The organism is Microbacterium schleiferi, assembly GCF_038150145.1.
GTDB lineage: Bacteria > Actinomycetota > Actinomycetes > Actinomycetales > Microbacteriaceae > Microbacterium > Microbacterium schleiferi_B.
In genome coordinates this window covers 57672-171296 of the sequence record NZ_JBBWSA010000006.1, presented here as the reverse complement: position 1 = coordinate 171296, position 113625 = coordinate 57672, and the positions used below count along the sequence as shown (strand labels likewise).

The following is a 113625-nucleotide window of genomic DNA, read 5'->3' as shown; positions in this document are numbered from 1 at the left end:
GACTTGAACCCCCACGCCCTATACGGGCACTAGCACCTCAAGCTAGCGCGTCTACCTATTCCGCCACCCGCGCAGAGTGGTGTTGGTCTTGCAACCGAAGATCGACATTATCACGACAACGGCGCCGCCGATAATCGCTGACGGACTCTGCTCGAAACATTCGCGTCGCCTGAGGGCGGTAGGTTGGTGGCCGTGTCGCAAACCGAATCGGAGCTCCCCGAAGTCGTCGTCGTCGCGAGGGATCTCATCCGTTTCGACACCACGAACTGGGGTGGCGGACATGCCCGGGGTGAACGCGAAGCTGCAGAATACGTGGCCGACTACCTTCGCAAGCTCGACCTGACTCCGGAGATCTACGAGCCGATTGAACGGCGTACGAACGTCGGCGTGCGAATCCCCGGCGTCAACCGCGACAAGCCCGCACTCGTGGTGCACGGTCATCTCGACGTCGTCCCAGCGGTGGCTGAGGATTGGTCAGTCGATCCGTTCGCGGGAGAGATTCGCGACGGCATGCTGTGGGGACGCGGCGCTGTCGATATGAAGGACATGGACGCCATGATCCTGACCTCCGTTGGCGACATCCTGCGCAGCGGGCGTCAGCCAGCGCGCGACCTCGTGGTCACGTTCTTCGCTGACGAAGAGAACGGCGGCGGCGAGGGATCCGCTCTGGTCGTTCGTGACCGTCCCGAGTGGTTCGCCGGCGCAACCGAAGCCATCAGCGAGGTGGGCGGGTACTCGATCGACCTTGCTGGACGCCGCGCCTATCTCCTGCAAGTCGGCGAGAAGGCTCTCGTCTGGATCCGCCTCGTCGCGCGGGGCCGGGCCGCGCACGGCAGCGCATTCCACGAGGACAACGCCGTCACCCGTCTCGCCGAAGCCGTCGCCGCGCTCGGGCGAACGGCGTGGCCGGTGGAACTGACCACGACGACGGAGCGGCTGACGCAGCGGATTGCCGAACTCACCGGGCAGCCCTCCGATGACCCGGATGCCGTAGCCGCGGCGGCCGGACCGGCTTCGCGATTCCTCCGCTCAACCATCCGCACGACGGCCAACCCGACGGGGCTCACTGCCGGATACAAGCACAATGTCATTCCCGACCGCGCCGAAGCGCTGATCGACGTGCGCACGCTTCCGGACGGCGAAGACGGCGCCCTTCGTGCCATCCAGAACATCGTCGGATCAGACATCGAGATCGAGGTCGTTCACCGCGACATCGGTCTCGAGGTCCCGTTCGAGGGCGAACTCGTGGATGCCATGGTCGCTGCCCTCGGGCGACACGACCCGGGTGTCCCCGTGCTCCCGTATTTGATGAGCGGTGGCACCGACAACAAGGCACTGGCGGCTCTTGGCATCCGTGGTTACGGGTTTGCGCCGCTGCGGTTGCCTGCTGACCTTGACTTCACCGGTATGTTCCACGGCGTTGACGAGCGGGTCCCGCTCGACTCGCTCGTCTTCGGTCAGCGCGTGTTGACCGACCTGCTGCTGTCGTACTGAGTCGGAAGGCATCCATGCTGCTGGAAGCAATCATCCTCGGCCTTGTTCAGGGACTTACAGAGTTCCTGCCGGTCTCATCGAGTGCTCACCTGCGCATCCTCGGGGAATTCCTCCCGAGTGCGCAGGACCCCGGTGCCGCCTTCACCGCGATCACCCAGATCGGTACCGAGGCGGCAGTCGTGGTGTTCTTCTGGCGCGACATCGTCCGGATTGTCTCGCGATGGTCACTCGCTCTCGTACGCAAGGTGCCGCGGAACGACCCGGACGCCCGCATGGGCTGGTTGATCATCATCGGGTCGGTGCCGATCGTCGTGCTGGGTCTGCTTTTCCAGGATCAAATCGAGACGACCCTGCGATCGCTGTGGCTGGTCGCCGGGATGCTGATCTTCTTCGGTGTGCTGCTGGGCATCGCCGACCTTGTGGGTGCGAAGCGTCGAAAGCTCGACCAGCTCACCCTGGGGCATGGCATCATCTTCGGGTTCGCGCAGGCTCTTGCGCTGATTCCCGGGGTGTCGCGTTCGGGAGGCACGATAACGGCGGGGCTGTTCCTCGGCTATGAGCGCGCGGCTGCCGCCCGCTACGCGTTCCTGCTGGCGATTCCCGCGGTCTTCGGGAGTGGCTTCTATCAGGTGGCCAAGAGCTGGGACGAGCAGGGGCCGTTCACCCCGATCGAGACCGCCGCCGCCACCGGTGTGGCGTTCGTCGTCGCACTCGGTGTTATCGCATTCTTCATGAGCTGGATCTCCAAGCGCAGCTTCCTGCCGTTCGTGGTCTACCGGGTAGCTCTCGGTGCGATCCTGCTCGTGCTGCTGAGCATGGGCATCATCCAGCCCTACTGAGTCGACGGCTCCAGCCGAAAGATGTCAGGGTTTGCGAGGCTCGTCGCGTCCACCGCGACCGGGTCCATCGCCGCGGCGACGCAGGTACTTCTCGAACTCCTGCGCGATCGCGTCTCCGGATGCCTCCGGTGAGTCCCAGGTGTCTCGCGTGCGCTCGAGCTGGTGGATGTACTCCGTCATTTCTTCGTCATCCGCTGCCGCCGCATCGATCGATGCTTCCCACGTGCGTGCCTGCGTCGGCAAATCTCCCCGATCGACCTTCGCGCCGGTGATGTCTTCGAGCCGATCGAGCAGCGCCAGGCTCGCCTTAGGTGAGGGAGTGTGCCCGGCGACGTAGTGCGGCACGCTCGCCCACAATTGCGCTGACGGGATGCCGGCGGCTGTGGCAACGTGCGAGATCACGCTCAGAATGCCGACGGGTCCTTCGTAGGAGCTGCGCTCAAGTCCGAAGGCTGCCCTCACCGGCTCGCTCTCGCTACCCGCGAAGACGGAGATCGGGCGAGTGTGCGGAACGTCCGACATCATCGACCCCATCGATACAAAGCCGGTGATGTCTTCGCGCAGGGCAACATCGACGAGTTCGGAGGCGAAAGCCTGCCATGCTCGCGCAGGCTCGACTCCCGTGAGAAGCCAGAGTTGCGTTCCACGTGTTGCCCGGGTCGGCCTGAGGATGGTCGTCTCGGGCCACGTGAGTTCCCGCGCGCCATCCGCCGTCGTACGAATCTGCGGACGCGTGTACTGGTAGTCGAAGTACAGTTCGGGGTCGACCGAGTAGACAGTTTCGTAGCCGCCGGAGTCGCGCAGATGAGCTACCGCGGAGGACGCTGCCTCACCTGCGTCGTTCCAGCCGTCGAATGCGGCGACGAGAACCCTGCGTCCCAGTCCCTCCACGTGACCTCCTCAGGTGGCGATCCATCCAGAATAGGACGCTGCCGTCAGCCGAGTGCGAGAAACGTCGAGGTCGTGGGGACCTGGGCGTGGGTGATCGCCAGTGGGGCCGTCGGTAGCATGGTTCGGTGACTGCACCATCCGCCCTCTCCGCTGTTCTCTGGGACATGGACGGCACGCTCGTCGACACCGAACCGTACTGGATCGCCGCGGAGACGCCGCTTGTCGAAAGCTACGGTGGCACCTGGACCCACGAGAAGGCGTTGTCGCTGGTCGGGCTCGCTCTCGAGGATTCCGCGCGCATCCTGCAGGGGGAGGGAGTGCGTATGTCGAGCCACGACATCATCGATCACCTCACCACTGAGGTGATGCGCAGCATTTCTCGGGACGGGGTTCCGTTCCGCCCGGGCGCGAGAGAACTTCTTGCCGACCTCAAGGATGCCGGTGTGAAGACCGCCCTGGTGACGATGTCGATGCGACGGATGGCTACCCATATCGCCGAGCTCATCGATTTCGACGCCTTCGACATCGTGATTGCAGGGGATGACGTCACTCGCCCGAAGCCGTATCCGGATCCGTATCTTCAGGCGTGCGCGTCGCTGGGCGTAGACCCCGTCGACACACTGGCCATTGAGGATTCGCCGAACGGGTTGCGCTCTGCTGTAGCGGCAGGGTCGGTTGTCCTGGGCGTTCCAGCCATGGTCTCGCTCGAGGGAGCGGGTGCCCACGCGGTGTGGCCCACGCTTCACGGCGTGAGTGCCTCCGACCTCGGTGAGCTTCACCGGGCACATCGAAAGGTCGGTGCCGCATGAGCACGACACCCCGTCTGTCCGGTCCCTTCCGCGTTGGCGATCGCGTCCAACTCACCGGCCCGAAGAACCGGCTTCACACGATCACGCTTCGCGAAGGTGGGGAACTCCACACGCATCATGGAGTCCTGCCGCACTCGACCCTGATCGGCATCCCCGATGGATCGGTCGTGGTCAACAGTGCGGGTCACGAGTATCTGGCACTTCGCCCGCTGCTGCGTGATTTCGTCATGTCGATGCCGCGGGGGGCAGCGATCGTGTATCCGAAGGATGCAGCGCAGATCCTCTCCGAGGCTGACGTGTTCCCAGGCGCTGTCGTCGTGGAAGCCGGCGTTGGCTCCGGTGCACTCTCCCTCTGGCTGCTGCGCGCGATCGGTGACGCCGGCCGTCTCGTCTCGTTCGAACGACGGCCGGAGTTTGCCGAGGTCGCCCAGGCCAACGTCGAGACGTTCCTCGGTCACCGCCCCGCATCCTGGGAGGTGCGCGTCGGCGACCTCGCGACCGAGCTTCCGACAGCTGTCGAGCCCGGAACGGTCGACCGCGTCATCCTCGACATGCTCGCGCCATGGGAGTGCATCGACGCGGTAGCCGAGGCCCTGACCCCGGGAGGGGTGGTCCTTTGCTATGTCGCTACCGCGACCCAGCTCAGTCGCGTCGCCGAGTACATCCGCAACACCGGTTTGTTCACCGAACCCGATGCGAACGAGACGATGGTCCGCGGCTGGCATGTTGAGGGTCTCGCCGTGCGCCCCGACCACCGAATGGTCGCTCACACGGGCTTCCTGCTGTGGGCGCGCCGCCTTGCGCCGGGTGCTGTCGCCCCCGAGCAGAAGCGGCGAGCCTCGAAGAGCAGCTACGGCGATGAGGATGTCGAGCTGTGGACTCCCGGCGCCGTGGGGGACCGTCAGATCACCGACAAGAACCTGCGGAAGCGAGTTCGCGAGGCGCAGCGCGCGGCCGACGGTGCGCGCCACGCTGCTGCCGGCGCGGCCCCTGCGGCGGCTGCCGAAACGGTAGAGCCCGACCGCCTAGACTGATCCGGTGCGAAAGACACCCGCCTTCCTCGCGACCCTCGGACTGACTGCTGCCGCGCTCGTCGGCTGCTCGGCAAGCCCGTCTGACGGGTGCGCGCGGGTCACCGACACCGATCCCGCCGTGACCGATCTCGTCAGCGTCACCGGCGACTTCGGTGCGGCCCCCGACGTCGAGGTGTATACGCCGTTCCAAGTGGATGAGTTGGCGTGGACCGACCTCACCGAGGGCGAGGGCACCCCAATCTCCACGCCCAACCAGATGGTCGTCCTCGACATGGTGGTCCTGAACGGGAAGACCGGTCAGCCCGCTGTCGCCACGTCCTACGACGAGACGCTCTCGAGCGTCTTCTCGATGTCGCGGTGGATCGACACGCTACCCGGCCTTGAGGAATCGCTGCAGTGCGCACAGGAGGGGGACCGCGTTGTCATCGCGCTCCCATCCGATGCCATCAACCCGGAAGCTGCGACCCAGATCGGGCTCGAGGAGGGCAGTTCTGCCGTGGCGGTTGTGGACGTGCGGAAGGTCTACCTGCCAAAGGCGGACGGTGCTGACCAGTTCACCGACAGCAACGGTCTTCCCTCCGTGGTCCGCGCCCCGAACGGGCGGCCCGGGGTCATCATCCCCGACGCCCCCGCACCGACCGAGCTCTCGATCCAGACCATCAAGAAGGGCGATGGCGAGGTCGTGACCGGTGACAGGCCGGTGCGCGCCCACTACACGGGCCTGCTGTGGGACACACGCGAGGTCTTCGACACCAGCTGGGATGGCGACCCGGTCTCGTTCGATCTGACCGCCGTGGTGCCGGGCTTCGCTGCGGCTCTCGAGGGTCAGACTGTCGGCTCGCAGGTGCTCGTCGTCGTGCCCCCCGATCAGGGCTACGGCGATGCGGGGCAGGGAGCGATTCCCGGCGGAGCAACGCTCGTCTTCGTGATCGACATCCTCGGCCTCGATCCTGAACCCGCGTCCTAGTCCAAATCACCCCCGGCAAGGGGGGATGCCGCGCACTGCGCACCTAGGATGAGGGGCGTGTCCTCGAAGTCAACTGCGCGCATCCCGCCCGAGGAGCGGCTCGTCAACCTCGTGGTTGCCCTGATGGCGACCGAGCAGGGGCTTACGAAGGAGACGATTCTGTCGTCTGTCTCGGGCTACCGCGAACAGTCCGAGGCCGGTACCTCAAAGGATGCGCTCGAGAAGATGTTCGAGCGCGACAAAGAGAGCCTCCGCGGTCTCGGTGTGCCGATCGAGACGATCGGCGATCGCGCCGATCCTGACGATCTCCGGGAGGCGCGGTACCGCGTCCCCACCGCAGAGTATGAGCTGCCCGCCGACATCGAGTTCACCCCCGCCGAACTAGCGCTGCTGAATCTCGCGGGGGGCGTGTGGAGCGAAAGCTCTCTGTCGGCCGACGCTCGCAGCGGGCTACGCAAGATCCGTGCGCTCGGCATCCCGCTGGAGGACCCGATCCTCGGGTACTCGCCGCGGATCAGCCTGCGCGAGCCGTCGTTTGCCCCCCTGCAGCGCGCGATCGAGGACTCGCGGATCGTGAGCTTCCGCTACATGCGGCCGGGAAGCGCCGCGCCGCGTGTGCGTCGACTTCAGCCGCTCGCGCTCGTCGAGTTCGAGGCTCGGTGGCACGTGTACGGCCTGGATCTCGACCTCGACGCGCCGCGCACCTTCCTACTCACGCGGATCATCGACGATGTGGTGATCACTCGCACTGTCGGAGATCCAGCGTTGCGTGAGGGTGCGGGGGAGCGAGCCCTTGCGGGTCTACGAGAACTCGCGGCGCGACAGTGGGCCCTCCTAGAGATCGACCCGGGCACCGAAGCCTGGCTACGTTTGTCGCGTCGAGCCGAACCTGCGGCCCAGGGCTACTGGGTGCCCTACGTTGACCTTCATGTCTTTGCCGACGAGGTGGCGTCGTACGGGCCGGAAGTCCGTGTCGTCGAACCGGATGAGGTCAGGTCTGAGGTCATTAGCCGGCTTCGAGCCGTGCGCAACGCACATGCCGGAGCGGTCCAGTGAGCGGGGCATCCGTCGCCACTGACCGCGCGGCGTTGCTGTTGCAGCTCGTTCCGTACCTCATCTCGAAGGGAGAAGTGTCTGTCGCCGAGGCAGCGGATGAGTTCGACGTCACCGCCGAACAGATGCGCACCATGGTGCGCGGGCTTACCGTGATCGGCCTGCCGGGTGACTCCGGCTACTGGCAGATGGCAAACGAGCTGTTCGACATCGACTGGGACCTCCTCGAGGAACGTGACCTCATCGTCATCACCAACTCGGTGGGCCTTGAACGCGCGCCTCGCCTCACGGCGAGGGAGGCTGCGGCGCTGCTCGCGGGCCTTCAGCTTGCCGCCACGATTCCCGGCGTCGGGGACTCGCAGTTGTATGCCGGGTTGCTGTCAAAGCTCGGCCGGGGCGCCTCCCGTACTCCCGCTGCGGTGGTCGTGGCCTCAGAACCGGTGGATGCCGTGCGACGGCTAGTGACGGATGCTCTGGCGCGGCGCGTCGCGGTGAGCTTCACCTACAAGACTCCCGAACGTGCTCCGACAACGCGGACTGTTGACCCGGTGAAGGTCCTGATCGCTCAGGGGCAGTGGTACCTCCAGGGCTGGTGTCATCTGCGTGAGGCGATGCGGACCTTCCACCTCGACCGCGTGAGCGATCTGGTCCTGACCGACATCCCGATAGCGCACGGGCAGGAACCGGCGCCGGAGTGGTTTGATGCGACCGGGGAGAACGCGGGTGACGAGGTGATCGTGACGTTGGAGTTTCCGGCATCCGTCGCGCCTCTTCTTGGTGACTATCTCGATCGAGCGACCGTCACGACGACCTCGGGCGTCAGCACCGCCCGGATGCGCGTAGCCGACGAGGTGAGCCTTCGGCGGCTGGCAGCACGTCGAGGGGGAGACGTGCGGATTCTCGCGCCGATCGGCGCCCGCGAGGCGGCGCGGGAGTGGGCCGAGGCGGGCCTGGCCCAATACCCCGAGCTGACATAGGCAGACCAAACGAACGACGTCGACGGTTCTCAGGCCAGGTTCCGGCACCTGTGAGCGGCGCCGGGGTAGACTGCACACACCGCAATCGTGAGGAGACCCCATGGGGAACGCATTCGGGTGGCCGCACCTGCTGATCATTCTCGCGGTGATCCTGTTGCTGTTCGGCGCGGCGAAGCTGCCCGCGCTGGCAAAGAGCCTCGGCCAGTCAGCCCGTGTCTTCAAGGGTGAGATGAAGGCCATGAAGGACGACGACTCCAAGGATGCCGCGAAGCCCGACGTCGCTGCATCCGAAGCTGCTGACTCGTCGTCGACGGGTTCTGCTGGCTCGTCGCAGGCCGCGTCATCCAGCGGCCGAGATTCCACAGCTTGATCCTGCCGCGTGGCGACCAGTTCCCTGCCGGAGGTAGGAGAGCCCGACCGACCGCGCCGTGACCGGAGGATGTCGCTCGGGCAGCATCTGATCGAGTTGCGCAAGCGGCTCATGATCTCTGCCCTGGCGCTCGTTGTCGGCATGGTGGTGGCGTTCATCATCACGGATCCGATCATTCGGCTGATCACGGTCCCGATCGTCGATGTCGCGGCTGCGCGGGGGGAAGATCTCAATGTCGAGGTCATGTTCACGACGGTTACGGGACCGTTCGACCTTCGCATCCGGATCGCCTTCGCGATCGGCATCCTGATCTCGGCTCCGATCTGGCTCTGGCAGATTTGGGCTTTCATCATGCCGGGACTCACCCGCAAAGAGGTGGGCTACACGGCTGGTTTTGTCGGAGCAGCCGTGCCGCTGTTCTTTGCCGGAACCGTCGTGGGGTGGCTTGTGCTTCCGCACGTCGTGGAGATCATGGCGACGTTCGCGCCCACGGGCACCTCCTTGTTCTACGACGCGACGTATTACTACGACTTCGTCTTCAAGTTCCTCCTCGTTGTCGGGGTCTCTTTCGTCCTGCCCGTCTTCCTCGTCGCCCTGAACGTCGCGGGGGTCATGTCGGGCCGCGGCATCCTCAAGGGCTGGCGAGTGGCGGTGCTTGTCGCAACGTTGTTCGCCGCAGTCGCGACTCCCGCCGCTGACGCCGTATCGATGGTGATGCTCGCGGGAATCCTGATCGTGCTTTTCTTCGCGGCGGCCGGTGTCTCAATGTTGTTCGACCGACGCAAATCCAAGCGCCAAGCATCCCTGTTGCCGCCTGAGGCTGCGGGGTGAGCGTTCCGGGCCCAGCGGAGCGATTTGCGCGGGCCGAGGCAGCCCGTGCGTATCCGGTCACCGCGGCGTTCGCCGACGATCAGCGTTTCGATCTCGATCCGTTTCAGATCGCCGGATGCCACGCGCTCGAGTCGGGGCGAAGCGTGCTCGTCGCTGCGCCCACGGGGGCGGGAAAGACCATTGTCGGCGAGTTCGCGATTCATCTGGCGATGCGGGAGCCCTCCGACAAGGCGTTCTACACGACGCCGATGAAGGCGCTGTCGAACCAGAAGTTCCGCGAACTCGTCGATGTCTATGGGCCCGATGATGTGGGGCTTCTCACCGGAGACACCAACATCAACGGAAATGCTCGCGTCGTCGTGATGACGACCGAGGTGTTGCGCAACATGCTGTACGCGGGCTCACCGGCGCTCCGCGACCTGCGCTATGTCGTCATGGACGAAGTCCATTACCTCGCCGACAGGTTCCGCGGTGCAGTGTGGGAGGAGGTCATCATCCATCTGCCGCCGGCGGTGCGTCTCGTTTCGCTGTCGGCGACGGTCTCGAACGCCGAAGAGTTCGGTGATTGGCTCGACACCGTGCGCGGAGACACTGACGTCATCGTGTCTGAGACGCGACCGGTTCCGCTCGAACAGCATGTTCTGGTGCGCGGCGACCTCCTGCCACTGTTCGACGATCGCGCCGGCATCGCGACGGCGCAGGTGAACCAAGAGCTCATGCGCATCCGCTCGTTCAAGGGCCCGACCTACGAGAACAATCGGCGCGCTCAGGCTGGCCGCAGTGCCGCAATGTCAGGAAGTCGCGGCCGTGACGGCCAGCATCGCCGCCCCCACAAGGGCGGTCAGCGGCCGGTGAGATCGGCGAATGCACAACGGATCGAACGGCTCGATCGCCCCGAGGTGATCGAACTCCTCGCGCGATCGAATCTGCTCCCCGCCATCTTCTTCATCTTCAGCCGCGCCGGCTGCGATGCCGCGGTGCAGCAGGTTCGCCGGTCCGGAGCCCGCTTCACGACACCCGAGGAGCGGGCGGAGATCCGGGCGATCGTCGAGGAGCGCACCCGAACCCTGCTCGAGGAGGATCTGGCTGTCCTCGGATTCTGGGAATGGCGCGAGAACCTTGAGCGGGGAGTCGCTGCGCATCATGCGGGTCTTCTGCCGGCGTTCAAAGAGGTCGTCGAAGAGCTCTTCCAGCGCAAGCTCGTGAAGGTCGTGTTCGCCACCGAGACCCTCGCGCTGGGGATCAACATGCCGGCGAGAACTGTCGTGCTCGAGAAGCTCGAGAAGTTCAACGGCGAAGCGCGGGTCGCGATCACCTCGGGCGAGTACACACAGCTGACCGGTCGAGCTGGACGCCGGGGGATCGATGTCGAAGGCCACGCCGTCGTCCAGTGGACCGAAGGACTCGACCCGCAGGCCGTGGCAGCACTGGCGTCCCGGCGCACGTATCCGCTGAACTCCAGCTTCCGGCCGACCTACAACATGGCGGTCAACCTCATCGACCAGTTCGGCAGAGCACGGGCGCGCGAGATCCTGGAGTCCTCGTTCGCCCAGTTCCAGGCCGACCGCGCTGTCGTCGGCCTTGCCCGGCAGGTGAAGGATGCCGAAGAGTCGCTCGCGGGCTACGCCAAGGCGATGAGCTGCGACAAGGGCGACTTCGCCGAATACTCCGGCATCCGTCGCGAGCTGAGTGATCTCGAGAAGCTGAATCGCAAGGACGCCAATGCTTCGCGCCAGACGCGCGACAAGCGCCAGCGCGAGATCAGTGAGCTGCGGAGGCGCATGCAGCGGCATCCGTGCCACCAGTGCCCCGACCGTGAGCATCACGCCCGCTGGGCAGAGCGGTACTGGAAGCTGAACCGCACCGTCGAACGACTCCGTGGCCAGATCGACGCGCGCACGGGAACCGTCGCGCGGGTCTTTGACCGCATCGTGGATGTTCTGGCCTCTCTTGATTACGTGCGCGTGGATGCAGACGGAGCGGCGACGCTCACGGCCGCTGGTCGCACAATGCGCCGGATCTACGGAGAGCGTGACTTGCTCGTGGCCGAGTCACTGCGCCTGGGCCTGTGGGACTCGCTGGACGCGCCGTCGTTGGCCGCCCTGGCCTGTGCTCTGGTCTACGAGCCGCGCCGGGACGAACCGGGGGAGCGGGCGCTTCCCCGCGGCGCGTTCCGCGAGGCTCTCGCGCAGACCCTCGACCTCTGGCAACGCCTGGACGATCTCGAACGCGACTCGCGGCTGCCCGGGTCGGAGCCGCCGGCAGCGGGACTCGCGCTCGCGATGCACTCGTGGGCAAAGGGGATGCCGCTGGATCGCGTGCTTCGCGAGGCAGACCTTGCCGCCGGCGACTTCGTCCGGTGGGCCAAGCAGACGATCGACCTTCTCGACCAGATGTCGCTTGTGGCCGAACCCAGCCTTGCCACGGTCGCGCGGCGGGCGCTCGATGGTGTTCGTCGCGGGATCGTGGCGTACTCGTCGGTGTGATCGCCGAACCTTCAGCCGCACCATAGCCGTCCGAATGTAGGCTGGTCCTCATGCCCGAACCGTCGAGCGCCACGCAGAGCCGTACCACCGGTGTCCGTGCGCTGTTGCCCTTGTGGGCTGCGGTATTGGTGGCAGTTGCTGCCGGGCTCATCCTCGATCTGGCGTACCCGTCGGTGGGCTGGTGGCCGTTGGCTTTCGTCGGTGTCGGACTCTCGCTTGTGGCGCTCATTGGGCGCAGCGCCTGGGGCGCGCTGCTGGTCGGGTTCATCTTCGGGATCACGTTCTATCTCGTCCACATCGTGTGGCTGAACCGCTACCTCGGCGTCATCCCGTGGTTCGCCCTGGCGGTCGCGGCCACCATCTACGTCGCGCTCGGCTCCGTGCTCATCGCGTTGGCATACCGGTGGATGCCGAGAGCAGCCCCCGGTCGGTGGGCTCAGCTCGTCCTGACACCGCTGCTGATAGCCGGGCTGTGGACACTGCGGGAACTCGTGACCGGATCCTGGCCCTACACAGGGTTCCCGTGGGCGCGGATCGGGATGAGTCAATCCGAGAGCCCCCTTTCACACCTGACCTCGTGGATCGGCGTGACGGGCCTGTCGTTCCTGATGGTCGCCTTCACCGCCGGGACCATCGAGTGGCTGCGACTGCGCCAGTGGTCGGATGTGCGCACGGCGCTGCCGGTCGCAGGGCTGGGGATCGCCCTGCTCGTCACGCCGCAGTTCCCGACCACCCCGGCGGGCACGATGACCGTGGGAAGTGTGCAGGGCAACGGTCCCTCCGGATACTTTGACGCGCGACAGCGAAACGACATCCTGAACGCGCAGCTGTCGGCATCCACTGACCTGATCGGTCAGGACATGGATGTGCTGCTGTGGCCCGAAGGCGGGATCGACTCGGATCCGATGACCAACGCGACGACTGCGGCGGTTCTGGACGGACTGTCGGAGGCGGCGGATGCTCCGCTTCTTGTCAACGCCGCAACAACGCGGGGCGACCTGACCTACAACACCTCGATGCTGTGGGAAGCGGGGGAGGGCGCCGTGCAGTATCACGACAAGACTCACCCGGTTCCCTTCGGCGAGTACGTGCCCGACCGGTGGTTCTACGAGATGATCGTTCCCGATCTGATCGGGCTCATCGGCCGGGAGTACACACCAGGATCCAATCCGCCGTACGTCGATATCGATGGCACCGGGGTGGGGCTCGCTATCTGTTTCGACGTGATCTATGACGACGTCATCCATGAAGGCGCGCGAGACGGCGCCGAGGTCTACATGTTCCAGACCAACAACGCCGACTTCCGCAACACCGACGAGAACCTGCAGCAACTCGCTTTCGCGCGCACGCGCGCTATCGAGACCGGTCGTTCGGTCGTGAACATCTCGACAGTCGGCACGAGCCAGGTGATCGGCCCCGACGGTGCGACGATCGATTCTCTTCCCGCCGATGAGGCCGGAGCGATGCTCACCGATGTTCCGCTGCGGACCGGCCTGACCCCGAGCATCGTGATCGGCGGCTCACTGGGCATGGCGATCGCGATTCTTAGCATTGCCGGTCTGATCGCCAGCGGAGTCGTCGCGAGCCGCCGCCGGACATGAAACGGGACCGATCCGTGATCGGACCGGTCCCGTTTGTTGCACCGCTTCGTAAGCCGTCGCGGTGGGCGTCTGTCAGGCGCTGAGCTTGTCGACCGTGACGTCGTCGCCGGCGCCTCGGCGTGAGCGAACGAAGGCGAGGCGCTCTTCGAGCAGCTCCTCGAGCTCCGGGATCGTGCGACGCTCGAGAAGCATGTCCCAGTGCGAGCGGGGGGCTTTGACGTCGCCGTGGTCGACGGTGACGGTCTCGCCGTCGACCCGCAGCAAAGCCTCGGCGCCGCAGGTGCGGCATTCCCAGGTCTCGGGGACCTCGGCGTCTGCCGCGAAGGTCATGGTGGTGTCACGTCCACAAGACGTGCAGGAGTAGGTGAATTGTGCCCGCTCATGAAATACGACGCCGTCCTCGCTCTGTAGGCTGGAGGCGCCGAGTCGCATGCCGCGGAGGCTGCGGTCTGCCATTGTGTGGTCCTCTCGTCGCTGTTCAGGTATAACGCTCTCAGCTGGGCAGATCATCCATGCCGACCCGCAGATGAGAGCATTCTCAGCCGATCTTCAGCGGGGGAGGAATAGGCGCAACGCCGACCTGGGGTGCGGCGCCGTCAGCGCCGCCGAATCAGGGGTGGCCCAGCGCGGGTCCGAGAGTCGTGAGCGCGACGTCTACGCGATCTGTGACGATGCCGTCGACGCCCATGCCGACAAGCCGGCTCATGTCTGCGGGATCGTTCACTGTCCATACGTGGACTTCGACCCCGTGACGGTGAGCGGCTTCAAGCAGCCGTGGCGTCACCACCCGCACCGGTCCCTGACGCTCCGGGACCTGCAGTGCGTCGATGCCCGCGAGCGAGGATGCGACCAGCCGCGGCGACCGCGCGACGAGGCCCCAGAGCAGCCGGGCGATGGTCTCGCGACCCGCCGATGTTGCAGGTGCCACCGCGCCGGTGGGTGCGTGACGAGCTGCGGATGCTACGGCTGCGCGGCGGCGGGTGTCCGCAAAACTCGTCAGGAGCACGCGCTCACCATGACCGGCCACGAGCATGCCGACGGCGTCAGCAGCGCCGGGCGCCTTCACGTCGAGGTTGAACCTCACGGTCGGGAAGTCCTCGAGCGCGGTGCGCAACGTGATCAGTCCGCCGCGATCTGCCATCAAGTCAGTCAACTCTGAAAGCTCGACGTCAACGACACGTCGAGGATCGCCCGTCACCCGACGAAGATCCGCGTCATGGAACAGCACGACCTCGCCGTCCCGGGTGAGATGACAGTCGGACTCGACGTAGGTCGCGCCAGCGCGCTTCGCCGCGGCAACCGATGCGTAGGAGTTCTCCGCAATCGCTTCGTCAACCGTCAGCCCCCGGTGCGCAAGGACGCGCGGGTATGGCGCGTCGACGAAGTACGGGTGGGTCACGCCTGCTCGTCAGGTGCAGACTTTGCGGCCTCCCGCGCCCCGAACGCACCGGACACACCCTTGAGTGCCTCGGTGAACTCGCTCGGAATGATCCAGAGCTTGCTCGACGCGCTGTCGCTGATCTTCGGAAGCGTCTGCAGGTACTGGTAGGCGAGCAGCTTGTCATCCGGATTGCCCTCGTGGATGGCGTTGAACACCGTGGCAATCGCCTCAGCTTCACCCTGCGCACGCAGGATCTGGCCCTGCTTTTCGCCCTCGGCGCGCAGGATCTCGGCCTGACGTGCGCCCTCAGCCTGCAGGATGGCCGACTGCTTCGTGCCCTCTGCGGTGAGGATCGCCGCACGACGGTCTCGCTCGGCGCGCATCTGCTTCTCCATGGAGTCCTGGATGGACACCGGGGGATCGATGGCCTTCAACTCCACCCGCGACACTCGGATTCCCCACTTGCCCGTCGCTTCGTCCAGAACGACCCGCAGCTTCGTGTTGATTTCGTCGCGACTGGTCAGTGCCTCCTCGAGGTTCAAGCCACCGACGACGTTTCGCAACGTCGTCGTCGTGAGCTGCTCGACTGCGCCCAGATAGTTCGCGATCTCGTAAGTGGCCGCACGGGCGTCAGTCACCTGGAAGTAGACGACCGTGTCGATCGAGACGACGAGGTTGTCTTCCGTGATGACCGGCTGCGGGGGGAACGAGACGACCTGCTCGCGCATGTCGATCAACGGCCGAACGCGGTCGATGAACGGGACGAGGAGGTTCAAGCCGGGGGAGAGGGTCTTGTGATAGCGGCCGAGGCGCTCCACGACGCCGGCTGTGGCCTGCGGAATGATCCGGATCGATCGGAAGATCACCACGACCACGAAGATCGCAATGACAAGCAGCAGGACGATGACAAAGATCTGTCCCGCGAACGCGCCGATGTCAATCATGTTCCACGGTCCTTTCTGTCGATGGCCGGGGCTCCGGAGCTACTTCGACGGCGGCGCCTCGCACTGCAATGACGCTGACGGACTGTCCAACGCTCGCCTCGGCATCCGTGACGCCCGCGCTCAGTCGTGCCGTCCACGTCTCGCCGTTGTCGAGCTTCACCTCACCCGCACCCTGCACGAACGCGCGGGTCACGCGCGCCGGCATCCCGACGAGTGCATCGACGTTCGTGAGGACGACGGGCGAACTTCGATGCAGCGCCCGCAGCAGGAGTGGGCGAATCGTGAACAGGAGAAGCGCTGATGCGATCGCGGCGAGGCCGATTTGCAGCCACCACGGGCCGCCCAGCAAATTCGTTCCCAGGCCCCCGATGAGAGTTCCGGCGGCGAGCATGAGGAATGTGAACTCAAGGGTGAGCAGTTCGATGATCACGAACAGGACTGCCAGAGCGAGCCAGAGGATCCACAGATACTGCGTGAGATCGGGCAACATCCGAGTCTCCTTCCTCTTGGACTGACCCTATCAACGCAGGGCGCGCAGCGGACCGGTTGGTAGGGTCGGTACGCGCGCCATTCCGGTGCCGCCCGCGGCCGATGCGCCACCGTGCAACAGGAGCAACAGTGACCGACATTTCCACCCCGATCGCCCCCGGAACCCTGCGCGGCAAGACCGCACTGGTGACCGGCTCGTCGCGCGGAATCGGTGCCGACACCGTCCGCTATCTCGCAGCCGCGGGGGCCAACGTCGTCATCAACTTCCGCAACAAGGCTCCCCGCGCTGAGAAGCTTGCCGCTGAGGTGCGGGAGCTGGGTGTCGACGCTCTCGTCGTGGGAGCGGACCTCACCGATCCAGAGTCGGTCGCGGCAATGTTCGCTGCCGTCGAGGAGGCCTTCGGAGGCCTGGACATCCTCGTCCTGAACGCATCCGGTGGCATGGAATCAGGAATGGCGGAAGATTACGCCCTGCTGCTGAACCGAGACGCTCAGGTCAGCGTGCTTGAGACGGCAGTGCCGCTTCTTCGGGGCGACGCACGGGTGGTCTTCGTGACCAGCCACCAGGCGCACTTCATCCGAACGACCCCGACCATGCCCGAATATGAGCCGGTCGCGCTGTCCAAGCGTGCCGGCGAGGATGCGCTTCGCGAGCGGGTGCCCGCGCTCCTCGAACGCGGCATCGGGTTCGTCGTCGTCTCCGGCGACATGATCGAAGGAACCATCACCGCAACGTTGCTGGAGCGTGCGAACCCCGGAGCTATCGCGTCGCGTCGCGAATCAGCCGGCAAGCTCTACAACGTTTCGGAGTTCGCTGCCGAGGTCGCACAGGCCGCTGTGGACCCGATCCCCGCGGACAACACGCGGCTCGTCGGCGACACGAGCTCTTTTGTGGGGGAGTAGTCCGCACTGCATCCATTCACAGCAGAAGGCCCCGGGAAATCCCCCGGAGCCTTCTTCTGTGATGTGTCTTGTCAGACGCTCTTCTTACCGAACGTGAACGCGCGCACGATCTGGATGATGCCGAGCACGACGAGAGAGATCCCGAGCAGCCACCAGAGCACGACCGCGCCCCACAGCGGCGAGAACAGCAGCACGACACCGGCGACGATGCTGATGATCGCGAAGAAGATCGTCCAGCCCTTGGATGCTGCGTCACCCAGCGTGGTCAGGGAGACGACACCTTCGATGATCCACATGATGCCGACCAGGATGCCGAGGAAGACGGCGAACCAGCCGGTGGTGGCTGCGAGGTTGAAGAAGGCGAAGATACCAGCGGCGATGAACACGACGCCGAGGATGATGTGGCCAACGCGAGACCATCCACCCATCGACTTCGAGAAAATGCCGAGGCCGCCGTAGACCAGTCCGCCGACGATGGCGTAGATGGCGATGATCGCGGTCACGACCATGGCCGTGCGGCCTGGCCAGACGAGGATCAGGATTCCGACGATGAGCGAGAGGACACCGGCGATGCCGAGCGCCGTGCGGACGCCGTTGATGGCCTCCTTGGCGACGGAGCTTTCGGTTGACATGGCGTTCCCTTTCTGGGAGTTAGCTGAGAGCTTGCGTTCTCAGCGTAGCGTTCTTCCGGCCGGACTTCGGGGGAGTGGGAGGGGCATGTCGGCCCGAGATCACCCGAAAAGGACGAGCGCGCCGATCAGCACCGGGATGCACCCGATTGTTGTGAGGAAGACAGTGTCACGCGCGACGGTTTCCGCGACGCCGAAGCGCTGAGCGAAGTTGAAGACATTCTGTGCGGTCGGGAGGCTTGCCAGGACGACCACGGTGAGCGTTTCGGGCGCCGGCAATCTGAACACGATGCTCGCAAGCACCCAGGCCAGCACCGGCATCAGTATCAGCTTGAACGCGGTAGCCAGGATCACCTCGCGGCGGTGACCGCCGGCGGCGAGAACCCGCTGGCCATGGAGAGACATCCCGTAGCTCAGAAGGAGCACCGGGACGCATGCTGCGGCGAGGAAGTGTAAAGGCTCCGTGACGAGTGACGGGAGCTGAAGCCCCGTCGCCGCCACGATCGTTCCGGCCACCGATCCGATCACGACCGGGTTCGTCACAGTGCGTAGCGCGATCTTTCCGAAGTTCCGAGTCTGCGCGGTGACGCTTTCGAGGATCGCCATCGAGATCGGTACGAGGACAAGCAGTTGGAACAAGATGACGGGTGCCGGGAACGCGGCCGATCCCAGGAGATAGAGCGACAGGGGGATCCCGATGTTGTTGGAGTTCACCTGACCGGCCGCGAGCGCGCCGATGAGCGTGTCTCCCACGGGCCGTCGCCACAACAGGCGGGAGATCGTTGCGTAGAGGCCGATGACGGTGATCGCCGTGATCGCCGAGACCGGGAGAAGTGCCGAAAACAGGGTTGCGATATCGGCTTCGGAGAGGACCACAAACAGCAGCACGGGGGAGAGGACGAAAAACACCAGTCGTCCCAGAACCGGGCCGGCTTGCGGGCCGAGGAGGTTGATCCGGCCGATCACGTATCCGACGGCGATCGCGAGGCCGATAACCGCGAACCCGGTGGCGGCGTTCAGCACGAAAGGTCCGGAGCTCGCATCGTTCCACGCTACCGCCGCCGTTCGCGAGCACCAGTCACGCGGCCGCGTCAGGACTGACCGGAACGAAAGATCTGGACACTTGAGGCGCGGCCGCGCTCGCTGAGGACGAGTGCGAGAACACCGAGTCCGATCGTGCCGGCAAGGTTCGATAGTGCGCCGAGGAGTGTCGCGACGTCGGCCAGCGCCTGCTGCGGGAGTGCGAGGGTCGCGAACATGGCCTGGGTGATGACGCCCACAAGGACGCTCAGACCGAGCACCCGAGGATCAGGATCGCGACGAGGCCCAACGGCCTGCGCGCTACGACGCTTTCGTATCGCGTGCGTCCCACTGCGAACACTGTCACGCCAACGCTCCACGTGAGTTCGGCGATCACAGCAAGCGCGGGAGTCAGTGAGGAACCCAGCGCGATCTCGCGCATCATGACAAGCACTCCGGAGAGGATGAGTGCGCTGCCACCGATTGTCCACGTCAGGTTTCGTCGCCGCATCCGTCGAGCCTAACCAGACGGCGTTCACGACGACGGACGGCCCCGTACAGTCGATCCCGAGAGCAGTATCCGATAATGCACATTATGTCAGGGCACTCTGAGAGGGCGATGCTGCGCTCGGCTGGGCCCGCTCTCCCGACTTCCTACCAGCGCTCGTGATCGTAGGGCTGTGCCGGGTTAGCCTCGTTCTATCGGGTGTGATGCATGACGCGGAGGGGCGTGTCGGATGCGGGGTTGTTTCATTTCGGTGAGCTGTGCGTGGCTCCAGCGCTCTGGGGGGCTGAGCGGGTCGATGTCATGAGCGCTACTCCCCCGGACAGCGACGACCAGGTGACGATCACCGACCTGATGACGCCGGACCCGGACGACGATGCGTTCGTGGTCACGTCAGGTGCGTCGCGGGGGCTGAAGATCGCTGGCCTGGTGATCGGGATCGTCATGGTTCTTTCGCTCGTGGCGACGGGTGGTTACGTCGCTTGGGCGCTGAACACTCCCCTGCCCGCCGCGACGCTGGAGTGGCAGACGCCGACCGTCGAGACCCCCCTTGCGGCACAGATTTCACTTCCGTCCTTCGGTTCTTCTGCGCTGAGCGTGTCAGGTGCAGATATTTACCTCGGCGAGGGCGCGAGCGGAATCTGGCAGACGTCCGGTCCGCAGGATCCCCAGGTCATGGCGAGCCTCAGCAAGATCATCACGGCACTCGTGGTGCTCGAGAAGTACCCGCTGGCCGACGCATCGGATCCCGGCCCGACGATCACGTTCTCGAAAGCCGACCACGACCTCTACGACCAGTACTACGTGCGTGGCGCCACGATCGCGGCGATGCCGACGGGGACGAGGATGTCGCTGCACGACGCCCTTGCCACGATGTTGATCCCCTCGGCGAGCAACTACGCCGAGGCGATCAGCCGCTGGGCGTTCGGCTCGATATCAGGCTTCCGCGCGGCGGCCCGCGACTGGCTGCAGGCGCAGGGACTGACCGGCACGACGGTGGTCGAGCCTACCGGCCTGGACTCCGAGAACGTCAGTACCCCGACCGATCTGGTCGCTATCGCAAAGCTTGCCGCAGTGAATCCGACGATCGCGTCGATCGTCGGAACATCCTCGCTCACGATCGCTGGCCCCGGGTCGCTGCAGAACACCAACGCCTTGCTGGGCGTGGACGGAATCACGGGGATGAAGACCGGCAACCTCGGGTTCGCGACCTACGCGTTCCTGTTCACGGCTCGACTCGACGTCGACATCCTTCACTTGGAGGTCACAGGCGCCATCCAGGGCGGTGCGACTCGGGAGTCGGTGAATGCTGATGTGCTTCGCATGCTCGACAGTATTCGCCGCGGGTTCCACGACGTCCCCGTCGCGCTGGCGGGTGACCACGTCGGCACCGTCACGACACCGTGGGGTGGAACCACCGAGGTCGTGATCTCCCGCGACGTCGAGATCTTCACCTGGTCGGACACGCCGATCGTGGTCGAGGTCGCAATGGGCGACCCGACCGAGTTCGCGGCCGGCGACGTCGTGGGAGAGATCACCTGGACGGCCGGTCCGCACCAAGAGAGCGCCGACCTCATCGTGACCGAGTCAATCGATCCGCCGACCGACTGGTGGCGACTGACACACCCTGCGGAGCTCGTGGCGGGCTGAACTGGTCAGTACCGCGTAGCTCGCCGTGGTCAGAGGCCAGCGCCGTCGTCGGTCGTGCTCGTGCTGCGGCGGTCCACGCGCTCCTGGGTTGCGGGGTCGATGCTCGAGCGAGTGACGGTCTCGGTCTGTCGCCGCCGGGCCAGTAGGACGATCCCGAACAGGAAAACGAGCACACCCGCGCCCATCAGGATGTATCCGACGAGGTCAAGGTTGATCCACTCGACCTCCACGTTCACGGCGAAAGCCAAGATCGCGCCGATCACGAACAGAACGATGCCGGTGCCAATACTCATGGAGTGTCCCTTTCGTCACTGCAGCAGAGCTGCACGAAACACCCTGAAGTACCTCCGTCGCTACATGAAGCGCCTTGACACTAGATTCCGGATGTGGCATATGGCCTCATCCGAGCGGAGTCACATAAACCAGCCGCTGTTACTAACGTTTCTCTCTTGGAATTGATGCTGAGCGGCAGCCCGCGCTCGATCAACCGCCTCTTGCGCTTCCCGGCCTTCTTTCGCCTGGGAGAACGAGACGGGCTTACGAACAAAGAGGCGAGTAACCCGGTTCCAGAACGTCATCATCGCCACCCCCCCTTGTGCCCCACGATAGACCAGCTCACGCTCGATCGGGCTCGATCGTCACCCAATCCCCGAATTTCGGCATCCGGCCATCACCGGACGACCTGCCCGTCAGTCGTCGACGAACCCACGGGCCGACGTGCTCTCGGTAGTAGGCCAATCCACGCACCGCGTCGGAGGTGGACTGCTCCGGCATCGACCACCACTCCCCTGGTGCGGGGTGGCCCAGGGCGCCGAGGAGTCGCGCAGCGACCCGGTGATGCCCGCGGGAGTTCATGTGCAGCCTGTCTGCAGACCAGAACGACGGATGCGACAGCTCGCGATCCGGCCAGTTGAGGGCTCGAACGACATCGGGACGTTCGGCGATTCGCCCTACAACTGCTCTCGAGAGGTCGTCGCCGCGGCGTTGGATGAGCGAACGGAACGGCAGCTGTGACGAAGGGTTGGCCCCCGAGAGCAAGATCAGGCGGACACCCTCCTCATCGCATCGGCGGAGGACGGTGCTGAACGCGTCCGCGATGCTCTCAATCGTCGTGCGGGGCCGCAGCATGTCGTTGCCTCCCCCGTTGAACGAGAGGTGCGTCGGCCGAAGAGCCAGCGCCGGCTCCAGCTGCTCTTCGACGATGGGCCACGCAAGCTTGCCGCGGATGGCGAAGTTTGCGTACGAGATCGGAGCGCCGAGCGCGTTAGCCCATCCCAGAGCGGTGAGGTCTGCCCACCCCCGCACAGTCCCATCGGCTAGTTCGTCGCCGACACCTTCGGAAAAGGAATCACCAATGGCGACGTAGCGAATCTCGTGCACTCCCCTAGCCTACGGGCGCCGCTCCCGGCTGCTGGTCTGCGCCCTCGGCGATCATCTCGCGTGCCATCGGGATCACCTTCGTGCCGTAGAGCTCAATGGAGCGCATTAGCTGCTCGTGTCCGAGCGTGCCGTTCGAGTACTTCAGATCAAACCGGTCGATCCCGAGCGTTAGCACGGTGTCGGCGATCTTGCGCGCAACCCGATCGGGTGAGCCCGAATAGACCGCTCCCCCGGCTCCGACGTCATGCTGGAACCGCATGCGACTGTAAGGAGGCCACCCGCGCTCGGCGCCAATGCGGTTGTTCATCGCTTCAAACGCAGGGTACGCCTGCTCCCACGCCTGCTCATCGGTATCGGCAATGTGGCCCGGTGAGTGGACCCCCACCGGCTTGCGATCGTGTCCAAAGGAGGCAAGCGAACGATGGAAGAGCTCGACATACGGTGCGAAGCGCTCGGCGGGCCCACCGATGATCGCGAGCATGAGGCCGAAGCCGTACCGCGCTGTCCGGACGACAGAGTCCGGTGACCCTCCGACGCCCACCCAGGTCGTGAGGCCGGATCCCTCAGTCTTCGGGTACACGTCAGCATTGGTGAGCGCGGCGCGGGTGGTTCCGGACCAAGTAACCGGGCGCTCCTGGCGCAAGAGAGAAAACAGTTCGAGCTTCTCCTCGAAGAGGGGCTCATAATCCTTCAGGTCGTATCCGAACAGGGGGAAGGACTCGATGAAGGACCCGCGGCCCAGTACCACCTCGGCACGGCCGTTCGAGACGGCATCCAGGGTCGCGAACCGCTCATAGACCCGCACCGGATCGTCTGACGAAAGAACGGTGACGGCGGTGCCGAGGTGGATGTCGCGCGTTCGACCGGCGATAGCCGCGAGCACGATCTCGGGGCTCGACACCGCGAAGTCGGGCCGGTGGTGCTCCCCCACCCCGATGAACGAGATGCCGAGCTCGTCGGCGAGCACAGCCTGGTCGACAAGATTGCGGAGCGTCTGTGCGTCCGAGAGGGGTGCTCCGCTCTCATCGACGGTGACATCACCGAACGTATCGAGACCGAACTGAATCATGACGGCATCCTTTCCATGCACCTGCATAGAACCATACGATCCCGGTCCCTATTCCGATCCTCAGGTCAGCAATGCGGCGCGCAGCGTGTCGAGCCCGACCCCGCCGACATCGAGCGCGCGCTTGTGAAACGCCTTGATATCGAACGCATCGCCCTGCTGCTCGGCAACCGTGTCGCGCAGTTGCTCCCAGATACGCTGGCCGACCTTGTAGGAGGGTGCTTGGCCCGGCCAGCCCAGGTAGCGGTTGACCTCGAACTGAATGAACTCATCCGACATGTTGACGTTGCGGCGCATGAACGCCAGGGCGTAGTCGTGGTCCCACACGCCGTCGCCATCCAGGCGGGGCTTGCCGAGGTGCACACCGATGTCCAACACAACACGCGCAGCCCGCATCCGCTGCCCATCGAGCATGCCGAGTCGGTCGGCGGGGTCATCCAGGTAGCCGAGCTGCTGCATGAGGCGCTCCGCGTACAGCGCCCAGCCCTCGGCGTGGCCCGAAGTACCGGCGAGCAGGCGCCGCCACGAGTTGAGTTGTGCGCGGTTGTAGACGGCCTGAGCGATCTGCAGGTGGTGCCCGGGAACGCCCTCGTGATACACGGTGGTCAGTTCCCGCCACGTGTCGAAGTCTTCGACGCCCTCCGGAACCGACCACCACATGCGCCCGGGGCGCGAGAAGTCATCGGTCGGGCCTGTGTAGTAGATCCCGCCCTCCTTGGTTGGCGCGATCATGCACTCGAGCGTTCGAATCGGTTCGGGGATGTCGAAGTGCGTCTTTCCGAGTTCTGCCACGGCATGATCGCTCGTCCGCTGCATCCACGCCTGCAGAGCCTCCGTACCGTGAAGCTTTCGCGAGGCATCCTTCTCGAGGAAGGCAACAGCCTCTTCGACGCTCGCGCCGGAAAGGATTTCGTCGGCGATCTCTTCCTGCTCGGCGACCATGCGCGCGAGCTCTTCGATGCCCCACTCGTAGGTTTCGTCGAGGTCGATGGTCGCACCAAGGAAGCGTCGGGAATGCAGCGCGTACAGGTCCCGGCCGACTCCGTCCTGCTCGGAAGCGGCAGGGCCGACCTCGGCCGAAAGAACATCGGCGAGTTCTTCGTACGCCACGCGAGCTGCACCGGCTGCGTCGGAGAGCTCTCGGGCGAGGGATGCCGGGAGCTGCCCGTCGGCGGGTGCTGCCTCGGCGGCGAACTCCGCGAAGAAGCCGCGGTCGCTCGTGTATCGACCGATCTGCGTCACGACCTCGCGCACCTGACGTTGCGCGGGGACGACTCCCGCCGAGACTCCGGCGCGGAGGGATTCGATGTAGCCGCGGACCGCCTCGGGGACCGCTCCCAGTCGCGTCGCAATGACCGACCAATCGTCGGCTGTGTCGGTGGGCATGAGGTCGAAAACAGCGCGGATGTCCTGCGGTGGCGACGCGATGACGTTCAGGTCGCGCAGGTGCCAGCGGGCGTCGTGCAGTTCGAGATCGAGTTCCAGCTCACGGGTGAGGTCGGCCTTCGTAACACGATCGATGTCATCGACGGGCTCGGCGGCGCGCAGCGCAGCGAGCGTGTTGCGGGCCTCGTCGGCAAGTGCCTCAGCGCCGGCCGGAGAATAGTCGCCGTAGCGTGCATTGTGCTCAGAGCGACCGATGTAGGTGGCGAGGGTGGGAACACGCTCCGCGAGCGTGTCGACCCACGCATCTGCGATCGCGTCGATGGGCGTGGCAGATCGAGGAGCTTCAGTCATGCGTTCGAGCCTAACCAGAACACGCGGTCAGTGCCCGGCGAGATTCCAATCGCCGCCGCGCCCTACTTCGACATCCAGCGGTACCGAGAGCGTCGCAGCGTCAGCCATTCTTTGACGGACGACCTCATCGACCCGGTCCCACTCCCCCGGTGCGACTTCCACAACGAGTTCATCGTGGATCTGCAGCAGGACTCGCGAACGCAGGTCGCTGTCGCGGAGGTCTTGGTGGATGCGGAACAGCGCGATCTTCATGATGTCGGCAGCGCTGCCCTGGATGGGAGCATTGAGCGCCGCGCGCTCGGCGTTCTCGCGCAGAACACGGTTCGGGCTGGTGAGGTCGGGGAACGGGCGACGGCGACCGAAGATCGTCTCGGTGTACCCGTCTATGCGAGCCTTCTCTACGGATGCGCGCAGGTAGTCGCGCACCGCGCCGAAACGCGCGAAGTATTCCATCATCAGCTGTTTGGCTTCTGCCTGCTCGATACGCAGCTGCTTCGACAGCCCGAAAGCTGAGAGGCCGTAGACGAGGCCATACGACATTGCCTTGACCTTCGTGCGCATCTGCGGGGTGACATCGGCGGGATCCACACCGAACACGCGCGCTCCGACGAAGCGGTGCAGGTCCTCACCCGAGTTGAATGCCTCGATGAGCCCAGGATCCTCCGACAGGTGCGCCATGATGCGCATTTCGATCTGCGAGTAGTCAGCGGTCAGGAGGGTTTCGTAACCGGTGCCGACAACGAACGCTGAACGGATGCGTCGGCTGTCTTCGGTCCGGATCGGGATGTTCTGCAGATTGGGGTCGGTGCTCGAGAGGCGCCCCGTCTGGCTTCCCGTCTGCACGTAGGTGGTGTGAATGCGGCCGTCCGCGCCGATGGCGGCGTCCAGCGACTCGATGATCTGCCTGAGCTTGGTAGCCTCGCGATGCTGGAGGAGCAGACCGAGGAACGGATGCGGATTGGTCTCTTGGAGATCGGCCAGAACCGCGGCATCCGTCGAATACCCGGTCTTGGTCTTGCGTGTCTTGGGAAGCCCGAGCTCTTCGAACAGCACTTCCTGCAGCTGTTTCGGAGAGCCAAGGTTGACCTCACGGCCGATCGTGTCGAACGCTTCGGCAGCGATCGCATCGGCGCGGGCACCGAGTTCTGCCGAGAAGCCTGCAAGTGTGTCGTGCGAGACTGCCACCCCGTCGAGCTCCATGTCGACGAGCGCGTCGAGTGTCGGAAGCTCGATCTCGCGGAGCACCCCGGCGAGGTCGTCAGGAAGCTCAGCCCGAAGCGCATTTGCGACCCGCTGGGTGAACCATGACAGCTGCCCGGGAGTGGCGCCCTCGGCTTCGGGAATCAGCTGCGTGGGATCGGCCTCGGGAAGCTTCTCTCCCAGGTAGCGGTCGACGAGATCGCCGAGTGTCTTGTCGGGAAAGCTCGGGCGAAGGAGCCACCCGGCCAAAGCCGTGTCAAACGCGACTCCCGCGACGCTGACGCCCGCGCGTCGCAACATCTTGATCTGCGGCTTGGCGTCAGCGAACACCTTCGGGCTATTGGACGCGAACCAGCCCGAGAGGCGCGCTTCGGACTCCGCCGTCCAGCTCGTCTCGACGACATCGTCGCCTCGCGCGAATCCGAGGCGGGCGGGCAGGGATGCCGAGCCCGCGGTGCCCGCATCGGGAACGACGGTGACCGCGACCTCGTCGGTGCCGCTTGCCAGCCAGACGGCCGCAGCGTCGGCGTCCACCTCTGTCGCAACGGGGAGTTGCACCGCTGGTGCCGAGTCCGCGGGCTCGTCACCACCCAGAGCTTCGAACACGCGCGGCAGGAGGGTGCGAAACTCCAGCCGCGCGAAGATGTCGCGAACGCCCTGGGCATCCATACCGGTGACAGCCAGCTCGTCGGGGCCGACGGGGAGCTCGACGTCGCGCAACAAACGATTCAATGCACGGTTGCGTCTGACATCGTCGAGGTGCTCACGCAGGTTGTTTCCCACCACTCCCGTGACACGGTCGGCGTTCTCGAGAAGCTCGTCGAGGGTGCCGAACTGGGTGAGCCACTTCACCGCGGTCTTCTCCCCCACCTTGGGGACACCCGGGAGGTTGTCGCTGGTCTCACCGACGAGAGCTGCGATGTCGGGGTACTGCTCGGGAGAAACGCCGTAACGCTCCCGCACGGCTTCCGGGTCGTACCGCTTGAGCTGCGACACTCCCTGCACGCTCGGGTAGAGCAGTGTGATGCGCTCATCTACGAGCTGGATCGTGTCGCGGTCACCGGAGCAGACGAGCACGGCATAGCCCGCATCCGCGCCGCGGGTTGCCAGGGTGGCGAGGATGTCGTCGGCTTCGATGTCTTCTTGCTGAAGCACCGTGATGTTCATGGCCCGGAGGCAGTCCTGCAGAAGGGGGATCTGTCCCTGGAACTCCTTCGGCGTCTCGGCTCGATTCGCCTTGTACTCCGCGTACTCGCGGGTACGAAACGACTGGCGCGAGGTGTCGAAGGCTACAGCGACGTGCGTAGGCTTTTCGGCCTTGATCAGGTTCACGAACATCGACAGGAAACCGTAGATCCCGTTCGTGTGCTGCCCGTCTTTGGTGGTGAAGTTCTCGACGGGAAGGGCGAAGAAAGCCCGAAAGGCCAGCGAATGGCCGTCGACGACCAGGAGGGTAGGCTTCGAGGAGTCCGTCACTCTGTCAGCCTACCCACGGCTTCCGACAGCACTTCTCCCCAAGGGTGGTCATGAGCACGCAGCATCCGGCGAACGTCAACGGCATGGAGTGGGTTGCACGACGCGGGATGGGAGCTCTCGCGGAGAAGATGGGGATGCAGTTCCTGGAGTTCACGGTTGAACGTTCCGTTGCGACGATGCCCGTCGAGGGAAACACACAGCCCGTCGGCCTCATGCACGGCGGTGCATACGTCGTGCTGGGTGAGTCCCTGGGGTCAATGTCGGCGAATCTGTGGGCGGGTTCCGGGCGCCTCGCGGTCGGTGTCGACATCAACGCGACCCATACGCGATCCGCGCGCTCAGGCCTCGTGACAGGGGTCTGCACGCCCGTGCACCTCGGGAGAAGCATGACCGTTCACGAGATCGTCGTCTCAGACGACGAGGGTCGTCGATGCTCCACCATCCGCATCACGAACCTCATCAAGGATGTGCCGCTCCCCGAAGAGCTCACGCCCTGAAGGGTGAGCCATCTTCTCGCGTGAACTGATGTCACGCGTGAGATGAGCTACTGGCCGAGTGAAGCCGACGCCTCAAGCCTTCTTCGGCGCGAGCTGCTCGATGATCGCCTTCGCCACGTCTTGCATGGTGAGTCGACGGTCCATCGATGCCTTCTGAATCCACCGGAACGCCTCAGGCTCGGAAAGGCCCATCTTCTCGTTGAGCAGGCCCTTGGCCCGATCCACCAGCTTGCGGGTCTCGAACCGCTCGACCATGTCGGCAACTTCGGCTTCGAGGGTGAGGATCTGCTCGTGGCGGGCGAGGGCGATTTCGATCGCGGGAAGAAGATCGTTCGGGGTGAAGGGCTTCACGACGTACGCGAGGGCACCGGCCTCGCTCGCACGCTCTACGAGTTCCTTCTGGCTGAACGCCGTCAGCAGAACGACCGGAGCGATGTTGTTCTTGTTGAGCTTTTCGGCGGCTGAGATGCCGTCGAGCTGGGGCATCTTGACATCCATGATGACGAGGTCGGGACGCAGCTCCGTGGCCAGCTGAACCGCGCTTTCGCCGTCACCGGCTTCGCCGACGACATCGAACCCGTTGTCGCGAAGGATTTCGACTATGTCGAGTCGGATGAGGGACTCATCTTCGGCTACGACGACACGGCGGGGGGTGTTGGCGGTGGACGTAGCTGCCTGCTCTTGCTCTGTCACCTTTGAATCCTACGGTATGGTCAATGCGGACGTGCCCGGCCGGTGTGGCGGAATGGCAGACGCGACCGACTCAAAATCGGTTGCCCGAAAGGGCGTGTGGGTTCGACTCCCACCACCGGCACGTGAGAAGAGCCGCGACCCGTCAGGGTTGCGGCTCTTCTCACGTCTCGACGGTGCGGCTTGGGAAGAGGGCACGGTGGGTGGGCCCACGCGGCCGGAGGCTCCGCGCGCTGCGGAGCGGCGCGTGGAGTGGCCGTGGGGACGACTCCCACCACCGGCACGTGAGAAGAGCCGCGACCCGTCAGGGTTGCGGCTCTTCTCACGTCTCGATGGCGCGGCTCAGGCTCCGAAGAACTGGTTCCCGAGTGCCTTGCTCTTGAGCGCGTCGAATTCGCCCTGCGAGATGGTGCCGGCATCCAGCAGCGCCTTGGCGCGCTCGATCTCGGCAGTCGGGTTCGCGGCAGCGGCGGGACGGTAGTCGTCTGTCTCGGGAACAACGCCGCGACGGATGCTCGCACGAGCGGCCATCCCGCGTCCTCGAGCGATCACATAGACCAGAGCCGTCAGGAAGGGGACGATCACCAGGAAAATGATCCACAGCGCCTTCCAGCCGCCTGCCAGGGTGTGGTCGCGAAACAGATCGATGATGATCAGCGCGACGACGTAGATGTACGCGGCGATGTAGAACATCACGAGCGCGAACAAGAAAATGTCCCAGATGCCGAGCACTGCTACCTCCGAATGCGTTTCGTGTGAAGCGAGTGTCAGCCCGCGTTCTGGTAGGCGGGAGCCTTGCCGTGAACCGCATCGCCCACGTTGTGAATGCGGATGTCGTTGGTCGTGCCTTCGATTCCGGGAGGCGAACCCGAGATCACGACGACCTTGTCACCGACCTTTGCCAGGTCATTCGAGAGAAGGTAGTCATCGACCTGGAGGAACATCCGGTCGGTGTGCGAGACGTGCTCGACCAGGGTCGACTGGATGCCCCACGTCACCGCCATCCGACGGCGAATAGCCGGGTCTGGCGCGAACGCCAGCATGGGGATCTTCGGCCGCAGGCGTGACAGACGGCGAGCCGAGTTTCCAGACTCCGTGAACACGCATAGGAACTTTGCCTCGACGAAGTCAGCGACCTCGTTGGCTGCGAGCGTGATGATACCGCCCTGCGTGCGCGGCTTCGTGTGAATCGGTGCGATGCGTTCGAGGCCGTGCTCTTCCGTCGACTCGATGATGCGGGCCATCGTCTGAACGACCACCACGGGGTACTCCCCCACGCTCGTCTCACCCGAAAGCATGACAGCGTCGGCGCCGTCCAGAACGGCGTTGGCGACGTCACTGGTCTCGGCACGCGTGGGAACCGGGTTGTTGATCATCGACTCGAGCATCTGTGTGGCAACGATGACCGGCTTGGCCATCGCGCGGCACAGTTCGACCGCACGCTTCTGCACGATCGGCACAGCTTCCAGCGGAAGCTCCACGCCGAGGTCGCCACGGGCGACCATGATGCCGTCGAACGCGTCGATGATCTCTTCAAGGTTGTCGACGGCCTGCGGCTTCTCGATCTTGGCGATGACCGGAACCCGACGACCCTCTTCAGCCATGATCACGTGAACACGCTGCACGTCCTTGGCGTCCCGGACGAACGACAGCGCGATGAGGTCGGCACCGGTGCGCAGACCCCAGCGGAGGTCGGCCTCGTCTTTGTCGGAGAGGGCGGGAACGTTGACCGCGACCCCGGGAAGGTTGATGCCCTTGTTGTTGGACACCGGCCCACCGACGATGACTTCGGTCGTGACGACGGTTCCGTCGGTCTCGACGACCTTGACACGAACCTTGCCGTCGTCGATGAGGAGGAAGTCGCCCGGCTTCACATCGGCCGGTAGACCCTTGAACGTCGTCGAGACGATGTCCTTCGTGCCGAGGATGTCCTCAATGGTGATCTTGAAGATGTCTCCGGGCGCGAGCTCGTGAGGTCCGTTCTCGAACTTTCCGAGTCGGATTTTGGGTCCCTGCAGGTCCACGAGGACCGCAACGGCGCGCTGTGCGTCGTCTGCAGCCTTGCGGACATTGGCGAAATTGTTCTCGTGTACCGAGTAGTCGCCGTGGGAGAGGTTGAAGCGGGCCACGTCAACGCCGGCGTCGATGATGGCGCGAACCATCTCGTACGTCGAGGTTGCCGGGCCCAAGGTTGCGACGATCTTCGCGCGTCTCATCCGAGTGTGCTCCGTTGTTTGCGTGATGCAGGCAGAAGGCCTGCGGGTACAGGCAGGGGCCGGGCCCAGCCTACGCGTGCGCCACGCCGATGGCGACATCCGTGGGGTTAACAGGAGAGGGAAGCTCCGTGTCACCCATCAGATATCGGTCCACCGCTGCAGCGGCCGCGCGTCCTTCGGCGATCGCCCAGACGATGAGGGACTGACCGCGACCGGCGTCACCGGCAACGAACACCCCCGGATGCGTCGTCTGGTAATCGTCCTCACGGGCAACGTTGCCGCGATCGGTGAATCTGGTACCGAGCTGATCTTCCAGAAGAAGTCGCTCGGGGCCGGTGAAGCCCATGGCAATGAGGACGAGGTCCGCGGGGATCTCACGCTCGGTCCCGCTCTTCGGGACGCGTCGGCCATCCACAAACTCGGTCTCGGCGACGCGAAGGTACTGGACCTCGCCCGCGTCGTTGCCCAGGAACTCGACGGTGGAGGCCAGATACATCCGCTCCCCGCCTTCCTCGTGAGCGGACTGCACTTCGAACAGCGTGGGGGCCATCGGCCAGGGCTGCGCGTCAGGGCGTGCCTCGGGAGGGCGACGCCCGATCGCGAGGTTCGTGACGCTGAGCGCGCCCTGGCGGTGGGCGGTTCCGATGCAGTCAGCACCGGTGTCGCCGCCACCGATCACGATGACGTGCTTGCCCTCGGCACTGATCTGGTTGGCGACGGCATCCCCCGCTACAGCGTGGTTCGACTCCACGAGATACTCCATCGCGAAGTGAACCCCGGCGAGGTCGCGTCCCGGGATGGGGAGGTCACGCGGGACTGTTGCGCCGGTCGCGACAACGACCGCGTCATACCGGGCGCGCAGGGCGTCCCAGGTGATGTCGGTACCGATGTTCACGCCGGCGCGGAACCGCGTTCCCTCGTCCTGCATCTGACGAAGCCGGGACTCGAGGTGGCGCTTTTCCATCTTGAAGTCTGGGATGCCGTAACGGAGCAGTCCGCCGATGCGGTCATCCCGCTCGTACACGGCCACGGTGTGACCGGCGCGGGTGAGTTGCTGCGCCGCGGCTAGACCCGCAGGCCCCGAGCCGACCACTGCCACGGTCTTGCCCGTCAGGCGCCCCGGCGGCTTCGGTTCGACCCAACCGCTCGCAAAGGCCTGATCGATGATCGAGACCTCAACCTGCTTGATGGTCACCGCCGGCTGGTTGATCCCCAGCACGCACGCGCTCTCGCACGGTGCGGGGCACAGCCGCCCCGTGAACTCCGGGAAGTTGTTCGTCGCGTGCAGGCGGTCAATCGCCGCACGCCCCTCCCCGCGCCACGTGAGATCATTCCACTCCGGGATGAGGTTGCCCAGCGGGCATCCCTGGTGGCAGAACGGAATACCGCAGTCCATGCAGCGTCCGGCTTGCCGACGCAGCACAGCACTGTCCCCGGGTTCGTAGACCTCTTTCCAGTCCATGATGCGAACAGCCACCGGACGACGGGCGGGAAGTTCCCGCTCCGTCACCTTCAGAAAGCCCTTGGGATCAGCCACCGGTCACCTCCAGGATGCGAGTCCAGACGACGTCGCCGTCGGGGTCAAGGCCCTCGTCCACGGCCTCCTGCCGCGTGCGCAGCACGGCGGCGTAGTCCCGAGGAACGACGCGGACGAAGTTGGCGACTTCCTCGTCGAAGCGTGCGAGGAAGTCTGCGGCAAGCGCGGAACCGGTCTGTTCAGCGTGCTGTGCGAGCAAGTCCCGCAGCATCTCGGCATCCCCGGAACCCAGCGGTCCGAGTTCGAGCTCACCGGTGGCCAGCGCCTCCCGGTTGACGAGGTCGGCGTCGAGCCGGTAGATGTACGCGGTTCCTCCCGACATGCCGGCACCGAGGTTCCGGCCCGTCGGGCCCAGGATGACGGCGAGACCACCGGTCATGTACTCGAGCGCGTGGTCACCGACCCCTTCGACGACAGCGGTCGCCCCCGAGTTGCGGACAAAGAACCGTTCGCCCACGATGCCGCGCAGGAACAGGGTTCCCTGCGTTGCGCCGTAGCCGATCACGTTGCCGGCGATGACGTTCTGCGACGCATCGAAGGCAGCATCCTCGGGAGGCCGGATGACGATCTGACCGCCGGAGAGCCCCTTGCCGACGTAGTCGTTCGAGTCTCCCGTCAACCGCAGCGTGATCCCTGCGGGCATGAACGCACCGAAGGACTGCCCGGCCGAACCGGTGAGGTTGATCGTGATGGAACCTGCAGGCAGACCGTTCTGGCCCTGAGCTTTCGTCACGTGGTGGCCGAGCAACGTACCGACCGCGCGGGCCGTATTGCGCACGGGCAGGTCGATCGTGATCTGGCCGCCGTGCGCGATCACATCCTGCGCCCGCTCGATGATCGGGACGTCGAAGTGCTCGTCGAGCTCATGATCCTGCGGACGCAGGTTGCGGCGCGGCTCGTCGTCGGAGAACGCGGGACCCTCCAGCACGGGTGTCAGGTCCATTCCGCTTGCCTTCCAGTGCGCGATCGCACGGTTGGTGTCAAGCAGTTCGTGATGACCGATCGCCTCGTCGAGCGAGCGGAACCCGAGCTCTGCCAGGTACTCGCGCACCTCCTGAGCGATGAACTCCATGAAGGTCTCGACGAACTCCGGCTTGCCGGTGAACCGCGACCGCAGGACGGGGTTCTGCGTGGCGACACCGACCGGACAGGTGTCGAGATGACAGACACGCATCATGATGCATCCGGAAACGACCAGCGGAGCGGTGGCGAATCCGAACTCCTCGGCGCCGAGCAGTGCGCCGATGATCACGTCTCGTCCTGTCTTGATCTGGCCGTCGACCTGCACGACCACACGATCGCGCATGCCGTTGAGCATCAGGGTCTGCTGCGTTTCGGCGAGGCCCAGCTCCCACGGCGTGCCTGCGTGCTTGAGCGAGTTCAACGGGCTGGCACCGGTGCCGCCGTCGTGTCCGGATACCAGGATGACGTCGGCCAGCGCTTTTGCCGTACCCGCTGCTACCGCACCGATGCCCGACTGGCTCACCAGCTTGACGTGCACGCGGGCCTGCGGGTTGGCACGCTTGAGATCGAAGATCAGCTGCTTGAGGTCCTCGATCGAATAGATGTCATGGTGCGGCGGCGGTGAGATGAGGCCGACACCGGCGGTGGCATGCCGGGTGCGCGCCACCCACGGGTAGACCTTGGTCGGGGGCAGCTGCCCACCCTCGCCCGGCTTCGCCCCCTGTGCCAGCTTGATCTGGATGTCGTCGGCTTCCGTCAGATACAGGCTCGTGACACCGAAGCGCCCCGATGCCACCTGCTTGATGGCGCTGCGGCGTTCGGGGTCGAGGAGACGGTCGACATCCTCGCCGCCCTCACCGGTGTTGGACTTGCCGCCGATCCGGTTCATCGCGATAGCGAGTGTCTCGTGCGCTTCCTTCGAGATGGAGCCGTAGCTCATCGCGCCGGTTGAGAACCGCTTCACGATCGCCGACACCGGCTCGACTTCGTCGATCGGCACGGGACGGCGCACACCGGTGCGCAGACGGAAGAGTCCGCGGAGGGTCTTCAGTTCGCTCGCCTGGTCATCTACGAGCTTGGTGTACTCGCGGAACACGTCGTACCGGCGCGTGCGGGTCGAGTGCTGAAGGCGGAAGACCGTCTCAGGGTTGAACAGGTGAGGCGAGCCGTCTCGGCGCCACTGATACTCCCCACCGGTCCAGAGGCGCTCGTGCGCGCGCTCTGCTTCGTCCTCGGGGTACGCGTAGGCGTGTCGGGCACGGTTCTCGGCGGCGATGACGTCGAGCCCGACGCCGCCGAGCTTGGTCTCGGTGCCGGTGAAGTACGCGTCCACGAACTCCTGCGACAGGCCGACGGCCTCGAACACCTGGGCGCCCGCGTAGGACGACACTGTCGAGATCCCCATCTTCGACATGATCTTCAGAACGCCCTTGCCGAGGGCATAGATGAGGTTCTTGACGGCCTTTTCGGGCGAAACGCCGGTGATGTACCCGGCGCGCACGAGGTACTCGACGGTCTCCATGGCGAGGTAAGGGTTCACTGCTGACGCCCCGTAACCAAGCAACGTCGCGACGTGGTGAACTTCGCGGACGTCTCCAGCCTCGACGACCAGCCCTACTTTCATTCGCGTCTCGCGCCGGATCAGGTGGTGGTGGATGGCGGCGACCATCAGCAACGAGGGAATCGGGGCGAGGTCCTTGTTGGAGTCGCGGTCGCTGAGCACGATGTACTCGGCACCGTCCTCGATCGCCTGGTCGACTTCGCTGCACATCTGCGCGATGCGCTTCTGCATCCCCTTGTGGCCAGCCTCGACGCGGTACAGGCCACGGATGGTTACCGAGGAGCGTCCGGGCACTGCGGTATCGATGTGCTGGATCTTCGCGAGTTCATCGTTGTCGATGACCGGGAAGTCCAGGGTCACGGTGCGCGTGTGGCTCGGGCCCCAGTCCAAGAGGTTCCGCTCGGGGCCGATACCGAGCGAGAGCGAGGTGACGACCTCTTCTCGGATCGAGTCCAGGGGCGGGTTGGTCACCTGAGCGAACTGCTGGGTGAAGTAGTCGAACAGCAGGCGCGGGCGGTCGCTCAGGACCGCGACGGGGGTGTCACTGCCCATAGCGCCGAGCGGCTCAGCGCCCTTCTGCCCCATGGGGGTCAGCAGAATGCGGACTTCTTCTTCCGTGTAACCGAAGGTGCGCTGACGGCGGGTGATCGACGCGATCGGATGCACGATGTGCTCACGCTCGGGCAGTTCCGCCAGGCGAACGCGACCGGCGTCCAGCCACTCCTGCCAGGGCTGCATCGTCGCCAGATCGCGCTTGATCTCGTCATCCTCGATGATCCGGCGCTGCGCCGTGTCCACGAGGAACATGCGGCCAGGGCGCAGGCGTCCGCGTCGCTTGATGCGCTCGGGCTCGAAGTCGAGCACACCGGTCTCGCTGCCGATGACGACAAGGCCGTCGGTGGTCTCGGTCCATCGTCCGGGACGCAGGCCGTTGCGGTCCAGAGTCGCGCCGACGAGCGTGCCATCCGTGAAAATGAGGGCTGCGGGGCCGTCCCACGGCTCCATCTGGATCGCGTGATAGTCGTAGAACGCGCGCAGATCAGGGTCGAGCCCGACCTGCTTCTCGTAGGCCTCGGGGACCATCATCATGATGGCGTGAGGCAGGCTTCTGCCGGTCAGCGTGAGCAACTCGAGCACCTCGTCGAAGGAGGCCGAGTCGCTGGCGCCGTCGGTGCAGATCGGAAGCAGCGGACGGATGTCGCCGATCAGCTCGGACTCGAGCTGTGACTGGCGTGCGCGCATCCAGTTGCGGTTGCCGTTGACGGTGTTGATCTCGCCGTTGTGTGCGAGCATGCGCAGCGGCTGCGCCAGTCGCCACGAGGGGAAGGTGTTGGTCGAGTACCGCGAGTGAACCACGGCGAGCTCGGATGCAAACCTCTCGTCCTGCAGGTCGGGGTAGAACGGCTCGAGCTGCAGCGTCGTGACCATGCCCTTGTAGCCGAGGGTGCGTGCCGACAGCGAGACGAAATATGCGCCGAGCTCGGTGCGACTGCGCTTGCGGAGCCGGTAGGTGCGGCGATCCAGCGCGACTCCCGACAGCGCAGGGGCGTCACCGACCGCGGGACGCGAAACAAACAGTTGCTCGAAGGCCGGGCGCGCCTCAAACGCGAGCTTGCCGAGGTGCTCCTCGTCGGTGGGGACTTCACGCCAGCCGAGGACCTCGAGGTTCTCGCTTGCCGCGATGCGCTCGATGCCAGCCTTCTGCTCGGCCCGAGCTTCGTGATCCAGGGGAAGGAAGACCATGCCCGCCGCGTACTCCCCCATCGGAGGCAGGTCGAAGTCCACGACAGCGCGAAGGAAGGCATCCGGCATCTGCGTGAGGATGCCGGCGCCGTCGCCAGTACCGGCATCCGACCCGATTGCACCCCGGTGCTCAAGGTTGCGAAGGGCGGTCAGAGCGAGGTCGATGATGTCGTGACCGGGCTCCCCACGAAGGGTCGCGACCATGGCCAGGCCACACGCGTCCCGTTCGAAGTCAGGGTTGTACATCCCCTGCTTGGCGGGGAAGCCGGATTCGCCGGTGGCGATGCGACGGGGGCTCGATGCCATTGCTACCGTCCTCACGTTGATGCTCAAGATGGGACGACGTCGGCCCGGCTGTGTGTGGTGTACGCGGTGATCGGGGTACTACTCCGGTGATCAGATCACTGCGGCCGTGTGGTGCTTGTGGCGCTGCCGGCGGTGACTTCGGGGGCCGGTGGTTCGCTGACGTCGACGAAGTCGGGAGTGTCCTGCGATTGTACAGTGCCTTTCGCGGCGCGTTCGCGACCGGGAACGTACGGTGAAGGCTCCCGCCCGGGGTGGCGGCGCCTCTGCACGATCATGATCGCGAGGCCGATGACGACGCCGAAGATCGCTGCCCACACGTTGGTGCGGATGCCGAGGAAGATCTCGCTGGGATCGATGCGGATCGACTCCCAGACGATGCGGCCGGCGCTGTACCAGATCAGGTAGAGACCGAACAGGCGTCCCCACTGCAGCGCGAAACGACGCCCCGCCCACAGCAGCACAGCAGCGCCGAGCAGGTTCCAGATCATCTCGTACAGGAAGGTGGGGTGGAAGAGCGTACCCGGTGCGAGACCCGGAGGGAACGCGGCATTGGTGGACTCGATCTCGAGGCCCCAGGGCAGGTCGGTCGGAAGGCCGAACAGCTCATGGTTGAACCAGTTCCCGAGCCGACCCATGGCCTGGGCGATGATCAGACCTGGCGCCAATGCGTCGGCGAATGACCAAAATCGGATGCCGGTCCAGCGGCATCCGAGCCACGCGCCGACTGCCCCACCGATGAGCGCTCCGTAGATCGCGATCCCACCTTCCCAAATGCGGAAGACCGCCCAGAAGTCGGCTCCTTCGCCGAAGTAGAAACCGGGATGGGTGAGGACGTGATAGATCCGGGCGACGATGATCGCGAGGGGAACCGCCAGCAGGGCGATGTCGATGACGATCCAGTTCTCGGCACCGCGCTTGGTCAGGCGATAGTTGGTGAGCAGGACCGCGACGATGATGCCGGCGATGATGCACAGCGCGTAGAAGTGGATGCGCAGCGGGCCGAGGTCGATGTAGCTGACACTCGGACTGGGGATGCTCGTCAGGACGTTCTGGAAAGCGCTGATCATGTCGATCGTCCTCGGTTGGTCGGGCGCCGACCGGTGGGCCGACGACGTGAGTCTAGTTCGAGTGGGGCGCGCTCACTCGCGAACGGTGCCTGCGACAAGCTCGCGCGCGGCAGCAGCGAGGCCGTTGAGGCCCCCGTCGCGCAGGGCGCGCACAAGCGCGGTGCCGACGATCGCGCCGTCGGCGTACTCGAGCACGCTCCGCACGTGGTCGGCGTTGGAGACGCCGATTCCCACGCATGCGCGCTCGGCGCCATGCTCGCGGAGGCGGGCGACGAGGGCGCGTGCTGCGGCATCCAGTTGTGCCCGCTCCCCCGTGATTCCCATGGTCGAGACCGTGTAGACGAAACCGGTGGTCTCGCGCACGATCATCTCGAGGCGGGCATCGGTCGAACTCGGGGCGGCAAGGAACACCCGGTCGAGCCCGGTGCGGGTGCTCTCGGCGAGCCAGTCGGCTGCCGCATCGGGAGTGATGTCGGGCGTGATCAGTCCGGCCCCACCAGCGGCGCGGAGGTCGTCGGCGTACCGGGATACTCCGTACTGGACAACCGGGTTCCAGTACGTCATGACCAGGACGGGAATGTCGGTGCGTGCGGTGACCTCGCGGACCGCGGTGAAGGTGTCACGCATCCGGAACCCCGCCTGCAGTGCGGCGTTGGTGGCTTCCTGGATGACGGGGCCGTCCATAACGGGGTCCGAGTAGGGCGGGCCGAGTTCCAGGATGTCGACGCCGGCTTCGGCGAGCGTGACTGCCGCTTCGATGCTGGTCTCGAGGTCGGGATAGCCGATGGGAAGGTAGCCGATGAGGGCGCCGCGACCTGCGTCGCGAGCAGCGTCGATCGCGGCGGCGACGGCGCTCACGCCTCGGCTCCCTCGTCGTACAGCTCGAACCACCGGGCCGCAGTGTCCATGTCCTTGTCGCCGCGACCTGACAGGGAGATGGCCAGAACGGCATCGGATCCGAGCTCGCGTCCGATGCGCAGCGCCCCAGCCAATGCGTGCGCCGACTCGATAGCCGGGATGATGCCCTCCGTGCGCGAGAGCAGTCGCAGAGCTTCCATCGCTTCGGTGTCGGTGGCAGGGATGTAGTGCGCCCGACCGATGTCGGAGAGCCACGCGTGTTCGGGTCCGACTCCTGGATAGTCCAGGCCCGCAGAGATCGAGTGTGACTCGACGGTCTGGCCGTCTTCGTCCTGCAGAACATAGGTCTTGGCGCCGTGCAAGATGCCCGGCGTGCCCCGCTCGATGGATGCCGCGTGCCGGGGCGTGTCGACACCATCGCCGGCCGCCTCTACGCCGTAGAGGGCGACACCCTCATCGTCGAGGAAGGCGTCGAACATGCCGATCGCATTCGATCCCCCGCCAACGCACGCGAAGACCGCATCGGGAAGCCGTCCGATCTCATCCAGAAGCTGAGCGCGCGCTTCTTCACCGATGACCTTCTGGAAATCGCGAACCATCGCGGGGAACGGATGCGGGCCAGCAGCCGTTCCGAAGATGTAGTTGGTGTTCTCGACACTGGCGACCCAGTCGCGGTACGCCTCATTGATGGCATCCTTGAGCGTCCTCGAGCCAGTCGTGACCGGGATGACCTCAGCTCCGAGTAGGCGCATACGGGCCACGTTCAACGCCTGGCGTTGCGTATCGACTTCGCCCATGTAGATCGTGCATTCGAAACCGAACAGCGCCGCGGCAGTGGCGGTTGCCACACCGTGCTGGCCGGCTCCGGTTTCAGCGATGACGCGCGTCTTGCCCAGACGCTGCGTGAGCAGAGCCTGGCCGAGCACGTTGTTGATCTTGTGGGACCCCGTGTGGTTCAGGTCCTCACGCTTGAGAAACACCCGCCCGGCGCCGGTGTGCTCGGCGAACCGCGGCACCTCGGTGAGGGCAGAAGGTCTGCCTGCGTACGAGTTCAGTAGCCGAACGAACTCTGCTTGGAAGCCCGGATCGACGCGAGCTGTTTCGTACTCGGCAGTGAGCTCGTCGATGGCGGCGATGAGCGACTCGGGCATGAAGCGTCCGCCGAAATCGCCGAAGAAGGGACCGCGCTGTTCGCGCAGGCTGGTGGTCATGATCCTGCCTCCAGGAACGTCGTGAGGGTCGCAACGGGGTCGCCGGTCACCAGCGCCTCGCCGATGAGGACGACATCCGCGCCGGCAGCCCGGTAGTGCGCGACATCGGCCGGTGCCAGTACCGCCGACTCGGCGACGGCGATGGCGTTTGCGGGAATCGAGTCGCGCAGGCGCCCGAACAGGTTCCGGTCGAGTTCAAACGTGGAGAGATCTCGCGCGTTGACACCGACCAGGCGCGCACCGATGTCGGCGGCACGGTGAAGCTCCTCGAGTGAGTGCGTCTCGACAAGGGCCGTCATCCCGAGCTGTTCGATCAGATGCAACAGCCGCTCGAGCACCGGCTGGTCGAGGGCCGCGACGATGAGCAGAACGATATCGGCACCCGCGGCGCGGGCTTCGAAGACCTGGTACTCGGTGGATACGAAGTCTTTCCGCAGCACCGGGAGCGATACCGCAGCCCGGACCGACTCGAGATCGGCGAGACTTCCCTTGAACCGACGTTGCTCGGTCAGGACCGAGATGGCAGACGCGCCCCCGTGCTCGTAAAGCGACGCGAGGTGAGCCGGGTCGGGGATGTCCGCGAGATCGCCACGTGAGGGGCTTGCACGCTTGACCTCGGCGATAATGCGCACACGCTCTGCGGGTGCAAGGTGCTCCAGCGCCGGGAGTGCAGCCGGGCGAGCGAGCGCGGCGCGTTCGACATCCGCGAGCGGTCGCACGGTTTCGCGCGTCCGGGCGTCCTCGAGAGCGCCGGCCGTGAGGTCGGCGAGCATGCTCAATGCTCTTTCGCGGTGTACCTGGAGCCGCCCACGCCGTAGCCGACCTTTGCCATGACCCAGCCGACCAGAGCGCCCACGATGACAAGGCCCACAGAGGCCCACACCAGCCAGACGATCTCGAGGAAGAACGCCACTGTGCCCAGGGCGATGGCAGCGAGCATGATGACGACAGCCGTCCAGGCCGCCGGCGAGTGTCCGTGGCCGGGGTCGCCGATGGGGTTGCTCATGGATATCCTCCGGTAGTGCGCGGGCTGTGGTCAGTCTAGCGGTCAGGTCGTGGGGTCCCCGCCACGGGAGAGGTCATCCCACGAGTCAATGGCATCGAGCGGTTCGCCGCTCCGACGTCGCCCGACCCGCTCTGACTGGTACCGCTTTCCGCCCTCGGGCCACCGGCGCGCGGTCGCGAGAACCCAGATCCCGGCGGCCGCCATGAGGACGGCAGCGACGAGGGTGACGGCGGGCCAAGGCGTCACAGTGATCCCTGCCACAAGCTCCGCGATCGCGCTATCACCGCGGATGCCGGTCACGGCCGCTACCTCGGACGCGACGGCGCTTACCGGTGCGTCGAAGGCGATCGGCGCCGTCAGGACGGCTAGTGCGATGCCGAGTGCGGCTCCGATGACGCCGAAAACTGGACGCAGGATCCGGCCGACGATGGAGAGAGCGGCGCCGAGGGCGAGCGCAGTCAGGCTCAGCGGTGCGAGGAGCACCACGGCAGAGGCGCCGGCTATCGCGAGCGGCTCCGTGGCTCCGTCAGTCAAGGACACGAGCAGCCATGTCTGGGTCGAAGAGATGAGGCCCGTCGCCCCCGCGATCAGCAGGCCGACAACGCCGATGAGCCGAGCCCGCGCGATCATGCGTCCCCGTGAGTGACGGCAGGCTTCAGGTCGGTCGTGTCGAAGCAGCTCCGCGTGCCGGTGTGGCAGGCCGCACCGATCTGTTCGACCTCGATCAGTAGCGCGTCGCCATCGCAGTCGAGTTTGGCGCCGCGCACATACTGCACGTGCCCGGATGTGTCGCCCTTACGCCAATACTCCTGGCGTGAGCGAGACCAGAAGGTCACGCGTCCGGTCGTGAGCGTGCGCCGGAGTGCTTCGGCATCCATCCAGCCGAGCATGAGCACCTCTCCGGTGTCCCACTGCTGGATGATCGCCGGCGCAAGACCGTCGCCGTTGAAGGCGACTGCCGCGATGCGCTCCTCGAGATCGGTCACGCTCGCACCTCCACGTTCTCGGCTGCCAGCGCGGACTTCACGTCCCCGACGGTGAGATGACCGGTGTGGAAAACACTGGCGGCCAACACCGCGTCAGCCCCGGCGTGCACGGCGGGTGCGAAATGCTCGACCGATCCCGCGCCGCCGGAGGCGATCACAGGTACCGACGAGATCTCGCGCATCAGCGAGACAAGCTCGAGATCGAAACCCTCCCGTGTGCCATCAGCGTCGATCGAGTTGACCAGCAGCTCGCCTGCTCCGCGCTCGATGGCCTCGCGAGCCCACGCAAGCGCATCCAGAGCCGTCTCGGTTCGCCCACCGTGGGTCGTGACGACGAAGCCGGAGTCGACGGTGTCTGAGCGCTTCACATCGAGGGAGAGCACGAGGACCTGGGCGCCGAAGCGGTCGGCGATCTCGTCGACGAGTCCAGGTCGGGCGATCGCTGCGGAGTTCACTCCTACTTTGTCGGCGCCGACTCCGAGCAGGCGAGCGACGTCGTCTGCCGAACGCACCCCTCCCCCGACGGTGAGCGGAATGAAGACCTCTTCTGCGGTGCGCTGGACGACGTCGTACGTCGTTGCGCGCTCGTCGACGGTCGCCGTGACATCGAGGAACGTGATCTCATCGGCGCCCTGGCGAAAGTACGTAGCAGCCAGCTCGACAGGGTCGCCCATGTCGCGAAGATTCAGGAAGTTGACGCCCTTCACCACGCGCCCGGCGGCGACGTCGAGGCACGGGATGACGCGCGTCGCGACAGCCATCTAGAGCCTCGCCGCGTGAATCTCGGTCACCAGGATGGCGCGAGCACCGATGCCGTATAGCGCGTCCATCACCTGATTGACGCCCTTGCGGGGGCTCATGACGCGCACTGCCACCCACGACGGGTCGCGCAGTGGCGAGATCGTCGGCGACTCGATTCCGGGCGCAATCTCGACTGCCCGGTCGACGAGGTCCGCCGGCAGGTCGTAGTCGATGAGAACGTAGCGGCGGGCAACCATCACTCCGCGCAGCCGCCGCAGGAGCGTTTCGGTCCCCTCGACCTCCCGCGGCCCTCCGATGAGGACGGCTTCTGACTCCAGGAGCACGGGGCCGAAGATCTCGAGCCCCGCCTGCTTGAGGGTGGTACCCGTCGAGACGACATCGGCTACCGCATCCGCCACGCCCAACCGCACCGCCGACTCGACAGCGCCGTCCAACGGAACGAGGTCGACCGCAATCCCCCGTTCGTCGAGAAACGAGTCCACGAGGCCGGGGTAGGCGGTGGCGACGCGCGTTCCTTCGAGGTCAGCGAGGTCGGTGAAGCGTCCGGGAGGCCCCGCGAAGCGGAACGTCGAGTCCGCGAATCCGAGGGATTCGATCTCGCGCGCAGGCATCCGCGCATCCAGGAGAAGGTCACGGCCGGTGATGCCGACGTCCAGGGCGCCGGAGCCCACATAGGTCGCGATGTCGCGCGGACGCAGGTAGAAGAACTCGACCTCGTTTGCGGGATCGATGACGTGGAGGTCTTTCGGGTCACGCCTGCCGGTATATCCAGCTTCGGTGAGCATGGCGGCGGACGTCTCAGCCAGCGAACCCTTGTTGGGCACGGCGATTCGGAGCATGGGGGTCTTTCGGGTCGAAGCGGGAGAGGCGACGGGTTCAGAGATGTCGGTACACGTCCTCGAGCGAAAGCCCCTTCGCCAGCATCAACACCTGCAGGTGATACAGCAATTGCGAGATCTCTTCGGCTGCGGCCTCGTCCGACTCGTACTCGGCGGCCATCCACACCTCGGCGGCCTCTTCGACGATCTTCTTGCCGATCGTGTGGATGCCTGCATCGAGCTCGGCAACGGTCCCCGATCCCGCGGGACGGGTCTGCGCCTTCACCGTCAATTCGGCGAACAGCTCTTCGAAGGACTTCACCATGCCAGGGTAGCGAACCGCGCGGCCTGCTCGGTCAGTGCCGATGGGCGTGCGTGCCGCGAGAACGCAGCCCTGCGATTGCAGCATCCGGGTCGCCGGCCCCGAACACGGCTGATCCGGCGACGAACGTGTCGGCCCCGGATGCGGCGGCCTGTTCGATCGTGGACTCCGAGATGCCGCCGTCCACCTGCAACCACACCGCGGAACCGCGGCGGCGGCATTCATCAGCGAGGGTGCGGAGCTTGGGCATCATGTCAGTCATGAAGGACTGACCGCCGAATCCGGGTTCGACGGTCATCACGAGGATCTGGTCGAACTCGTCGAGGATGTCGAAGAGCGGCTCGACCGGAGTAGCCGGTTTGAGCGCGATCCCGGCGCGTGCGCCGATCGACCGCAACCTCCGCGCCAGGGCCACCGGCTCTGACGTGGCCTCCGTGTGGAACGTGACAGATGCCGCACCGATCTCGGCGTATCCCGGCGCCCAGCGGTCGACGTCATCGATCATCAGGTGAACATCCAGCGGCACGGGAGATGTCGCGTGGATCCTCTCAACCATCTGCGGACCGAACGTGAGGTTGGGAACGAAATGGTTGTCCATGACATCGACGTGGACGAAGTCGGCGGCGGCGATGCGCTGCAGTTCGGCCTGCATGTTGACGAAGTCGGCGGCAAGGATGCTTGGATTGATGCGCACCGCAGGATCATGGGTCGCGGCGTCGGGGGAACTCACCCGTCCATTATGGGCGAGGGTGCCGGTCAGCTTCGCCGCCGCAGGAGTGTGATCGACATCGCATCGGTGCCGTGCCGGTGGGGCCACAACTGCGCGCGCCCGCCGCCGCCCGTGGGGCTCGCCAGGTCCAACGTGCTCCGCGACACTCGGCGCAGCACGTCCCTCGCGTCCAGCTCGTCCACCTCGTCTCGGTGCTGATCCAACACCGCCGCCACGACATCGCGGGTCTCGACGAGGTGCGGCGAGCACGTCACGTAAGCGACGACACCGCCCCGGCGGAGCCCGGCCACCGCAGCGGAGAGCAGTTCACGCTGGAGGTCGGCCAGCGGTGCGACATCCTGCGGGGACTTGCGCCAGCGCGACTCGGGTCGGCGGCGCAGGGCACCCAAGCCCGTGCAGGGCGCGTCGACAAGGATCCGGTCGTACGCCTCAGCGCCAACCCTGTCTCTGCCGTCTTGCTCAGAGACGACGACCTCGAACGGGATCGGCTCGAGGGATCGACGAACCAAACCGGCGCGCGTGGACGAGACTTCGTTAGCCTCAAGGTCGACCTGGGTCCCACCCTCCCTCGCCTGCAGCACGCGGGCAGCGAGCAGCGCGGTCTTCCCGCCCGGGCCCGCGCACAGGTCGAGCCAGCGCTCTCCGGGCCGCACCGGGTCGACCTCCGACAAGGCGAGGGCAGCAAGCTGGGATCCCTCGTCCTGGACGCGCAGCGCGCCCTGTGAGGCAGCCACGAGCCTGCCGGGATCCCCCGCCGGTGCCCGGAACCCATAGGGCGAGAAGGATGTCGGCTCCGACGCTTCGGGAACTGTGGCAAGACCGGGAAGAGCCGCCATCGTGACGCCGGGTGGGTCGTTGTCGGCGGCGAGAAGGTCGAGGAGTTCGCTGGCGCGCCCCTCGTCGTCCAGAGCGCGCCGCAGCGCCCGGATGACCCACACCGGGTGTGAGGTGCGCACCGAGAGGCGTTCGTCGTCGGAGCGTGCAGCCTCTTCGGCGCGGGAGATCCAGATCGCCGCATCCGCTCCACCGATTTTGCGCAGCACAGCGTTCACGAAACCTACAGCGCGCTCCCCCGCGCTCGAACGCGCGAGAGCCACCGACTCATTGACAGCCGCGTGCGGCGGAACCCTCGTGGCCAGGAGTTGATGTACCCCGAGACGCAGGATGTCGAGGACGGGTGGGTCGAGGCTCTCGGCCGGCCGGTTCGCCGCGACAGCGATGACGGCATCCCAGGTGCCCTGTTGCCGCAGGGTTCCATACGTCAGTTCCGTCGCAAGCGCAGCATCCACCGGGCTGAGGCTTGCCCGGGCGATAGCCGTCGGCAGGACAAGGTTCGCGTACGCATCGGCGTCGTGGACGGCACGCAGCGTCTCGAAGGCCACCTTTCGGGCTGACGGTGCGCCGCTCATGCTGTGCCTTCCATATCCCCGGGCATCTGAGCGTGAGTATCGAACTGGAGTTCGCTCAGGCGTGTGCCGCGCCACCAATCTCCGGCATCCATCGCTGGCTTTCCCGCTGGCTGGACACTCACTAGCGCGATCGGATCTCCAGCGGTTCCGACGATCACCTGCTTCGCATGAGCTGCGACCAGTCCGGGACCTAGCCGTGGCGCATCGGAGGATGATGGGGCGGCGGCGAGGATCTTCAGCCGCGAGCCCTGCGACGTCGCGAAGGCACCTGGCTCCGGGGTGACGCCGAGGATTCGCGACATGACCTGTTCTTGCGGCTGATCCCAAGCCACGCGGCCGTCCTCGATCGAAAGCTTCGGAGCGTAGGTCGGTTCGCCCTCCTGGGGGCGGGGCCGTGCGGTGCCGTCAGCAATCTGGCCGGCGACCCTCGTCAACAGATCGGCCCCGGCATCCGCTAGCGTCGCGAGTAGCTCCCCTGCCGTCGCGTCACGCGGGCGAGAAAGGCGAATCTCGCCGAAGATGTCTCCCTCGTCGAGTCCCGCTGTCAGCTGGAACACATCTGCGCCCACCTCGGCGTCGCCAGCGATGATGGCGTGCTGCACCGGCGCGGCGCCCCGCCACCGGGGCAGGACTGAAAAATGCAGGTTGATCCAGCCGTGCCGCGGCATCGAGAGCAGCGGTTCGCGAACCAGTCCGCCATAGGCGACGATCACGCCGAGGTCGGGGTCGGTTGCGCGCACCGCCTCGAGCGCCTCATCGTCGAGGCGTGCAGTGCGATGCAGCGGTAGGCCGAGAGCGCCGGCGGCGGCAGCCACCGGAGAAGGCGTCAAGATGCGGCGGCGACCGATCGGCGCATCGGGCCGTGTGATCACGAGAGAGACATCGTGACCGGCGTCGACGAGGGCGTGCAGCGACGGCACCGCTGGCTCGGGCGTTCCGGCGAACACGATCCTCATGGCTGTGTCTTCCGGCTCATGGCTGTGTCTCCAATTTCAGGTCGGGCAGGTCGAGACGGATGCGTAGCGTCGCGCGTGCTCCGCCGCGACTGCGTGAGCGGCGTCCTCGCAGCGCTGCGGAAACGAGCGCCGCGCGGAGGGAACGCGCGAGGTCAGGTCCGTCGTGATAGTCGCAGCGTACGAGCGCGCGCACGTCGTCCTCGTGCGAGCCGCTGGTGGGCAGCGACACGGGCCCGAGCACGTCGCTGGCCCGCAGCCCCGGCACATCCGACCGCACGGCGGCAAGCGCGGTCTCCACTGCCGGTCGAGGCCCTTCCAGTGAGGCAACACGAACCGCGGGAGGCATGCGCAGCTCTGCGCGTTCGGCGAGTTCAGCGCGTGCGAAGGCAGGCTGGGACCAGGTAGCAAGTGCTCGGCCGAGAGCCCCGGCGACTCCGACCAGGTGCACCGGCGCACCTGGTGCAGCCAGGGCCGCCGCGTTGGACCACCAGCGGAGACAATGCTCGGCGATCCGCAGATCATCTGCGAGTAGCATCCGTTCGCCGTCCAGGAGCAGCACCGCGCGGTATCCGCGCGCGGCCCGAGGCTCGGCGCCCCGTGTTGCGACGACGAGCGCCGGTGTGTCTGGCACCTCGAGAACAGGATGATCGGCATCCGAGACGATGACCCGGATGCCAGGAAAGGCGCGTCCGAGTTCCTCGGCGGTGCGGCGGCTCCCGGATCCGATGAGCAGGAATCGTGCGCCACCGCAGGAGGCGCAGGTCCAGCCTTCAGCACGCCGTCCGCATGCAGAACAGGTCGGTGTCGCCCCTCGCGCTCCAGCATGAAGCGGTCCGCCGCAGGCGCGGCAGCGGGCAGGATGCCTGCAATCCGCGCAGGCGAGCACCGGAGCGTACCCGGGGCGGGAAACCTGCACCAGCACCGGGCCACTGCGGACTGCCTCGCGCGCGGCGGCGAATGCTGCAGAGGGGATCCGCGCGGCCCCGGTCTCCCCCTCGCGCAGCGGAGTGAGTACCACGCGCGGCGATGCGGGACGGGCTGCGCGCAGCTCTTCCACCCAGCCGATGTCGACAAGGCGTTGGACGTCGGTGGTGCGGGTGTATCCGGCGAAGACGAGCGCGAACTGTTCCTGCTCCTGCCGGACCAGCGCCGCGTCGCGTGCGTGGACGCCTGGCGAGAGCGGCTCCCGCAACAGCGGGTCGCCGTCGTCCCAGAGCGCGATCAGCCCGAGCGCGTGCACGGGCGCGTACACTGCCGATCGGTTACCGATCACGATGGACGGCGTGGGCTCGATCACCCGGAGGTAAGCACCGTAGCGGGCAGGGGCGCTCTGAGCGGCATCCGTCCGGATGACTGCCTCGCCGAGTCCGTATGCGATCAGACCCTGCTCAAGTTGGTCGAGGTCTCGGTGGTCGGGCACGACGAGGATGCTGCTGCGTCCTGCCGCCAGCAGCTGCGCGGCCGCGGCAGCGAGGACAGCCACCCACCCCGGCGTAGGTGAGCCATGCCCTACGGGCGTTGTCGGTGCCGTCAGAGCGATGCGGGCGCCGCGGGTGAGCGATTCGGTCAGACCGGGGAAGCCGGCAAGGGCGTCGGATGCCCACTCTGCGGTGGATGCCGGCACCCCCGGAAGGTCCGCTCGTTCCGCGTTCTGCCACGAGCGCTCGGCGCGCACCATCCGTCGCGGTACGACCAGGCGCAGGATGTCGGATGCCGACCCCGCCGACCGGTCGGCGACCCGTCGTGCGAGGTCGTAGAGCCGCCGAGGAAGGACGGATACCGGAGAGACGACTGACTCAAGCTCCGAGAGGGGGCGGTCAGCGGACGGTTCGTCGTCAAGCTCCACGATGAAGCCGTCCACGATCCGGCCGGCCGCACGAAGCGGCACGCGTACGCGGACGCCCTCGCGCGCCTCAGGTGCCAGCGCGTCCGGAATCTCGTAGTCGAAGAGCCGATCCAGTTGGGGCAGCGGGGAATCCAGGAGCACTCGCGCGATGCGCCGAGTGGTCATGTCAGAGACCGGCGGCTGAGCGCAGGTCGTCGACGCGGTCCGTGCGCTCCCACGTGAAGTCGGCGAGTTCTCGACCGAAGTGACCGTAGGCCGCGGTCTGCGCGTATATCGGGCGAAGTAGATCGAGCTGGTCGATGATCGCCTTCGGGCGCAGGTCGAAGACCTCAAGAATCGCCGTCGTGATGATGTCATCGGCCACGTGACCGGTTCCGAACGTCTCGACGTACAGGCCAACCGGAGCGGCCTTGCCGATGGCGTAGGCGACCTGCACCTCGAGCCGATCAGCAAGTCCTGCGGCCACGGCATTCTTCGCGACCCACCGCATGGCGTAGGCAGCCGAACGGTCGACCTTCGAGGGGTCCTTGCCGCTGAAGGCTCCGCCGCCGTGGCGCGAAGCACCGCCGTAGGTGTCGATGATGATCTTCCGGCCCGTGAGGCCCGCATCGCCTTTCGGGCCGCCGATGACGAACGGACCGGCGGGGTTGATGTAGTAGGTGACCGCGGAAAGATCGAGTCCGGTGCTCTCCAGAACCGGATCGATGACGACTTCCTGCACCTGGGCACGCAGGTCTTCTTGCGAGATGTCGGGGTGGTGCTGGGTCGAGAGCACCACGGACTCGACGGTGCGCGGCACGGCACCCTCGAATCCGAGGGTGACCTGTGTCTTGCCGTCGGGACGCAGGAACTGCAGCGCACCCGAGCGCCGCGATTCGGCGAGGCGCTCAGCCATCCGGTGTGCCGTCCACGCGGCCATCGGCATGAGCTGTGGCGTCTCGGTCGTCGCATAGCCGAACATGATGCCCTGGTCGCCCGCGCCCTGCTCGTCGCGCGGGTCGGATGATCCGCGTTCACGCTGCTCGAAGGCCTTGTTCACGCCCGAGGCGATGTCGGAGGACTGCGCGCCGATGGAGATGCTCACGCCGCACGAGTCGCCGTCGAACCCGGTCTCGCTCGAGGTGTATCCGATGCGGTTGACCACATCGCGCACGATCGCGGGAATCTCGACGTACGCAGACGTACTCACCTCGCCCGCGACATGCACGAGTCCGGTGGTGACGAGGGTCTCGACCGCGACGCGCCCGCGCGGATCCTCACTGAGGATCGCGTCGAGGATGCTGTCGGAGATCTGGTCGCAGATCTTGTCGGGATGACCCTCCGTGACCGATTCGGACGTGAACAGACGCAACGCGCTCATGGAGCTCCCGTCAGTGGTGGACGCCGATCAGTATCGCGCCGGCATACGACACCGGCGCGCAAACGGGTGACCGTCAGTCGATCGGGCGGAGGCGAAGCTTGTCTTCGTTGATCTCGTGGAGCGCGATGGTCAGGGGCTTGTCCTCGACGGTCGAGTCGACGAGCGGCCCCACGTTGTCGAACAGGTTTCCCTCGTGGAGGTCGGAGTAGTAATCGTTGATCTGACGCGCGCGCTTTGCCGCATAGATCACGAGCTGGTACTTCGAGTCGACCTTCTCGAGAAGGCTGTCGATGGGCGGCTCAATGATGCCCTGGTTGTTCCCGGCCATGGCGGAATCCCTTCGCTGGCGACGGATGTCGGTGAGAGGTCTGTGGCGCCGCGGTCACGCTCAGCGCGCGGGCGCATTCATCAATTCTACGACCTCGCGCGCCGCAACGGCGACGTCGGCGTTCACGACGCGGTAATCGAACTCATCCTGGGCTGCCAGTTCGACTCGCGCAGTGCGCAGGCGTCGAGCCCGCTCTTCGGTGTCTTCGGTGCCGCGTCCGACCAATCGGCTGACCAACTCGTCCCAGCTGGGTGGGAGTAGGAAAACCAGCGTTGCATCGGGCTGGGCCGCGCGAACTTGCCGAGCGCCCTGCAGATCGATCTCCAGCAGCACCGCCTGACCGCGATCGAGTGCGGCGCGGATCGGTGCACGCGGAGTGCCGTAGCGGTACGCGTTGTGGACCGTCGCCCATTCGAGAAGTTCGCCATCGGCAATGAGTCGATCGAACTCCGCATCGTCGACGAAGTAGTAATGCTCTCCGTCGCGCTCCCCCGGACGAGCCGGGCGGGTCGTAGCCGAAATGGACAGGTGGATTTCGGGGTGGTGAGCCCGAATGTGCTGCGCCACGGTCCCTTTGCCGACCGCCGTAGGCCCCGCGAGCACCACCAGGGCAGACCGGTCATCGCGTGGGTGCGGCTCGGGCAGGCGGTCATCGAGAAACGCACGCAGAGCCTGCTGCTGCCTACGGCCGAGGCCGCCGAGTCGCTTCACGGGCGAGATCTGCAGATGCTCGAGGATTCTGTCTCGCTTGCCGACGCCGATCGCGGGGATCGCGGTGAGGAACTCTGTGACCCGCATCGCACCGGCAGGTGAATCCGGAGCGGCAAGGGCGCGGCGCAGTAGCTCTTGGGGGCTGATCACGCGGGTCGCGACATCCTGTTTCAGAGAGGCACGCTCCCGCCTGGCTGCGACGGCCCGACGGGATGCTGCGAGGCGGTCGACGTCGGGAGGGGCGGGGCGCTCAGTCATGGGTGGTTCGCGGGTACAGCGCAGCGCGCTCTTCGATACGCGAGGCGAGGCGGTCGGGGCCGACGGCGAGGATACTTCTGCTCTCGGACGCGATGACGTTTGCTGCCACGTATCCGAAAAGACGATGCAGATCGGCCGGCTGCGCGCCCTGCGCACCGAAGCCGGGTGCCAGGATCGGGGTGCCGGCGAGGACGACGTCGGTGAGCCCGAACGCAGCGCGGTCGACGGTTGCCCCGACCACGAGTCCGGCCGAACCGAGCGCCCCCGGCAGGCCGATGTTGAGGGACCCGATCTCGCGAGCGATCCGCGCCGCGACGCGCTCGTCATCGGGCCCGGAGTCATCGCTCGTGAGTGCAGTCTGTACCGGCCTGCCTTCGGGATTGCTCGTCGCTGCGAGGACGAAAACCCCCTTCTCTCGGCGGATCGCGGTCGTGACGGTGGCATAAAGCGAGTCGGGACCCAGGTAGGGGCTCAGTGTCACGGCATCCGCCTCGAGCGGTGAGCCGGGTTCGAGCCACGCCGCGGCATAGCCGTCCATCGTGGTTCCGATGTCGCCGCGCTTGGCGTCTGCAATGACGATCAGCCCGGCCGCACGCGCGGCCGCCATGACCTCTTCAAGCGCCGCGAACCCGGCCGAGCCGTAGCGCTCGAAGAACGCAACCTGAGGTTTCACGATGCCGACCCGACCCGCGCACGCCTCCACCACACGGAGTCCGAAGTGCCGGGCTCCCTCGGCGGTGGAGCCCAGGCCCCAGGAATCGAGCAGACTCCCGTGAGGGTCGATACCCACGCACAACGGGCCAAACTGACCGAGCGTCTCCCACAGGCGTGAACCGAACGACCTCACGCGCGTTCAGCCCTTTCACGTGCGTAGTCCTGCAGGCTTTTGACCTCGAAACCCTCGCGGAGCACGGGGAATGCGCTGACTGCGGCGCCGAGGACTGCCATCGTCGTGAACAAGGCCTTGTCGCCGGCCACGGCAGCGGCGCGGATCTCGTAGCCGTCAGCCCGCGCCATGCCGCCGCTCGGGGTGTTCACCACGATGTCGATGCGTCCCTCATTGATGAGGTCGACGACGTTGGTCTCACCCGAGGCATGCGTTGCGGAGTACTTGTTGACGACCTCGACGGCGATTCCGTTGCGGGCAAGGATCTCGGCAGTCCCCTCCGTGGCAAGCAGCTCGAACCCGAGTTCCTGCAGCCGGTGGGCGGGCAGGATCACCGCGCGCTTGTCAGCATCCGATACCGAGATGAAGACCGTTCCCTCGAGGGGAAGCCCACCGTATGCGGCAGCCTGGCTCTTCGCAAAGGCCGTGGGGAAGTCGCGGTCGATCCCCATGACTTCACCCGTGGATCGCATCTCAGGCCCCAGGACCGAGTCGACAATCTGCCCGTCCTTTGTCCGGAACCGCTTGAAGGGCAGAACGGCTTCTTTCACGGCGACCGGTGCGTCAAGCGGAACGCGCGAGCCATCGGATGCCGGCAGTAGCCCCTCAGCGATCAGATCAGCGATCGTGGAGCCTGCCATGATGCGGCTGGCCGCCTTCGCAAGCGGAATCCCCAGCGCCTTGGACACGAACGGGACGGTGCGGCTGGCCCGTGGGTTAGCCTCGATGACGTAGAGCACGCCCGCGCTGATAGCGAACTGAACGTTCAAGAGCCCTCGGACCCCGACGCCAGCCGCAATGGCGAGAGTGGCTTCGCGAACGCGATCGATCTCGGTGCGTCCGAGCGACACGGGCGGCAGGGTGCAGCTCGAGTCACCGGAGTGGATGCCGGCCTCCTCGAGGTGCTCCATCACGCCGCCGATGTAGAGCTGGTGGCCGTCGTAGAGCGCATCGACGTCGATCTCGATCGCGTCGTCAAGGAACCGGTCGACCAGGAGTGGCATCCCGGGGCCGATGATCGCTTGGTCGGCAACGCGCACGAAGTAGTCACGCAGGCTCGCCGTGTCGTAGACGATCTCCATGCCGCGTCCACCGAGCACGAAGCTCGGACGGACAAGCACCGGGTATCCGATGTCTTCGGCCACGGCAACGGCGCCCTCGACGTCAACCGCGGTGCCATGACGCGGCGCGACGAGTCCCGCGTCGGCGAGGATGCCGCTGAACAGGCTCCGCTCCTCGGCGAGATCGATCGCCGTGGGGCTCGTGCCGAGGATCGTGTAGCCGGCGGCTTCGATCCCCTTCGCAAGTCCCAATGGGGTCTGTCCGCCCAGCTGGCAGATGACCCCGAGAATCGTGCCCGACCGGGCCTCGGCGTGCAGCACCTCGAGCACGTCTTCGAGAGTGAGTGGCTCGAAGTAGAGCCGGTCGGACGTGTCGTAGTCGGTGGACACCGTTTCGGGGTTGCAGTTGACCATGATCGTCTCGAAACCCGCGTCGCTCAGGGCGAACGAGGCGTGCACGCACGAGTAGTCGAACTCGACTCCCTGACCGATGCGGTTCGGTCCCGATCCGATGATCACGACCTTGGTGCGCTCCGAGGGCATGACCTCGGTCTCTGCGTCATAGCTGGAGTAGTGGTACGGGGTCAGAGCGGGGAACTCACCAGCGCAGGTATCGACGGTTTTGTACACGGGCCGAATGTCGAGGCCGTGCCGGATGCCGCGCGCTTCGGTCTCGGTGATCCCGCGCAGCTCGGCGATCTGTGCGTCGCTGAAGCCGTGCTCCTTGGCGATCCGCAGTGTCTCGGCATCCAACTCCCCCGCGCCAGCGATGAAGGCCGCGACCTCGTTGATGAGCACGATCTGATCGAGGAACCACGGGTCCATCGCGGTGGATTCAAAGGCCTGCTCGACAGTCGCGCCCTTGCGCAGGGCCTGCTGGAGAACGACGATCCGGCCATCGGTGGGCGTGCGTGCGATCTCGAGCAACTCCTCGACACTTCGCTCTTCTGGGCCCCAGTGGAAGCTGGAGCCGCGCTTCTCGAGCGACCGAAGGGCTTTCTGCAGCGCCGTCGCGTAATTGCGGCCGATCGCCATCGCCTCACCGACCGACTTCATCGTCGTGGTGAGCGTCGTGTCGGCGGCGGGGAACTTCTCGAAGTTGAAGCGCGGCACCTTGACGACGACGTAGTCGAGCGTCGGCTCGAAGCTTGCCGGCGTGACCTTGGTGATGTCGTTGGGGATCTCATCGAGCCGGTAGCCGATCGCGAGCTTGGCGGCGATCTTCGCAATCGGGAAGCCGGTGGCCTTCGAGGCCAGCGCCGAGGAGCGAGAGACGCGCGGGTTCATCTCGATCACGATGATGCGACCGTTCGTCGGGTCGACGGCGAACTGGATGTTGCAGCCGCCTGTGTCGACACCGACGGCGCGAATGATGTCGATGCCGATGTCGCGCATCTTCTGGTACTCGCGGTCGGTGAGCGTCAGCGCCGGCGCGACGGTGATCGAGTCGCCGGTGTGGACACCGACGGGGTCGACGTTCTCGATCGAGCACACGACGACCGTGTTGTCGGCGGTATCGCGCATCAGCTCGAGTTCGTATTCCTTCCACCCGAGGATCGACTCCTCGAGCAGCACCTCGTGCGTCGGCGAGTCATGCAGGCCGGCGCCCGCGATACGGCGCAGGTCGGCTTCGGTGTATGCGAAACCGGAACCCAGTCCCCCCATCGTGAACGACGGGCGAACGACGAGCGGATAGCCCAGTTCCTCGGCGCCGGCGAGAACCTCATCCATCGTGTGGCAGATGCGGCTCGCGGCGACATCCGCGCCCGCTTCGATGACGAGCTCCTTGAAGATCTGGCGATCCTCGCCCTTGCGAATGGCGTCGACCTTCGCGCCGATGAGCTCGACGTCGTACTTCTCGAGAATGCCGCGGTCGTGCAGCGCCATCGCGGCGTTCAGAGCCGTCTGGCCACCGAGAGTCGGGAGGATCGCGTCGGGCTTCTCCTTCGCGATGATCGTTTCGATGACCTCGGGGGTGATCGGTTCGATGTAGGTAGCGTCGGCGAAGTCGGGGTCGGTCATGATCGTGGCCGGGTTCGAATTGACCAGGATCACTCTGACGCCTTCGGCGCGCAGCACGCGGCAGGCTTGGGTTCCGGAGTAGTCGAACTCACAAGCCTGGCCGATGACGATCGGGCCGGAGCCGATGACCAGGACGGAGCGGATGTCGTCGCGCTTAGGCATTCGCTTCTTTCGTGCTGAGGTTCGCGCGAACGAGGTCTGCGAACCGGTCGAACAGGTAGTTGGCGTCGTGCGGGCCGGCGGCAGCTTCGGGGTGGTACTGCACCGAGAAGGCCGGGATGTCGAGGGCGCGAAGGCCCTCGACGACGCGGTCGTTGAGACCGATGTGGCTCACCTCGACGCGACCGTAGCCCTGGGGGCTGTCGAACGGCTCATCCAGGGGGGCATCGACGGCGAAGCCGTGATTGTGGGCGGTGATCTCGACGCGGCCGGTCTGCTTGTCGAGGACGGGCTGGTTGATGCCTCGGTGGCCGAACGGAAGCTTGTAGGTGTCCAGACCCAGGGCGCGGCCGAGCAACTGATTTCCGAAGCAGATGCCGAAGAACGGCACCCGATCATCGAGCACGGACCGCAAGAGCGAGACGTGATCCGCAGAGGCCGATGGGTCACCCGGGCCGTTCGAATAGAAGACCCCGACCGGGTCGATCGCGCGGATGTCGTCGATCGTGGCATCCTGCGGCAGCACGTGGACGTCGAACCCACGGGCGGCGAGGTTCTCGATCGTCGCCTTCTTGATACCGAGGTCGATGACCGCGAGAGACCCGAGCCTCTCCCCCGTCGCCGGGGTGATCTCCGCGGCCGTCACCGAGACGGATGCCGAGAGGTTCTGGCCGGCCATCAGCGGCGCTTCCCGCACCAGGCGTAGCTGTTCCTCGGCGTCCAGGGATGCAGCGTCTCCGGAGAAGACGCCACCGCGCATCGACCCGACCGACCGGATGTGACGGGTAACCGCGCGGGTATCGATTCCGCTGATCCCCACGATGCCGTCGCGTTCGAGTGCTTCGTCGAGGGATTCATCGGCTCGCCAGTTCGACACGACGCGCGAGGGATCGCGGACGATGTAGCCGGCGACCCAGATCCGGCGCGACTCGGGGTCCTCGTCGTTCATTCCCGTATTGCCGATGTGGGGCGCGGTCTGCAGCACGATCTGACCCGCGTAGGACGGGTCTGTGAGGGTCTCCTGGTAGCCGGTCATGCCGGTCGCGAAGACGACCTCGCCCAGAGTCACGCCGCGCGCCCCATAGGCGCGCCCACGGAATCGGGTTCCGTCCTCGAGGACGAGCACGGCGGGATCGGTGGTGAACAAGCTCATTCGGAATCTCCGGTTGCGGTGGAGGGGTCGGTGGCATCGGCGAGCGGCGCGAGGGCGTCGGCCAGCTGTCTGGCCGAGGTGTCGCGGGGGCGAAGGTAGGTGTCGACGACCACGCCGGTGTCGGCGAGCCAGCTCAGACGCACGAGGCCGTCCTTCTCGACGACACGATCGATCGTGAGGGTGGCCTGTGTGACGGCGGTGATCCTGTCAGCCGGGATGGTGATTCGCGGCTGGTTGGTCAGGTCCAGCGCGACAGCGGCATCCGTCACGGTGACAGTCACCGGTGATCGGAAACCGAGGCCCGGGGCAGCGATCCGTTCCAGCGGAGCATCGTGGACCGTGGTCGCGACGTAGAGCGCGTCTATCGTCTCGCGGGGTACGTCCGCAGCGTTCAGCTCGGCTGGCTGGATGAGGGGGGTCCGATCGCGACGGGCACGTCGCACCCAGCCCCAGGCGGCGAGTCCCAGCAGCACCACGGCCACCGCGACCATCACGAGGACGGCGGCCTCGCGGGTCATGACACCACCCCCGGCGTCTCGAGAAGAGCTCCGTCAGCCACGGTCACGGTGCCCCGGTTGATCGTCCAGCGGATCTCGCCAGGCAGTTCTTCGCCGAGGTAGGGCGAGTTACGGCTGCGCCCGCGAAGATCATCGACCGAGAAGGTGGTTTTCGGCGCCGGGTCGTAGAGCGTGAACGATGCCGGGTTGCCCGCCGCCACGGGAGTGCCGTGCCCGCTGAGGCTCCCGATCCGCGCCGGCGCTGCCGACATCGCGCGCGCGACATCCGTCCACGTCATCCGACCGGTGTCGACCATCGTCCTGTGCACGACACGGAGGGCGCTTTCCAGACCGACCATCCCGTGGGATGCCGCCTGCCATTCACACGCCTTTGTCTCGCTCGGGTGCGGCGCATGGTCGGTTGCCACGATGTCGATCGTTCCGTCGGCAAGGCCTTCGCGCACGGCTTCGACATCCTCGGCGGTGCGAAGGGGCGGGTTGACCTTGAACCGCGCGTCATAGCCGCGAACGCGATCCTCGGTGAGCAGCAGGTGGTGCGGGGTCACCTCGGCAGTGACATCGATTCCGCGTTTCTTGGCCCAGCGGATGATGTCGACAGACCCCGCCGTCGAGAGGTGACAGACGTGCAGGCGCGACCCGACGTGCTCTGCCAGCAGCACGTCCCGGGCGATGATGGCCTCCTCGGCGACAGCCGGCCATCCCGCCAGGCCGAGTTCGGCCGAGACCACACCCTCGTTCATCTGCGCGCCTTCGGTCAAGCGCGGGTCTTGCGCGTGCTGGGCGATGACGCCGCCGAATGCCTTGACGTACTCGAGGGCGCGCCTCATGATCACGGGATCCCAGACGCAGAACCCGTCGTCGCTGAACACACGGACCCGGGCCCGGGAGGTAGCCATGGCGCCGAGCTCCGCGAGCCGCTCTCCCTTCTGGCCGACGGTGACGGCCCCGATGGGCTGGACGGTGACGTAGCCGGCGGCCTCGCCGAGTGCCAGCTCCTGTTCGACAACTCCGGCGGTGTCGGCAACCGGGGACGTGTTGGGCATCGTGAAGACCGTGGTGAAGCCTCCGGCAGCTGCTGCGCGCGAACCGGTGAAGATCGTTTCGGATGCCTCGAAGCCCGGCTCGCGGAAGTGCACGTGAAGGTCGACCAGTCCGGGAAGTGCGATGAGGCCCGACGCGTCGATCACGCGCGCGCCGGGCTTGTCCAGCGCGGAGCCTGTCTCGACGATCATGCCGTCTTGCACGAGCAGATCTGTGCGGGTGCCGTCCACGAGCTCGGCGCCGCGAACCAGGAGGACCTCGGTCATGCTCGTTCCTCCCCTGTCGTTGTCGTCGCTGTGGTTGTCGTCGAACCCGCCAGCAGCAGGTAGAGCACCGCCATCCTGACCGACACGCCGTTGGCTACCTGTTCCAGCACTGTCGATTGAGCCGAGTCGGCGGCTTCGGCGGAGATTTCGAGCCCACGATTCATGGGGCCCGGGTGCATCACAATGCTATCGGCGCCGAGGGCCGCGAGCCGCCGTGCGTCAAAGCCCCAGCGCCTCGCGTACTCCCGCTCGCTCGGGAAATGCGCTGCGTTCATGCGCTCCAGCTGGATGCGCAGCAGCATCAGCACGTCGGGAGCTGCTGCTATAGCTTCGTCGAGGTCGTAGATGACGTGAGCGGGCCAGGCCGATACATCCTGCGGCACGAGCGTCGGCGGAGCGACGAGGGTAACGTGCGCTCCCAGCGTGTGCAGCAGCCACATGTTCGAGCGCGCCACGCGGGAATGGAGCACATCGCCCACGATCGCGACCCGGGTGCCGGCGAGATCCCGGCCACGACTGTCATCGCCGTAGAGACGCTTGCGCATCGTAAACGCGTCGAGCAGCGCCTGCGTGGGATGCTCGTGGGTTCCGTCGCCGGCGTTCACGACGCCCGCACTGATCCAGCCGCTCGTGGCGAGGGTGTGCGGCGCGCCGGATGCTCCGTGGCGGATGACGACGGCATCCGCGCCCATCGCTTGGAGCGTCTGTGCGGTGTCCTGCAGGGACTCGCCTTTCGAGACCGACGAGCCCTTGGCTGCGAAGTTGATGACATCGGCTGACAGGCGCTTGGCAGCCGCCTCGAAGGATATGCGAGTGCGAGTCGAGTCCTCGAAGAAGAGGTTCACGACGGTCTTGCCGCGCAGGGTCGGCAGCTTCTTGACCTCTCGGCGTTGCGTGTCCGACATGTCTTCGGCGGTGTCGAGGATACGAAGCGCGTCGGCCCGGCTGAGGGTCGCTGTGTCGAGCAGGTGTCTCATGATCGGATGCTCACCTCGTCCTCGCCGTCGATCTCGCGAAGGCGGACCGCCACGTGCTCCGATCTGGAGCTCGGCAGGTTTTTGCCCACGAAGTCCGGCCGGATCGGCAGCTCGCGGTGTCCGCGGTCCACGAGGATCGCGAGGCGCACTGCTGCTGGCCTGCCGATGTCTTGCAGGGCATCGAGCGCTGCGCGGATGCTCCGCCCCGAAAAGAGCACGTCGTCGACGAGCACGACGGTCTTCCGGTCGATGCCCGAGTCCGGGATGCGTGTGGGGTGGGGCGTCCGCGTCGGATTGCGGTGCAGGTCGTCGCGGTACATCGTGACGTCGAGTGAGCCGACGGGCACCGCTTGGCCGGTGAAGCCGCTGATCAGCGCAGCGATGCGCTCTGCCAGCGGCACGCCGCGGGTCGGGATGCCGAGGAGGACGAGCTCGCCGGCACCGCGATTGGATTCGATGATCTCGTGAGAGATTCTCGTCAGAGCGCGTGAGATGTCGGCATCCTGCATGACTGCGCGGGTGCTCATCGTCGCTCCCTTCTCCGCCTCACAGGACGGTGTTAAAGGTTGCTGTAGTCCGAGCCTACCGGAAGCGCTCGTCAGGGAATCGCAGGCGCGTCAGCCGTCTCGATGATCCGCTGTGACCGGATGGGATGCCCCGTCGTGGTGAGACACTTGCCGCTGGCAAGATCCCACTTCCAGTCGTGCAGGGAACAGGTCAGTACGCCGTCCTCGATCTTGCCGGTCTTGGTGAGGTCGGCCCGGAGGTGCGGGCAACGGCGCTGCACGACCCAGTCCTCGAGCTGCACATCCTCGGTCTGATCTGACTGCTCCGCGTACCAGTTCTCGACGTACTCGATGCGGTCACGCGACAGACACTTGAGGAACGTGGTGAGAAACTCGTTGAATTTGCCGCTGCGACCGACCGAGAACTGCATCGAGAGGAAGATCGAGTTGGACCAGTCGATCTCGTGGTCGGCGATATTGGTCGAGACGAGGTCAGCCGGAATCGTGTACCAGTAGATGCACTCCTCCCCCGCGTACTCGCGAACCTTCGCCTTGGGGAAGTCGACGACCATATCGAGTTCGCCGATGCGGAACCGGACGTTGCCACCGACGCCATCGCGGATCGTCCGGGCCCGCCGCAGGAGCGGCTCCCACCATTCCTTGATCGCCGCGAGCATTTCCTGCGGCGGGAGTACTGTCGCACGCCGCGACTCCTCGGCGCGGACCTCGTCCTGCCGACTGTCGCGCTGCTCGGCGAGGTAGGTCCACTTGTCGTGGAAGATGCGCTCGATCTCGGCATCGGTGTACAGCGTCTGGGTGATCGTCACGTCGGAGCCCACGATGTCGACTTGGGTTCCGGGGATGAAGAGGTGACCCGCCTTGTCAGGCCGCTCCGCGCGCAGGTGCTCGAGGAACTCTGCCTGATCGGTGAAGATCGAATCGTTCTCAAGCCCGGTGCCGTTGTAGCGGAACAACTCTTCGCGCAAGAACATCGGCGGTCCCGCCATCGGGAAGACATGCCCGGCGTCGACCTTGTCGATGTAGTACATCGCGCGCTTGTTCTGCGCGTCGCGCTTGAGCTGCGCGAAGTGTTGCTTCGAATCCTGCGGCAGGTCGTAGACCATGGGCCACCAGATGGCTCCGGAGACTTGGGTGAAGTACGCGTCCGGGCGACCGAAGGCGAGCAGCTTCTCGAGGTCCAGCGGATGCGAGTCGTTCTGGTTCAGGATGCTGGCGGTGCCGTCGTCCACCGACAGCGACGAGTCCCCGATCGGGCCGTCGGAGGGGGCGCGCAGCGGCGTGATCATGAGCGTCATCTCACCGAACGTCACCGGGACGCCGGCTTCCGTGCGGACGATGTTCGTGTAGCCGAGGTCGATCAGGTCGCGTTCGAGGTCATCTGTCGGATACTCCGGCAACAGCACGGGGATGTCGCGGCGGACGTACCGGTGCAGCATCCGGGGATCGAAATGATCGCGATGCCGGTGAGAGATGTAGAGGAAGTCAGCGGCGCCGAAACGCTCCCAATCCAACCCCCGGTTGTCAGGGAACGGGAACCAGGATCCGAAGAACGACGGCCCGATGACCGGGTCGCACAGGATCGAACCTCCCGTGGTCTCGATGAACATGCCGGCATGTCCGAGTCCGGTGATGCGCATGGACGCTCCTCTCCCGAGACGAGTGTAGGCGGCTCCTGCGCGTCGGCAGTGGGATCACGCCGTGCAAATGCGGCGGGTCAGTCGAGCTTTCCCGTGGCAGTCTCGCCCCCGCGCGCCACACGACCGAGCACACCGTGCACGAACGCGCCGGAGTCGTCGGTCGAGAACTCCTTCGCGAGTTCCACCGCCTCATCGATCGCGACGGCGGCGGGAACGCCGTCGTTGTAGACGATCTCCCACGTGCCGATGCGCAACAACGCGCGGTCGACGGCCGGCATTCGGACAAGCGTCCAGCCCTTCGCGGCGGCCGTGATCGCCTCGTCGATCGCCGGCGCATTGTCGATCACACCGTCGACGATTTCACGGGCGTACAGCCACGACGCCTCGCGCGCCGGTTCGGACGCGGCGCGACGGGCTTCTGCGGCAAGTGTCAGCGCGACATCCTCACCGCGGACGTCAGCTTGGAACAGGATGTCCAGCGCACGCTTGCGCGCCTTCGAACGTGCACTCATCGGTGCTGTCGCGTCAGTTGACGCGGCCGAGGTAGTCACCCGTCCGGGTGTCGACCTTGACCTTCGTGCCGGTCTCGAGGAACAGCGGGACCTGGATCTCGTAGCCCGTCTCGACGGTTGCAGGCTTTGTGCCGGCCGACGAGCGGTCGCCCTGCAGACCCGGCTCGGTGTAGGTGATCTCGAGCACAACGGATGCCGGCAGGTCGAGGTAGAGCGCGGTGCCGTTGTTCATCGCGATGGTGACCTGCTGGTTCTCGAGCATGAAGTTCGCCGCGTCGCCGACGGTGGCGGCGGGCACGTTGATCTGGTCGTAGTCGGTCTGGTCCATGAACACGAAGCTGTCGCCGTCGTTGTACAGGTAGGTGTAGTCGCGGCGGTCGACGTTCTCGATCTCGATCTTGGCGCCGGCGTTGAAGGTCTTGTCGACGACCTTGCCGGTCAGGACGTTCTTGAGCTTGGTGCGCACGAATGCGCCGCCCTTGCCCGGCTTGACGTGCTGGAACTCCACGACGCTCCAGAGCTGTCCATCGATGTTGAGGACGACGCCGTTCTTGATGTCTGCGGTGGATGCCATGAGGGGGAAGTTCCGTTCGTGTGCGTGGATGCCGTGCGCCAGGCCGCGGCCGACATCCGAGTCTACGGGAGTCCCGCGCCCGCCCGCACCCGCGCAGATCCGGCATCCGTGAAACACAACCTGGCGCGAGAGACGACAATCCGCCTCACGCGTCAGGTTGTGTCTCAGCGCGTGGGCTCGGTGCGAGCGATCAGCCGTCGGCCTGGCCGGTGAGGATGTCGATGAGGAGCGTGGTCGCCCGCGCGTAGCCGGGTACGCCCTCGCCGATCACGTGGACGGCGGCGATGTCGCGGATGTAGGAGTGGTGGCGAAACTCCTCGCGTGCGTACACGTCAGAAATGTGGACCTCGGCGACGGGAAGCGCGACGCCCGAGAGAGCGTCACGTAGCGACACCGACGTATGAGTCAACCCGCCGGGATTGATCACGATTCCGGCGCAATCCTCTCGAGCTGCGTGGATGGCGTCGATGAGCACGCCCTCGTGGTTCGACTGCAGTGCACGCACCTCGAAGCCGGATGCGGCGGCCGTCCGCGAGACGAGAGCTTCGACATCCGCGAGTGTCTCTCGTCCGTACACGTCGGGCTCGCGGGTCCCGAGCAGATTCAGATTCGGTCCGTTGAGCAGCAGGAGCCGGTGAGGAGTTGACGTCACGGTGTCACTCTATTGCCCGGCGCATTTCGAGCTCGGGCCCGATCGAGCTCACGAGCGTGACGCCGGTCGGTGTGAATCCGATCCGCGCATAAGCACGCTGTGCGCGCAGATTGTCACGGTGGACATCCAGTGTCAGAGCGTCATGCCCGCGTTCTGCGGCCCATGCTGACGCGGCGTCAATGAGATCGCCGAGCAGTCCCCGCCCGCGGAGTCCGGGGTCGATGTACACGCCGACCACATCTGCGCGCGGCGCCGTGAGGGCGCGGCCGAGGTGGTCGATGTCGCCGGAGGCACGCAGCAGCACGGTCGCGGTGCCGATCCAGCGCTCACCGGCAGCGATGGCTACGAACTGTGCAGCATTCTCGCCGAGGGCACCGCCTGCCGTTCGCTCCCGCCAGAAGGAGTCTTCTCGGGCGAGTTCTTCGTCTTGGGTGGTGAGGAATGCCAGCGCCGCGTCCGGGTCGCCGGTCGCACGGATACGCAGGTCGCGCACGTCTGCCCATTCGTGCAGCTGGACTCGACGTACTTCGTATTGCGCTGCCGGACGCGGCAGGTCGCGCACTACTCGGCGACCTCCTGATAGGCGGCGAACAACAGGGATTCGTCGGGGGCCTGCAGCACGGTGGGGCGGGCGATGTCGTCGAGGACGATGAAGCGCAGCATGCTCCCCCGCGTCTTCTTGTCGCGCTGCATCGTCGAGAGCAGCTGCTGCCAGGCGCCGGCGCGATATGTGGTCGGCAAGCCGAGGGAGGTGAGGATGTCGCGGTGACGCTGAGCGGCGTCATCCGAGAGGCGCCCAGCGAGCCGAGAGAGCTCGGCGGCGAACACCATGCCGATGGAGATCGCGGCGCCGTGGCGCCACTGATACCGCTCGGTGTGCTCGATGGCGTGGCCCAGGGTGTGTCCGTAGTTGAGGATCTCGCGAAGCCCAGCCTCACGCAGATCCTCGGACACGACGCGGGCCTTCATTCCGATCGCCAGCTCGATGCACCGCCGGAACGCATCTGATGCCGGGTCTGTGGCGGCGTCGGCGTCGCGCTCGATGAGCTCCAAGATCTCCGGATGCCAGATGAAACCGGCCTTCACGACCTCGGCGAAGCCGGCAACAGTTTCGTTGCGCGAGAGGGTCTCCAGGAGATCGAGGTCACAAACGACGGCGGACGGCGGCCAGAACGCCCCCACGAGGTTCTTCCCCTCGGCGGTGTTGATGCCCGTTTTTCCGCCGACCGCGGCATCAACCATGCCGAGGACTGTCGTCGGAACCTGCACCACCGAGACGCCGCGCAACCACGTCGCGGCGACAAACCCGGCCAGATCGGTCACTGCTCCCCCGCCGAAGCCGATGACGGCGTCAGTACGAGTGAAGTTCGCCTGGCCCATGACCTGCCAACAGAATGCCGCGACCTCCACGCGCTTGCCTGCCTCGGCGTCGGGCACTTCGGCAAGAAGAACCTGCCGCTCGCCCTGTAGGCGTCCGCGCAGCTCTTCAGCCCGCGCTGACAGGGTCGGCGGGTGCACGATGAGCACACGCTGTGCAGCTGTCGGGAGTGCCGCACCGACCGAGTCCAGGATGCCGCGACCGATCGTGATGTCGTAGGGGCTGTCGCCGGTAACGGCGATTGTCGTCGGAGCGGTCATGACTCTTCTTTCCCGGTGGCGCGTGGATAGGAGGACTCGGTGCGGTGGCGCGCCCACGACACGATCTCGTCCACGACGTTCTGGAGGGGACCGGTCGATGTGTCGATCGTGATGTCGGCGACACTTTCATAGAGGGGACGACGCTCCTGCCAGATGCGCCGCCACCGCTCCAGAGGGTCCTCGCCCGACAGGAGCGGCCGGGCTGTCCCCTGAATCCGCCCGGCTACGACGCGCGGGTCGACCGTGAGCATCACGACATGGCATGTTGCGAGATCCGCACGCGTATCGGCATCCAGCACAGCCCCGCCGCCCAGTGACACGACGGCAACCGCGTGCCCGAGGGCCTCCTGAATCGCCGCACGTTCCCAGGAGCGGAATGTCGACTCGCCCTGGGTCTCGAAGATCTGCTCAATCGGTCCGTGCTCGCGCTGAACCACGGCATCCGTGTCGATGAACGTCACGCCCAGGGCTTTGGCAACGCGACGTCCAATGCTCGTCTTTCCCGCCCCCATGGGGCCGACAAGAACGAGCGGACTAGCGGGGGCCATCGCTGGTAAGAACTGCCGCGTCCAGCAGCGATTCGTCGCTCTCTGCGCTTGTGCGCAGGGCCGCGGGAATCGCGTCGAGGTAGGACTGCAGGTTGCGTCGCGTCTCGGCGACACTGTCACCGCCGAACTTCTCGAGAACGACGTCAGCGAGCACGAGCGCTGTCATGGCTTCGGCGACCACACCGGCTGCCGGGACAGCGCACACATCTGACCGCTGGTGGTGAGCGCTGGCAGTCTCGCCGGATGCCACGTCCACCGTACGCAGTGCGTGCGGGACGGTGGCGATCGGCTTCATGCCGGCACGCACGCGCAGTACGGTTCCGGTTGACATGCCGCCCTCGGTTCCCCCGGCGCGATCCGTGGCCCGGGCAATGCCGCGGTTGGTCGCGAACAGCTCGTCGTGGGCTTGCGAGCCCCGGCGCCGCGCCGTCAGGAAGCCGTCGCCGACTTCAACGCCCTTGATCGCCTGGATGCTCATGAGCGCCTGCGCCAGCTTGCCGTCGAGCCGGCGGTCCCAGTGCACGTGGCTGCCGAGCCCCGGAGGTAGTCCGAATGCGAGGACTTCGACGACGCCACCGAGGGTGTCGCCGGCTTTGCGAGCGTCATCGACTTCAGCGACCATCCGCGCCGACGTCTCCGGATCGAAGCAGCGCATCAGGTCAGAATCCAGCGCCTCGACGTCGTCGGGCGTGGGAAGCGGGGCGTCACGGGGAGCTTCGATCGGGCCGATACCCACCGTGTGGGAGACGAGACGGATGCCGAGCTCTGCCAGAAACGCGCGGGCAATGGCACCGAGTGCGACGCGGGCAGCCGTTTCGCGGGCGCTTGCCCGCTCGAGGATCGGCCGGGCCTCGTCGAACCCGTACTTCTGCATCCCGACCAGGTCTGCGTGCCCGGGGCGGGGACGGGTGAGCGCTGCGCCACGACCGCGTGACTTCTCGGTCAGTTCGATGGGTTCAGCGCTCATGACCTCGACCCACTTGGGCCACTCGGTGTTCGCGATGCGCAGGGCGATCGGGCTGCCCAGGCTCACCCCGTGGACGACGCCACTGGAGATCGTGAGTTCGTCTTCTTCGAACTTCATGCGCGATCCGCGCCCATACCCGAGTTTGCGACGGGCAAGGTCAGCCTGAATCTCGGAGCGGGAAATGGGAACGCCAGAGGGAAGACCCTCCATGACGGCAACCAGTTCGGGGCCGTGCGATTCGCCGGCCGTGAGCACGCGGAGCATTGGTCTAGTCTCCCATGAGGCTTGAGCGCATCGCGCCGACGACAGTCGTCTCGTCGCGAAGTGGCACCGCCGGATCACCGCCGACGAAGATCCGGACCTGCAGCACAGCCTGGTGCAGCAGCATCCCTTCGCCCGTATGGATCGGATGACCGGCGCGCAGCCAGGCCGCCTGTAGGGAGGTCATCCCCTGGCCATAGACGACGTCGAACAACGGCGCGCCGCCCGATGCGAGCGCATCCGCGTCAGTGTCGGCAACGACCGCACCGCCAGGGAGCGCCGCAATGGTCAGATCGACAGGTGCAAGCCACGGCTGCGCGAGAGGGACGCCGTGAACGGAGAGGCCCAGCCGCTCGCCGATATCGCGGAGCCCGGCGACCGCGTCAGGCCGCCTCGCTGCTACCTCGATGTGGCTCGCACCGAGCTCTGCGACAGCGACAAGAGCGGATGTCGCTGTGGAGCCTGCCCCGACGATCCGAACCCGCTGCAGCTCGGTGATCCCGCACTCGGCGAGGGAGCTGACGATGCCGCCGACATCCGTGTTGAATCCGGAAGGCTCAGCACCAGTCAAGAGGAGGGTGTTCACGGCGCCGGTCAGTTCCGCGCGGGCATCGCGGGTCACGGATCCTGCAAAAGCCGCTTCCTTGAGTGGGTACGTGACTGACAATCCCCGGAACGCGTCGTCGAGCGAGTGCAGTTGCGAACCGAAACTCTCCGCCGTCACACGGCGGCGTCCGTAAGACCAATCCAGGCCGAGCGCGCGGTACGCGGCAGCGTGGAGCTGGGGTGACCGACTGTGCTCGATCGGGTCACCCCAGACCTCCAGACGCGTACGTCGCTGCGTCACCTCAACAGCCTGCGTCGGGGTTGTCTGTACACCACTGGCGCCACTGCTCCACGGCGGCCAGGTGGTCGTCGTAGTTGGTCGTGAAGACCGTCTCGCCGGTGTTGAGGTTCACCGTGACGAAGTACAGCCACGGGCCGTCCTCAGGATGCATCGCCGCGTCGATCGCGAGGTCGCCCGGGTTGGCGATGGGGCCGACTGGCAGTCCATCGATGACGTACGTGTTCCACGGATTGTTGTCGGTGAGAGCCTCGCCCGATGAACTTACTGTGCCGTCATGCAACTCGCCGTAGCCGTACTGAGCCGTCGAGTCCATCTGCAGCTTCATGCCCTGATCGAGGCGGTTCTGGATGACGCGCGAGACCTTGTAGAAGTCGGCTTCAAACCGGGCCTCGCGCTGGATGATCGAGGCGACCGTGAGGATGCGCTCCCGATCATCGACAGGCACGCCTGCGGTATCCAAGGACTGGACCGCGCGGTTGACGAGCGTCTGAATGACCTGCTGTGCGGTTACTCCGGGATCGAAGGTGTAGGTCGCCGGGAACAACCATCCCTCCAGCGGCTGCCCGCCGGCGGCGACGACAGCCTCGTTGACGGGCACGCCGTACAGACTCGGGTCGGCCACTGCGGCCTGGAAGTCCTCCAGAGGGATGCCGAGGCTGTCGGAGAGGATCTGGATCGACTGATCGACCGTGAGTCCCTCGCGCAACTGCGCGGTGTTTTCCATCTTGTTGGCGGGATCGAGAATCGCCTCCAGCGCCGCTGCCGACGTCATCTGCTGCTGGAGTCGGAAGACGCCGGGGACGAACGGCGGATTGAGGTCTTCGGCGACGAGGTAGTCGTAGAACGCGTCGGGCGTCTTCGTCACACCTGCCTCGTAGAGCTTGGGTGAGATCGATGCGCCGGTATCCCCCGACACGATCGTGAGGAAGGCTTCGCCGGTGGCGATCCCCTCCTCGTATTCCTGCGGCTCTTCCCAGCCCAGCACCTCGCGGATCTTGTCCTCGTACGTCGACCACACCCACCAGCCGCCTGCCGCAGCTCCGCCGAAGAGCACGAGAACGACGATGAGGGCGATCCATCCGCCGCGTCGGCGACGGCGGCGTTCTGCCGGTGGAGGGGTCATGCCGATGTCATCCGTGGTGCGCTCTCCTGCGAAGAGGTCATCGAGGGTGCCGGTCGGTGCCGGCGCGGGACGATCCGCACGAGGGCCGGATGTCGAGGTCGAGGTGAGACTCTGCGTTGAGGCCGGAGGTGCTGCCACCGCGGCCCAGAACAGTTCCGGGGGTACGTCGTCGTCTGTCGGGATCGAGGTCGCCGGGCTCGCTGGCTGTGTGGGGAGCGGAGAATCTGACGGCGTGCCGCCTGCAGTGCCGCCGGTCGTGCCTGCGGCGCGGGCCTCGCGCGCGGCACGTCGTGAGGGTGGAGCCGGTGTGGACGATCCCTCGGAAGCTGGAGCCGATGCTGCCGGTTCGGCAGGCTCGGGGGCAGACGGCTCTGACGAGGCCGAGGCTGCACCTCCGGTCCCGCGCGACCGACCGTCCGGGAGTTTCCCGAAGAGATCGGCGAACGGATCGTCGAACGGTGACGAATCGTCGGGCATGTCAGGCAGGCTCCTCGGCGGGGGGTAGTAGCGCACCCGGTGGGCGGCCGGTGCTCTTCTCGATGTCCAACGCCTGCTGCAGCAGCACGACGGCGGCGACCTGATCCACCATGGTACGAGAAGTTCGGGTGGTTTTGCCCGATGCGCGCAGGGCGCTGTGCGCCGAGACCGTGCTCAGGCGCTCATCGAGCATCCGGATCGGAACGGTGATCCGGGCACCCAGCTCGACGGCGAACCCCTCCGCGTCGTCGGTCGAGGCGGTGCGTTCTCCCCGCAGATTGATCGGCAGGCCGACGATGACTTCGATCGGATCCATATCGGATACGAGCTCAGCCAAGCGCCCGATCGTGCCGTCGCCGCGCGCGACAGTCTCGGTCGGCGTCGCAAGCATGCCGTCAGGATCGCACTGGGCGACGCCCACACGCGCCTTCCCGACGTCGACGGCCAGACGGATGCCGCGGCGAAATCCGCTCACGGCCGGGGCAGCCCCGCCACGACGTCATCGAGGGCGCGAGCCAGCGCGCTGACATCGGCGCCACCGCCCTGGGCGAGGTCGTCGCGTCCGCCACCGCCACCGCCGAGTGTCGTCGCGGCAGCCTTTGCCAGGGGGCCGGCCTTCACGCCGAGCGAGCGTGCCGCGTCGGTCGTGGCGACGATGACGACCGGTCGGTGATCGACCTCGCCTCCGAGAGCGACGACCGCAGCGTCGGAACCGAGTCGCTCGCGGACCTTCAGCGCGACGGCTCTGACGTCGTCAGCCGAGCCTGCGCGGCCGAGGTTGGCGGTGACGACCGACAGATCGCCCACACGACGAGCGCCGGCAACGAGGTCCGGAACCTGCTCGCTCAGAGCTTTCGCCTGCAGCGACGCGATCTTCTTCTCGGCTGCCTTGAGGTTCGCGGCGAGCTCGGCGATGCGCGCCGGCAGCTGATCTCGGGGGGTCTTCAGCGAAGAGGTCAGTTGTGAGACGATCGCTCGTTCGGCGGCGAGCTCACGGAACGCATCAGCGCCGACGAGCGCCTCGACACGACGATTGGCGGCGCCGACCGAGGATTCGCCCACGAGGTTGATGAGGCCAACTTCGGCGCTCGTCGCGACGTGGGTGCCACCACACAGCTCGCGCGACCACGGTCCGCCGATGTCGACCATCCGAACGGTGTCGCCGTACTTCTCCCCGAACAGGGCCATGGCGCCGAGCTCTTTGGCTTCGTCGAGCGCGAGGACACGCGTGGTGACCTGCAGATTGTCGCGCACGGCGTTGTTTGCGATCTCTTCGATCTCGGACTTCGTCTCGGGAGAAAGCGCCTGTGTCCAGGCGAAATCAAAACGTAGGTAGCCCGCGCGGTTCAGCGAGCCGGACTGCGTGGCTGATGACCCGAGCGTGTCGCGAAGGGCAGCATGAACGAGGTGGGTAGCCGAGTGCGCCTGTGCTGCCGCGCGACGGTTGGCGGCATCCACGATCGTGGTCGCAGCCAACCCGACAGCGACCTCGCCACTGGTCACCTCCACTGTGTGACTCACCAGGCCCGGCACAGGCTTTTGCACATCGATGACGTCGAGCTGATAGCCGGGACCGACGATGATCCCCTTGTCGGCAACCTGACCACCCGACTCCGCGTACAGTGCCGTCTCGGCGAGGATCACCTCAGCCACCTGACCGGTGGCGGCACGATCGACAGAGACCCCATCCACGAGCACACCCAGGATGCGGGACTCGGTCTCCAGATCGGTGTACCCCGTGAACGTCGTTTCGCCGAGGGCGCGGAACTCGCGGTAGATCGAATGATCGGCGATAGCGCGCTTGCGCGACTTCGCGTCGGCCTTGGCGCGCTGGCGCTGCTCGTGCATAAGCGAGTCGAACGCGGCCCGGTCCACAGACAGACCGGCCTCTTCGGCGATCTCGAGCGTGAGGTCGATCGGAAAACCGTAGGTGTCATGCAGCAGGAACGCCTCGGCGCCCGCGATCTCGGCCTTGCCCGAGCTCTTGGTCTCAGCTACGGCAAGATCAAGGATCGTCGAGCCAGCCGCGAGCGTACGAAGGAACGTCTCTTCCTCTGCGACGGCCGCGGACTCCAGCCGGTCGTAGTCGGTAGCGAGAGTCGGGTAGGCAGGAGCCATGGCATCCCGCGACGCGGCAAACAGTTCGCGGAACGTCGGCGCATCGACACCGAGCAGACGCATCGCACGAATCGTGCGGCGCATGAGGCGGCGAAGGATGTAGCCACGCCCCTCGTTCGAGGGGCGGACCCCGTCGGAGAGCAGCATGAGCGAAGAACGAACGTGATCGGCGACAACGCGGAATCGCACGTCATCCTCGTGGACGGCACCGTACGTGCGGCCCGACAGCGCGACGGCGAGATCGAGCACAGGGCGCACCTGATCGGTCTCGTACATGTTGTCGACGCCCTGCTTGATGAACGCGACCCGCTCTAGGCCCATGCCGGTGTCGATGTTCTTCTGCGGGAGCTCGCCCACCACATCGAAATCGACCTTGGACCGAACGTTGGTGATCGCGTACTGCATGAACACGAGGTTCCAGATCTCGGTGAACCGGCTGTCATCGACCGCTGGTCCCCCGTCCGGGCCATACGCCGGTCCGCGGTCGAAATAGATCTCGGAACAGGGCCCCGCGGGGCCCGGCTGACCGGTCGACCAATAGTTATCTTCCTTGCCGAAGCGCTGAATGCGCTCATCGGGAAGTCCGGCGATCTTCTTCCAGAGCCCGGCTGCCTCGTCATCGTCCTCGTACACGGTGACCCAGAGGTCGCGCTCGGCAAAGCCGAGGCCTCCGGCCGACTCGGGTGAGGTCAGCAGTTCCCAGGCATATTCGATGGCACCAGCTTTGAAGTAGTCGCCGAACGACCAGTTCCCCAGCATCTGAAAGAACGTTCCGTGGCGCGCGGTCTTACCGACCTCTTCGATGTCGTTGGTGCGGATGCACTTCTGCACGTCAGCAGCGCGAGGGTAGGGCGCAGGAACGACCCCGGTGAGGTAGGGAATGAAGGGCACCATGCCCGCGACGGTGAAAAGCAGTGACGGGTCGTCGGTGACCAGCGATGCGCTCGGAACGATGACGTGATCGTTCTTCTCGAAGTAGTCGAGGTAGCGCTGGGCGATCTCAGCGGTCTTCATCGGGTTTCCTTTGCACGGGTGAACGGCATCGCCCGGCCCGGGCAACGCACGCACGCAATGAGATCAGTCAGTGAGCTTCTTGGCGGCGTCTTTCGCTGCGTCGGCGGCATCGCCGGCAGCGTCCGTCACGGCCTCGGTCACGGTGTCAACCGCCGCGGATGCCGAGTCCACGGCGTCTTCGACGATCCCGACAATCCGAGCCTCCTGCTCACGGTAAGCATCCGCGATGCGGTCGGTGAACTGAGAGATACGGGCGTCTACCTCGGCCAGCAGTTCGTGTCCGCGCGGGTCTTTGTTGACGTAATGGGCGGCGACGAAACCCCCGGCAAGCCCCAACGCGAACCACAGCAGGTTTTTCATGCGCTCACTCCCTTTCCGCGACGGCGGCTCATCCCATCGTAGGCGAGAACAGCGAAGGGCGCCGGGTCTCCCCGACGCCCTTGCTCATGCGCCGCTTCGCGGCAGTACTACGCGCCGCTTAGCGCGCTGCGTAGTACTCAACGACGAGCTGAACGTCACAGACCACGGGCACCTCGGCGCGCTTGGGGCGGCGCACGAGACGGGCGTGGAGCTTGTCGAGCTCGACCTCGAGGTAGCCCGGAACCGGGGGCAGAACCTCTGCGTGTCCGCCTGCCGCGGCGACCTGGAACGGCTCGAGGCCTTCGCTCTTCGCCTTGACGTGGATCAGCTGGCCGGGTGCGACACGGAACGAGGGACGGTCGACCGTCTTGCCGTCGACGAGGATGTGGCGGTGCACAACGAGCTGACGGGCCTGCGCCGTGGTGCGGGCGAAGCCGGCACGAAGCACGAGGGCGTCCAGGCGCATCTCGAGCAGCTCGACCAGGTTCTCACCGGTCAGGCCGTCCTTGCGGCGTGCCTCGTTGAACGCGATGCGAAGCTGCTTCTCGCGGATGCCATACTGCTCGCGCAGACGCTGCTTCTCACGGAGGCGAACGGCGTAGTCGCTGTCGGCCTTGCGCTTGGTGCGGCCGTGCTCACCCGGCGCGTAGGGACGCTTCTCGAGGTAACGAGCAGCCTTGGGGGTCAGTGCGACGCCGAGGGCACGCGACATGCGCACCTTGCGGCGATCCTGGGACTTCGTAGGCACGAAGGATTCCTTCCGATGACATGGCCGCGTCTTTCGCGACTCATGGACGTATCCCGCACTCCACCTCGATTCGCACGTCGCAGCGCACCGAAGGGGTTTTACTCGAGTGAGGGGATATCCGAAAACTCGGTTTCGAACCGAACAAGTCTACCAGAGCGGTCAGTCGGCGCCGGAAGTTGCACCCGAGCCAGGTTCGTCAGGTCTGCCGAGGATGCGACGGATACGGCTCCACCGCGCCGCGATCTCCCGCTCCGCGCCGCGGACGGTAGGGCGATAGTAGCTACGGTCACGAAGTGCGTCGGGAAGATACTGCTGCGCAACCACCCCGCGCTCGTCGTCGTGGGGATAGCGGTAGCCCTTCCCATGGCCGAGTCGCGCAGCCCCCGGGTAGTGCGCATCACGCAGATGTGGCGGCACGCGACCGCCACCGCCCTGGCGTACGTCGGCGATCGCGGCATCGATAGCCAGATACGCGGCGTTGGACTTGGCCGTCGTTGCCAGGTACACCGTCGCCTCAGCGAGGGGAATGCGCCCCTCGGGGAATCCAATCAGTTGCACAGCATCCGCGGCCGCGACGGCAAGCGGAAGGGCCTGGGGATCTGCGAGCCCGATGTCCTCGGCGGCTGAGATGATCAGGCGGCGCGCGATGAAGCGAGGGTCCTCCCCCGCCTCGATCATGCGCGCGAGGTAGTGCAGCGCGGCATCCGGATCCGATCCGCGGATCGACTTGATGAACGCGCTGATCACGTCGTAGTGCTCGTCGCCCTGACGGTCATAGCGAAGGAGTGCGCGGTCGACAGCCTGCGCAACATGCTCGGCGGTGATCGTGCCAGTTGCCTCGTCAGCTTCCGGTTCTGCCAGAGATGCCGCAGCCTCGAGAGCTGTGAGCGCCCGGCGGGCATCCCCGGAAGCGAGCCGTACGAGGGCAGCGCGTGCCTCATCGGTGAGGGCAACGGCACCGGCAAGCCCGCGCGCATCGGACACCGCTCGATCGATGAGCCCAGCAAGATCGGCATCCGTCAGCGGCTGCAGGGTCAGCAGCAGAGACCGGGATAACAACGGCGAGACCACGGAAAAGGAGGGATTCTCGGTGGTTGCCGCGATCAAGACGACCCAGCCGTTCTCGACGCCCGGCAGCAGGGCATCCTGCTGCGCCTTCGTGAATCGGTGGATCTCGTCGAGGAAGAGGATCGTCGAGGTGCCATAGAGATCGCGCTGGGTGAGCGCATCCTGCATGACCTCGCGAACGTCTTTGACACCGGCGGTGACAGCCGAAAGTTCGACGAAGCGGCGACCTGATGAGCGCGCGACTGCCTGCGCGAGGGTGGTCTTGCCGGTGCCCGGGGGACCCCAAAGGATGACGGATGTCGCGGCTCGCGCACCACCGTCGGGGTCGGCAAGCACGACCAGCGGTGCGCCCGGTCGAAGCAGATGCTGCTGACCCGCCACCTCGGCGAGCGAGGTCGGTCTCATCCGCACCGGTAGCGGGGTCTGCCCGGAGAAGAGCCCCGCCGTAGTCGCCATAGGTCCCAGGCTAGCCGCGCGGCACGACATCCCTGCAGCATCGACTCCTGGTCGCGGCAGCGCTGCGTATTAGGCTTAAGCGTCCATCCCCCCGCAGGCGGCTTCGCCGCATTGAGGTGCCTTCCGTGTCAGACACAACTTCGTCCTCCACCCCAGTCGATCAGCCCTGGGGCCGCGTCGATGACGACGGCACGGTCTCGGTGCGCGAAGGCGACCAGTGGCGCGTCGTTGGCCAGTACCCCGACGGTACCGCCGAGGAGGCCCTGGCCTACTACGAGCGGAAGTTCGCCGATCTCGCATCGGAGGTCACGCTGCTGGAAGTTCGCCACCGCCGTGGCGGCGCCAGCGCCGCGGATCTGCGCGCGACAGCCGCAACCCTGAGCGGGAAGATTTCGGGAGCATCGGCCGTCGGTGACCTCGCAGCGCTGAGCGCCCGCGTCGATGCTCTCACTGCGTCGCTGACCGAAGCGAGCGCTGCCGAGGCTGCCCAGGCGCGCGAGGCGGTGGATGCCGCGATCGCCGAGCGCACGCAGCTCGTCGAACAGGCCGAGGCGATCGCCGCGCGGGACCCGAAGACCGTGCAGTGGAAGACCGCCTCGGCGGAGATGAGCTCCCTGTTCGACCAGTGGCAGTCGCACCAGCAGAACGGTCCTCACCTTCCCAAGTCGATCTCGCAATCGCTGTGGAAGAGATTCCGGGATGCGCGGGCAACCGTCGACAAGCACCGCCGAGAGTTCTATGCCGAGCTCGATGAGGCTCACAAGGCGGTACGCGAGCGCAAGAACCGGCTGGTTGAGCGCGCGGAGGCACTGGCGCCGCGCGGCGAAGACGGCATCGGCGCCTATCGTGACCTCCTGAACGAGTGGAAGGCTGCGGGCCGCGCCGGCAAGAAGGTCGATGACGCCCTCTGGGCACGGTTCAAGGCTGCAGGCGACGCGCTCTACTCGGCACGGGCGGGCCGCGAAGCCGCGGAGGTCGAGGCCTCGAAGGAGAAGATCGACGCGAAGCGCGAGCTCCTCGAGCGAGCTCGTCCCATTCTCGACATGGCGGATCTTGCCGCCGCACGCAGCGCTCTCACCGCCATTCAGCGATCGTGGGATGACATCGGTCGGGTCTTCCCCCGCGAGCAGGAACGCGCTCTCGACGATGAACTGCGCAAGATCGAGGTTTCGGTTCGCGCACGTGAGGATGCCGAGTGGACCCGCAACAACCCTGAGACGACGGCGCGCGCGAACGACATGACGCGCCAGCTCTACGACGCGATCGAGAAACTCGAGGCTGAGCTTGCCGACGCCACCGCCCGCAAGGATCAGCGCGCGATGAAGAAGGCGAGCGAGGCGCTCGACGCCCGGCGGGCATGGCTCCGCGCCCTCGAGGGCTGACCGGGACTTCTCCACAGACTGAGAAGAGCGCACCACCGACCGAGTCTGCCCCGGGCAGACTGCGGGGATGACCTCGCCGTTCCTGTACTTCGTTGACGAGCGTCTCTCGCTCGCTGAACTGTCGGCCGCGCGGCTCGACGGTCACCTCATCGAGGTGGACGCCGCGTATATGCCTGCCGACACCGTGGAAACACCGAGCGCGCGAGCTGCATCTCTCGGACGCTTGCTTCGCGACCTCATGGCGGCGACACACCTCTCGGCAGCTTGGGTGTACGGTGCCATCGGCGACCCGCCGGCTCGGCATACCGTGCAGCGAGCGGTGCCGCACCGCATCCACGGGGTCATCCATCGCCGGCTCCACTACCGCGACAGCTACCTCCCCGAGGCCGACCTCTGCCGCATCGGCGGGGTGCTCGTCACGACGCCGGCACGCACGGCTGCAGACCTTGCCCGCGTCGGCGACACCGACCACGGAGCAGCCCTCGACGGCTTCGCGCGAGATCCTGAGACCCTCCGGGCGGGGATCCGCTGGTTGGAGAACGCCGGCACGGTCCCACACAAAGTGCGGGCTCTCGAGATCCTGCGGGCCCGGGAAACTTACGAGGACGTCACGCGGTAGACGTCGTAGACGGCGTCGATGCGGCGAACAGCGTTAAGGACGCGGTCCAGGTGCACGATGTCACCCATCTCGAAGACGAAGCGGCTCAGGGCAAGGCGGTCGTTCGTCGTGGACACCGACGCTGACAGGATGTTCAGATGGTGCTCGCTGAGCACACGGGTCACGTCACTGAGCAGACCCGACCGGTCGAGAGCTTCGACCTGAATCTGCACGAGGAACACGCTCTTGGTCGTCGGTGCCCACTCGACCTCGATGAGACGCTCGGGGTCTGAGCGCAGCGAGGCCACGTTCGTGCAGTCTGCGCGGTGGACCGAGACGCCGCTCCCCCGCGTCACAAAGCCGAGGATCTCGTCGCCGGGAACCGGAGTACAGCACTTGGCGAGCTTGACCAGGATGTCGGGCGCGCCGCGCACGAGGACACCCGAGTCTCCTGCTCGCGGTTGTCGCGAGCGCCCCACGTGCGGGAGGTCGATTGGGCCCGTTGCGGTGTCGTTGGAGGCGCTGACCAGCGCCGTCACCTTCTCGATGACGGATTGGGTCGAGACATGGCCTTCGCCGACAGCTGCGTAGAGCGCGGAGACGTCTTCGTAGCGCAAACCGTGGGCGACCTCGCTCAGGGTGTCCTGATTCATGAGTCGCTGGAGCGGCAGGTTCTGGCGTCGCATCGCGCGCGCGATCGACTCCTTGCCCTGTTCGATCGCCTCTTCGCGCCGCTCCTTCGTGAACCACCCGCGGATCTTGCTGCGGGCCCTGGTGCTCTTGACGAAGCTCAACCAGTCTTGACTGGGTCCGGCATCCGGGTTCTTCGACGTGAACACCTCGACGACGTCGCCGCTCTTGAGCTCTGATTCGAGAGGTACGAGCCGCCCGTTGACCTTCGCGCCCATGGTGCGGTGACCGACTTCGGTGTGCACGGCGTACGCGAAGTCCACCGGGGTGGCCCCTGCTGGAAGCCCAATCACACGACCCTTGGGCGTGAAGACATAGACCTCTTTCGCCCCGATCTCGAACCGCAGTGAGTCGAGGAACTCCCCCGGGTCCGCGGTTTCTGCCTGCCAGTCCGATATCCGCGCGAGCCAGGCAAGATCCGCGTCGACGGCCTTGTCGTCGATCTTCCCGCCGGCCATCCGTTCCTTGTACTTCCAGTGCGCCGCCACACCGTACTCGGCCTGCTGGTGCATCTCATGGGTACGGATCTGGATTTCGACGGTGCGCCCCTCCGGGCCGATCACCGTCGTGTGCAGCGACTGATACAGGTTGAACTTCGGCGTCGCGATGTAGTCCTTGAAACGCCCTGGGAGCGGGGTCCACCGGGCGTGAATGGCACCCAGCACGGCGTAACAGTCCCGAACGGATGCCACAAGAATTCGGATGCCGATGAGGTCGTAGATGTCGTCGAACTCACGACCCCTCACCACCATCTTCTGGTACACGGAGTACAGCTGCTTGGGGCGGCCGAGCACGCGCCCTCGGATGCGGAGTTCACGTAGATCGGAGTCGACAGCGTCGATGACGTTCTGCAGGTACTTCTCACGCTGCGGCGTGCGCTGCTTCACCAGGCTCTCGATCTCGGCGTAGAGCTTCGGGTGCAGAACCGCGAACGAGAGGTCTTCCAGCTCCGACTTGATCGTCTGAATACCGAGGCGATGCGCGAGCGGCGCGTAGATCTCGAGGGTCTCCGTCGCCTTCTTCCGGGCCTTCTCGGGCGGGACGAAGCCCCAGGTTCGGGCGTTGTGCAACCGGTCAGCGAGTTTGATGAGCAGAACACGGATGTCGCGCGACATCGCAACGATCATCTTGCGTACGGTCTCGGCTTGCGCGCTCTCGCCGTACTTGACCTTGTCGAGCTTGGTCACACCGTCGACGAGCATGGCCACCTCGTCACCGAACTCGGCGGTGAGGGCGTCCAGCGAATAGCCAGTGTCTTCCACGGTGTCGTGCAGGAGAGCGGCGGCCACCGCCTTGGGCCCGAGTCCCAGATCAGCGAGGATCTGGGCTACCGCCAAGGGATGCGTGATGTACGGCTCGCCGCTTTGACGCTTCTGGCCCGCATGGGCGCGGTCCGCGATGGCGTACGCGCGCTCGATGATCGCCAGGTCACCCTTGGGATGGTGCGTGCGCACGGTGCGCAGGAGCTTCTCGACGTCATCGCGGCGCGCGGCTCGCGAGAAGATGCGCGGAACGAGCCGCAGCAGCGACGACGAGCCCGCGGGTACGCTCTGGGCGGGCGGGACGGTCTCGGTCACCCGATAGCCCTCCCTTCACTGGAGCCCATATCCTACGCCGCGGTTGAGGCGATCAGGCCGAAGCAACCGCCTGTTCGCGGGCAGCGAGTACGCGCTGATCGCGCTGGCGGATCGGTGCCTCGCCCTCGCGGAACAGCGAGAACAGCGGTGCCGCGACGAACAGTGTCGAATAGGCAGCCACGATGATCCCGACGAAGATCGACAGCGAGATATCGGTCAGCGTTTCAGCGCCGAGCCAGAACGCACCGATGAAGAGGATCGCGCCGACCGGCAGGATCGCCACGACCGTGGTGTTGATCGAGCGCACCAGTGTCTGATTGACAGCCAGGTTGACCGACTCGCCGAAGGTGCGACCAGATATCTCGCCGTCTTCGGAGGTGTTCTCGCGGACCTTGTCGAAAACGACTGTCGTGTCGTACAGCGAGTACGCGAGGATCGTGAGGAATCCGATGACTGCCGCGGGCGAGATCTCGAAGCCGAAGAGTGCGTACACCCCCACCGTGATCACCAGCACGTCGACGAGGCCGATGATCGCTGCCGCAGACATCTTCCAGGTGCGGAAGTAGAGCGCAAGGATGATGAAGGTCAGCGCGAGGAAGATCGCAAGACCCCACAGCGACTGGCGCGTGACATCCTGACCCCAGCTGGGGCCGATGAACGAGGTGGTCACCTCGCTTGCGTCGACGCTGTAAGCCTCGGCAAGCGCTGCCGCGACATCGCGCGTCTCGGCATCCGTCATCTGGTCCGTTTGGACACGAACGGTCTCAGCTCCGACGGTTGCGACCTTGGTCGTCGCGCCGGGCACGACGGACTGCACCGCTTGGGTCGCGATCAACTGATCGGGGTCGGTGACTCCCGAAACGGTGAACTGCGATCCACCGGTGAACTCGATCGAGAACTGAATGGGCCGGATGAAGGGCACGAGCGCTGAGCCGATCACGAGGACGGCCGCGATGATGAACCATAGGCGGCGCTTCCCGACGAACGGGAAGGAGGTCTTCCCGCTGTACAGGTCGTTTCCGAGCTGGTTGAGGGAGCGCATCAGGGGGTGTCCTCTCCCTCGGTGGTCTGGGTAGACCCGGATGTGCGGGATTCGGCGAGCTTACGCTCGGCGATCGTCTGGCGACGCGCGGCTTCGCCCCGCGATCGGGACGCCCGCTTCTCGGCTGCCGTCTTGGGCGTTACCACCGGCGCGCGGAACTGCGCGCGGCCCCGGTAGACCGCGCCGAGCGCGTCGGGATCGAGGCCAGACAACGGGTGGCCGGACGAGAAGAGTCGCGTTCGAGACAACAGCTGCATCACCGGGTGGGTGAACAGGATGAAGATGAGGACGTCGATCGCGGTAGTGAGCCCGAGGGTGAACGCAAAGCCCTTCACCGTCGCGTCAGCGAGGATGTAGAGCACGACCGCGGCAAGGATGTTGATCGATTTCGAGATGTAGATCGTGCGCTTGGCTCGCGACCACCCATCTTCGACGGCGCCCGTGATCGACTTGCCGTCGCGCAGTTCGTCTCGAATGCGTTCGAAGTAGACGATGAACGAGTCAGCGGTGAACCCGATCGACACGATCAGACCTGCGACACCCGCGAGCGAGAGCCGGAAGCCCATGCGCCAGCCGAGGATCAGCAGCATCACGTAGGTGAGAACTGCCATCACGACCAGCGATGCGATGATCACGAACCCGAGTGCGCGATAGACGATCAGCGAATAGACGGCGACCAGGGCAAGGCCGATGAGACCGGCGATCAGACCGATCTGCAGTTGCTGCGACCCGAGGGTTGCCGAAATCGTGTCGGAGCTCACGACGGCGAAACTCAGCGGCAGCGCGCCGTATTTGAGCTGGTCAGCCAGAACCTTCGCGGTCTCCTGGGTGAAGGTGCCGCTGATGCTCGGCTGACCGTCAAGGATGACGCCGTTCATCGACGGCGCAGTGAGCACATAACCGTCGAGGACGAACGCGAACTGGTTGAGTGGCGGCGTTGCACCGTACAGTCTCTGGCTGATCTGACCGAACGTGTCGGTTCCCGCTTCGTCGAAACGGAGGTTCACGACCCACTGTCCAGAGGTCTGCTCAAGGCCGCTTGTCGCATCCACAATCGACGAGCCGTCGAGCTCTACCGGCCCGAGGATGTACTTGACCGTCCCGTTGGCATCACAGGTGATGAGCGGCTCGTCGGTCGGCGCGTTTGCGGGGTCATTGGCCGGATCAGCACAGTTATATGCGAGGAACTCGGCCTGGAGCGCAGGAGTGATCCACGCGGGGTCGCTGCCGTTGGTGGGCTCCACCGTGGGCGTGGATTCGAGCGTCGGATCCGGCGTGGGGTACGGCGTGGACTGGCCATCGTCGCCGACGAAGCTCGTCGCGGGCGATCCGGAGTAAAGGACAGCGCGCAGCTGCAACTGCGCTGAGGCCTCAATGCGTTGCCGTGTCTCTTCGTCAGCCTGACCAGGGATCTGGACGACGATGTTCTTGCCACCTTCTGTGGTGACGTCGGCTTCGCCGACACCGGATGCGTCGACACGCTGCCGGATGATCGTTACGGCCTGATTCATCTGCTCGGCCGACGGATTCGTCCCGTCTGCAGTCTGCGCTTCGAGGATGATCTGGGTGCCACCCTGAAGGTCGAGAGCGAGCTCGGGGGTCCACGAACTCGCGTTGAAGACGTAGACGCCGAGGGCGTTGATGCCGAACAGTACCGCCGTGATCGTCAGCAGGCCGGTGAGGGCCCGCCAGGCACGGCGAACAGGAGTGGATGCGGCCACGGGATGCTTTCGAGAAGATCAGGCGTTGGGCTTGGCGTCGCCGTCACGCCCGTCGGCGTCGGTTTCGGCTGCCGGCTCCGCGTCGGGTCTCACCGCATCCGACGACTCGCCGTCGTGGGTCTCGTGATAGTTGTCGACGATGTCATCGAACCCGTCATCGGTTTCGTCCTCGACCTCGTCAGCGGGAGTGATGACCCGCAGAATGGCCTGGCTGTGAACCTTGATGTCGACGCCGGGTGCGATCTCGACCACTGCGGGCTGGTCGAGATTGTCGGGGTCGAACTCCACGATCGTGCCGTAGAGGCCGCCCTGCAGCAGCACTTCGGCGCCGGGAACGGTCTGGCGAGCCTTCTGTGCCTGCTCCTCGCGCTGCTTCTTCATGCGGCGACTGGAGTTCCAGAACATGAACACCAGGAGGGCGCCCAGCAGGATGAGCAGACCGTAGTTGAGGAAGAAATCCTGGAAGTTCATGAAGAGGGGCGCCTTTCGGGTGCGGCCGCGCAGACGTCGGGCCGCGTGGGGGTCAAAGCCTCCAGGAATTATAGGTCATCGAATCTCAGCGTCTGATCGGCATGACGCACGCCGAGGTGCGCGTAGGCGTCGGGAGTTGCCACGCGCCCGCGCGGCGTACGCCCCATGAATCCGATCCGCACGAGGTAGGGCTCGATGACGGACTCGATGGTGTCTGCTTCTTCGCCGACCGTCACTGCGAGCGTGTTGAGTCCGACCGGCCCGCCGTGGAATCGGCGTACGAGGGCCTCCAGGACGGCCCGATCAAGTCGGTCGAGCCCGATCGCATCGACGTCGTAGAGGTCCAGGGCTGCATCGACGGATGCCGCGGTGGCGCTCCCCCCGTGGACCACGACGTAGTCGCGGACTCGTCGCAGCAGGCGGTTGGCGATGCGCGGGGTCCCGCGCGATCGCCGGGCGATCTCGGCACGGGATTCTGCTGGCAGCGGAACATCAAGCATCCGTGCCGAGCGCTCAAGGACGCGTTCGAGCTCCTCGGGCTCGTAATACTCGAGGTGTGCGGTGAAACCGAACCGATCGCGCAACGGGTTCGGGAGCAGGCCCGCGCGCGTGGTCGCGCCTACGAGCGTGAACGGGGCAAGATCGAGCGGGATGCTCGTCGCGCCGGCTCCCTTGCCGACCATGATGTCGATCCGGAAATCCTCCATCGCGAGGTAGAGCATCTCTTCGGCAGAGCGCGCCATGCGGTGGATCTCATCGATAAAGAGCACTTCACCGGGAGTCAGGCTTGAGAGCAGCGCCGCGAGATCGCCGGCGTGCTGGATCGCCGGTCCACTCGACATTCGAAGCGGTCGCGCGCTCTCGTGGGCAACGATCATGGCCAGCGTCGTCTTACCCAGGCCCGGCGGTCCGGCCAGCAGAATGTGTTCGGCGGGGCGCTCCTGGAGGCGGGCTGCGTCGAGGAGGAGCTGGAGTTGTCCCCGCACTTTCGTCTGCCCAACGAACTCCGCGAGGGATGCCGGCCGGAGCGCCCCCTCGATCGCGAGCTCTGACTCATCCTTCGAGGGTGTGGGGTCGGTCAGATCATCCACGCAGGGGCTCCTTTCGCGCCGGGCCGAGTTCAGCCAGTGCTCGACGCAGCAGGTCCTGCACGGATGCCTCTGCCGCGGCATCCTCCAGAACAGTGGCTGCCACCTCGGCGGCGTGGCGTTCGGGCCATCCCAGTCCGGTCAACGCTGCGGTTACTGCATCGGCCCGATTATCGGTGACGGATGCCGCGCGCGAGGCTACGGCGGGGGCGATGACCTTCCCTGTCAAGTGCAGCACGATCAGCTTGGCTGTCTTCGGGCCGATCCCCGATACCCGCCGGAACGGCGCGTCGTCTTCGGCAGCGACGGCGGTGGCGATCTGGTCGACGGACATGGCGCTGAGCACGCCCAGTGCGGACTTGGGGCCCACGCCGGTGACTCCGACGAGCAGGAGGAACGTCGTCAACTCGTCGCGGGTCTCGAAGCCAACGAGACTCAAGGCGTCTTCCCGCACGATCAACGACGTGTGCAGAAACAGCGGCTCGCCCACGTGCGCCGAGCGGGCGACATCGGGCGTCACGGCGACGGTGAGTCCTACTCCCCCGACCTCGACCACTACCGAGTCCAGATCGGCGTAGCCGACGATGCCCCGCACAGACGAAATCATCGTGCTCCTTCCGTTCGGCGCAGCCCGCGCCTCAGAGCAGGCTATGCGGCGGATCGGACATTTGTTCGAGCGACACGCTCAGACCCGAGTGCGCCGTTCAGCATCCCGCCAGGCCTGCTGGGCCTTGGTCAACGAGCCACCAGTTGCCGCCCCCGCCCGCGGAGCACCCCGCCACGCGTGGCAGAGAGCGAGCGCCAGGGCGTCGGCGGCGTCTGCAGGTTGCGGGAGGACATCAAGCCTCAGGATGCGCGCCACCATCGTCTGGACTTGGCGTTTATCAGCGCTGCCGTAGCCGGTGATCGCGGCCTTGACCTCGGTTGGCGTGTGCGTAGCCGCTGGAAGACCCCGCTCGCCCGCAAGCATCAGCGCAATGCCGCTGGCCTGAGCGGTACCCATGACCGTGCTCCGGTTCTGCTGGGCGAACACCCGCTCGACTGCCACGACATCCGGCCGATGCAGATCGAGGATCTCTCGGATGCCGGACGCGATGCCCGCGAGACGGCGCTCGATGGCGAGGTCGGCATCCGTCCTGATCACGCCGACATGCACGAGGACGGCCGAGCGGTCGGCAGCGACATCCACGACACCCACGCCGCAGCGGGTGAGACCGGGGTCGATTCCGAGCACACGAACAGTCGCCACTCGGCAACGCTAGGCGCGACGAGCGGCGGTGCCCAGAAGGCGCGCCCTATTCGTCGTTCTCGAGTTCGGCCTGCACCTCGGCGCTCAGGTCGAAGTTGCTGTAGACGTTCTGGACGTCGTCGCTGTCTTCGAGAGCATCGATGAGGCGGAAGACCTTGCGCGCAGTATCGGCGTCGACCTCGACCTTGAGAGAGGGGACGAACTCGACATCCGCCGATTCGTAATCCAGCCCCGCCTCCTGCAGTGCCGAGCGCACCGCGACGAGGTCGGATGCCTCGGTGATGACTTCGAACCCCTGCGCGTGCGGCTCGATCTCCTCGGCGCCAGCCTCGAGAGCTGCCAGCATGACGTCGTCTTCTGTGGTGCCCTCGCCGGAGACGACGATGACACCCTTGCGGTGGAAGTTGTAGGCGACCGACCCGGGGTCAGCCAGCGTTCCCCCGTTGCGCGAGAGCGCGGTGCGCACCTCCGCGGCAGCGCGGTTCTTGTTGTCGGTCAAACACTCGATCATGAGCGCGACGCCGTTGGGTCCGTAGCCTTCGTAGAGGATCGTCAGATACTCGACCGAGTCGCCGGAGATTCCCGCGCCGCGCTTGATCGCGCGATCGATGTTGTCGTTGGGAACCGACGTCTTCTTCGCCTTCTGTACTGCGTCGTACAGCGTCGGGTTACCCGAGAGATCGGCACCGCCGAGCTTGGCTGCGACTTCGATGTTCTTGATGAGTTTGGCGAACGACTTCGCACGACGCGCGTCAATGACGGCCTTCTTGTGCTTGGTCGTCGCCCACTTGGAGTGGCCGGACATGCGCTCGATTCTATCGGCCGCGCGACGCGGGAATCGTCAGGCTGCCGCGCGCACGGCTTGCAGGAACAGCTCGTGGAAGCGGGTCTCACCGGTCACCTCAGGGTGGAACGAGGTTCCGAGCAGCGCACCTTGACGGACGGCGACCACCCGGCCATCGTCGAGGGATGCCACCACCTCGGCGCGCTCCCCCACCTGCTCGACCAGCGGCGCGCGGATGAAGACAGCGTGGACGCTCTGATCGTCGAAAGCCGGGACGACGAGATCGGTTTCGAACGAGTCCACCTGGCTCCCGAACGCGTTGCGGCGAACGACCACGTCAAGGCCTCCGAATGTCTGCTGGCCCTCGATTCCATCAACGATGGAATCGGCCAACAGGATGAGGCCAGCACACGTGCCGTACATCGGCATTCCGGCCTCGCGAGCGGCCATGATGGGCTCGCGCATCCCGAACGCCCGCGAGAGCTTGTCGATCACGCTGGACTCCCCGCCGGGGATGACGAGCCCGTCGACCGCGGCGAGTTCCTCGGGGCGACGCACGAGCGAGACTTCGACCTCCAGGGACCGCAGCACGGCCACGTGCTCGCGCACGTCCCCCTGGAGGGCGAGAACACCGACGTGCGGACGGGTCGTGCTCACCAGCCCCGCTCGGCCAGTCGATGCGGTGCCGGAAGGTCAGCGACGTTGATGCCGACCATCGCCTCACCGAGGCCGCGCGACACATCGGCAATGACCTTCGCGTCGTCGTAGAAGGTTGTCGCCTTCACGATCGCCGCCGCGCGCTGCGCCGGGTTCCCGGACTTGAAGATGCCCGATCCGACGAAGACTCCATCGGCGCCGAGCTGCATCATCATGGCGGCATCCGCTGGCGTTGCAACACCCCCCGCGACGAAGAGCACGACCGGCAGTGTTCCGGTCTCGGCGATCTCGGCGACGAGCTCGTACGGGGCCTGAAGATCCTTGGCAGCGACGTACAGCTCGTCCTTGGAGAGAGCTCCGAGCGCCGCGATCTCGCCCTTGATCTTGCGGATGTGCTTCATCGCCTCGGAAACGTCACCGGTGCCGGCCTCGCCCTTCGAGCGGATCATCGCGGCGCCCTCGTTGATGCGTCGCAGGGCCTCACCGAGGTTCGTGGCGCCGCAGACGAACGGCACCGTGAAACCCCACTTGTCGATGTGGTTGACGTAGTCGGCGGGCGAGAGGACTTCGGACTCGTCGATGTAGTCCACGCCGAGTTCCTGCAGTACCTGAGCCTCGACGAAGTGGCCGATGCGGGCCTTGGCCATGACCGGGATCGAGACCGCCTCGATGATGCCGTCGATCATGTCGGGGTCGCTCATGCGCGAGACACCACCCTGGGCGCGGATGTCGGCGGGCACCCGCTCGAGCGCCATCACCGCGACAGCGCCAGCATCCTCGGCGATCTTCGCCTGGTCGGGCGTGACGACGTCCATGATGACGCCGCCCTTGAGCATTTCGGCGAGACCCCGCTTGACGCGAGACGAACCGGTGGTGGATGCGGACACGAGGACCCTTTCGTCTTGACCTATGCCAAAACCTAGCATGTCCCACCGCTTAGACTCTTCGAGATGACTGCTCTCGATGCTCAACCGGCTATCGCCGGCTCCACGGCGACCGACATCGCCGAGAGCGTTCGAGGCCTTGTCGAACGGGGCATGCTCACTCCCGGAGATGCTCTCCCCCCGGTCCGTGCCCTTGCCGAGCGTCTCGGCGTGAATCGCAATACCGTCGTTGCCGCCTATCGGCACCTCGCGCAGGCGGGCACCGTCGTGACGCGGGGCCGGGGCGGCACGCTCATCGCCGGATCGCCCCGGATGCCGCAAGAAGGGTTCTCTTCCGGAACCGTGCTGCGGGACCTCGGCACCGGCAACCCGGATGCCGCACTGATCCCTGATCCTGCTCGGGTACTCGCCCGCGTCATCGGCCGACCCGTGCTGTACGGGGAGCCGGTCATCGACCGCGACTTCGAGTCGTGGGCCACCGAATGGATGCGCGAGGCGATGGTCGATCAGCCCGAGCTGCAGTTGACGATCACGGGCGGCGCCTCAGACGCGATCGAACGGCTGCTCGGCCAATCCCTCACTCGTGACGATGCCGTCGCGGTCGAAGATCCGTGCTTCTTGTCGACGATGAACATCCTGCGGTTGGGTGGATACCGGGCGGTGCCGGTTCCCGTCGACGACGAGGGCATGACAGTCGCGGGGCTCCGTGCGGCCCTGGATGCCGGGGTGCGCGCCATCGTGAGTACCCCGCGCGCGCAGAATCCCACGGGCGCCAGCCTGTCGGCCCGGCGGGCAGCGGCGCTGCGTGCCGAGTTGGCCGAGCATCCGTACGTTCTCGTCGTGGAGGACGACCACTTCTCGCTGCTCTCCGAGCGCCCCTTCCACACGATCGTCGGACCCGATCACGAACGCTGGGCTCTCGTCCGATCCGTGTCGAAGTTCCTGGGTCCTGACATGTGTCTGGCGGTCGCCGCGTCGGATCCCGACACGGCGGCGCGCCTCGCGTTGCGTCTGAGCCCCGGAACAACGTGGGTGAGCCATCTGCTGCAGCGCCTGGCTCACGCGCTGCTCACCGATGATGCCGTGCGAGACGACATCCGGCGGGCGGGAGAGCACTACGCCGAACGCAACGCCGCAGTTGCCGCGCTGCTGCAGGATGCCGGTGTTCCGGCGCACGCGGCCGACGGTCTCAACCTCTGGGTGCCGCTGGGGGTACCTGCCCGTGCGGTCGGCGAGTACCTCATGCGGCGCGGGTGGCTCGCGCGCTCAGGCGAAGAGTTCGTGCTTGCCGGGGAGGATGCCGCGCAGCACCTGCGCCTGACCGTTCACGACCTCACGGATGCCGAGGCGACGCGCCTGGCATCCGACCTGTCAGCCGCTATCGACGCGGCCCGTTCCACGAAAGCAGGCCAGCCCTCATGAAGATCCTCTCGATCCAGTCCGCCGTCGCCTACGGCCACGTCGGCAACTCTGCAGCGGTGTTCCCCCTGCAGCGCATCGGCGTCGAGGTCCTGCCGGTGTACACCGTGAACTTCTCCAACCACACCGGGTACGGCGCGTGGCGCGGACCGCTGATCTCCCCCGCCGACGTTGCGGAGGTACTCACTGGTATCGAAGAACGCGGCGTCTTTCCGCAGATCGATGCGGTGCTGTCGGGCTACCAGGGGTCGGAAGGGATCGGCGACGTCATCCTTGATGCCGTCGCGCGGGTGAAAGCTGCCAATCCTGCTGCGGTCTATGCCTGTGATCCGGTCATGGGCAACGCAAAGTCAGGGTGCTTCGTCGCACCCGCGATCCCGGTGCTGCTGCGCGAGCGTGTGGTTCCGGCTGCCGACATCATCACCCCAAACCAGTTCGAGTTGGGCATCCTGACGGGAACGGAACCGGCAGATCTCGAGTCCACGCTGGTCTCGGTCGATCTCGCCCGCGACATGGGTCCGCGCACGGTCCTGGTCACCAGTGTCGAACGTCCGAACGCTCCTGAGGGAACGATCGAGATGCTCGCCGTCACCGACGATGGCGCGTGGATCGTGCAGACGCCGCGAATCCCGATGAAGGCGAACGGCTCCGGTGACGTGACCGCCGCGCTGTTCACCGCCCACTATGGCGCGACAGGGGATGCAGCGCTCGCTCTGGCTCGGACCGTGTCGAGCGTGTTCGACCTGTTGCAGAACACCTACGACTCGGGCGAGCGGGAACTGCAGCTCATCGAATCGCAGGAGGCTTACGCCCACCCGCGGATGCAGTTCGAGGTTGTGCGCGTGCGCTGACCTCTCAGTCAGTCGGTCAGCCAGGCTGCTGCGAGCGTCTCGCGCACATCACCCAACAACTGAGGCAGCGCCTTGGTGCGCGCAATGATCGGAAAGAAGTTCGCGTCGGATGCCCATCGCGGGACGACGTGCTGGTGCAGGTGCTCGTCGACACCCGCGCCCGCCACCGCCCCCTGGTTCATCCCGATATTGAAACCATCGCACCGCGAAACGGCGCGAAGCACACGCATCGCCGTCTGCGTAAGCTCGGCGATCTCCTGAGTCTCCTCGGCCGTCGCCTGATCGTACGTTGCGGTGTGGCGGTACGGGCACACCAGCAGGTGACCGGAGTTGTAGGGAAAGAGATTCAGCAGAACGTATGCGCTCTTGCCGCGGTGGACGATGAGTCCATCGGCATCCGTCTTGCCCGGTGCCGCGCAAAACGGGCACGCCGCGCGCATCGCGTCGGCTCCGGCCTGGATATACGCCATCCGGTGCGGAGTCCAGAGGCGCTGGAAGCCGTCGGGCACTCCCGCGAACTCAGATGAGGGCACGGTCTCTGACTCGGATGCCGCGGCATCCGTCATGCCAGGTCCTCAGCGGTGTCCACGAGAGTGCGCTCGGCGATCGCCGTCAGGATGCGCTCGATCGCATCGTCGACGGGGATGCCATTGGTCTGCGTCCCGTCGCGGAAGCGGAACGAGACTGTCCCTGCGGAGCGGTCCTGCTCCCCCGCGATCAGCTGGATCGGCACCTTCTGCGTCGTGTGTGTCCGGATCTTCTTCTGCATCCGGTCATCGGAGTGATCGACCTCGGCCCGCACCCCGCGCGCGCGCAGGCGCGCCACGATCTCATCGAGGTAGCCGCCGTATTCTTCGGCGACCGGGATGGCGACGACCTGCGTCGGCGAGAGCCATACCGGGAACGCCCCTGCGTAGTGCTCGAGCAGGATCGCGAAGAAGCGCTCGATCGAACCGAAGAGGGCGCGGTGGATCATGATCGGGCGGTGCTTCTCACCGTCAGGGCCCGTGTACTCGAGCCCGAATCTCTCAGGCAGGTTCGGGTCGACCTGAACGGTCGAGAGTTGCCAGGTACGACCGATCGCGTCTTTTGTCTTGAGGTCGATCTTCGGCCCATAGAACGCTGCTTCACCCGGCACCTCGGTGAGCTTGAGACCTGATGCCACGGCGACATTACGTAGGGCGTTGGTCGAATACTCCCAGAACTCGTCGCTGCCGATCCACTTCGACTTCTCGTCGTCACGCATCGACAACTCCAGTTCGAAGTCGTCGAGCCCAAAATCACGCAGCATTGAGATCACGAACTCGAGCACGCGTGTCGCCTCGGTTTCGAGCTGTTCGGGAGTCACGAACAGGTGTGAATCGTCCTGCGTGAATCCGCGCACACGCGTGAGTCCGTGGAGGGCTCCGGAAAGCTCGTTGCGGTAGACGGTGCCGTTCTCTGCCAAGCGCATCGGTAGGTCGCGGTAGCTGCGTGCACGTTCCTTGTAGATCAGGATGTGCATCGGGCAGTTCATGGGCTTGAGGTAGTAGTCCTGGCCCTTCTTGGTGACGTGGCCGTCGGCGTCCCGTTCCTCATCCATGACGATCGGCGGGAACATGCCGTCCCGGTAAGTCACGAGGTGGTTCGAGGTGATGAAGAGGTCCTCTTTGGAGATGTGAGGCGTGTACACGTAGGTGTACCCGCCCTCGACGTGGCGGCGCCGCGCGTGCTGCTCCATCTCACCCCGCACGATGCCACCCTTGGGGTGCCACACCGAGAGACCCGAGCCGATTTCGTCGGGGAACGAGAACAGATCGAGTTCCTTGCCGAGCTTCCGATGGTCGCGCTTTGCTGCTTCTTCGAGTCGGTGCTGGTAGGCGCGAAGCTCGTCCTTGGTCGGCCACGCGGTGCCGTAGATGCGCTGCAGCTGCGGGTTCTTCTCGCTGCCCCGCCAGTAGGCGCCGGCGATCCGGGTCAGGTCCCAGCCGTTGCCGATCATTCGTGTGCCGGGCACGTGCGGGCCGCGGCAGAGGTCCTTCCAGACCGTCTCGCCGTCGCGGGTCACGTTGTCGTAGATCGTCAGTTCCGCACCGCCGACCTCGACCGAGGCGCCCTCGGCAGCATCCGCACCGCCGCCCTTGAGGCCGATGAGCTCGAGTTTGAACGGCTCGTCGGCAAGCTCTGCGCGCGCTTCGTCTTCGGTGACAACGCGACGGGTGAAGCGCTGACCCTCGCGGACAATGCGCTCCATCTCCTTCTTGATGGCTTTGAGGTCTTCGGGCGTGAAAGGCTCGTCGACGCCGAAGTCGTAGTAGAAGCCGTCGGTGATCGGAGGTCCGATCCCGAGGTTCGCCTGCGGACGAATCCGCTGCACGGCCTGGGCGAGCACATGCGCGGTGGAGTGGCGAAGGATGTCGAGCCCGTCGGGGCTGTCGATCGTCACCGGCTCCACCGTGTCCTCAGCGGTCACAACCGTCGCGAGATCCCGCAAGGTGCCGTTGACCCGTAGGGCCACGACAGAGCGGTCGGGGAAGAGAGCGAAGCCGTCGGCGGGATAGGCCACGTCAGACGGGACGAGCGGTTGTGTCACAGCGAACTCCTGGGCGATGTCAGTCTCAAGGCTACCGAGCCGATCGGGGGCGTCGGACCAGAGCGATCACATGATCTGCCCGATGTACGAGTACTTGACGAACACCTCGGGCGCGAGTCCCGCCTCCGCGAGCACTCCCTGCACGGCAGCCATCATGTAGCGCGAGTCCCATCCCATGTACAGGTGGTGGTCGGCATCCAAGCTGTCCCAGTCACCGTTCCATGCGCGATCGTTGTAGACGGGCCCACCTCGCCGGGAGCAGTACGCGATGACGGCATCGCGTCGATCTGCCCACAGTCGCTTGAAGATGCGATTGAAGAGGTACTTGATGTCGGGAACTTCCCAGTGCTCACCGACGTATTCCACGTAGGAGAACTCGCGCTCCCAGCCACGTGGCCAGCCACGCCGCGGGATCGCGTCGAGGATGGGGGTCAAGCCGTCGTCGTCGATGACGAGCGGCCCCCGGCGCCGCCAGAGGGTCATCAGCTGCTGAGCGAGTCCCGCGGACCGAGCGCTGATCGCGCCGGTCCCCCACGTTTCGATGGACTCCAGCTGCCGCGTCAGGGTGATCGAGCTCTTCCCGTAGAGATTGCGCTTAACGGGGAAGTCGGCGTCGAAGACCTGAGCCGCGAGTGCCTCCTCCAGCAGCGTGAGGTTTCCCAGGGTCGCGGCCAGGGCACGATGACTGTTCTGTTCGTCCTCGCTGTAGTCCTTCCACCGTCGCCCATCGCCACCGGTCCAGTCATCCGACGGCGCGGGCGGGAAGACGTGGTCGACGACGAGGTCATCCTGCGCCGGATCGTTGTCGGCCAGCCGGGACAGGACATACTCCGGATGCGGCAGGGGGCTGTGCTTCAGCGCAACGCGAACACGGTCATCCGACGGAATCAGGCGCGAGATTGCCGCGACGAGCGAGTCGATGCCGTCTCGGGATGCGCGCACGAGGCGGGCAACGAGGTGCTCCGAGCCCACGCCGACGACATCGCGGCGCAAGAGGAGCGACTGCAGGTCGTCGAGCACGTCGAGGAGATCGTCACGTCGGACCTCGCCGCTGCGGTGTCGCGCGTACAGCGACATGACCAACGGGTACATCCCGCGGCCGAACGTATTAAGGTAGTGCAGACGCACCCGGATATCGGCATCCGGCTCACCCATGGGGTCAAGCAGCGTCGCGTAGAGCTGGGCGAAGGATCTCCACTGCTCCGCCTGAGTTCGAAGCGCCGCGGGGTCGAGTCGAGGGAAAAGAGCCCGGAAGACGTCGTAAACACCGCGACCCGACGCGGTTGCGGCAACCTCGCGTCCGCCGACCATGACGAGGTAATGGGCCCAGAACGAGGCGATGTGCTCGCCGGTGCTGCGCTCAATGGCAGCCCAGTAGTCGTCCTCGATGACCAGCTGCTCGGCGTGCGAGAGTCCCATGAGCACGTAGTTGTGAATCAGTTCATGGTCGCGCAGGGGCTCGCCCGTCGAGTTCAGGCTCTCGAAAATCTGCTGCGCATTGGCGCCGGTGCCCAGCGATATGGCGACGTGTTCCAGCCGCTGAAGTCCGCGCCACACCCGGGCGACATCATCGGCGGCGATTTGACTACGAAAGAACGCGTAGTTGTCCGCGAACCGCGAGGGCGCAGGCGCTCCATCCGGAGCTCCGACGACCACGTCGCGAAACGGACCCGCCCACTCACGGTGTGGGCGGAGCTTGGTGTCACCGGTCGCATGGTGGATGAGCACCCGCTCCAGCTCGGTAGCAAGTTTCGCGTCTTCGTCACGGATGGTGTGAAACAGGGCGGCTACCAGAAGCATCAGTGTCGTGATGCGTTGCTGCCCGTCGATGAGCACCCATTCCTCCGTATTTTCGGCTGAGCCGCGGCCCGCCGAATCGGAGGCGCTGAGGATCGACCCGATGAAGTGCATCTGGTCGTCATCCCGATCGGCCACGGCACGGATGTCGCTCAGCAGCTGTTCGCAGCCCCCGATGTCCCACCGGTATTGCCGCTGATACACCGGAACGACGATCGTTGCCTGCGCCGACGCCAGCCACGCGACCGTGTTCACAGCGTGAGCGCGGATGTTTGTCGCAGTGATCATCGAGTGTCTCCTCCGGCTGCGTGGATGACCCCGTCGAGTCTAATAATCACGGCGCGGATGCCCAGGTTCCCGCGCAGGGCCGGAGGTAGGGTTACCTAAGTTGGGCCTGTAAAAACGCGCTGGCTCACCGACCGAAAGGCACAGACCCTATGGGTTACATCAAGAGCGCCGCTCTCGACGAGACTGGCTTTGTCGTCCTCGACAGTTACAACGAGCCCGTCGATCCGAAGGAATGGCTCGACATCGAGTATGTGGACTGGAAGTCCTCGGGTGACACCCGATTCGCTCCCCTCGCCTCGGCCAAGGGCGAGATTGAGTGCAACGGCTTCTGGAATCACCAGCCGCCCCGCACCGACAAGGACGGCGTCTGGATCGACTCGCAGACAGAACTTGCTCCCACTCTCACTGCGCGGGCGAAGGAGCCGGGCGCGAACGTCGGACGTTGCCGCATCATCGAACTGCAGCCGAATTCGTACGCCGACTGCCTGTACAACCTGCACCAGGACGACAACAACCGCCTCAACCCCGACGGTACCGGCTGGGTCGTTCGTGGCTTCTTCAATCTGACTGACGACAAGGACAGCTACTTCGTCCTGCGAGAGAACCGCACCGACCCGAGCATCGAGTACCGCATTGCTCTTCCGGCTGGCGCGCAGCTGATCGTCGACACGCAGCGCCTCTGGCACGCCGTCCACCATCAGGGCGACAAGCCGCGCTACTGCCTCATCACCTCGTGGACATCGGGCCCCGAGCTCGACGCCTACATCGAGAAGTACCACGGCAAGCCCACCACCGAGTACTACCCGGTCTCGGAGGAGATTCGCGAGGCCGGCCAGGCCGAGCAGGCGCGCCGAGATGCAGCGCGTGCCGCGTACTACGCAGCAAAGGGCCAGAAGGAGAAGCTCGCGATGAGCGAGGCCTGACCCCCAGCGCTTCGACGGCCCCCATCCGATGAAGGGTGGGGGCCGTCGTCGTCTCTGTGGATCTTCGCTGGCATCCGCCGGTCAGGTTCCGGTCGCGACAGGGAGGAACGAGAAAACCCCCGGAATTCCGGGGGTTTCGTGGTGCGCGATACTGGGATCGAATCTGTAAACACGCAACTGGGTTGAGCCGCGTCTTTACGGCATTCCGCCGCAGTATGGTGCGGATGTCTCGGCATCGTGTTAAGGTCACTGGAAGACGCAAGTGGACACGGCCGGACATGAGATATTGCACGGTATTGCACGAAGGGCTCCCAGTATGGACACTCTCACCCTCCGCAACGTGGCCGGCGAGACCCGCGATGTCATCGTGCACGCCCACCGACACGGCAGGTTCGCCACCTGGTACGACCGCGTGCACGACGTCGAGCTGTACCCCAGCGCGTGGCGGTCGCTCGGCTGGGAGCCGTGGGCATATGCGACGGTGGACGCGTAGTGCCTGCGAAGAACCGGAAACGACGCGAGTCGTTCGGTGCTATCCGCAAGCTCCCCTCGGGCCGTTATCAGGCGTCCTACGTCGGCCCTGACGGTGAGCGGTACACGGCTCCATCGACGTTCACCGCTATCGAGGACGCCCGCGCGTGGCTCGCCCGTCGCCGGATCGAGATTGCAGACGATCAATGGACGCAGCACACCGCTCAGGCGTCCGCTGGGGCTGGGAAGGGTCGCGCGACGACGTTTGCTGAGTACGCCGAGCAGTGGGTAGCGACCCGGACCAATCGACACGGCGACCACCTCCGTCCCCGGACAGCGGCTGAGTACCGTCGCCTGATTGCTGGCCCTCTCAAAGACTTTGGGCCGCTTCGGCTCACCGCGATCGGACCCGAAGCCGTTCGGGCCTGGTACTCCGGCCTGATCGCCGCCGGCACCAAGACGCAAGCCGCACGAGCATACGAGTTGCTCAAGGCCGTGTTGGCGACAGCGGTCGACGACGGGCGGCTGAAGGTGAATCCGTGTCAGATCCGCGGCGGTGCGTCCGCGACGACAGGCAAGAAGGTGGAACCGCCCACGGCTGCCGAGTTGCAGGCGATCATGGACAAGATTCCCGAGCGGTTCCGCGCCGCCGTCATTCTCGCCGCGTGGGCGGGCGTTCGGTATGGGGAGCTCACTGAGCTACGCCGCCGCGATCTCGAGAAGACCGGGGACGTCTACGTCGTCAATGTGTCGCGGGCCGTTACCCAGGTCACCGGGCAAGGGTTCATCGTCGGCACCACAAAGAGCGAGGCGGGCGTGCGGACCATCGTCCTCCCCCCTCACGTCTCCCCCACGATCGACGCTCACATCCGCGACCATGTGAATCCGTTCGCGGAGTCGCTCCTGTTCCCAGCCGCAGACGGACACACGCACCTCGCACAGTCCGCGTTCTACCGGCACTGGGATGCCGCGAGAACCGCCGCGGGACGCCCAGACATGCCCTGGCACGCGCTCCGACACTACGGGGCCACCAGAGCCGCGCTCGCGGGCGCGACGCTGAAGGAGTTGCAGACCAGGCTTGGGCACTCCACCGTCGCCGCCGCGATGCGTTACCAGCACACGGCGGGCCGCGACGAAGAGCTTGCGAGGCGCATGTCAGACCTCGCGTAGAGACTTCCCTCAACCGAGGGCAAGAAAGAGCCCCCGCCGCGAGGCAACGCGACGAGGGCAGAACACGAAAGGGCATACCAATCATGAACACCACCAACGCTACCGCCCGGTTCCCAGAATCGGTCTACCGCGCAGCCGGCGACGAGCCCGTCGAGCTTTCTGACGGGTCGTTCTTGCCGCCGTTCACACGAGAGATCGTGGAACGGATCGCGGAGACCAAGCCGGAATGGGCCGAGTTCGATGACACTTACATCGGAGGGGACATACTAGACACCCACCCCGACCTGTACGTGGTCGATTGGTGCAAGAAGTTCGGTGACGTCGACATACTGCAACCCGCGCGGTACACCTTCGACGGTCTGAAGGTCGACGCGGACAGGCCCTACATTCGGGTGTGGGCTGAGAACGAGAAGCTCGACAGCGACGCCGCAAGGACGGTTTCGGCTGATCTTGCCACAGCCGCCCGTGAACTCGCCAAGATCCAACTCACCGACGCGGGACGACGGGTGTGGGCGTACCGCAGCCGTTTCGTGGATACGGTGACCGAGCTGAGCTTGGTCGAGCGAGAGCTCGAGGACGGGTCGACCGGGACCGTCTGGATCCCCTACCCCTCATCGTGGGAGGCACTGCCGGGGCGTCCCAGCAGCGGGCATTGGAACCCAGCGGACGTCGCGGCGGTGGGCGACTCATGGCCGCAGGTCGATGTGGAGACCGGTGAGCCCCTCGATCTTCGCAGCCGCCTGGTTGCGCGAGTCGCGAAGGTTGACGGCTTCGATGACCTGTGGGTCGAAGTCGAGCCGACGCCGCTTGAGGGGTACGCCGGGGAACTCCCCACACGCGCATGAGCGAATCGCGGGTGCCGCCTGGGAGACTAGGCGGCACCCCCGCAAACCTCCGAGATATCGCATCACAAATTACGACTGGAACAGCGATGACCGACAGGAAGTATGTCGAGCAGTACGGCGTTCGCGACGCCCTCGCGTCCGACGAGCAGTTGCGTGCTCGCGACAAAGGACACTACGACCCAAGGCCAGCGTCCGGGAGGCGCATCGCGCAACGCGTCCGAATCATCTGCGGCAGGTGCGGCAATGAACTGGGCCAGATCGTCGACTTCGAGCACCGACCACTGTTCCATTCCGAGCGCACGCGTCGATGGACCCGGCACCCAATCGACCTGAAGTGCACATGCTATGGCGGTGGCGAAGCGTTCGTAGTTGACCTAGATGTGCTGAATGTCGCACTGGAAAAGGCTCGCTCGCGTGGCCGCGCTGTCTATCAGGCAATGGGCGACGCGCCCAAGCCGAAAGACGATCAAGTCTCTCCAAGTGCACTAGAGTCGTAGTAAGCCTGTTTCGTTCGGTGCGCTGAACGAAACTCAACCACTTTCGAGAAGGCGCTCGGAATCTCCCACTGAATTTGTGGAGGTTCGGAGTGCCTTCTCCGTTTCCCGGTGAATACCTCACCATCGCTCAAGTCGCAGACGCGAAGGGCGTCGCCACCAAGACCATTCGCCGCATGATCGCGCGCGGTGAGATCGAGGCCTATCGCTTCGGACCGCGACTCATCCGCATACCTGCTGGGGCCGTTGCATCCGCACTCGAGCCGATGCAGTACCGCGAGGGTGCCGCATGAGCACCCGCAAACGCGCGATGGTGCTCGACCTCGGCACATCGAGCACCGCCGACCTGATCGCCAATCCGGAGGTCCTGGGGCTCGTGAAGACGGCCGTGTTGAGGATTCTGAAACAGTGCCCGCGTACCGATGACGAGCTCGTCCGCGAGTACACCGATCGAGGCCCGCACCCGTACTACCCGCTCGTGACCGCCCAGCGAATCCGATCTGCGAGAGCGACGCTGGTCCGTGACGGGCTTGTGGTGGCCGCACCGATGCTCGGACACTCCGATCTCGGCAACCCCGCGACGATCTGGGAGCCGCGTGATGCCTGAGCAAGAGAGAAGCCGCCCCGCGTGCCAACGGGACGGCCGAAGAAGCATCGCAGCAGCCTCTGCTCTCAATTCTACCGCCGGTAGGAGGTGGACCCGATGACGGATTCGCGCCTCCCCGGTCACTGGCTCACCGACATGCGATTCGCGGATCTCACCGACCGTGCCTGGCGGGTGCTCTGCGGTGCTCTCATGTGGAGCAATGAGCAGGGAACCGACGGGATCATCCCAACTCGCTACCTGCGCAACCTTCACCCTGACGGCGACGTTGACGCCGCGATCGCAGAACTCGATGCTGCCGGCATGGTGGTTCGCACATCTGACGGGGTGACGCTGCCTGGCTGGGCCGATCCTCGTGGGCTGAGGCAGTCCACGTCTGCTCAGGTGGAGCAATACCGTGCCCGGAAGAGGGAGAACCAAGCCAAGTACCGCGAAAGCCGGAGAAGCGAACCGCAATCGAAGGCGGCCAGAAACGCCGCTGAGTACAACCGCATCTTCGGAGGGTCGGTGACCGGCAACGTGACCGGCAACGTGACCGGCAACGTAGGCGAAGGCATTACTAGGAGTAATCAATTAGATGCCTCTGCCTACGTGACAGGTAACAGGACCGGCAACGTGACCGGTCACGCGGGGCAACTCGTCACAGTCAAACCAGGCTCCGACTGCGGCCCCGGCAACCACCGACGACTCGCCGACGGCACATGCACTCGCTGCGACAGCAGGGAGGAGGTCGCATGACCATCGCTGATGACCTCTACCGGGCACTCGCCCGAGTCCTCGAGGAGACCACGCCGGAATGCACCGACGACCCGAGGTTCCTCCTCGAGCCCGCACAGATCGCCGCAGACGAACTCACGCACCTCGCCCTCACGGTCTGCCGCCCCTGCCCGCTCAGAACCGAATGCAGGGCATACGCAGAGCGAGCCAAGCCCCCGGTCGGGATCTGGGCCGGCCGAACCTACCAGCCCCGCAAACGCCGGAAGGGAGCATCTCATGCCGATGCAGCCGAGTGAACGCCGGGACGTGGCGAACGCCCACAGGTTGAACCTCATGAGTCGCGTGCTGCTCGCCAAACCGCACGAGCGGTGGAACGTCCTGCAACGCGAGGAAGTGCACCGCCAAACTCACCTGATGGTCGCTGACCTCCGCGCGATCGTCGTCGCGATGTCCGAAACCATCGACAAGTTCATCGACACCGCGGGGACCCGGGAGTCCTTCGAAGCGAACTTGCTGCGACTGCTCACGGAGGGACCGAAGAGTGCCACGAAGGAATAGGCGAATCCGGGAAGAGTCGGACGGCTGGCAGACCGCCGCCGACGCGCTCCGAGAAGACCTCGCCCGCCTCTGGACGAAACGACACCACAGAAGACAGGCCCGACCGGGCCGGAAAGAAGAACCCAATGTCACGTAAGCACCTGCTCGACGAGATCACGTTCCACAACCGCGCCGAGAAAACATCTCGACCGTCGATCTCCCGCAACTGGAACCCGCTACCCCGGACCGTCTTTGAGTTCGACCCGGACACTCTCGACCTGTACGACCGGCTGATCTCGTTCCGGGAAGCGGTCGGGAAGTTCCACCGTCTCGCATCCGAGTCCACCCGGGCAGCGAACGACGCCGCCGACACGTACCGACGCAACGTCCGAGAAGTCATCGCGAACGGCGGAGACCCCGCCACCGTCACCAGCGGGGAAGCCGCCCACACCGCCCAGGCCGCCGCGTACGTCGACCTCGCGGGCGAAGCGCAGGCCGGCGCGGACAACACCGCTCGGGAGCTCGCCGCACGACTCGGGGACACCGCCACCGACTACATCCCTCCCGCAGATGAACAGCTCGAGAAAGTCACCGCGACCATGCGGAAGGCGATCACCGCGCTCGAGAAGTCATGGGCGGAGTACTCCCGCGCCTGGCAGATCCGACGGATCTTCGGAACCCTCGCCCTCAACGGTGGCCTGGTCGGATCATTCGACCCGAACCCCGCCGTCCCCGCGCAGGTCAGGGAAGCGCTCGACGAACTCACAACCAGACTCACCGACCTCGACACGCTCCGCCGCGACGAGGAACTGATGACCCAGTGGCGGGCGGCGAACCCTGCCGCGGAACTCCACGGAGTCACCGCATGATCCCCGACCAGACCGAACCCGACTGGATGCACGACAACAGCAAGCGCTGGGGACTCTCCCACCCGACGGCCCGAGACATCGCCCGCATGAGCGCGGAACAGTTCGCTGAAGCCCTCGCCGCGGGTGAACTCGACCGCCCTGATTGAACCGAGTGGGTGGGGGCGCGCGCACCAGTCATCCGCGCGCCCTCTCCCCCAACAAGCACACACCGGGATGGGCAACTCAGCCGACCGGGTGCCCGTCACCAACCGAGGGGCATACCCAGCAAGAGAATCCCGGACCACACGGACCGTAGAACGCAGGAAGGGAACCCGAGATGCACTCCACGACAAACGCTCGTCACCACGCGCAACCCCGCCCGCTACGTCCTGACGTCACGGCCCACGCCGACACCACCGCAACAACCACAGCACCACAGCAACACAGCAACACACCGACCGCGCGAACACCATCCGCGAAGACGGCAGAAGACAACCGGGTGGGGACCCCCCTCCCCGCCCCGACTTCTCCCACGGGAGGGGCTGTGATTTTTTCTGCGTACGGGTCTGAGGGTTTCGTGGCACTGGCGTCCGTGGGGCTCGATCTGAGCGCTTAGATGGCGCCTGGTGAGGGTTCGCGCGCTGCCGGGTCGTCAGGATGCTCAGATCAGAACGCCTGAACGCAATCCGCGGAATAACGCGGATTATCCGTAACAGCGGATAGACTGTATGCATGGGGTATGGCGAGTGCGAGTGGTGTAGCCGGTCGCTGATTCTGTCGCGTCGGGGTGCGCGGTTCTGCTCTGCGAAGTGTCGAGTGTACTGGCATCGGCGTGGGCCTCGGTTTCCTGAGGCGATGACGTCTCGGGTTGCGTGGGTGCGAGCTGACGGTAAGCGTCCGCTCGCAGTCGATGGTCTGCCGGCTTCGTCCACGAACCGGGCGACGTGGACGTCGTTCGATGAGGTGCTGGTGTCGGTTGCTGGCGATGGATTCGGGATCATGCTCGGCGACGGGCTCGGATGCTACGACCTCGACCACGTCTCCGACGACGAGGCGCGTGAACTCATCGAGCGGATCTCTGAGCCGATTGTCTACGTGGAGCGGTCGCTCTCTGGCGAAGGTGTCCACGTGTTCGTGATGGCTGTGGAGTCGCCTGGCACGAAGAAGTGGCAAGGGCGACATGAGCGTTACACGCGAGCCCGCTTCATCCGTATCACTGGCCAGGAGGTTCAACTGTGACGCCTGACCAGGCTGAACGGTCGCTGGCCCGATGAGCGCACTGAGCGCGACGTAACAACAGAACACAAATACACACGGTCTGCTCCCGGACCTCAACTCAAAGGGAGCAGACTCATGTCTTCAGATTCGCCCATGTACCGGGCTTTCGTGGAAGTTGTCCCGGAAGCGTCGCACTTCACCGGGGCACTCACCGGGCAGATGACAACGGCCGGTGCCGCCGCGGGCGGTGCTGCAGCCGGCGGGATCGGCAAAGGGTTACTGAAGGGTGCCGGTGTCATCGGTGCCGCGATCGGTGCCCTCTCGCTCGGTGACTCACTGCTGGGGGCGATCGGCTCCGCCGGTGACTACCAGCAGGCCCTCGGCGCGGTCGGGGACGTCTTCGGTTCCGCGTCCGGGCAGATCAAGGACTTCTCCGACACGTCCGCGAAGATGTTCGGGCTGTCGAAAACCCAGGCCCTCACTGGGGCGAAGAACTTCGGCATCTTCGGCAAAGCCGCGGGGCTGAGTGGCACTGACCTGGCGACGTTCTCCACCGACTTGCTCGGGCTCGGATCGGATCTGTCCGCGTTCGCGAACACGAGCCCTGAGGAAGCCGTGCAAGCCCTCGGCTCCGCGCTCCGCGGCGAGTACGAACCACTCCGCAAGTACGGCGTGATCCTCGACGACCAGGCCCTCCGCGCGAAAGCGATGGAGCTGGGGATCTACGACGGCAACGGGGCGTTGACGTCGCAGCAGAAGATCCTCGCCGCGAACGCCGCGATCTTCGAGAACACAGCCACCCAACAGGGACAGTACGCGCGAGAGTCCGACACCCTCGCCGGCAAGCAAGCAGAGCTCGCCGCGACGTGGGAAGACATCGGGATCTCGATCGGGACCGCGTTCCTGCCGATCGCTATCGCCGTCACCGACTTCATCCAGTCCGAACTCGTGCCAGGCATCGAAGCGTTCGCGGAATGGATGAACTCACCCGACGTGCAGAACTTCATGACCGGCATCGTCACCGGCTGGCAGGAAGCGCAGCCGCTCCTCGACGGCATCAAAACCTTCTTCCAGGGCATCGTCGACTTCCTCGTGGGGGTGTTCACACTTGATCTCGGGAAAGCGTGGGACGGGATCGTCGGGATATTCACCGGGGCCGGCCAAGCGATCCTCAACGGGCTCGAGGGGTGGGGCGAGAACATCTCGAGCTGGCTGGCCGGCGCAAACCAGTGGATCGTCGACACGTTCGGGGACATCGGTGTCGACGCGATCGCTGGTCTGATCGACGGTTTCCTGCAAGGCTCCGCTGACCTGTACAACACGATCTCGGATGTTGTGGGCGGCGCGATCGGGTGGGCGAAAGATCTCCTCGGGATTCAGTCGCCATCGAAGGTGTTCGCGGAGATGGGCGCGTATTCGGCTGAGGGGTACGCGCAAGGGTTGCGGTCCAACTACCGGATGGTGCAAGCCGCCGCTGGCGGCATGGGCATGGCCGGCATGTCGGGGGCGTCGGTGACTCAAAACGTCACACTCCGGTCCGATGACCCCAGGTTGGCGGTTCGGCAGATGAGCCGCGAAATGGAGAGGGCACTGGCATCGGCATAACGACCTCGCGGCGGTTTGGCTTCTTAGGAGCCGTGGGGCTGTAGGTCTTCCCGTCGAGGCCGGTGATCTTCCGCGGTTCCTCCACGGTCACCGCGTCCTCGATGACCTCACCCGTCACCGGATCAGCAATCAGGTCCGGGGTCTGCTCAGGAGCAGGTGTCACATTTGTTACACCTGCGTCGCCGCGCTTCACATCGCGCGAAACCTGCATGGGCGTGACGCCGACGATGGGCGCAATAGCCCTGGTGGACAGTCCCTCGCCACTGAGGGACCGCAAGACCGTTATGAAAGACATTCGTGAGTCGCAGGTGTCCAGTTCTGGACACCTACCCGATGAGCCAGAAGTCACTGCTGATCCGGTCACAGGCGAGGTGGGACAAATGTCCCACCTGCTTCGGGCCTAACGCCACGGTGCATCGAGACCTTGGACGTGACACAAATGTGTCACCTGATCCGGACCCTGATCTGATCGCTGATCCGGTCACGGGTGAGGTTATCGAGGACGCCGTGATCGTGGAAGAACCACGGAATCGACCGACCAATTCTTTAGCCACCGGGGGTCGCTGAAGACCCGCGAGTCATCTCGATCTCTCCCCGGCTTTTTCCACCAACGCATGAGCACCATCGATGGGCGTTGCCCGCGTGTTTCCGGGACTGTGCGGGGGGATTTTGGTGTGGGCAATCTGCGCAATTCAGGTTGTCAACTGCACATCTGAGCCGGATCGCTCGACGCCGAATTGCACGCATATTGCACGGGACCGCCGGAGAACGAGAAAACCCCCGGAATTCCGGGGGTTTCGTGGTGCGCGATACTGGGATCGAACCAGTGACCTCTTCCGTGTCAGGGAAGCGCGCTACCGCTGCGCCAATCGCGCCTAAAAGGCTATTCAGTTGTCATGCGAGGTGGCGACGGGATTCGAACCCGTGTAAACGGCTTTGCAGGCCGGTGCCTAGCCGCTCGGCCACGCCACCGTGTGTGGTTCGACCCACGTGTCGTGCTCCCGAAGGAAGCCCCGCACTCGAGCGGATGACGAGACTCGAACTCGCGACCCTCACCTTGGCAAGGTGATGCGCTACCAACTGCGCTACATCCGCATTGCGCCACCGTGTGGCGCTTGATCGACTTTAGTCGAGAATCGCCGCCGCGCAAAACCGAAACGGCTCCGCGCGTGTCGTGGTCCGCGGTCGTGTGCTCGACCAGGAATCCGGTAAGATCGAGACTCGGCCCGCGAGGGTCTTGGGCGATTGGCGCAGTTGGTAGCGCGCTTCCTTCACACGGAAGAGGTCATCAGTTCGAGTCTGGTATCGCCCACCACATTGAGTATCACCGACGCTTCTCGGCATCCCAGCCGTAGCGGCTACGCAGCGCGTTGGCGACGATCACAAAGCGGTCGAGATCCAGCGCAGCAGCTTCACGGCGCATTCCTCGATGATGCACGCTGTAGAGCTGCTCGATGTCGACCCAGGATGCTCTCCCTCGCGCATCCCACGGACCTGAGCCGATCGCGATGTAGTCCCGGTCCCCGTCGTGCTGTTGGCTGGTCAGTCGCACCGCGTAGACGTGCTCGGAGTCCTGGCGTCCGATCACGAGAACCGGACGATCCTTGCCTCGTCCGTCGCCTTCGGCGTAGGGCACCCAGGTCCACACGATCTCGCCGGCGTCAGCATCCCCGTCCGCTTCGGGTGCGTAACTGATCTTCAGGCCGTTCGCGCCAGGTGGTGCAATAAGCCGGGTCCGGACGGCCAGCGGCGGCGCGTCTGGTGCGGCATCCGCGCTTTGCTTCCTGCGCATCGGAGGCGTGAGCGCACGCGCAACATTACGGACAAGCGAGGACAACCGATTCACGAAGTCACCCTAACCGCCGAACACACGAGAAAACGCCTCAGGGGCGCCGCGACTCAGTCGCGACGCCCCTGAGGGTAAGGAGACGAACTCCGGGTGAATCAGACCTGCTCGGCGAGCGAGTAGCCCTCTTCGCCGTGCACGCTGGTGTCGACACCGGCGAGCTCGTCCTCGTTCTTGATGCGGAAGCCGATCGTCTTCTCGATCGCGAAGCCCAGGATCCAGGCCACCACGAAGGAGTAGATCAGGACGCCGAAGGCTGCGATCGCCTGTACGGTCAGCTGCTCGATGCCGCCACCGAGGAACAGACCGGTCTCGGTTGCGAAGAAGCCGAGGTAGAGCGTTCCGATGACACCACCGACGAGGTGGATGCCGACAACGTCGAGCGAGTCGTCGTAGCCGAGCTTCCACTTGAGCTCGATAGCGAAGGCGCAGACCACACCGGTGACGAGACCGAGCAGGAGCGCCCAGCCGGGCGTCAGGAACGCACAGGCAGGGGTGATCGCAACGAGACCGGCGACGGCACCCGAAGCGGCACCGACCGACGTAGCCTTGCCGTCCTTGAACTTCTCGACGATCAGCCAACCGATGATGGCAGCGGCGGTCGCCCCGAGGGTGTTGATGACGATGATGCCGGCTGCAGAGTCAGGGCCCATCGAGCCGTAGGTCTCGGTGTCGGCGTAGTACCAGTTCGCCTCTGCACCCGCGTTGAAGCCGAACCAGCCGAACCAGAGGATCGATGCGCCGAGCATGACCAGCGGCACGTTGTGCGGCTTCTGGATGCCCTTCTGGAAGCCGATGCGCTTGCCGAGCACGAGGGCCAGGGCAAGGGCTGCAGCACCCGCGTTGATGTGAACGGCAGTACCACCCGCGTAGTCCATCACGAAGATCCCGGACTCCTCGCCGAACAGCGTGGTGCCGAGGTTCATGATCCAGCCGCCTCCCCAGACCCATGCGGCCACGGGGAAGTAGACGACAGTTGCCCACACACCGGCGAAGATCATCCACGATCCGAACCGGGCGCGGTCAGCGATGGCTCCCGAGATCAGGGCCACCGTGATGATCGCGAAGGTGCAGCCGAAGAGCGCGAGCACGAAGTCCGAGCTGGAAAGCTCAGGCGACGAGAGCGCGAAGTTCGAGAAGGGGTTTCCTGCAAAAGCCCAGGGGTCGCTCACGGCGGCCATGTTGAATCCGTAGAGGATCCAAAGCACAGCAATCAGAGCCATCGCGCCGAAGCTCATCATCATCATGCTGATGACGCTCTTCGCCTTGACGAGACCACCGTAGAAGAAGGCGACGCCGGGCGTCATGAACAGGACTAGCGCCGATGAGGTAATACCCCAGGCGAGAGTTCCAGCATCCATTGAGAGTCCTCAATTCGTGTCGTGTGTCGAAAGCTGCATCGACGCGGGTAGCCGATGCACTTGCGCAGCCAGTCTCGCGGCGACCGGTTTCGACCAGAGGGTGCCCCGTGTTTCGCGTCTGTTACACGACCGACGCTCAGGTAAACATCAGGTTTCGGACGACCCCGAGGTCGCCACGAAATTCACGCGAGTGTGGATGCGACGAGGCGTGAGATCGCGCGCAGGTACTTCTTGCGGTATCCGCCGGCCAGCATCTCTTCCGGAAAGACCGTGTCCAGAGTGAGGCCGGTCGCGCGAATAGGGATCTGCGCGTCGTAGATGCGGTCAACCAGGGCGACGAATCGGAGTGCTGCGGATTGATCGGTGAACACCGACACATCGCGAAGACCAACCAGAGATACACCTTCGATGAGACGGATATAGCGCGACGGATGGACGCGTGCCAGCTGAGCAACCACGGCCTCGAATGCGTCGTCGCTCACGATCGCTTCACCGGATGCTGCTTCGATTGCCGTCTCGTAGCCGGCGGCGTCCAGCGACACTGCGTGTCCATCGACATCGCGGTGACGGTAGTCAGTGCCGTCGATCCGAATGGTCTGGAAGCTCTCGGCCATCGCATGGATCTCACGCAAGAAGTCCTGCGCGGCGAATCGCCCCTCACCCAGGGCATTCGGCGGAGTGTTGGATGTCGCCGCAAGCCGGGTGCCCGTGGCCACCAGTTCGCCCAGCAGACGCGTCATGACCATCGTGTCGCCGGGATCATCGAGCTCGAACTCGTCGATGCACAGCAGGTCGGCTCCCGTGAAGAGCTTGACGACGTTCTGGTAGCCCAGCGCCCCGACCAGAGCCGTGTACTCGATGAACGATCCGAAGTACTTCCGGCGTACCGGCATCGCGTGATAGATCGCGGCGAGCAAGTGCGTCTTGCCGACACCGAATCCACCGTCCAGGTATACGCCGGGCTTCAGTTCGGGTTCCTTCGGTCGGCGCCGGAACAGCCCTCCGCGCGGCGCCTCGGGGCGCCCACCGGCAAAGGCGATGAGCAGTTCCTTCGCCTCCTGCTGCGAGGGGAAGGCCGGGTCGGCGCGGTACGACTCGAATGACGCATGCGCAAACTGCGGTGGGGGCGTGAGCGCCGCCACCATCTGGTCGCCGGAGAGCTCGGGTGAGCGCGTTGCGAGGTGGACGATGCCGGTGGGGCCGGATGCTGGCATGGGTGGCTTCCGCAGTGGAGACGGATGCGGGCGTGCCGCGTGCCGCCTAGAGTCAGGGGGGCGGGAGGACCCTCCTACTTTACGCGGGCTGTCACCACACCCCGCGCACGCGAGGACTCCCCCAACGGAGTTCCCGCGGGCCCAGAGAGGATCTCTCCATGATCGTGACCGAACTGTCGCCACGAAGCCTCGACTCGATCGACGTCGATGACGACCGTGATGCAGCACGCGCGTGGATCGCCGCGCGCTACGGGTCCGCAGATCCAGAGTCCGTGCGACTGAACATGATCACCTCGCTCACCGGGTCCGCCGTCGGCGCCGACGGCACGAGTGAGACCCTCACCGGCGGGGCCGACCGGTTCATTCTCAGCGCCATCCGTGCGGCGGCCGATGCCGTCATCGTCGGGGCTCAGACAGTGCGCGCCGAGGGTTACCTCCTCCCCCGGTCGGCAGCTCTCGCGGTCGTGACCCGTTCCGGCTCATTGGAGGGACTCCGGATGCCTGACGAGGCGGACCAACCCCTGATTGCGCTGTGCCCCGCATCCCGGGCGAAGCAGGTGGAAGCATCGGTCGCCCACCTTTCGGCCGAGGTCATTGGGCTCCCCTCCGACGAGCCGACGCCCGAGCTCATCGTTGACGCTCTCCGGGATCGGGGCATATGTCACCTCGTGTGTGAGGGCGGCCCGTCGTTGGCTCGACAGTTCGCGGATTCGGGAGTCATCGACGAGTACTGCATCACCGTCGCACCAGCTCTGACACCGGCCGAGCATCCGTTTCTGGGCATCCACAACGCCGTCGCGACGGAGCTCGCCGGTCACCTCGTCGACGACGAGGGATTCACCTATCTGCGTCTGCGCGCTCGCTGACGAACCCGCGCTGGATGAGCCACCGCGTGATCCGGCCGGTCCAGCGCTCCTGGTCGTAGTTCCACAGCTTGGTGTGACGAGCCACACTGAACACGTCGAGTTCCACGAGGTCGGGACGCGCGACGACCAGATCGTGGGAGGCATCCGAGGGGACAAAGCCGTCATCGTCGCTGTGGAGGATGAGTATCGGATGCCGAAGCTCCGCCGAGCGGGCAAGGACGTCGAGTCGACGGAACGGAATCGCTGCTCCCGCGCCGGTGAGCGCCGTCGCCCAATCGGCACCAAGGACAGTGATCGCCAGGCGCGTGATCGGCGCGGGAAGCTTCATCTCCCGCGCCTGGTAGTCGAGAATGCTTCGCCAGTCGATGGCAGGCGAGTCCAGGATGAGCCCGACAATGAGGTCACGGTGGGCCGAGTTCAGGGCGAGCTGCAGCGCAATCGCGCCGCCCATTGACCAGCCCATGATGATGACCCGCTTCGCGCCTCGCCGGCGGGCGAACCCGACCGCGGCGTCGACATCGCGCCACTCGGTAGCTCCGAGCGTGTAGGTACCCGATCGGCTCCGAGGCGCCTCGCCGTCATTGCGATACGAGACGACCAACGACGTGATTCCCAACCCGTGGAACACCGGCACGGCGCGCAGGCACTCCGCTCGCGTGGTGCCACGCCCGTGCACCTGGATTACCCAGATGTCGCCCTGACCGGCGGGAAACAACCATGCGGGGCAGGGTCCGAGCGCCGAGCCGACCAGCTCCGGGCTGAAGGGCAGGTGCAGTTCTTCGGGGCGCTCGTAATACCACCCGCTGAACGCGGCATCCCTGACGATCCGCGCCTGGGGACCGACGTGCGTCAGGAGCTTGCGCTTGACCGTGTCGGTCGTTTCCGACAGCACGGATCCGAGTTTGAGGTAGCGCTCTGTGCCCGTGGTGAACAGGCCATATCGGCCAGCGAGTTCGGTGTCGGGGGTCCGCGTGAGCGTGATGGTCTGGGCAGACGTATCAAGCTCGAGGATGCGGCAATCGGGGATCCGAGCCTCTGGCGTGACGACTTTCCGGGCCATGCGAACGGCGATACCGCCCCACAGCGCAAGGACGGCACCGAGGGCCAACGAGATCACCGTGAGGGCCGCTTTGACAACAACGACGTACTGTGGGGAGGCGGCGCGCCTGGACTCGACCATGGGGTCCTCACTCTAGTCTGTCGGGGTGACCGGAGACCTTCTGTCGGGGGTGGCGTTCGACGACGTGGCCGCGGTGATTCGCGAGGCCACCTTTCGTGACGACCTCACGGTCCGCGAGATTCCCGCACCCACCGGCCTTGCTCCTCACGCACTGGCCCTTGCTGCCGACGTGAGGCCCGAGGCATCCGGCATCGACTCAGCGTACGGAACGGGTCGCTTCATCCTGTTGCACGACCCGGACGAGCCCTCCCAGTGGAACGGAGCGTGGCGCATCGTGTGCTTTGCGCAGGCACCGCTCGAGCCCGAAATCGGCATGGATGCGCTGCTGGCGGATGTGACGTGGTCATGGCTCACCGACGCCCTCCGGGCTCACGCTGCGACGTACCACTCTCCCTCCGGAACCGCCACGAAAACCCTCTCCAAAGGATTCGGGAGTCTTGCCGACGAGGGTGACGGCGCTCAGATCGAACTTCGCGCGTCGTGGACACCGACCGCAAACCTCGACGCGCACGTCGAGGCGTGGGCAGAGCTCGTGTGCATGCTGGCGGGACTTCCGCCCGGGTCTGAGCAGATCGCAACCGTAACCTCCCGCAGGGTGAGCCGTGGCTGAATACACCGTGATCACGGATGCCGACGCCCTCCGTGCCGCGGCTGCGCACCTCGCAGCAGGAGAAGGCCCGGTAGCCGTCGACGTTGAGCGCGCCTCCGGGTTCCGCTACTCGCAACGCGCGTATCTCGTGCAGCTTTTCCGCCGCGGCGCCGGCGTGGTTTTGGTCGACCCGCCAGCGGTCGGCACGGACTTTTCGTCGCTGCAGCAGGCAATCGGTGACCTCGAGTGGGTCTTTCACGCCGCCAGTCAGGACCTGCCTTCCCTGCGCGAGTTGGGCCTCGAGCCTCCGACGATTTTCGACACCGAACTGGCGTCGCGACTTCTCGGACGAGAGCGTGTGGGCCTGGGTGCCGTCGTCGAAGAAACCCTCGGCGTCACCCTGGCAAAGGCACACTCGGCATCCGACTGGTCCACTCGTCCTCTTCCGCAGGCGTGGCTCGAGTACGCCGCGCTCGATGTCGAGTACCTGATCGATGTGCGCGACATCCTTGTCGAGCAGCTCGCGGATGCCGGCAAGACGGCGTTCGCGGCGCAGGAGTTCTCTGCGGTCCTCACCCGGGAGCCCAAACCGCCGCGGGAGGATCCCTGGCGCCGGCTCAGTGGTCTCCACACGGTGCGTGGACGCCGGGGGCTCGCGATCGCGCGGGCGCTGTGGCTCGCCCGTGAAGAACTAGCGATCACGCAGGATGTCTCGCCAGGGCGACTCGTGCCCGACCGTGCTCTGGTCGCGGCTATCCTGGCCGACCCGAAGACCAAGCAGCAGCTCGCGGCGGTCAAAGAGTTCACCGGCCGAGCCAGCCGCTCCGAGCTCGATCGGTGGTGGGCAGCATTCGAAGCAGGACGCGCCGACCCCGACCTGCCACCCGAACGGGTGCGAAACACCGACACGATCCCGCCGGTAAGGGCGTGGGCCGATCGCGCGCCCGAGGCTGACGCCCGTCTGAAGGCCGCCAAGCCGGCGATCGACGAACTCGCGCAGTCGCTGCACATGCCGGTCGAGAACCTCCTCACCCCGGAGCTGCTCCGACGCGTCGCCTGGGCTCCCCCGGCGTCGATCGACGCCGAGTCCATCGGCGCAGCGCTGTCGGAACTCGGTGCGCGACCCTGGCAAATTGAGCAGACTGCACAGGTGATCGCCGAAGCCTTTGTGGAATCCGGTCAACCCTCGCCGGAGGCCTCCGAGAGCGCTTCGTAGGTTCGACCCAACCGATTCCGCGCCGTTTTGACGCCTTCCTAGGCTGGCGTCATTCCCAATCCTTGGAGGCAGAGTGGCCGAAATATCGGACGTCTTCTTCGTCGACGGTATGCGCACCCCATTCGGGCGCGCGGGCGAGAAGGGCATGTACTGGAACACCCGGGCTGACGACCTGGCAGTCAAAGCGATCATCGGACTGATGGAACGCAATCCCGACGTTCCGAAAGACCGCATTGACGATGTTGCGATCGCCGCGACATCACAGACCGGCGATCAGGGACTGACGCTCGGCAGGTCTGCGGCGATCCTCGCCGGACTGCCGATGACCGTTCCTGGCTTCGCGATCGACCGCATGTGTGCCGGGGCGATGACGAGTGTCACCACGATGGCCGGCTCGATCGGTTTCGGCATGTATGACCTTGCGATCGCCGGCGGCGTTGAGCACATGGGCCGCCACCCGATCGGCTCCAACGCCGACCCCAACCCGCGCTTCGTCGCGGAGAAGATGGTCGATCCGGGCGCGCTGAACATGGGCGTCACCGCTGAGCGGTTGCATGACCGCTTCCCGCAGCTCACCAAGGAGCGCGCCGACCGCTTCGGCATGAGGAGTCAGCAGAAGGCGCAGGCAGCCTATGACGCCGGAAAGATCCAGCCTGATCTCGTCCCCGTCGCGATCAAGACTGCTGAGGGTGCCTGGGGGCTCGCGACGGAGGATGAGGGTCGCCGCCCGGAGACGACGATGGAAGGGCTCGCATCGCTGAAGACCCCGTTCCGCCCGCACGGGCGCGTTACCGCGGGCACGTCATCACCGCTCACAGACGGGGCCACGATGGGGCTCCTGGCCAGCGGCGACGCGGTCAAGCAGTTCGGGCTCGCCCCCAAGATGCGACTGGTGTCTTTCGCTTTCGCGGGAGTGCAGCCCGAAATCATGGGCATCGGGCCCATTCCTTCTACCGAGAAGGCGCTTCAGAAAGCCGGCCTGACGATCGATGACATCGGGCTGTTCGAACTCAACGAGGCCTTCGCCGTGCAGGTGCTGTCACTGCTCGATCACTTCGGCGTGGCGGATGACGACCCTCGCGTGAACCAGTGGGGTGGCGCCATTGCTCTGGGGCACCCGCTCGCGGCATCCGGCGTGCGGCTGATGATCCAACTTGCGGCACAGTTCGCCGAACGCCCCGACGTCCGGTACGGCTTGACCGCCATGTGCGTGGGTCTCGGGCAGGGCGGTTCGGTCGTTTGGGAAAACCCGCACTACAACGGCAAGAAGAAGAAGTAGGAGTTCGCCGCCATGACCAACTACGACGAGATCGACTTCTCGCCGCTGGATGACCTCACCGACGGCGAGGTCATCACGCACTCGCTGGT

At 65.7% G+C, this 113625-nt stretch carries 112 protein-coding genes and 6 tRNA genes (2 of these 118 running past the window's edge); 38 read left to right on the top strand and 80 right to left on the bottom strand.

Annotation, left to right across the window (positions count from 1 at the left end; genetic code table 11):
* Nucleotides 1–73 (bottom strand) — tRNA-Leu (locus AADH62_RS08650); it reaches 12 nt to the left of the window's first position.
* Between the two features lie 113 nt (nt 74–186).
* Between AADH62_RS08650 and AADH62_RS08645 the strand changes: the two genes are divergently transcribed.
* Both AADH62_RS08645 and AADH62_RS08640 read left to right on the top strand, forming a co-directional pair.
* Complete coding sequence (locus AADH62_RS08645; RefSeq protein WP_341579078.1) at nt 187–1494, top strand: M20/M25/M40 family metallo-hydrolase; 1308 nt, start codon at nt 187–189, stop codon at nt 1492–1494.
* 14 nt (nt 1495–1508) lie between these two features.
* A complete protein-coding gene (locus AADH62_RS08640) occupies nt 1509–2333 on the top strand; it encodes an undecaprenyl-diphosphate phosphatase (protein ID WP_341579077.1) in 825 nt (274 codons plus the stop codon).
* A gap of 24 nt (nt 2334–2357) precedes the next feature.
* Here AADH62_RS08640 and AADH62_RS08635 read toward each other — a convergent pair whose 3' ends face one another.
* The gene (locus AADH62_RS08635) at nt 2358–3224 is read right to left on the bottom strand and encodes a PAC2 family protein (protein ID WP_341579076.1); all 867 of its coding nucleotides are present in this window, start codon (nt 3222–3224) and stop codon (nt 2358–2360) included.
* Between the two features lie 125 nt (nt 3225–3349).
* On the opposite strand from AADH62_RS08635, the gene AADH62_RS08630 reads away from it, so the two are divergent.
* The 9 genes from AADH62_RS08630 (at nt 3350) to lnt (ending at nt 13352) form a co-directional block, all read left to right on the top strand.
* Nucleotides 3350–4033: an HAD family hydrolase gene (locus AADH62_RS08630; RefSeq protein ID WP_341579075.1), complete on the top strand. Its 684-nt coding sequence runs from the start codon at nt 3350–3352 to the stop codon at nt 4031–4033.
* Nucleotides 4030–5067 (top strand): tRNA (adenine-N1)-methyltransferase, encoded by a 1038-nt coding sequence (locus tag AADH62_RS08625; RefSeq protein ID WP_341579074.1) that lies wholly within the window; start codon nt 4030–4032, stop codon nt 5065–5067. The genes AADH62_RS08630 and AADH62_RS08625 overlap by 4 nt, the downstream gene beginning before the upstream one ends.
* Nucleotides 5068–5071: 4 nt before the next feature.
* Nucleotides 5072–6034: an FKBP-type peptidyl-prolyl cis-trans isomerase gene (locus AADH62_RS08620; protein ID WP_341579073.1), complete on the top strand. Its 963-nt coding sequence runs from the start codon at nt 5072–5074 to the stop codon at nt 6032–6034.
* 57 nt (nt 6035–6091) lie between these two features.
* Entirely contained in the window at nt 6092–7090 is a 999-nt protein-coding gene (locus tag AADH62_RS08615; RefSeq protein WP_341579072.1) for a helix-turn-helix transcriptional regulator, read from the top strand.
* Entirely contained in the window at nt 7087–8064 is a 978-nt protein-coding gene (locus AADH62_RS08610) for a WYL domain-containing protein (RefSeq protein WP_341579071.1), read from the top strand. The genes AADH62_RS08615 and AADH62_RS08610 overlap by 4 nt, the downstream gene beginning before the upstream one ends.
* Nucleotides 8065–8164: 100 nt before the next feature.
* A complete protein-coding gene (gene tatA, locus AADH62_RS08605) occupies nt 8165–8434 on the top strand; it encodes a Sec-independent protein translocase subunit TatA (protein WP_228179074.1) in 270 nt (89 codons plus the stop codon).
* 69 nt (nt 8435–8503) lie between these two features.
* A complete protein-coding gene (gene tatC / locus AADH62_RS08600; protein WP_341579180.1) occupies nt 8504–9265 on the top strand; it encodes a twin-arginine translocase subunit TatC in 762 nt (253 codons plus the stop codon).
* The gene (locus AADH62_RS08595; protein ID WP_341579070.1) at nt 9262–11751 is read left to right on the top strand and encodes a DEAD/DEAH box helicase; all 2490 of its coding nucleotides are present in this window, start codon (nt 9262–9264) and stop codon (nt 11749–11751) included. Before tatC ends, AADH62_RS08595 begins: the two co-directional genes overlap by 4 nt.
* A gap of 50 nt (nt 11752–11801) precedes the next feature.
* A complete protein-coding gene (lnt, locus tag AADH62_RS08590; RefSeq protein ID WP_292732669.1) occupies nt 11802–13352 on the top strand; it encodes an apolipoprotein N-acyltransferase in 1551 nt (516 codons plus the stop codon).
* 72 nt (nt 13353–13424) lie between these two features.
* On the opposite strand, the gene AADH62_RS08585 is transcribed toward lnt, so the two are convergent.
* The 4 genes from AADH62_RS08585 to AADH62_RS08570 all read right to left on the bottom strand — a co-directional run bounded on the left by AADH62_RS08585 (nt 13425) and on the right by AADH62_RS08570 (nt 16167).
* Nucleotides 13425–13808: an RNA polymerase-binding protein RbpA gene (locus AADH62_RS08585; RefSeq protein WP_292710486.1), complete on the bottom strand. Its 384-nt coding sequence runs from the start codon at nt 13806–13808 to the stop codon at nt 13425–13427.
* A 154-nt stretch (nt 13809–13962) separates the two neighbouring features.
* Complete coding sequence (locus tag AADH62_RS08580) at nt 13963–14751, bottom strand: glycerophosphodiester phosphodiesterase family protein (RefSeq protein WP_292732670.1); 789 nt, start codon at nt 14749–14751, stop codon at nt 13963–13965.
* Nucleotides 14748–15677 carry an SPFH domain-containing protein gene (locus tag AADH62_RS08575; RefSeq protein WP_292726001.1) on the bottom strand — a complete coding sequence of 310 codons (930 nt, stop codon included), beginning with the start codon at nt 15675–15677 and terminating at the stop codon, nt 14748–14750. The genes AADH62_RS08580 and AADH62_RS08575 overlap by 4 nt, the downstream gene beginning before the upstream one ends.
* Nucleotides 15670–16167, bottom strand: coding sequence for an NfeD family protein (locus AADH62_RS08570; protein ID WP_292726002.1), 498 nt, complete (start codon nt 16165–16167; stop codon nt 15670–15672). The genes AADH62_RS08575 and AADH62_RS08570 overlap by 8 nt, the downstream gene beginning before the upstream one ends.
* A 101-nt stretch (nt 16168–16268) precedes the next feature.
* Between AADH62_RS08570 and AADH62_RS08565 the strand changes: the two genes are divergently transcribed.
* Entirely contained in the window at nt 16269–17069 is an 801-nt protein-coding gene (locus AADH62_RS08565; RefSeq protein WP_375237044.1) for an SDR family oxidoreductase, read from the top strand.
* A gap of 71 nt (nt 17070–17140) precedes the next feature.
* Here AADH62_RS08565 and AADH62_RS08560 read toward each other — a convergent pair whose 3' ends face one another.
* The 4 genes from AADH62_RS08560 to AADH62_RS08545 all read right to left on the bottom strand — a co-directional run bounded on the left by AADH62_RS08560 (nt 17141) and on the right by AADH62_RS08545 (nt 19229).
* Nucleotides 17141–17701 carry an HdeD family acid-resistance protein gene (locus tag AADH62_RS08560; protein ID WP_341579069.1) on the bottom strand — a complete coding sequence of 187 codons (561 nt, stop codon included), beginning with the start codon at nt 17699–17701 and terminating at the stop codon, nt 17141–17143.
* 99 nt (nt 17702–17800) lie between these two features.
* Nucleotides 17801–18721: an AEC family transporter gene (locus tag AADH62_RS08555; RefSeq protein WP_341579068.1), complete on the bottom strand. Its 921-nt coding sequence runs from the start codon at nt 18719–18721 to the stop codon at nt 17801–17803.
* Nucleotides 18722–18789: 68 nt separating this feature from the next.
* A complete protein-coding gene (locus tag AADH62_RS08550; RefSeq protein WP_341579067.1) occupies nt 18790–18999 on the bottom strand; it encodes a hypothetical protein in 210 nt (69 codons plus the stop codon).
* A complete protein-coding gene (locus AADH62_RS08545; RefSeq protein WP_341579066.1) occupies nt 18987–19229 on the bottom strand; it encodes a hypothetical protein in 243 nt (80 codons plus the stop codon). The genes AADH62_RS08550 and AADH62_RS08545 overlap by 13 nt, the downstream gene beginning before the upstream one ends.
* Before the next feature lie 297 nt (nt 19230–19526).
* Here AADH62_RS08545 and AADH62_RS08540 point away from each other — a divergent pair, with 297 nt between their 5' ends.
* Complete coding sequence (locus AADH62_RS08540; protein ID WP_341579065.1) at nt 19527–20873, top strand: D-alanyl-D-alanine carboxypeptidase; 1347 nt, start codon at nt 19527–19529, stop codon at nt 20871–20873.
* Nucleotides 20874–20902: 29 nt separating this feature from the next.
* Here the strand turns inward: AADH62_RS08540 and AADH62_RS08535 are convergent, their stop codons facing one another.
* The 5 genes from AADH62_RS08535 to polA form a co-directional block, all read right to left on the bottom strand.
* Nucleotides 20903–21166, bottom strand: a complete 264-nt coding sequence (locus tag AADH62_RS08535; protein ID WP_341579064.1) for a DUF6458 family protein — start codon at nt 21164–21166, stop codon at nt 20903–20905.
* Between the two features lie 322 nt (nt 21167–21488).
* Nucleotides 21489–22244, bottom strand: a complete 756-nt coding sequence (locus AADH62_RS08530) for an SGNH/GDSL hydrolase family protein (RefSeq protein WP_425355664.1) — start codon at nt 22242–22244, stop codon at nt 21489–21491.
* A gap of 13 nt (nt 22245–22257) precedes the next feature.
* Entirely contained in the window at nt 22258–23322 is a 1065-nt protein-coding gene (locus AADH62_RS08525; RefSeq protein WP_341579062.1) for an LLM class flavin-dependent oxidoreductase, read from the bottom strand.
* A 60-nt stretch (nt 23323–23382) separates the two neighbouring features.
* Nucleotides 23383–25056, bottom strand: a complete 1674-nt coding sequence (locus tag AADH62_RS08520; protein WP_341579061.1) for a DUF885 domain-containing protein — start codon at nt 25054–25056, stop codon at nt 23383–23385.
* 27 nt (nt 25057–25083) lie between these two features.
* On the bottom strand, nt 25084–27732 hold the full coding sequence (polA, locus tag AADH62_RS08515; protein ID WP_341579060.1) for a DNA polymerase I: 2649 nt from the start codon (nt 27730–27732) through the stop codon (nt 25084–25086).
* Nucleotides 27733–27782: 50 nt separating this feature from the next.
* Here polA and AADH62_RS08510 point away from each other — a divergent pair, with 50 nt between their 5' ends.
* On the top strand, nt 27783–28229 hold the full coding sequence (locus tag AADH62_RS08510) for a hotdog fold thioesterase (protein WP_341579059.1): 447 nt from the start codon (nt 27783–27785) through the stop codon (nt 28227–28229).
* Nucleotides 28230–28301: 72 nt separating this feature from the next.
* Here the strand turns inward: AADH62_RS08510 and AADH62_RS08505 are convergent, their stop codons facing one another.
* Nucleotides 28302–28922 carry an ANTAR domain-containing response regulator gene (locus tag AADH62_RS08505; RefSeq protein ID WP_341579058.1) on the bottom strand — a complete coding sequence of 207 codons (621 nt, stop codon included), beginning with the start codon at nt 28920–28922 and terminating at the stop codon, nt 28302–28304.
* A 38-nt stretch (nt 28923–28960) separates the two neighbouring features.
* On the opposite strand from AADH62_RS08505, the gene AADH62_RS08500 reads away from it, so the two are divergent.
* A tRNA-Leu gene (locus AADH62_RS08500) sits at nt 28961–29043 on the top strand.
* Between the two features lie 218 nt (nt 29044–29261).
* Here the strand turns inward: AADH62_RS08500 and AADH62_RS08495 are convergent.
* The 43 genes from AADH62_RS08495 to AADH62_RS08285 all read right to left on the bottom strand — a co-directional run bounded on the left by AADH62_RS08495 (nt 29262) and on the right by AADH62_RS08285 (nt 75483).
* Nucleotides 29262–29612: an SHOCT domain-containing protein gene (locus AADH62_RS08495; RefSeq protein WP_425355663.1), complete on the bottom strand. Its 351-nt coding sequence runs from the start codon at nt 29610–29612 to the stop codon at nt 29262–29264.
* Nucleotides 29613–29686: 74 nt separating this feature from the next.
* The gene (gene pyk / locus AADH62_RS08490) at nt 29687–31135 is read right to left on the bottom strand and encodes a pyruvate kinase (protein WP_341579056.1); all 1449 of its coding nucleotides are present in this window, start codon (nt 31133–31135) and stop codon (nt 29687–29689) included.
* 70 nt (nt 31136–31205) lie between these two features.
* Nucleotides 31206–32672: a glutamate synthase subunit beta gene (locus AADH62_RS08485; RefSeq protein WP_341579055.1), complete on the bottom strand. Its 1467-nt coding sequence runs from the start codon at nt 32670–32672 to the stop codon at nt 31206–31208.
* Nucleotides 32665–37245: a glutamate synthase large subunit gene (gene gltB / locus AADH62_RS08480; protein ID WP_341579054.1), complete on the bottom strand. Its 4581-nt coding sequence runs from the start codon at nt 37243–37245 to the stop codon at nt 32665–32667. Before gltB ends, AADH62_RS08485 begins: the two co-directional genes overlap by 8 nt.
* Nucleotides 37246–37340: 95 nt before the next feature.
* Complete coding sequence (lgt, locus tag AADH62_RS08475) at nt 37341–38312, bottom strand: prolipoprotein diacylglyceryl transferase (RefSeq protein WP_341579053.1); 972 nt, start codon at nt 38310–38312, stop codon at nt 37341–37343.
* A gap of 72 nt (nt 38313–38384) precedes the next feature.
* Nucleotides 38385–39170, bottom strand: coding sequence for a tryptophan synthase subunit alpha (gene trpA / locus AADH62_RS08470; protein WP_341579052.1), 786 nt, complete (start codon nt 39168–39170; stop codon nt 38385–38387).
* Entirely contained in the window at nt 39167–40381 is a 1215-nt protein-coding gene (gene trpB, locus AADH62_RS08465; RefSeq protein ID WP_341579051.1) for a tryptophan synthase subunit beta, read from the bottom strand. Before trpB ends, trpA begins: the two co-directional genes overlap by 4 nt.
* Nucleotides 40378–41154 (bottom strand): indole-3-glycerol phosphate synthase TrpC, encoded by a 777-nt coding sequence (trpC, locus tag AADH62_RS08460; RefSeq protein WP_341579050.1) that lies wholly within the window; start codon nt 41152–41154, stop codon nt 40378–40380. Before trpC ends, trpB begins: the two co-directional genes overlap by 4 nt.
* Before the next feature lie 2 nt (nt 41155–41156).
* Nucleotides 41157–41387, bottom strand: coding sequence for a DUF6704 family protein (locus tag AADH62_RS08455; RefSeq protein ID WP_341579049.1), 231 nt, complete (start codon nt 41385–41387; stop codon nt 41157–41159).
* A gap of 42 nt (nt 41388–41429) precedes the next feature.
* Nucleotides 41430–42017, bottom strand: a complete 588-nt coding sequence (locus AADH62_RS08450) for a Trp biosynthesis-associated membrane protein (protein WP_341579048.1) — start codon at nt 42015–42017, stop codon at nt 41430–41432.
* Nucleotides 42014–42373 (bottom strand): phosphoribosyl-AMP cyclohydrolase, encoded by a 360-nt coding sequence (hisI, locus tag AADH62_RS08445; RefSeq protein ID WP_341579047.1) that lies wholly within the window; start codon nt 42371–42373, stop codon nt 42014–42016. The genes AADH62_RS08450 and hisI overlap by 4 nt, the downstream gene beginning before the upstream one ends.
* Nucleotides 42370–43134 carry an imidazole glycerol phosphate synthase subunit HisF gene (hisF, locus tag AADH62_RS08440; protein ID WP_341579046.1) on the bottom strand — a complete coding sequence of 255 codons (765 nt, stop codon included), beginning with the start codon at nt 43132–43134 and terminating at the stop codon, nt 42370–42372. Before hisF ends, hisI begins: the two co-directional genes overlap by 4 nt.
* A complete protein-coding gene (gene hisG, locus AADH62_RS08435) occupies nt 43135–43974 on the bottom strand; it encodes an ATP phosphoribosyltransferase (RefSeq protein WP_341579045.1) in 840 nt (279 codons plus the stop codon).
* A 37-nt stretch (nt 43975–44011) separates the two neighbouring features.
* Nucleotides 44012–44275: a phosphoribosyl-ATP diphosphatase gene (locus tag AADH62_RS08430; RefSeq protein ID WP_341579044.1), complete on the bottom strand. Its 264-nt coding sequence runs from the start codon at nt 44273–44275 to the stop codon at nt 44012–44014.
* Nucleotides 44276–44309: 34 nt separating this feature from the next.
* Complete coding sequence (gene rpe, locus AADH62_RS08425) at nt 44310–45005, bottom strand: ribulose-phosphate 3-epimerase (RefSeq protein ID WP_341579043.1); 696 nt, start codon at nt 45003–45005, stop codon at nt 44310–44312.
* A 26-nt stretch (nt 45006–45031) separates the two neighbouring features.
* Nucleotides 45032–46414, bottom strand: a complete 1383-nt coding sequence (locus AADH62_RS08420) for an RsmB/NOP family class I SAM-dependent RNA methyltransferase (protein ID WP_341579042.1) — start codon at nt 46412–46414, stop codon at nt 45032–45034.
* On the bottom strand, nt 46411–47370 hold the full coding sequence (gene fmt, locus AADH62_RS08415) for a methionyl-tRNA formyltransferase (protein ID WP_341579041.1): 960 nt from the start codon (nt 47368–47370) through the stop codon (nt 46411–46413). The genes AADH62_RS08420 and fmt overlap by 4 nt, the downstream gene beginning before the upstream one ends.
* Before the next feature lie 16 nt (nt 47371–47386).
* A complete protein-coding gene (locus tag AADH62_RS08410; RefSeq protein WP_341579040.1) occupies nt 47387–49381 on the bottom strand; it encodes a primosomal protein N' in 1995 nt (664 codons plus the stop codon).
* A gap of 1 nt (nt 49382) precedes the next feature.
* Entirely contained in the window at nt 49383–50576 is a 1194-nt protein-coding gene (gene metK, locus AADH62_RS08405; protein WP_341579039.1) for a methionine adenosyltransferase, read from the bottom strand.
* Between the two features lie 73 nt (nt 50577–50649).
* Nucleotides 50650–50904 carry a DNA-directed RNA polymerase subunit omega gene (rpoZ, locus tag AADH62_RS08400; RefSeq protein ID WP_267189766.1) on the bottom strand — a complete coding sequence of 85 codons (255 nt, stop codon included), beginning with the start codon at nt 50902–50904 and terminating at the stop codon, nt 50650–50652.
* Between the two features lie 60 nt (nt 50905–50964).
* On the bottom strand, nt 50965–51873 hold the full coding sequence (gmk, locus tag AADH62_RS08395) for a guanylate kinase (protein WP_341579038.1): 909 nt from the start codon (nt 51871–51873) through the stop codon (nt 50965–50967).
* Complete coding sequence (gene pyrF, locus AADH62_RS08390; RefSeq protein ID WP_341579037.1) at nt 51866–52720, bottom strand: orotidine-5'-phosphate decarboxylase; 855 nt, start codon at nt 52718–52720, stop codon at nt 51866–51868. The genes gmk and pyrF overlap by 8 nt, the downstream gene beginning before the upstream one ends.
* Nucleotides 52717–56004, bottom strand: a complete 3288-nt coding sequence (gene carB / locus AADH62_RS08385) for a carbamoyl-phosphate synthase large subunit (RefSeq protein WP_341579036.1) — start codon at nt 56002–56004, stop codon at nt 52717–52719. The genes pyrF and carB overlap by 4 nt, the downstream gene beginning before the upstream one ends.
* Complete coding sequence (gene carA, locus AADH62_RS08380) at nt 55997–57154, bottom strand: glutamine-hydrolyzing carbamoyl-phosphate synthase small subunit (RefSeq protein WP_341579035.1); 1158 nt, start codon at nt 57152–57154, stop codon at nt 55997–55999. Before carA ends, carB begins: the two co-directional genes overlap by 8 nt.
* Nucleotides 57151–57672, bottom strand: coding sequence for a hypothetical protein (locus AADH62_RS08375; protein ID WP_228178730.1), 522 nt, complete (start codon nt 57670–57672; stop codon nt 57151–57153). Before AADH62_RS08375 ends, carA begins: the two co-directional genes overlap by 4 nt.
* Nucleotides 57669–58979, bottom strand: a complete 1311-nt coding sequence (locus tag AADH62_RS08370; protein ID WP_228178732.1) for a dihydroorotase — start codon at nt 58977–58979, stop codon at nt 57669–57671. The genes AADH62_RS08375 and AADH62_RS08370 overlap by 4 nt, the downstream gene beginning before the upstream one ends.
* Entirely contained in the window at nt 58976–59956 is a 981-nt protein-coding gene (locus AADH62_RS08365) for an aspartate carbamoyltransferase catalytic subunit (protein ID WP_228178733.1), read from the bottom strand. Before AADH62_RS08365 ends, AADH62_RS08370 begins: the two co-directional genes overlap by 4 nt.
* Nucleotides 59953–60483, bottom strand: coding sequence for a bifunctional pyr operon transcriptional regulator/uracil phosphoribosyltransferase PyrR (gene pyrR / locus AADH62_RS08360; RefSeq protein WP_341579034.1), 531 nt, complete (start codon nt 60481–60483; stop codon nt 59953–59955). Before pyrR ends, AADH62_RS08365 begins: the two co-directional genes overlap by 4 nt.
* A gap of 71 nt (nt 60484–60554) precedes the next feature.
* The gene (locus AADH62_RS08355; RefSeq protein WP_228178736.1) at nt 60555–62120 is read right to left on the bottom strand and encodes a Rieske 2Fe-2S domain-containing protein; all 1566 of its coding nucleotides are present in this window, start codon (nt 62118–62120) and stop codon (nt 60555–60557) included.
* Nucleotides 62121–62197: 77 nt separating this feature from the next.
* Nucleotides 62198–62632, bottom strand: coding sequence for a transcription antitermination factor NusB (gene nusB / locus AADH62_RS08350; RefSeq protein ID WP_228178737.1), 435 nt, complete (start codon nt 62630–62632; stop codon nt 62198–62200).
* 13 nt (nt 62633–62645) lie between these two features.
* Nucleotides 62646–63206, bottom strand: a complete 561-nt coding sequence (efp, locus tag AADH62_RS08345; RefSeq protein ID WP_228178738.1) for an elongation factor P — start codon at nt 63204–63206, stop codon at nt 62646–62648.
* Between the two features lie 190 nt (nt 63207–63396).
* Nucleotides 63397–63858: a type II 3-dehydroquinate dehydratase gene (gene aroQ, locus AADH62_RS08340; protein ID WP_341579033.1), complete on the bottom strand. Its 462-nt coding sequence runs from the start codon at nt 63856–63858 to the stop codon at nt 63397–63399.
* 4 nt (nt 63859–63862) lie between these two features.
* On the bottom strand, nt 63863–64420 hold the full coding sequence (locus AADH62_RS08335) for a GNAT family N-acetyltransferase (protein ID WP_341579032.1): 558 nt from the start codon (nt 64418–64420) through the stop codon (nt 63863–63865).
* Entirely contained in the window at nt 64420–65496 is a 1077-nt protein-coding gene (gene aroB / locus AADH62_RS08330; RefSeq protein ID WP_341579031.1) for a 3-dehydroquinate synthase, read from the bottom strand. The genes AADH62_RS08335 and aroB overlap by 1 nt, the downstream gene beginning before the upstream one ends.
* Entirely contained in the window at nt 65493–66044 is a 552-nt protein-coding gene (locus AADH62_RS08325) for a shikimate kinase (protein WP_300590613.1), read from the bottom strand. The genes aroB and AADH62_RS08325 overlap by 4 nt, the downstream gene beginning before the upstream one ends.
* Entirely contained in the window at nt 66031–67275 is a 1245-nt protein-coding gene (gene aroC, locus AADH62_RS08320; RefSeq protein ID WP_341579030.1) for a chorismate synthase, read from the bottom strand. Before aroC ends, AADH62_RS08325 begins: the two co-directional genes overlap by 14 nt.
* A 4-nt stretch (nt 67276–67279) precedes the next feature.
* Complete coding sequence (locus tag AADH62_RS08315; protein WP_341579029.1) at nt 67280–68119, bottom strand: shikimate dehydrogenase; 840 nt, start codon at nt 68117–68119, stop codon at nt 67280–67282.
* A gap of 1 nt (nt 68120) precedes the next feature.
* Nucleotides 68121–69719 (bottom strand): endolytic transglycosylase MltG, encoded by a 1599-nt coding sequence (gene mltG, locus AADH62_RS08310; RefSeq protein WP_341579028.1) that lies wholly within the window; start codon nt 69717–69719, stop codon nt 68121–68123.
* A gap of 1 nt (nt 69720) precedes the next feature.
* Entirely contained in the window at nt 69721–70194 is a 474-nt protein-coding gene (gene ruvX / locus AADH62_RS08305) for a Holliday junction resolvase RuvX (RefSeq protein WP_331791294.1), read from the bottom strand.
* Complete coding sequence (gene alaS, locus AADH62_RS08300) at nt 70191–72851, bottom strand: alanine--tRNA ligase (RefSeq protein ID WP_341579027.1); 2661 nt, start codon at nt 72849–72851, stop codon at nt 70191–70193. The genes ruvX and alaS overlap by 4 nt, the downstream gene beginning before the upstream one ends.
* Before the next feature lie 63 nt (nt 72852–72914).
* Nucleotides 72915–73211: an ATPase gene (locus AADH62_RS08295; protein ID WP_341579026.1), complete on the bottom strand. Its 297-nt coding sequence runs from the start codon at nt 73209–73211 to the stop codon at nt 72915–72917.
* 118 nt (nt 73212–73329) lie between these two features.
* A complete protein-coding gene (gene rpsD / locus AADH62_RS08290; protein WP_341579025.1) occupies nt 73330–73959 on the bottom strand; it encodes a 30S ribosomal protein S4 in 630 nt (209 codons plus the stop codon).
* 159 nt (nt 73960–74118) lie between these two features.
* Nucleotides 74119–75483, bottom strand: a complete 1365-nt coding sequence (locus tag AADH62_RS08285; RefSeq protein WP_341579024.1) for a replication-associated recombination protein A — start codon at nt 75481–75483, stop codon at nt 74119–74121.
* A 125-nt stretch (nt 75484–75608) separates the two neighbouring features.
* On the opposite strand from AADH62_RS08285, the gene AADH62_RS08280 reads away from it, so the two are divergent.
* Nucleotides 75609–76865 (top strand): DUF349 domain-containing protein, encoded by a 1257-nt coding sequence (locus tag AADH62_RS08280; RefSeq protein WP_341579023.1) that lies wholly within the window; start codon nt 75609–75611, stop codon nt 76863–76865.
* Between the two features lie 67 nt (nt 76866–76932).
* Entirely contained in the window at nt 76933–77484 is a 552-nt protein-coding gene (locus tag AADH62_RS08275) for a hypothetical protein (protein ID WP_292711151.1), read from the top strand.
* On the opposite strand, the gene AADH62_RS08270 is transcribed toward AADH62_RS08275, so the two are convergent.
* The 10 genes from AADH62_RS08270 to pdxS form a co-directional block, all read right to left on the bottom strand.
* Entirely contained in the window at nt 77463–79730 is a 2268-nt protein-coding gene (locus tag AADH62_RS08270; protein ID WP_341579022.1) for a bifunctional (p)ppGpp synthetase/guanosine-3',5'-bis(diphosphate) 3'-pyrophosphohydrolase, read from the bottom strand. The two genes, AADH62_RS08275 and AADH62_RS08270, sit on opposite strands and share 22 nt — an antisense overlap.
* 52 nt (nt 79731–79782) lie before the next feature.
* Nucleotides 79783–80772 carry a protein translocase subunit SecF gene (gene secF, locus AADH62_RS08265; RefSeq protein WP_341579021.1) on the bottom strand — a complete coding sequence of 330 codons (990 nt, stop codon included), beginning with the start codon at nt 80770–80772 and terminating at the stop codon, nt 79783–79785.
* Nucleotides 80772–82493 (bottom strand): protein translocase subunit SecD, encoded by a 1722-nt coding sequence (secD, locus tag AADH62_RS08260; RefSeq protein WP_341579020.1) that lies wholly within the window; start codon nt 82491–82493, stop codon nt 80772–80774. The genes secF and secD overlap by 1 nt, the downstream gene beginning before the upstream one ends.
* Before the next feature lie 18 nt (nt 82494–82511).
* Nucleotides 82512–82964: a preprotein translocase subunit YajC gene (locus AADH62_RS08255; RefSeq protein WP_341579019.1), complete on the bottom strand. Its 453-nt coding sequence runs from the start codon at nt 82962–82964 to the stop codon at nt 82512–82514.
* A gap of 68 nt (nt 82965–83032) precedes the next feature.
* Entirely contained in the window at nt 83033–84055 is a 1023-nt protein-coding gene (gene ruvB, locus AADH62_RS08250; protein WP_341579018.1) for a Holliday junction branch migration DNA helicase RuvB, read from the bottom strand.
* On the bottom strand, nt 84048–84659 hold the full coding sequence (ruvA, locus tag AADH62_RS08245; RefSeq protein WP_341579017.1) for a Holliday junction branch migration protein RuvA: 612 nt from the start codon (nt 84657–84659) through the stop codon (nt 84048–84050). Before ruvA ends, ruvB begins: the two co-directional genes overlap by 8 nt.
* 78 nt (nt 84660–84737) lie before the next feature.
* Nucleotides 84738–85301, bottom strand: coding sequence for a crossover junction endodeoxyribonuclease RuvC (gene ruvC, locus AADH62_RS08240; RefSeq protein ID WP_341579016.1), 564 nt, complete (start codon nt 85299–85301; stop codon nt 84738–84740).
* A gap of 46 nt (nt 85302–85347) precedes the next feature.
* Nucleotides 85348–86106 carry a YebC/PmpR family DNA-binding transcriptional regulator gene (locus AADH62_RS08235; RefSeq protein ID WP_341579015.1) on the bottom strand — a complete coding sequence of 253 codons (759 nt, stop codon included), beginning with the start codon at nt 86104–86106 and terminating at the stop codon, nt 85348–85350.
* Nucleotides 86107–86142: 36 nt separating this feature from the next.
* Nucleotides 86143–86745, bottom strand: coding sequence for a pyridoxal 5'-phosphate synthase glutaminase subunit PdxT (gene pdxT / locus AADH62_RS08230; RefSeq protein ID WP_341579178.1), 603 nt, complete (start codon nt 86743–86745; stop codon nt 86143–86145).
* Nucleotides 86739–87668 carry a pyridoxal 5'-phosphate synthase lyase subunit PdxS gene (gene pdxS, locus AADH62_RS08225; RefSeq protein WP_425355658.1) on the bottom strand — a complete coding sequence of 310 codons (930 nt, stop codon included), beginning with the start codon at nt 87666–87668 and terminating at the stop codon, nt 86739–86741. The genes pdxT and pdxS overlap by 7 nt, the downstream gene beginning before the upstream one ends.
* 24 nt (nt 87669–87692) lie before the next feature.
* On the opposite strand from pdxS, the gene AADH62_RS08220 reads away from it, so the two are divergent.
* Both AADH62_RS08220 and pdxY read left to right on the top strand, forming a co-directional pair.
* On the top strand, nt 87693–89048 hold the full coding sequence (locus AADH62_RS08220; protein WP_341579014.1) for an aminotransferase class I/II-fold pyridoxal phosphate-dependent enzyme: 1356 nt from the start codon (nt 87693–87695) through the stop codon (nt 89046–89048).
* A complete protein-coding gene (gene pdxY / locus AADH62_RS08215; protein WP_341579013.1) occupies nt 89045–89896 on the top strand; it encodes a pyridoxal kinase PdxY in 852 nt (283 codons plus the stop codon). Before AADH62_RS08220 ends, pdxY begins: the two co-directional genes overlap by 4 nt.
* A gap of 8 nt (nt 89897–89904) precedes the next feature.
* Here pdxY and AADH62_RS08210 read toward each other — a convergent pair whose 3' ends face one another.
* From AADH62_RS08210 to AADH62_RS08200, 3 genes are all read right to left on the bottom strand, one after another.
* Nucleotides 89905–90462 (bottom strand): HIT domain-containing protein, encoded by a 558-nt coding sequence (locus AADH62_RS08210; RefSeq protein WP_341579012.1) that lies wholly within the window; start codon nt 90460–90462, stop codon nt 89905–89907.
* The gene (thrS, locus tag AADH62_RS08205; RefSeq protein ID WP_341579011.1) at nt 90459–92468 is read right to left on the bottom strand and encodes a threonine--tRNA ligase; all 2010 of its coding nucleotides are present in this window, start codon (nt 92466–92468) and stop codon (nt 90459–90461) included. The genes AADH62_RS08210 and thrS overlap by 4 nt, the downstream gene beginning before the upstream one ends.
* Before the next feature lie 66 nt (nt 92469–92534).
* Nucleotides 92535–94553, bottom strand: a complete 2019-nt coding sequence (locus AADH62_RS08200) for a DUF262 domain-containing HNH endonuclease family protein (RefSeq protein ID WP_341579010.1) — start codon at nt 94551–94553, stop codon at nt 92535–92537.
* Between the two features lie 149 nt (nt 94554–94702).
* Here AADH62_RS08200 and AADH62_RS08195 point away from each other — a divergent pair, with 149 nt between their 5' ends.
* From AADH62_RS08195 to AADH62_RS08180, 4 genes are all read left to right on the top strand, one after another.
* Complete coding sequence (locus tag AADH62_RS08195; protein ID WP_300594764.1) at nt 94703–95476, top strand: hypothetical protein; 774 nt, start codon at nt 94703–94705, stop codon at nt 95474–95476.
* A 316-nt stretch (nt 95477–95792) separates the two neighbouring features.
* The gene (locus AADH62_RS08190) at nt 95793–95969 is read left to right on the top strand and encodes a hypothetical protein (protein WP_341579009.1); all 177 of its coding nucleotides are present in this window, start codon (nt 95793–95795) and stop codon (nt 95967–95969) included.
* On the top strand, nt 95969–97117 hold the full coding sequence (locus tag AADH62_RS08185; protein ID WP_341579008.1) for a site-specific integrase: 1149 nt from the start codon (nt 95969–95971) through the stop codon (nt 97115–97117). Before AADH62_RS08190 ends, AADH62_RS08185 begins: the two co-directional genes overlap by 1 nt.
* Before the next feature lie 83 nt (nt 97118–97200).
* Nucleotides 97201–97962, top strand: coding sequence for a hypothetical protein (locus AADH62_RS08180; protein WP_341579007.1), 762 nt, complete (start codon nt 97201–97203; stop codon nt 97960–97962).
* Between the two features lie 62 nt (nt 97963–98024).
* Here the strand turns inward: AADH62_RS08180 and AADH62_RS08175 are convergent, their stop codons facing one another.
* The gene (locus tag AADH62_RS08175; protein WP_341579006.1) at nt 98025–98252 is read right to left on the bottom strand and encodes a hypothetical protein; all 228 of its coding nucleotides are present in this window, start codon (nt 98250–98252) and stop codon (nt 98025–98027) included.
* Nucleotides 98253–98548: 296 nt separating this feature from the next.
* Here AADH62_RS08175 and AADH62_RS08170 point away from each other — a divergent pair, with 296 nt between their 5' ends.
* From AADH62_RS08170 to AADH62_RS08130, 9 genes are all read left to right on the top strand, one after another.
* Nucleotides 98549–98749: a helix-turn-helix domain-containing protein gene (locus tag AADH62_RS08170; protein WP_341579005.1), complete on the top strand. Its 201-nt coding sequence runs from the start codon at nt 98549–98551 to the stop codon at nt 98747–98749.
* Nucleotides 98746–99063 (top strand): hypothetical protein, encoded by a 318-nt coding sequence (locus AADH62_RS08165; RefSeq protein WP_341579004.1) that lies wholly within the window; start codon nt 98746–98748, stop codon nt 99061–99063. Before AADH62_RS08170 ends, AADH62_RS08165 begins: the two co-directional genes overlap by 4 nt.
* Before the next feature lie 96 nt (nt 99064–99159).
* Nucleotides 99160–99798: a hypothetical protein gene (locus AADH62_RS08160; RefSeq protein ID WP_341579003.1), complete on the top strand. Its 639-nt coding sequence runs from the start codon at nt 99160–99162 to the stop codon at nt 99796–99798.
* On the top strand, nt 99795–100073 hold the full coding sequence (locus AADH62_RS08155; RefSeq protein WP_341579002.1) for a WhiB family transcriptional regulator: 279 nt from the start codon (nt 99795–99797) through the stop codon (nt 100071–100073). Before AADH62_RS08160 ends, AADH62_RS08155 begins: the two co-directional genes overlap by 4 nt.
* Complete coding sequence (locus AADH62_RS08150; protein WP_341579001.1) at nt 100054–100335, top strand: hypothetical protein; 282 nt, start codon at nt 100054–100056, stop codon at nt 100333–100335. The genes AADH62_RS08155 and AADH62_RS08150 overlap by 20 nt, the downstream gene beginning before the upstream one ends.
* A gap of 125 nt (nt 100336–100460) precedes the next feature.
* The gene (locus AADH62_RS08145; RefSeq protein ID WP_341579000.1) at nt 100461–101183 is read left to right on the top strand and encodes a hypothetical protein; all 723 of its coding nucleotides are present in this window, start codon (nt 100461–100463) and stop codon (nt 101181–101183) included.
* Nucleotides 101180–101329 carry a hypothetical protein gene (locus AADH62_RS08140; RefSeq protein WP_341578999.1) on the top strand — a complete coding sequence of 50 codons (150 nt, stop codon included), beginning with the start codon at nt 101180–101182 and terminating at the stop codon, nt 101327–101329. Before AADH62_RS08145 ends, AADH62_RS08140 begins: the two co-directional genes overlap by 4 nt.
* A gap of 688 nt (nt 101330–102017) precedes the next feature.
* Complete coding sequence (locus AADH62_RS08135) at nt 102018–102401, top strand: bifunctional DNA primase/polymerase (RefSeq protein ID WP_341578998.1); 384 nt, start codon at nt 102018–102020, stop codon at nt 102399–102401.
* A 114-nt stretch (nt 102402–102515) separates the two neighbouring features.
* Nucleotides 102516–103985, top strand: coding sequence for a hypothetical protein (locus tag AADH62_RS08130; RefSeq protein WP_341578997.1), 1470 nt, complete (start codon nt 102516–102518; stop codon nt 103983–103985).
* 800 nt (nt 103986–104785) lie between these two features.
* On the opposite strand, the gene AADH62_RS08125 is transcribed toward AADH62_RS08130, so the two are convergent.
* From AADH62_RS08125 to AADH62_RS08115, 3 genes are all read right to left on the bottom strand, one after another.
* Nucleotides 104786–104860, bottom strand: a tRNA-Val gene (locus AADH62_RS08125).
* Between the two features lie 26 nt (nt 104861–104886).
* A tRNA-Cys gene (locus AADH62_RS08120) sits at nt 104887–104957 on the bottom strand.
* 50 nt (nt 104958–105007) lie between these two features.
* Nucleotides 105008–105080 (bottom strand) — tRNA-Gly (locus tag AADH62_RS08115).
* Nucleotides 105081–105224: 144 nt separating this feature from the next.
* Here AADH62_RS08115 and AADH62_RS08110 point away from each other — a divergent pair.
* Nucleotides 105225–105300 (top strand) — tRNA-Val (locus AADH62_RS08110).
* Nucleotides 105301–105309: 9 nt separating this feature from the next.
* Here AADH62_RS08110 and AADH62_RS08105 read toward each other — a convergent pair.
* The 3 genes from AADH62_RS08105 to zapE all read right to left on the bottom strand — a co-directional run bounded on the left by AADH62_RS08105 (nt 105310) and on the right by zapE (nt 108406).
* On the bottom strand, nt 105310–105777 hold the full coding sequence (locus tag AADH62_RS08105) for a type II toxin-antitoxin system PemK/MazF family toxin (protein WP_425355662.1): 468 nt from the start codon (nt 105775–105777) through the stop codon (nt 105310–105312).
* Between the two features lie 152 nt (nt 105778–105929).
* Entirely contained in the window at nt 105930–107192 is a 1263-nt protein-coding gene (locus tag AADH62_RS08100) for an ammonium transporter (RefSeq protein WP_341578995.1), read from the bottom strand.
* Between the two features lie 182 nt (nt 107193–107374).
* The gene (gene zapE, locus AADH62_RS08095; RefSeq protein ID WP_341578994.1) at nt 107375–108406 is read right to left on the bottom strand and encodes a cell division protein ZapE; all 1032 of its coding nucleotides are present in this window, start codon (nt 108404–108406) and stop codon (nt 107375–107377) included.
* A 158-nt stretch (nt 108407–108564) separates the two neighbouring features.
* Here zapE and AADH62_RS08090 point away from each other — a divergent pair, with 158 nt between their 5' ends.
* Entirely contained in the window at nt 108565–109272 is a 708-nt protein-coding gene (locus AADH62_RS08090) for a dihydrofolate reductase family protein (protein WP_341578993.1), read from the top strand.
* Here the strand turns inward: AADH62_RS08090 and AADH62_RS08085 are convergent.
* Nucleotides 109244–110452 carry an alpha/beta hydrolase family protein gene (locus tag AADH62_RS08085; protein WP_341578992.1) on the bottom strand — a complete coding sequence of 403 codons (1209 nt, stop codon included), beginning with the start codon at nt 110450–110452 and terminating at the stop codon, nt 109244–109246. The two genes, AADH62_RS08090 and AADH62_RS08085, sit on opposite strands and share 29 nt — an antisense overlap.
* Before the next feature lie 25 nt (nt 110453–110477).
* On the opposite strand from AADH62_RS08085, the gene AADH62_RS08080 reads away from it, so the two are divergent.
* The 4 genes from AADH62_RS08080 to AADH62_RS08065 form a co-directional block, all read left to right on the top strand.
* Complete coding sequence (locus AADH62_RS08080) at nt 110478–111062, top strand: DUF3000 family protein (protein WP_341578991.1); 585 nt, start codon at nt 110478–110480, stop codon at nt 111060–111062.
* Nucleotides 111055–112257, top strand: coding sequence for a ribonuclease D (locus AADH62_RS08075; protein ID WP_341578990.1), 1203 nt, complete (start codon nt 111055–111057; stop codon nt 112255–112257). The genes AADH62_RS08080 and AADH62_RS08075 overlap by 8 nt, the downstream gene beginning before the upstream one ends.
* A gap of 73 nt (nt 112258–112330) precedes the next feature.
* The gene (locus AADH62_RS08070; RefSeq protein ID WP_292733649.1) at nt 112331–113536 is read left to right on the top strand and encodes a thiolase family protein; all 1206 of its coding nucleotides are present in this window, start codon (nt 112331–112333) and stop codon (nt 113534–113536) included.
* Nucleotides 113537–113548: 12 nt separating this feature from the next.
* Nucleotides 113549–113625: the 5' end (the start) of a 3-hydroxyacyl-CoA dehydrogenase NAD-binding domain-containing protein gene (locus AADH62_RS08065; protein WP_341578989.1), read on the top strand. The gene runs 2071 nt beyond the window's last position; the window shows 77 of its 2148 coding nt (coding positions 1–77); the start codon lies at nt 113549–113551; the stop codon falls past the right edge of the window.

What these genes read in the sequence shown, in the direction of transcription:
- carA (WP_341579035.1), bottom strand. Translation starts at nt 57,154, where the DNA reads ATGAGCTTGTTCACCACCGATCCCGCCGTGCTCGTCCTCGAGGACGGA.
- lnt (WP_292732669.1), top strand. Translation starts at nt 11,802, where the DNA reads ATGCCCGAACCGTCGAGCGCCACGCAGAGCCGTACCACCGGTGTCCGT.
- AADH62_RS08155 (WP_341579002.1), top strand. Translation starts at nt 99,795, where the DNA reads ATGACCATCGCTGATGACCTCTACCGGGCACTCGCCCGAGTCCTCGAG.
- AADH62_RS08625 (WP_341579074.1), top strand. Translation starts at nt 4,030, where the DNA reads ATGAGCACGACACCCCGTCTGTCCGGTCCCTTCCGCGTTGGCGATCGC.
- AADH62_RS08135 (WP_341578998.1), top strand. Translation starts at nt 102,018, where the DNA reads ATGACGTCTCGGGTTGCGTGGGTGCGAGCTGACGGTAAGCGTCCGCTC.
- AADH62_RS08140 (WP_341578999.1), top strand. Translation starts at nt 101,180, where the DNA reads ATGATCCCCGACCAGACCGAACCCGACTGGATGCACGACAACAGCAAG.
- efp (WP_228178738.1), bottom strand. Translation starts at nt 63,206, where the DNA reads ATGGCATCCACCGCAGACATCAAGAACGGCGTCGTCCTCAACATCGAT.
- AADH62_RS08085 (WP_341578992.1), bottom strand. Translation starts at nt 110,452, where the DNA reads ATGGTCGAGTCCAGGCGCGCCGCCTCCCCACAGTACGTCGTTGTTGTC.
- lgt (WP_341579053.1), bottom strand. Translation starts at nt 38,312, where the DNA reads ATGATCAGCGCTTTCCAGAACGTCCTGACGAGCATCCCCAGTCCGAGT.
- AADH62_RS08195 (WP_300594764.1), top strand. Translation starts at nt 94,703, where the DNA reads ATGGGTTACATCAAGAGCGCCGCTCTCGACGAGACTGGCTTTGTCGTC.
- AADH62_RS08370 (WP_228178732.1), bottom strand. Translation starts at nt 58,979, where the DNA reads ATGACCGAGGTCCTCCTGGTTCGCGGCGCCGAGCTCGTGGACGGCACC.
- AADH62_RS08455 (WP_341579049.1), bottom strand. Translation starts at nt 41,387, where the DNA reads ATGAGCAACCCCATCGGCGACCCCGGCCACGGACACTCGCCGGCGGCC.
- metK (WP_341579039.1), bottom strand. Translation starts at nt 50,576, where the DNA reads ATGAGCGCGTTGCGTCTGTTCACGTCCGAATCGGTCACGGAGGGTCAT.
- AADH62_RS08410 (WP_341579040.1), bottom strand. Translation starts at nt 49,381, where the DNA reads ATGACCACTCGGCGCATCGCGCGAGTGCTCCTGGATTCCCCGCTGCCC.
- AADH62_RS08200 (WP_341579010.1), bottom strand. Translation starts at nt 94,553, where the DNA reads ATGATCACTGCGACAAACATCCGCGCTCACGCTGTGAACACGGTCGCG.
- AADH62_RS08090 (WP_341578993.1), top strand. Translation starts at nt 108,565, where the DNA reads ATGATCGTGACCGAACTGTCGCCACGAAGCCTCGACTCGATCGACGTC.
- AADH62_RS08640 (WP_341579077.1), top strand. Translation starts at nt 1,509, where the DNA reads ATGCTGCTGGAAGCAATCATCCTCGGCCTTGTTCAGGGACTTACAGAG.
- pdxS (WP_425355658.1), bottom strand. Translation starts at nt 87,668, where the DNA reads ATGCTAGGTTTTGGCATAGGTCAAGACGAAAGGGTCCTCGTGTCCGCA.
- AADH62_RS08545 (WP_341579066.1), bottom strand. Translation starts at nt 19,229, where the DNA reads ATGCGGCGACGAAACCTGACGTGGACAATCGGTGGCAGCGCACTCATC.
- gltB (WP_341579054.1), bottom strand. Translation starts at nt 37,245, where the DNA reads ATGGCATCGAGCCCCCGTCGCATCGCCACCGGCGAATCCGGCTTCCCC.
- AADH62_RS08570 (WP_292726002.1), bottom strand. Translation starts at nt 16,167, where the DNA reads ATGTTGCCCGATCTCACGCAGTATCTGTGGATCCTCTGGCTCGCTCTG.
- AADH62_RS08235 (WP_341579015.1), bottom strand. Translation starts at nt 86,106, where the DNA reads ATGTCCGGCCACTCCAAGTGGGCGACGACCAAGCACAAGAAGGCCGTC.
- AADH62_RS08180 (WP_341579007.1), top strand. Translation starts at nt 97,201, where the DNA reads ATGAACACCACCAACGCTACCGCCCGGTTCCCAGAATCGGTCTACCGC.
- AADH62_RS08105 (WP_425355662.1), bottom strand. Translation starts at nt 105,777, where the DNA reads ATGCGCAGGAAGCAAAGCGCGGATGCCGCACCAGACGCGCCGCCGCTG.
- tatA (WP_228179074.1), top strand. Translation starts at nt 8,165, where the DNA reads ATGGGGAACGCATTCGGGTGGCCGCACCTGCTGATCATTCTCGCGGTG.
- AADH62_RS08190 (WP_341579009.1), top strand. Translation starts at nt 95,793, where the DNA reads ATGGACACTCTCACCCTCCGCAACGTGGCCGGCGAGACCCGCGATGTC.
- AADH62_RS08175 (WP_341579006.1), bottom strand. Translation starts at nt 98,252, where the DNA reads ATGGAACAGTGGTCGGTGCTCGAAGTCGACGATCTGGCCCAGTTCATT.
- AADH62_RS08565 (WP_375237044.1), top strand. Translation starts at nt 16,269, where the DNA reads ATGCGCCACCGTGCAACAGGAGCAACAGTGACCGACATTTCCACCCCG.
- AADH62_RS08520 (WP_341579061.1), bottom strand. Translation starts at nt 25,056, where the DNA reads ATGACTGAAGCTCCTCGATCTGCCACGCCCATCGACGCGATCGCAGAT.
- gmk (WP_341579038.1), bottom strand. Translation starts at nt 51,873, where the DNA reads ATGACTGAGCGCCCCGCCCCTCCCGACGTCGACCGCCTCGCAGCATCC.
- AADH62_RS08560 (WP_341579069.1), bottom strand. Translation starts at nt 17,701, where the DNA reads ATGTCAACCGAAAGCTCCGTCGCCAAGGAGGCCATCAACGGCGTCCGC.
- AADH62_RS08325 (WP_300590613.1), bottom strand. Translation starts at nt 66,044, where the DNA reads ATGGCCCCCGCTAGTCCGCTCGTTCTTGTCGGCCCCATGGGGGCGGGA.
- alaS (WP_341579027.1), bottom strand. Translation starts at nt 72,851, where the DNA reads ATGAAGACCGCTGAGATCGCCCAGCGCTACCTCGACTACTTCGAGAAG.
- AADH62_RS08575 (WP_292726001.1), bottom strand. Translation starts at nt 15,677, where the DNA reads ATGATTGACATCGGCGCGTTCGCGGGACAGATCTTTGTCATCGTCCTG.
- AADH62_RS08295 (WP_341579026.1), bottom strand. Translation starts at nt 73,211, where the DNA reads ATGAAAAACCTGCTGTGGTTCGCGTTGGGGCTTGCCGGGGGTTTCGTC.
- AADH62_RS08365 (WP_228178733.1), bottom strand. Translation starts at nt 59,956, where the DNA reads ATGAGACACCTGCTCGACACAGCGACCCTCAGCCGGGCCGACGCGCTT.
- AADH62_RS08420 (WP_341579042.1), bottom strand. Translation starts at nt 46,414, where the DNA reads ATGAGCGGCGCACCGTCAGCCCGAAAGGTGGCCTTCGAGACGCTGCGT.
- AADH62_RS08495 (WP_425355663.1), bottom strand. Translation starts at nt 29,612, where the DNA reads ATGTTCTACATCGCCGCGTACATCTACGTCGTCGCGCTGATCATCATC.
- trpC (WP_341579050.1), bottom strand. Translation starts at nt 41,154, where the DNA reads ATGCTCGCCGACCTCACGGCCGGCGCTCTCGAGGACGCCCGGACGCGC.
- hisF (WP_341579046.1), bottom strand. Translation starts at nt 43,134, where the DNA reads ATGGCTGTCGCGACGCGCGTCATCCCGTGCCTCGACGTCGCCGCCGGG.
- pyrR (WP_341579034.1), bottom strand. Translation starts at nt 60,483, where the DNA reads ATGAGCACCCGCGCAGTCATGCAGGATGCCGACATCTCACGCGCTCTG.
- AADH62_RS08160 (WP_341579003.1), top strand. Translation starts at nt 99,160, where the DNA reads ATGACGGATTCGCGCCTCCCCGGTCACTGGCTCACCGACATGCGATTC.
- trpB (WP_341579051.1), bottom strand. Translation starts at nt 40,381, where the DNA reads ATGACCACCAGCCTGCGCGAACAGCGCGGTCCCTTCTTCGGCGATTTC.
- AADH62_RS08510 (WP_341579059.1), top strand. Translation starts at nt 27,783, where the DNA reads ATGAGCACGCAGCATCCGGCGAACGTCAACGGCATGGAGTGGGTTGCA.
- AADH62_RS08525 (WP_341579062.1), bottom strand. Translation starts at nt 23,322, where the DNA reads ATGATTCAGTTCGGTCTCGATACGTTCGGTGATGTCACCGTCGATGAG.
- AADH62_RS08375 (WP_228178730.1), bottom strand. Translation starts at nt 57,672, where the DNA reads ATGACCCGCGAGGCCGCCGTCCTCGTGATGGTCGCGGTGGCCGTGGTG.
- AADH62_RS08255 (WP_341579019.1), bottom strand. Translation starts at nt 82,964, where the DNA reads ATGAACTTCCAGGATTTCTTCCTCAACTACGGTCTGCTCATCCTGCTG.
- AADH62_RS08150 (WP_341579001.1), top strand. Translation starts at nt 100,054, where the DNA reads ATGCCGATGCAGCCGAGTGAACGCCGGGACGTGGCGAACGCCCACAGG.
- tatC (WP_341579180.1), top strand. Translation starts at nt 8,504, where the DNA reads ATGTCGCTCGGGCAGCATCTGATCGAGTTGCGCAAGCGGCTCATGATC.
- AADH62_RS08100 (WP_341578995.1), bottom strand. Translation starts at nt 107,192, where the DNA reads ATGGATGCTGGAACTCTCGCCTGGGGTATTACCTCATCGGCGCTAGTC.
- AADH62_RS08145 (WP_341579000.1), top strand. Translation starts at nt 100,461, where the DNA reads ATGTCACGTAAGCACCTGCTCGACGAGATCACGTTCCACAACCGCGCC.
- hisG (WP_341579045.1), bottom strand. Translation starts at nt 43,974, where the DNA reads ATGCTCCGAATCGCCGTGCCCAACAAGGGTTCGCTGGCTGAGACGTCC.
- AADH62_RS08355 (WP_228178736.1), bottom strand. Translation starts at nt 62,120, where the DNA reads ATGCGCATCACCGGACTCGGACATGCCGGCATGTTCATCGAGACCACG.
- AADH62_RS08285 (WP_341579024.1), bottom strand. Translation starts at nt 75,483, where the DNA reads ATGGCGACTACGGCGGGGCTCTTCTCCGGGCAGACCCCGCTACCGGTG.
- AADH62_RS08450 (WP_341579048.1), bottom strand. Translation starts at nt 42,017, where the DNA reads ATGATCGCGCGGGCTCGGCTCATCGGCGTTGTCGGCCTGCTGATCGCG.
- ruvA (WP_341579017.1), bottom strand. Translation starts at nt 84,659, where the DNA reads ATGATTTCGTCTGTGCGGGGCATCGTCGGCTACGCCGATCTGGACTCG.
- fmt (WP_341579041.1), bottom strand. Translation starts at nt 47,370, where the DNA reads ATGAGGATCGTGTTCGCCGGAACGCCCGAGCCAGCGGTGCCGTCGCTG.
- AADH62_RS08220 (WP_341579014.1), top strand. Translation starts at nt 87,693, where the DNA reads ATGACTGCTCTCGATGCTCAACCGGCTATCGCCGGCTCCACGGCGACC.
- AADH62_RS08130 (WP_341578997.1), top strand. Translation starts at nt 102,516, where the DNA reads ATGTCTTCAGATTCGCCCATGTACCGGGCTTTCGTGGAAGTTGTCCCG.
- AADH62_RS08540 (WP_341579065.1), top strand. Translation starts at nt 19,527, where the DNA reads ATGAGCGCTACTCCCCCGGACAGCGACGACCAGGTGACGATCACCGAC.
- zapE (WP_341578994.1), bottom strand. Translation starts at nt 108,406, where the DNA reads ATGCCAGCATCCGGCCCCACCGGCATCGTCCACCTCGCAACGCGCTCA.
- rpoZ (WP_267189766.1), bottom strand. Translation starts at nt 50,904, where the DNA reads ATGGCCGGGAACAACCAGGGCATCATTGAGCCGCCCATCGACAGCCTT.
- aroB (WP_341579031.1), bottom strand. Translation starts at nt 65,496, where the DNA reads ATGACCGCTCCGACGACAATCGCCGTTACCGGCGACAGCCCCTACGAC.
- AADH62_RS08535 (WP_341579064.1), bottom strand. Translation starts at nt 21,166, where the DNA reads ATGAGTATTGGCACCGGCATCGTTCTGTTCGTGATCGGCGCGATCTTG.
- nusB (WP_228178737.1), bottom strand. Translation starts at nt 62,632, where the DNA reads ATGAGTGCACGTTCGAAGGCGCGCAAGCGTGCGCTGGACATCCTGTTC.
- carB (WP_341579036.1), bottom strand. Translation starts at nt 56,004, where the DNA reads ATGCCTAAGCGCGACGACATCCGCTCCGTCCTGGTCATCGGCTCCGGC.
- AADH62_RS08210 (WP_341579012.1), bottom strand. Translation starts at nt 90,462, where the DNA reads ATGACGGATGCCGCGGCATCCGAGTCAGAGACCGTGCCCTCATCTGAG.
- AADH62_RS08275 (WP_292711151.1), top strand. Translation starts at nt 76,933, where the DNA reads ATGACCTCGCCGTTCCTGTACTTCGTTGACGAGCGTCTCTCGCTCGCT.
- AADH62_RS08585 (WP_292710486.1), bottom strand. Translation starts at nt 13,808, where the DNA reads ATGGCAGACCGCAGCCTCCGCGGCATGCGACTCGGCGCCTCCAGCCTA.
- secF (WP_341579021.1), bottom strand. Translation starts at nt 80,772, where the DNA reads ATGCGCTCCCTCAACCAGCTCGGAAACGACCTGTACAGCGGGAAGACC.
- aroC (WP_341579030.1), bottom strand. Translation starts at nt 67,275, where the DNA reads ATGCTCCGCGTGCTCACGGCCGGCGAATCGCACGGCCCCGAACTGGTT.
- AADH62_RS08165 (WP_341579004.1), top strand. Translation starts at nt 98,746, where the DNA reads ATGAGCACCCGCAAACGCGCGATGGTGCTCGACCTCGGCACATCGAGC.
- pdxY (WP_341579013.1), top strand. Translation starts at nt 89,045, where the DNA reads ATGAAGATCCTCTCGATCCAGTCCGCCGTCGCCTACGGCCACGTCGGC.
- pyk (WP_341579056.1), bottom strand. Translation starts at nt 31,135, where the DNA reads ATGAGACGCGCGAAGATCGTCGCAACCTTGGGCCCGGCAACCTCGACG.
- mltG (WP_341579028.1), bottom strand. Translation starts at nt 69,719, where the DNA reads ATGCCCGACGATTCGTCACCGTTCGACGATCCGTTCGCCGATCTCTTC.